Origin of the sequence: Pseudomonas sp. BN606 (assembly GCF_029873115.1) — a bacterium.
In the GTDB taxonomy this organism is placed as follows: domain Bacteria; phylum Pseudomonadota; class Gammaproteobacteria; order Pseudomonadales; family Pseudomonadaceae; genus Metapseudomonas.
In genome coordinates this window covers 112,489-225,945 of the sequence record NZ_SSOF01000074.1, presented here as the reverse complement: position 1 = coordinate 225,945, position 113,457 = coordinate 112,489, and the positions used below count along the sequence as shown (strand labels likewise).

The following is a 113,457-nucleotide window of genomic DNA, read 5'->3' as shown; positions in this document are numbered from 1 at the left end:
GAACGCCAACCGCGAATTCATGTACCTGGTGCGTGGTCTGACTCCGGAACAGGGACAGGCCATCATGGCCAACAAGGTTCCTGGTGTTTATGGCATCGAGGAGTTCCGCCGCTTCTACCCGGCAGGTGAAGTGACCGCACATGTAGTGGGCTTCACCGACGTCGACGACCGAGGTCGTGAAGGCGTCGAGCTGTCGTTTGAAGAGTGGTTGGCCGGCGTACCGGGCAAGCGTCAGGTTCTCAAGGATCGTCGTGGTCGCCTGATCAAGGACGTCCAGGTCGCTCGCAATGCCAAGCCGGGCAAGACCCTGGCCCTGTCCATCGACCTTCGCCTGCAATACCTCGCCCACCGGGAGCTGCGCAACGCTCTGGTGGAGAACGGCGCCAAGGCCGGCAGCCTTGTGATCGTCGATGTGAAAACCGGTGAAGTGCTGGCTATGGCGAACCAGCCCACCTACAACCCGAACAATCGTCGTAACCTGCAACCGGCCGCGATGCGCAACCGCGCGATGATCGACGTGTTCGAGCCGGGTTCGACCGTGAAGCCGATTTCCATGTCCGCAGCCCTGCAGTCCGGCCGCTGGAAGCCTGAGGACAAAGTCGAGGTCTACCCGGGCTCGCTGCAGATCGGCCGCTACACCATCAAGGACGTTTCCAAGACCGAAGGGCCGATCCTCGACCTGACCGGAATTCTGATCAACTCCAGTAACGTCGGCATGAGCAAGATCGCCTTCGATATTGGCGGTGAGGCCATTTACGACACCATGCGCAAGCTGGGTATGGGCCAGGATACCGGTCTCGGATTCCCAGGTGAGCGCGTAGGTAACCTGCCCAACCACCGCGAGTGGCGCAAAGCAGAGACGGCCACGCTGTCTTACGGCTACGGGCTGTCGATCACTGCCATTCAACTGGTCCATGCCTATGCGACTCTGGCCAACAACGGTCAGGCGGTGCCGCTGTCCATGACGCGCGTCGACAGTATTCCCGATGGAGCGCAGGTCATCCCGGCCGAAGTGGCCAAAACCATGCAGGGCATGCTGCAGCAAGTGGTCGAGGCGCCGCGCGGTGTATTCCGCGCCCAGGTGCCGGGCTACCACGTGTCCGGCAAGAGTGGTACGGCACGTAAAGCCAGCGTAGGAACCAAGGGCTACACCCAGAACGCCTATCGCTCGCTCTTTGCGGGCTTCGGTCCCTCTACCAATCCGCGGATTGCGATGGTGGTGGTGATCGATGAGCCCAGCAAGGCGGGCTACTTCGGCGGCCTGGTTTCGGCCCCGGTTTTCGGCAAGGTCATGGCTGGTGCGCTGCGACTGATGAACATCGCGCCCGACAACCTGCCCACCGAGGAACAACAGACCGCGAACGCGGCCGCAGGCAAAGGAGGGCGGATCTGATGCCCATGCCACTGAACCAATTACTGTCCCAGGCGCAAAGCGCCACGTTGATTCGTGAACTGACCCTGGATAGCCGCAAGGTGCGTCCGGGTGATCTGTTCCTGGCCATTCCCGGTGCCCAGCACGACGGTCGCGCGCATATCGCCGATGCCGTGGCTCGCGGAGCCGTCGCCGTCGCCTATGAGGCTGTCGGTGCCGAAGTTCCCGACGTCGCTGGCGCCGAACTCATTGCCATCAAAGGCCTGGCCAGCCAGCTGTCGGCCATTGCCGGTCGCTTCTATGGCGAGCCCAGCCGCGCCCTGCGCGTGGTTGGCGTCACCGGAACCAACGGCAAGACCAGTGTCAGCCAGCTGTTGGCCCAGGCGCTCGACCAGTTGGGCGAGCGCTGCGGCATAGTCGGCACCCTGGGAACCGGTTTCTATGGCGAGCTGGAAAGCGGCCGCCATACAACGCCTGATCCGCTCGCCGTGCAAGCCACGCTGGCCAATCTGAAGCAGGCCGGTGCGCGTGCCGTAGCTATGGAAGTTTCGTCCCATGGCCTTGAGCAAGGGCGAGTTGCCGCGCTGGATTTCGACGTGGCAGCGTTCACCAACCTCTCCCGTGACCACCTGGACTACCACGGTTCCATGGAGGCCTACGCGGCTGCCAAGGCCAAGCTGTTCAACTGGCCCAACCTGCGTGCCCGGGTGATCAACCTGGATGACGAGTTCGGGCGTCAACTAGCGGCGGAACACCATGAATCGCGGCTGTTCAGCTATAGCCTGGAAGACTCCAGTGCATTCATTTATTGCCGCGAAGCTCACTTCGACGATCACGGCGTCCGCGCCCAGCTGGTTACCCACCAGGGTGAAGGCCTGCTGCGCAGTCCGTTACTGGGTCGTTTCAACCTGAGCAACCTTTTGGCAGTGGTTGGTGCACTGCTTGCCATGGATTACCCGCTGGTGGATGTGCTGCGCGTCCTGCCGTCATTGCAGGGCCCCGTCGGTCGCATGCAGCGCCTTGGCGGAGGCGAGAAGCCTCTGGTGGTCGTGGACTACGCGCACACGCCGGATGCCCTGGAGAAGGTCTTGCAAGCCTTGCGTCCCCATGTCCGCGGCAATCTGCTTTGCCTGTTCGGCTGTGGAGGCGATCGTGATCGCGGCAAGCGCCCGATCATGGCGGCCGTCGCCGAGCAGTTGGCTGATCGGGTACTGGTAACTGACGACAACCCGCGCACTGAAGACCCCTCTCAGATCTTCGATGACATTCGTCCCGGATTCGTTGCCGTGGACAAGGTCGAGTTCGTCGCTGGTCGTGGCTTGGCAATTGCCCGGTTGATAGGCGCCGCTGGCATGGACGACGTCGTGCTGCTGGCGGGCAAAGGCCATGAGGATTACCAGGAAATCGCCGGCGTGCGTCATTCCTTCTCCGATCTCGATGAGGCCGCCAAGGCACTGGATGCCTGGGAGATGCCCCATGATTAAACCCTTCCTGTTGTCTGAGCTGCTCGAGCCATTGCAGGCAGAGTTGGTGGGCACCGACGTTGCTTTCGGCGGTGTTTCCAGTGATAGCCGCAAGATCGAAGCCGGGCAGCTGTTCATTGCGCTGGTCGGCCCGCGTTTCGACGGCCATGACTATCTCGCCGACGTAGCTGCCAGGGGCGCCGTCGCAGCCCTCGTACAGCGCAAGGTGGCGGATGCTCCGATCCCGCAACTCCTGGTTGCCGACACTCGCGAAGGCCTCGGACGTCTGGGCGCCTACAATCGCGACGGTTTTACCGGTCGCGTAGCCGCGGTAACGGGCTCCAGCGGCAAGACCACGGTCAAGGAGATGCTCGCCAGCATCCTGCGTACCCAGGGTTCCGTGCTGGCCACCCGTGGCAACCTGAACAACGATCTTGGCGTGCCCCTGACCCTTCTGGAGCTTGGCTCCGAGCACGACAGTGCCGTGATCGAGCTGGGCGCTTCGCGCGTCGGTGAAATTCTCTACACCGTCGGGCTGACCCGGCCACAGGTTGCAATCGTCAATAACGCCGGTACTGCCCATGTGGGCGAGTTCGGTGGTCCGGAAAGGATCGTCGAGGCCAAGGGCGAGATTCTGGAAGGGCTGCCTGCTGATGGTGTGGCAATCCTCAATCGTGATGACCGTGCCTTTGCGATCTGGCACAAGCGTGCAGCCGGTCGCAAAGTGCTGAGCTTCGCCCTTGCTGATGCCAGTGCGGACCTGCGAGCCGAGAACCTGGCCCGTGATGCCCGTGGATGCATGGCCTTCCGCCTTCGTGGCGTGGCCGGCGAAGCGAACATACAGCTCAACCTGTTGGGGGCGCACAACGTCGCCAATGCACTGGCCGCCGCCGCTGCAGCTCACGCCCTTGGCGTGCCGCTGGTCGGGATCAAGGCCGGCCTGGAAAACCTGCAGCCTGTCAAAGGCCGCGCCGTAGCGCAGCTCGCCACCAGCGGCATGCGCGTAATCGACGACAGCTACAACGCCAACCCCGCGTCGATGCTGGCCGCCGTTGATATACTCGCCGGCTTTTCCGGTCGCACCGTCCTGGTGCTCGGAGATATGGGCGAGCTTGGCGACTGGGCCGAACAAGGCCATCGCGAGGTTGGCGAATATGCTCGCGGCAAGGTCAGTGCCCTGTACGCCGTGGGCCCGCTGATGGCGCATGCCGTCACTGCCTTCGGTTCCCAGGGGCGCCACTTTGCCGACCAGGCCAGCCTGATTCAGGCGCTGGTCAGCGAGCAGGATGCAAACACCACAATTCTGATCAAAGGCTCTCGCAGCGCGGCGATGGACAAAGTCGTCGCGGCATTCTGCGGGACGGGGGAGGCTCACTAATCATGCTGCTGCTGCTCGCTGAGTACCTGCAACAGTTCTACAAAGGGTTTGGTGTATTCCAATACCTGACCCTGCGCGGGATTCTCGGCGTCCTGACAGCGCTGTCGCTGTCACTCTGGCTCGGTCCCTGGATGATCCGCACCCTGCAGATCCGCCAGATCGGTCAGGCCGTGCGTAACGACGGCCCGCAATCGCACCTGTCGAAATCCGGCACGCCAACCATGGGGGGTGCGCTGATTCTGACTGCCATCGCTATCAGCACTCTGCTCTGGGCTGACCTGTCCAACCGCTATGTCTGGGTAGTGCTTGCCGTGACCCTGGCCTTCGGCGCCATCGGTTGGGTGGATGACTATCGCAAAGTGATCGAGAAGAACTCCCGCGGCCTGCCTAGCCGCTGGAAGTATTTCTGGCAGTCGGTGTTCGGCATCGCCGCGGCGATCTTCCTTTATATGACCGCGAGCACTCCGGCCGAGACCACTCTGATCCTGCCGCTGGTGAAGAACATCGAGATCCCTCTGGGGATCGGATTCGTGGTGCTGACCTACTTCGTGATCGTGGGCTCCAGCAATGCGGTGAACCTGACCGACGGCCTTGATGGCCTGGCCATAATGCCCACCGTCATGGTCGGCGGCGCGCTGGGGATCTTCTGCTACCTGTCGGGCAACATCAAATTTGCCGAATACCTGCTGATTCCTTACGTGCCGGGCTCGGGCGAGCTGATCGTGTTCTGTGCTGCCCTGGTCGGCGCTGGTCTCGGCTTCCTCTGGTTCAACACCTACCCGGCCCAGGTCTTCATGGGTGACGTGGGCGCCCTGGCTTTGGGGGCGGCGCTGGGAACCATTGCTGTGATCGTGCGCCAGGAAGTGGTGCTGTTCATCATGGGGGGCGTGTTCGTCATGGAGACGCTGTCGGTAATGATCCAGGTCGCCTCGTTCAAGCTGACCGGTCGTCGTGTATTCCGCATGGCCCCTATCCATCACCACTTCGAGCTGAAAGGCTGGCCCGAACCGCGGGTCATCGTACGGTTCTGGATCATCACCGTGATCCTGGTCCTGGTTGGCCTTGCCACCCTGAAACTGAGGTAACCGAGAGTGACGTTGATCGCTTCCGACCAGTTCCGCATCGTTGTCGGCCTCGGCAAGAGCGGCATGTCCCTGGTGCGCTTCCTGGCGCGCCAGGGCGTTCCGTTTGCCGTGGCTGATACGCGCGCGAATCCGCCGGAACTGGCGACGCTGCGGAGTCAGTTCCCGCAGGTGGAAGTGCGCTGTGGCGAACTCGACCCGGACTTCCTCAGTCGCGCCAGCGAGCTCTACGTGAGCCCCGGCCTCGCCGTGGCAACGCCAGCGCTGCAGGAGGCTGCAAGCCGTGGCACCAAACTGTCCGGTGATATCGAGCTGTTCACTCGCAATGCCAAGGCGCCGATCGTCGCCATTACCGGTTCGAACGCCAAGAGCACCGTCACGACGCTGGTGGGCGACATGGCCAGGGCGGCGGGCAAGCGCGTTGCCGTCGGCGGAAACCTGGGCACGCCGGCGCTGGACCTGCTGAATGATGACGTTGAGCTCTACGTGCTCGAGCTGTCCAGCTTCCAACTGGAAACCACGGATCGCCTGAACGCCGAGGTGGCGACGGTGCTGAATGTCAGCGAAGACCATATGGATCGCTATGCCGACATGCAGTCCTACCACCTGGCCAAGCACCGCATCTTCCGTGGCGCGCGCCAGATTGTGGTCAATCGCGGAGATGCCTTGTCTCGGCCACTGGTAGCCGACCAGTTGCCCTGCTGGTCTTTTGGGCTGAACAAGCCTGACTTCAAATCCTTCGGCCTTATCGAAGAAGACGGCGAGAAGTACCTGGCCTATCAATTCGACAAGTTGATGTCGGTGCGCGAACTGAAGGTACGCGGTGCCCACAACCAGTCCAACGCACTGGCTGCGCTTGCCCTGGGGCACGCAGTGGGATTGCCGTTCGAGCCCATGCTGGACACCCTGAGGACCTTCCCCGGTCTGGCTCACCGTTGCCAGTGGGTACGCGAGCTGCGTGGCGTGTCCTACTACGACGACTCGAAGGCCACCAACGTCGGTGCGGCCCTCGCGGCAATCGAAGGCCTTGGGGCTGACATTGGTGGCAAGCTGGTGCTGATCGCCGGTGGCGATGGCAAGGGCGCTGACTTCTCAGGCCTCAAGGCACCGGTGGCGCGCTTCTGTCGCGCCGTTGTGCTGCTGGGGCGTGACGCCGAGCTGATCGCGGATGCTTTGGGTGATTCCGTGCCGCTGGTACGGGTCAAGACCCTGGATGAGGCTGTACAGCGCTGCTCTGAGCTGGCCGAAGCTGGAGATGCGGTATTGCTGTCGCCGGCCTGTGCCAGCCTCGACATGTTCAAAAACTTCGAAGAACGCGGGCGCCTCTTCGCCCAGGCCGCGGAGGGACTTGCCTGATGCTGGCCCGTCTGCTCGCCGCCCCGTCACCGCTGCGCAGCCGCCGCGGAATCGACATCGACTTTCCGCTGTTGGCCGGTTGCCTGTCGCTGCTTGGCCTGGGCCTGGTGATGATCACTTCGGCCTCGTCGGAAGTTGCCGCGGCGCAATCCGGTAACCCGCTTTACCACATGATTCGCCATCTGATTTATCTGTCGATTGGTCTTGGCGCTGGTCTGATAACCCTGCAGATTCCCATGGCCTTCTGGCAGCGTCACGGCGCCCGGCTGATGCTGGCAGCCATCATCCTGCTGGTGTTGGTGCTGCTGCCGGGCATCGGTCGCGAGATCAACGGCGCCAAGCGCTGGATCGGTTTCGGCCTGTTCAACCTTCAGCCTTCCGAGTTGGCCAAGCTGTTTACCGTGATGTTCATCGCTGGCTACATGGTGCGCCGCCAGGATGAAGTGCGTGAGAAGCTGACCGGCTTCATCAAACCGATGCTGGTGCTGGGCCCGATTGCCGTGCTGTTGCTGGCCGAGCCGGACTTCGGCGCCACCGTGGTGCTGGTTGGCTCTTGTATCGCCATGCTCTTCCTTGGCGGTATCAACCTGGTGCGCTTCATCCCCCTTGCCGGCGCGGTGCTCGCCGCCGGCGTACTGGTCATGACCAGTCAGAGCTACCGGATGCAGCGCCTGACCAACTTTGTCGATCCCTGGGCCGACCAGTACGGTGCCGGCTATCAGTTGAGCCAGGCGTTGATCGCCTTCGGCCGAGGCGAATGGTTCGGCGTAGGCCTGGGTAACAGCATCCAGAAGCAGTTCTACCTGCCTGAGGCCCATACCGATTTCGTATTCGCCGTGCTTGCTGAAGAGTTGGGGATGATAGGTGCCCTGGCAACTGTCGGCCTGTTCGTCTTCGTCAGCGTCCGGGCCCTCTACATCGGTCTATGGGCCGAGAAATCGCGTCAGTATTTCTCCGCCTACGTGGCCTACGGCCTGGCCTTCCTCTGGATCGGCCAGGTACTGATCAACATCGGCGTGAACGTCGGTCTGCTGCCGACCAAGGGCCTGACCTTGCCATTCCTCAGCTATGGCGGCAGCTCCCTGGTGATCTGCTGCGTCAGCCTGGCCTTGTTGCTGCGTATCGAGTGGGAACGCCGTACCCATCTGGGTAATGAGGAAGTGGAATTCGTCGAAAGTGATTTCTTCGATGAGGAGGTGCGCCCATGAGCGGCATCGTGCTGATCATGGCCGGCGGCACCGGCGGCCACGTATTCCCAGCCCTGGCCTGCGCCCGCGAGTTCCAGGCGCGCGGCTTCAAGGTGCATTGGCTCGGTACGCCGAAGGGGATCGAGAACGAGTTAGTACCCCAGGCTGGCCTGCCCCTGCATCTCATTCAGGTGAGTGGTTTGCGTGGCAAGGGGCTGAAGTCCCTGCTCAAAGCGCCGTTCGAGTTGCTGAAGTCGCTGTTCCAGGCACGCCGCATCGTGCGTGAGCTGAAACCTGTATGCGTTCTGGGTATGGGGGGGTATGTCACTGGGCCCGGCGGGCTGGCAGCACGCTTGTCCGGCGTGCCGTTGATCATCCACGAGCAGAATGCCGTGGCGGGAACCGCCAACCGCAGTCTGGCGCCTCTCGCCAGCCGCGTATGCGAGGCCTTCCCCGATACCTTTGGGCAAAGCGACAAACGGCGCACCACCGGCAACCCGGTGCGCGAGGAGCTGTTCCTGGAAACGCCGCGTGATGCCCTGACTGGCCGCAAGCCGCGCCTGTTGGTGCTGGGCGGCAGTCTGGGCGCCGAGCCCCTGAACAAATTGCTGCCGGAAGCGCTGGCCAATATCCCTGCGGACCTGCGTCCGGAGGTATTCCACCAGGCTGGGCGCAAGCATGACGAGATCACCGCGGAGCGTTATCGCGAAGCCGCGGTCGAAGCGGAGGTCGCCCCCTTCATCAAGGACATGGCACGTGCCTATGCCTGGGCCGATCTGGTCATCTGCCGCGCAGGTGCCCTAACCGTGAGCGAATTGGCCGCCGCCGGGTTGCCGTCGTTCCTGGTGCCACTGCCCCATGCGATCGACGACCACCAGTCGCGCAACGCCGAATATCTGGCGAAGGAGGGCGCAGCTGTCCTTCTTCCGCAACATTCCACTGACGCGGCCAAGCTGGCCGCTCAGCTGACCGAGGTCCTGATGCAGCCCGAGAAACTAAAGGCCATGGGCGCTACCGCCCGCCGTCTGGCCAAGCCTGCCGCCACCCATACCGTGGTCGATATCTGCCTGGAGGTGGCCCATGGTTGAGAGCCAGAAAGCCATGCCCCAGCCGGAAATGCGCCGCATCCGCCGGATCCATTTCGTCGGCATCGGCGGTGTCGGCATGTGCGGGATCGCAGAAGTGCTACTGAACCTGGGATACCGGGTTTCGGGTTCCGACCTTAAGGCTTCGGCGGTTACCGAGCGCCTGGAGAAGTTCGGCGCCCAGATCTTCATCGGCCACCGCGCCGAGAACGCTGAACATGCGGATGTGCTGGTGGTGTCCAGCGCTGTGAACAAATCCAACCCCGAGGTTGCGGTTGCCCTGGAACGCCGCATCCCAGTGGTGCCGCGCGCCGAGATGTTGGCCGAGCTGATGCGCTACCGCCACGGCATCGCCGTCGCCGGTACCCACGGCAAGACCACCACTACCAGCCTGATTGCATCGGTGTTCGCTGCCGGAGGCCTTGATCCGACCTTCGTCATCGGTGGCCGGCTGAACGCTGCCGGCACCAATGCCCAGCTTGGCACCAGCCGCTACCTCGTCGCCGAGGCGGATGAGAGCGACGCGAGCTTCCTGCACCTGCAGCCGATGGTGGCCGTGGTCACCAATATCGACGCAGACCACATGAGTACCTACGAGGGGGACTTCAATCGACTGAAGAAGACCTTCGTCGAGTTCCTCCACAACCTGCCGTTCTATGGGCTGGCCGTGCTTTGCGTGGACGACCCGGTAGTGCGCGAGATCCTGCCCCAGGTAGCACGTCCAACCGTGACCTACGGCTTTGCCGAAGACGCGGACGTGCGGGCCATCAATGTTCGCCAGGAAGGCATGCGCACCTGGTTCACTGTCCTGCGCAAGGACCGCGAGCCGCTGGACGTCTCCGTGAATATGCCGGGCAACCACAACGTCCTGAACTCCCTGGCGACCATTGCCATTGCCACCGACGAAGGCATCAGCGACGACGCCATCGTCCAGGGCCTTTCCGGCTTCCAGGGTGTGGGCCGGCGCTTCCAGGTCTACGGCGAGCTGGAAATCGAAGGCGGCAGTGTGATGCTGGTGGATGACTACGGCCACCATCCGCGCGAAGTGGCTGCGGTGGTCAAGGCTGTCCGCGGCGGCTGGCCGGAGCGTCGCCTGGTGATGGTCTATCAGCCTCACCGCTATAGCCGTACCCGCGATCTCTACGACGATTTCGTGCAGGTGCTCGGCGAGGCCAACGTACTGCTGCTGATGGAGGTCTACCCGGCCGGCGAAGAGCCTATCCCCGGTGCTGACAGCCGTCAGCTCTGCCACAGCATCCGTCAGCGCGGCCAACTGGACCCGATCTACATCGAGCGCGGCGTCGATCTGGCGCCCCTGGTCAAGCCGCTGCTGCGTCCCAGCGACATCCTGCTCTGCCAGGGCGCCGGCGATATCGGCGCGTTGGCGCCGCAACTGATTCAGAACCCGCTGTTTGGTGGCCAAGCTGACGACGCCACCAAGAGGAAGACGAAATGAGCGCGCAATTGAAATCCAACCTCGAACCGGCTGCGTTCGGCCGGGTCGCTGTGCTCTACGGCGGCAAGAGTGCAGAGCGCGAGGTGTCGCTCAAGTCTGGCGCCATGGTGCTGCAGGCCTTGCAGGCCGCGGGCGTGGACGCCTTTGGCATCGATGTGGGTGATGACTTGCTGCAGCGCTTGCAGGCGGAAAAGATCGACCGTGCCTTCATCATCCTGCACGGCCGGGGCGGTGAAGACGGCAGCATGCAGGGCCTGCTGGAGTGCCTGGACATTCCGTATACCGGCAGCGGCATCCTTGCTTCCGCCCTGGCGATGGACAAGCTCCGCACTAAGCAGTTGTGGATCAGCCTGGGCCTGCCGACGCCGCGTCATGCCGTGCTCGCCAGCGAGCAGGACTGCCGCCAGGCCGCTGCAGACTTGGGTTTCCCACTGATCGTCAAGCCGGCCCACGAAGGCTCCAGCATCGGCATGGCGAAGGTCGAGAACGTCGAGGCGCTCATCGAAGCTTGGCGTGCGGCCGGGACCTATGACCCGCAAGTCCTGGTGGAACAGTGGATCCACGGTCCGGAATTCACTGTCGCCTGGCTACGCGGCGAGGTGCTGCCGCCCATCCGTCTTGGCACCCCGCACACCTTCTATGACTACGACGCCAAGTACCTGGCCAGTGACACCCGTTACCAGATCCCTTGTGGCCTGGACGCGGAAAAGGAAGAGGAACTGAAGCAGCTCACCGCGCGCGCCTGCGAGACCCTCGGAATCCAGGGTTGGGCCCGCGCAGACGTGATGCAGGACGCCGAAGGGCGCTTCTGGCTTCTCGAAGTCAATACCGCACCGGGCATGACCGATCACAGCCTGGTGCCAATGGCCGCACGCGCCGCGGGTATGGATTTCCAGCAACTGGTGCTGGCGATCCTGTCCGACAGCGTCGAGGCAAGGGGCTGATCCCATGCGTAATGCCACTATCCGCCGTCAGGAACCCGTAATCGGCCGCGCCGCTCCGTCGCGAAAGCCGATGCCGCGTGGCGCCAGTCGGATGGTGGCCAAGGAGCCGCTGACTCAGCGGCTGCCCAAGCCCAGCTTCGGTTTCCTGCGCAAGCTGATGTGGCCGGTGATGCTGGCGGTGCTCGGATTCGGTGCCTACGAAGCGGCCCAGCGCCTGCTTCCTTACGCCGACCGCCCCATCGCCAAGGTCAATGTGCAGGGCGATTTGAGCTACATCAGCCAACAAGCTGTGCAGCAACGCATCGCACCGTACATCGCGGCGAGTTTCTTCAGCATCGACCTGGCGGGAATGCGCCGTGAGCTGGAGCAGATGCCGTGGATCGCCCACGCGGAGGTACGCCGGGTTTGGCCGGACCAGGTAATGGTTCGACTGGAAGAGCAACTGCCCATTGCCCGTTGGGGCGACGAGGCACTCCTGAACAACCAGGGGCAGGCTTTCACCCCGCGCGAGCTGGCCCATTACGAACAGTTGCCACAGCTCTGGGGCCCGCAGCGGGCGCAGGAGCAAGTGATGCAGCAGTACCAGATGCTCAGCCAGATGCTGCGCCCGCTCGGCTTTTCGATAGTTCGGCTGGAGCTGCGTGAGCGCGGCAGCTGGTTCCTGTCCACCGGCCAGGGCGTCGAATTGCTACTAGGGCGGGATCACCTGGTAGAGAAAATGCGGCGATTCATCTCGATCTACGAGAAAACGCTGAAAGAACAGATTGCGAACATCGAGCGCGTCGACCTGCGATATCCCAACGGCCTGGCTGTGGCCTGGCGGACGCAGGTCGAGGCCCCCGCGGCGACCACGGTCGCCGTGCAGTGAATTAGAGAGAAGGTTAGACACATGGCAAGCGTACAGAGCGGCAAGATGATCGTCGGCCTGGACATTGGCACCTCCAAGGTGGTGGCGCTGGTGGGCGAGGTCGCAGCTGACGGCCAACTGGAAATCGTCGGTATCGGCACCCATCCGTCGCGCGGCCTGAAGAAGGGCGTGGTGGTGAACATCGAGTCCACCGTGCAATCCATCCAGCGTGCGGTGGAAGAGGCTCAGTTGATGGCGGGTTGCCGAATTCACTCGGCATTCGTCGGCATTGCCGGCAATCACATCCGCAGCCTGAACTCCCACGGCATCGTCGCCATTCGCGACCGAGAAGTGAGCGGCGCCGATATCGAGCGCGTGCTGGACGCCGCACAGGCGGTGGCGATCCCTGCCGACCAGCGTGTACTGCACACTCTGGCCCAGGATTACGTGATCGATAACCAGGAAGGTGTACGTGAGCCTCTGGGCATGTCCGGTGTGCGCCTGGAGGCCAAGGTGCACGTGGTGACTTGTGCGGTGAATGCGGCGCAGAACATCGAGAAGTGCGTGCGCCGCTGCGGTCTCGAAGTCGACGACATCATCCTGGAGCAGTTGGCTTCGGCCTACTCGGTCATCACCGATGACGAGAAAGAGCTGGGCGTGTGCCTGGTGGATATTGGCGGCGGCACCACCGACATCGCCATCTTCACCGAGGGCGCTATTCGGCACACCGCGGTGATCCCGATCGCCGGTGACCAGGTGACCAACGACATCGCCATGGCTCTGCGTACGCCGACCCAGTACGCCGAAGAGATCAAGATTCGCTACGCCTGCGCCCTGGCCAAGCTGGCCGGTGCTGGAGAAACCATCAAGGTGCCCAGCGTTGGCGACCGTCCTCCGCGCGAACTGTCGCGCCAAGCCCTGGCCGAAGTGGTCGAGCCCCGTTACGACGAGCTGTTCACCCTGATTCAGGCGGAACTGCGACGCAGCGGTTACGAGGACCTGATCCCGGCGGGCATCGTTCTCACTGGCGGCACGGCCAAGATGGAAGGTGCGGTGGAACTGGCCGAAGAGATTTTCCACATGCCGGTGCGCCTGGGCGTGCCGCATAGCGTGAAGGGGCTCGCCGATGTCGTGCGCAACCCCATCTATTCCACGGGCGTGGGCCTGCTGATGTACGGATTGCGCAAGCAATCCGACGGCATGCCTGCCTCCACTGGCAGCTACGGCTATGCCGAAGAGGCCAAGGCTCCTGTACTGGAACGGCTCAAGCGCTGGGTTCAGGGCAATTTTTAAACGCGGTACGCAGTAGGCGAAAAACTAAAAAAGGAAGGAGAGGGGATATGTTCGAACTCGTAGATAACGTTCCGCAAACAGCGGTCATCAAGGTTATCGGCGTCGGTGGTGGCGGTGGTAACGCCGTGAACCACATGTCGAAGAGCAACATCGAAGGCGTCGAGTTCATCTGCGCCAACACTGATGCCCAGGCACTGAAGAACATCGGTGCGCGCACGGTGCTGCAACTCGGCCCAGGCGTGACCAAGGGCCTGGGTGCCGGCGCCAACCCGGAAGTCGGCCGTCAGGCTGCCATCGAAGACCGTGAGCGCATTGCCGAAGTGCTGCAAGGCGCCGACATGGTCTTCATCACCACTGGCATGGGCGGCGGTACCGGTACCGGTGCAGCGCCGATCATTGCCGAAGTGGCCAAGGAAATGGGCATCCTCACCGTTGCGGTGGTGACCCGTCCGTTCCCGTTCGAAGGTCGCAAGCGCATGCAGATCGCCGACGAGGGCATTCGCTCCCTGGCGGAAAGCGTCGACTCGCTGATCACCATCCCCAACGAGAAGCTGCTGACCATCCTCGGCAAGGACGCCAGCCTGCTGGCTGCTTTCGCCAAGGCTGACGATGTACTCGCCGGCGCGGTGCGCGGCATCTCCGACATCATCAAACGTCCTGGCATGATCAACGTCGACTTCGCCGACGTTAAGACCGTGATGGGCGAAATGGGGATGGCGATGATGGGTACCGGCTGCGCCAGCGGTCCGAATCGTGCTCGCGAGGCCACCGAAGCCGCTATTCGCAACCCGCTGCTCGACGATGTAAACCTGCAGGGCGCCCGCGGCATCCTGGTGAACATCACCGCGGGTCCGGACCTGTCCCTGGGCGAGTACTCCGATGTGGGTAACATCATCGAGCAGTTTGCTTCCGAGCACGCCACCGTCAAGGTGGGCACCGTGATCGATCCGGACATGCGCGACGAGCTGCACGTAACCGTAGTGGCCACTGGCCTGGGTGCGCGCATCGAGAAGCCGGTCAAGGTTGTCGACAACACCGTTCAGGCAGCCACTGTGGCCAGCACCACTGTAGCCGCTCGTCCGGAGCAGTCGTCCGTCAACTACCGCGACCTGGATCGCCCGACCGTGATGCGCAACCAGGCTCACGCCGGCGCTGCCACCGCGGCCAAGCTCAACACTCAGGATGACCTGGATTACCTGGACATCCCGGCATTCCTGCGTCGCCAGGCTGATTGATGATTTGTATCAGGAGCATTAGGGTGATTGGTGTTCAGCAAAGGGCGGTTCTGCTATTATCGCCGCCCATTGTTGAAAACAGTTCGCAACTTGCGCACAAGCGGCCAATGCCATGATCAGACAACGCACTCTCAAGAACATTATCCGTGCCACTGGCGTGGGGCTGCATTCCGGGGAAAAGGTCTACCTGACCCTCAAGCCCGCTCCGGTGGACACTGGCATAGTGTTCCGCCGTACCGACCTCGATCCCGTGGTGGATATCCCTGCACGCGCCGAGAATGTCGGTGAGACCACCATGTCGACCACACTGATCAACGGTGAGGTCAAGGTGGACACCGTGGAGCACCTGCTTTCGGCCATGGCTGGCCTGGGCATCGACAACGCCTACGTCGAACTCTCCGCGTCGGAAGTGCCGATCATGGACGGCAGCGCTGGTCCCTTCGTCTTCCTGATTCAATCCGCCGGCCTGCAGGAGCAGGACGCGCCGAAGAAGTTCATCCGTATCCTGCGTGAAGTGACCGTGGAGGAGGGCGACAAGCGCGCCACCTTCGTTCCCTTCGATGGTTTCAAGGTGAGCTTCGAGATCGATTTCGATCATCCGGTGTTCCGCAACCGCACCCAAAGTGCGAGCGTGGATTTCTCCAGCACCTCGTTCGTCAAGGAGGTCAGCCGTGCGCGGACCTTCGGCTTCATGCGCGACATCGAGTTCCTGCGTTCGCAGAACCTGGCACTCGGCGGCAGCGTCGAGAACGCCATCGTGGTAGATGAGAACCAGGTGCTCAACGAAGACGGCCTGCGTTACGAGGACGAGTTCGTCAAGCACAAGATTCTCGATGCGATTGGTGACCTCTACCTGCTCGGAAACAGCCTGATCGGCGAGTTCCGTGGCTTCAAGTCGGGCCACGCGCTGAACAACCGCTTACTGCGCCAGCTCATTGAGCAGAAGGACGCCTGGGAAGTGGTGACCTTCGAGGATGCCAGGACTGCACCTATCTCCTATATGCGACCGGTAGCAGCCGTTTAAGCAATACCCTCTTTCCTGACTTCAAAGGCCACCTTCGAGTGGCCTTTTTTTATCCTTTCTATTCGGGAATGCTCACTCTTTTGGTTTTCCGTGGCGCGCCAGGCGCTCCAGTGCTTCCCGCAGGCGTGGGTCCGTGACGGTCTCCGCCGTGGCTTGCAGGCTTTCTGCGGCTGTGGAAGACAGGCGGCCCTCGGTCACCGGCGTACTGCTGGGTGCGAAGCTTGGTTGTACCTTGAATACGATCCGTTCCAGACCTGCGAAAGCCTCGAATCCCTTTAGTTGCCGCAGCAGGCGAGTTTGCTGATAGCGCAGCCTGGTGGCCCAGTGCCCGTCAGTGACGATCAGCAGCAGGCGTCCCTCGCGCCAGGCGGCCACGTGGCAGTGGTCGCGGGCGGCCGGTTGCAACTGGCTGGCGAGCAGCTGTTGTAGTTGCTCGATGCGCTGGGCTTCGTTGAATAGTGCTCGCAGAGGTTTTTGCTCCCGCAGCAGTGCGGCAGGGGAGCGGGCGGGCAGAGGACGAAACGCCATGGCGGGCTGCTTGAATGAAGGGAGGTTCGCCCATATTAACAGAGGGTGCCTTGTCCTCGGTGGTCATGCGTGGTTCGGCTGTCCAGGCGGTCAACTCATCTGTGCATTCGTGGCGAGGCCCCCGCCGGGGACTATGGAAGCCCTCCTACGGAGACCGGGAAGTGCTCCCGCTTTCCTCGGCAACGATTCCGGGTAGAATGCCCCCTTCGCAAGCAGCCATGGCGGCTGCGCGGGCGACTACAGGCCGCCCTCCATCCTAATGTGTGGAAGATCCTCTCTATATGTTTGCGCCATTGTTGAAGAAACTCTTTGGAAGCAAGAACGAACGCGAAGTGAAGCGCATGGCCAAGGCTGTGCTGGCTATCAACGCGTTCGAAGAGCAGATGGTGGCCCTGTCCGACGACCAGCTGCGTGCCAAGACCGAAGAGTTCAAGGCGCGTCTGGCCAAGGGCGAGACCCTCGACCAGTTGCTGCCGGAAGCCTTCGCCGTGGCGCGTGAGGCCGGCAAGCGCGTCATGGGCATGCGCCACTTTGACGTTCAGCTGATCGGTGGCATGACCCTGCACGAAGGCAAGATCGCCGAGATGCGTACCGGTGAGGGCAAGACCCTGGTAGGGACCCTGGCCGTGTATCTGAACGCGCTGTCCGGCAAAGGCGTGCACGTGGTTACAGTGAACGATTACCTGGCCCGCCGCGACGCCAACTGGATGCGTCCGTTGTATGAGTTCCTCGGCCTGTCCGTCGGCGTTGTCACGCCCTTCCAGCCGCCGGAAGAAAAGCGAGCCGCTTACGCCGCTGACATCACCTACGGCACCAACAACGAATTCGGTTTCGACTACCTGCGCGACAACATGGCGTTCAGCCTGGACGACAAGTTCCAGCGCGAGCTGAACTTCTCCGTGATCGACGAAGTGGACTCCATCCTCATCGACGAAGCGAGGACCCCGCTGATCATCTCCGGCCAGGCCGAAGACAGCTCCAAGCTCTATATCCAGATCAACAAGCTGATCCCGCGCCTCAAGCAGCACATCGAAGAGGTGGAGGGGCAGGTCACTCAGGAAGGCCACTACTCGGTCGACGAGAAGACCCGTCAGGTCGAGCTCAACGAGATGGGCCACCAGTTCATCGAGGAAATGCTCACCCAGGCCGGCCTGCTCGCCGAGGGTGAGAGCCTCTACTCGGCGCACAACCTCAGCCTGCTGACTCACGTCTACGCCGGACTGCGTGCACACACGCTGTTCCACCGCAACATCGAGTACATCGTGCAGAACGACCAGGTGCTGCTGATCGACGAGCACACCGGCCGTACCATGCCTGGCCGTCGCCTGTCCGAGGGCCTGCACCAGGCCATCGAAGCCAAGGAAAACCTGCCGATCCAGGCAGAGAGCCAGACCCTGGCCTCCACGACCTTCCAGAACTACTTCCGCCTCTACAAGAAGCTGTCCGGCATGACCGGTACTGCCGATACCGAGGCCTTCGAGTTCCGCCAGATCTACGGTCTGGACGTGATCGTCATCCCGACCCACCGTCCTGTCGCCCGTAAGGACTTCAACGACCTCGTCTACCTGACCCAGGAAGAGAAGTTCGGCGCCATCATCACCGACATCAAGGACTGCCAGGCAAGCGGTCGTCCTGTGCTGGTGGGTACCGCTTCGATCGAGAGTTCCGAGTACGTATCCCAGTTGCTGATCAAGGCTGGCATCGAGCACAAGGTGCTCAACGCCAAGTACCACGAGAAGGAAGCCGAGATCATCGCCCAGGCGGGCCGTCCCGGCGCCGTGACCATCGCCACCAACATGGCCGGTCGGGGTACCGACATCCTCCTCGGTGGCAACTGGGAGGCCGAAGTCGCCACCTTGGAAAACCCGACTGACGAGCAGGTCTCGCAGATCAAGGCTGAATGGCAGAAGCGTCATCAGCAGGTAATCGAGGCAGGCGGCTTGCACGTGGTTGCGTCCGAGCGCCACGAATCCCGCCGTATCGACAACCAGCTGCGCGGCCGTGCCGGTCGCCAGGGTGACCCGGGCTCCAGCCGCTTCTACCTGTCGCTGGAAGACAACCTGATGCGCATCTTCGCCTCCGACCGGGTGAAGAACTTCATGAAGGCCCTGGGCATGCAGTCCGGCGAGGCCATCGAACACCGCATGGTGACCAACGCGATCGAGAAGGCCCAGCGCAAGGTCGAAGGCCGTAACTTCGATATCCGCAAACAACTCCTCGAATACGACGATGTGGCCAACGAGCAGCGCAAGGTGATCTACCACATGCGCAACAGCCTGTTGGCTGCCGAGGACATCGGCGACACCATCAAGGAATTCCGCGAAGAAGTGCTGAACAGCACCATCGACGCCCATATCCCGCCGCAGTCGATGCCGGAGCAATGGGACATTTCCGGCCTGGAAGCCGCGCTGTACAGCGATTTCGGCCTCAAGCTGCCGGTACAACAGTGGCTCGACGAAGACGACAAACTGTACGAAGAGACCCTTCGCGAGAAGATCCTCGTGCAGTTGCTGGCGGCCTACAACGAGAAGGAAGATCTCGCCGGCGCCGAAGCCCTGCGCGTTTTCGAGAAGCAGATGCTGCTGCGCGTGCTGGACGACCTGTGGAAAGACCACCTGTCCACCATGGACCACCTGCGCCACGGTATTCACCTGCGCGGCTATGCGCAGAAGAACCCGAAGCAGGAGTACAAGCGCGAGTCCTTCACCCTGTTCCAGGACCTGCTCGATTCCATCAAGCGCGACACTATCCGTGTCCTCTCGCACGTCCAGGTCCGCCGCGAGGATCCGGCCGAGGAAGAGGCGCGCCTGCGCCGCGAAGCCGAAGAAATGGCCCGTCGCATGCAGTTCCAGCACGCCGCTGCTCCGAGCATCGAAGAGCCGGAGTTGGCCGACGAGCAGGGTGATGTGGCCGTTGCTACCGCAGCCGCTCCGGTTCGCACTGAGCCCAAGGTTGGCCGCAACGAACCCTGCCCTTGTGGTTCCGGCAAGAAATACAAGCACTGCCACGGTCAAATTGACTAAGGCCTTGCTGTAGTTACAACGCCGCGACCGGCCCTGCCGCTCGCGGCGTTTTTCCTGATATCCCTGGCCGCCTGCGCCGCCCGCAGCCGGTCTCCCGCTGACAAAGGAGCGCTTCCCATGGCTGTTGGTCTTGGCCCTCTGCCTACGCTGCACCCGGTACCCGGTTTCGAACTCGGCATCGCCTCTGCCGGCATCAAGCGCCCCGGGCGCAAGGATGTGGTGGTGATGCGCTGCGCTGAAGGCTCGACCATCGCCGGTGTTACCACCACCAACGCGTTCTGTGCCGCCCCGGTGCTGGTAACCCGTGAGCGCCTGGAAGGCGAAGTGCGCTACCTGTTGACCAACACCGGCAACGCCAACGCCGGAACCGGCCCGGATGGTCTGGTCCGTGCCCGTCGTGCCTGCGCCAAGCTGGCCGAGCTGGCTGGAGTCGGTGAAGACACCGTGCTGCCGTTCTCCACGGGTGTGATTGGCGAGCCGCTGCCGGTCGAGAAGATCGAAGGTGCTCTGGAGGCTGCCCTTGCCGACCTCAAGGTGAGTAACTGGGCCCAGGCCGCCGAAGGCATCATGACCACCGACACCGTGCCCAAGGGGGCCAGCCGCCAGTTCGAGCACGACGGCGTGACCGTTACCATCACCGGCATCAGCAAGGGCGCCGGTATGATTCGCCCGAACATGGCCACCATGCTCGGCTACATCGCCACCGACGCCAAGGTTGCCCGCGACGTACTGCATGCCCTGGTGCGCGATGCGGCGAACAAGTCGTTCAACCGCATCACCATTGACGGCGACACTTCAACCAACGACTGCTGCATGCTTATCGCCACCGGCCAGGCAGCCCTGCCGGAAATCACTGCGGCTAGCGGAGAGCTGTTCGCCAAGCTCAAGCAGGCTGTGTTCGACGTCTTCATGGAAATTGCCCAGGCCATCGTGCGCGACGGCGAAGGCGCGACCAAGTTCGTCACCGTGCAGGTCAATGGTGGTGGTAACCACCAGGAGTGCCTCGATGTAGCCTATGCCGTGGCTCACTCACCGCTGATCAAGACTGCACTGTTCGCATCCGACCCGAACTGGGGCCGTATCCTCGCGGCCGTTGGCTACGCTGGCGTGCCGAACCTGGACGTGAGCAAGATCGACGTGTTCCTGGGTGAAGTCTGCATCGCCAGCCAGGGTGGCCGTGCTTCCACCTACACCGAAGCGCAGGGCGCGGCGGTGATGGCCCGTGAGGAAATCACCATCCGCATCGAGCTCGGACGTGGCGATTGCAGCGAGACCATCTGGACCACCGACTTGTCCCACGAGTACGTGAAGATCAATGCCGAGTACCGCACCTGATAACCTGTCCACGATCAGATGCGGGTCGGAGTAACTGCGTTGGGAGTGGCTTAGGGCTTGCTCGTTTACGGCTCGTGAACTCCGCGCCCTCAGCCATGACTCGCTACGCTCGTCTTGCAGGCGAGCCTTCGGCTGTTACTCCGCTTGTTCTTCTCTAGCTTGCAAGATCGTGAACGGGTTCTGCAGTACGGCGGCATTCCCGATTTTCATCCCCCGATGAAAATCGGGAATTTGCCATGGGCACATACGCTCTTCATGATCCAGCGACATATCGAGGAACTGGAAAGAAGGAGCTGGACATGTCCCTGACTTTGGTAATCGGCAACAAGAACTACTCGTCTTGGTCGTTGCGCGCATGGCTTGCCATGGAGCTGACTGGCTCGCCTTACGACGAAGTACGTGTACCGCTGTACCAGGCGGACAGTCACAAGCGCCTGCTCGCCTATTCGCCCACCGCCAAAGTGCCGGTGCTGCAGTCTGAAGACGGCACCATCTGGGATTCCCTGGCCATAGCGGAATATCTCGCCGAACGTTTCCCTGAGGCGCACTTGTGGCCCTTCGGTCAGTCCGCCCGCGCCTTCGCTCGTGCCGTCTGTGCCGAGATGCACAGCGGCTTCGTTCCCCTGCGCAGCCATATGCCCATGGACATGAAGCGCAATCAGGCGCTGCCCGAGGTGCCGGAAGAGGTGGCCGAGGACATTCGTCGCATCTGTGCAATCTGGGTCGAATGCCGCTCGCGATTCGGCCAGGACGGTCCCTATCTGTTCGGCCATGCCAGTATCGCCGATGCCTTCTACGCACCTGTGGCCAGCCGCTTGCGCAGTTACGCCGTTGAGCTGCCGGCGGATGCCGAGGTCTATGTCGAAACAATCTACCGGTGGCCTGCCTTCCAACGCTGGTACCAGGCCGCCTTGCAGGAAACGGAGATCATCGAATGAAACGAGTGCATGTTGCCGCCGCAGTCATCCGCGGCGCCGACGGCCGGGTACTGATTGCCAGGCGCCCTGACGACAAGCACCAGGGCGGCCTCTGGGAGTTTCCCGGCGGCAAGGTGGAGGAGGGGGAGGCCGTGCAGGCCGCGCTCTCCCGCGAGTTGGAAGAGGAACTGGGCATCCGTGTAAGCGCTGCCAGGCCACTCATCCAGATTCACCATGACTACCCGGACAAGCATGTACTGCTGGATGTCTGGGAAGTCAGCGCGTTCACCGGCGAACCCCATGGCGCCGAAGGTCAGCCACTGACCTGGGCATCGCCGCGAGAACTCGGCGACTACGAATTCCCGGCCGCGAACAAGCCGATAGTTGCCGCCGCGCGGTTGCCCGACCGCTACCTGATAACCCCGGATGACATCGAACCACAGGCCCTGCTGGCTGGCCTCAAGACGGCCCTGGCCAGTGGCGTACGCCTAGTGCAGCTGCGTGCGCCGCGCATGTTCGATGCCCAGTACCGCGACCTGGCCGTGGATGTACAGGGACTCTGCGCGGGCAAGGCGCAGCTGATGCTCAAGGGACCGCTGGAGTGGCTGGGCGATTTTCCCGCTGCCGGTTGGCACCTGACAGCCGAACAACTGCGCAAGTACGCCCCCAACGGCCGCCCGTTCCCACGTGAGCGCTGGCTGGCGGCGTCCTGCCACAGCATCGAGGAATTGCAACTTGCCGCGGCCATGGAGGTGGATTTCGTCACCCTCTCGCCAGTGCAAGCCACCCAGACCCATCCCGAAGCGCAGCCCCTGGGTTGGGACCGCGCCGAGGAGCTGCTTCGTGGTTTCAACCAGCCGGCCTATCTGCTGGGCGGCGTTGGCCCCAATGAGCAGGAGCGTGCCTGGAAGATCGGTGCCCAGGGTGTGGCCGGAATTCGGGCGTTCTGGCCAGAGGCGTGAGCTGTTCGCGAAGTGCAACCGACCTCAGTTTTTCTTCGCTGCCTGCCACAGCACCTCATCCACCCCTTGTCGTCGCGCAATCAAGCGCGCGGCGACGAACAGCAGGTCAGATAGGCGGTTCAGGTAGGCCAGCAGCTCTTCGCGCAGCGGTTCCTCGCCATTCAGCGCCTGGGTCCGGCGTTCGGCACTGCGGGCGTGGCTGCGGCAGATGTGGGCCTGGGCGATCAGGCGGGAGCCGCCGGGAAGAATGAAGTTCTTCAAAGGCCCGAGTTCGTCGTTCCAGAGGTCGATGACGGCCTCCAGTCGCTCGATCTCTGGCTTTTCCACCACCTGATACTCCGGCATCGCCAGTTCACCGCCAAGGTCGAACAATCGGTGCTGGCAGGGCGCAAGCACGTCGATCACCTCGCTCAAACCGGGCCATTGCGGCAGCCCTTCGGCCAGTTCCGCGAGCAACAGACCGAGATGGCTGTTCAGGCTGTCGAGCTCACCGATGGCTTCGATTCGCGGGTGATTCTTCGGCACGCGTCGGCCGCTGGAGAGGCCGGTTTCGCCCTTGTCGCCGGTGCGGGTATAGATTTTGGAAAGGCGATTGCCCATTTCAGGTTCCTGCTTCCGTGGTAGCGGAAGTCAGCGGCAGGCGCAGGGTAAAGCAGGTGCCCTGGCCAGGCTTGGACTGCACTTCCATCTGCCCCTTGTGGTTGTTGGTGATGATGAAGTACGAGACCGACAGCCCGAGCCCCGTGCCCTGGCCCACCTCCTTGGTGGTGAAGAAGGGCTCGAAGATGCGCTTGCGCACGTTCTCGGGGATACCCATGCCGGTATCCTCCACCTGGATTTCCGCCCAAGGCGGGCACAGCCTGGTGCGAAGCGTGATGCGGCCTTCCTCATCGTCTTCGCGCAGGTGAATGGCCTGGGCGGCGTTTTTCAGCAGGTTGAGCAACACCTGCTCCAGCTCGTTCGCGGTGCCCGGAACGGGTCCCAGCTCCGGGTCGAACTCGCGGACGATCTTGAGACCCTTGAAGTCGAAACCTTCCGTCAGGTCGAAGTCGTTGCTGGCGATTTCCAGTGCCTGGTCGATCAGTACCGGCAACTGGCAGGGCGCCAACTGGCGATTGCTGCGCCGACTGAAGGCGAGCATGTGGGAAACGATCTTTGCAGCACGGGCACCAGCCTGATGAATGTCGTCCAGCAGCTTGGGCACCTCGCGTGCCTCCAGGTATTGGTTGACTGATGTCAGGCTGAGGCCGTTGATGGCCGCTTGCTGCTGGTTGCGGTCGAGTTCAGGGGAGATGCGCCTGCGGATGTTCTGCACGTTGTGCAGGATGGCACCCAGCGGGTTGTTGATCTCGTGGGCCATGCCGGCGGCCAGGCCGCCTACCGAGAGCATCTTCTCCGATTGCACCATCAGTTCTTCCATCGATAGACGCTGGGTGATGTCGTCGATGCGTATTACCACACCGCGCCCGGTACCCCCCATCAGCGGGTAGAAGGTCAGTGCATAGTTGTGGACGTTCTCGCCCACCAGCCAGCTCACCCGTTCCACCTTCTCCACCTTGTGCTTTTCGGCCGTCAGGCGGATCTGCGGGAGGAAGGGCTTGAGCGAGGGAAAGGCGAGGAATACCGGCTGGTTGAGCGCATCGTCCATGGGTGTGCCGGAGAGTGCGCTGGCCTCCTGGTTCCATTGTGTAACGTAGAGCTGTTCGTCCAGCGCGATGAGCGCCGAGGGCATGGAGTCGATGATGCTGTTCAGGTAGTTCTGGAAACCGGTGAGCTTCTTCTCGATCTTGCTGCGCACCTGCACTTCGAGCTCCAGCTTGCGGTTGGAGTGACGGGTTTCCTCCGCAAGTTCATGGGCCTGGTCGAACGCCGCCTGGGCGTCGTCGCGGGCACGCTTGAGTTGCTGCTCGCGGGCCTCGATGCGGCTGAGCATGGTGTTGAACGCGTCCGCCAGGCTGCCGATTTCGTCGCGATTTCCACGGGGAGCACGCAGGGCATAGTTCTCTTCGCGGGTCACCTGGCGCGAGAGCTCCTCCAGGCGTCGGATGGGGCGGGTGACCATGCGACGGATTTGCCGCGCCACCAGCAGCCAGAGCAGGACGCTGCAGGCGAGGATGGCCAGGCTTGCTGTCAGGGTGCCGGTGTAGAACACGCCCGGCAGCTCACTGGAGGCTACCAGCAGCAAGTGGCCGGCGGGCTTTCCGGGAATCGGTAGTTCGGCAAGGTGGGATGTGCGGAATTCGCGCAGGCGCCATCCGGGAATGTCGCTGGCCTTTAGCGGAAGGTCCAGCTGTTCGCCCCGCTGCAACTGAGCCAGCAGTCGGCCGTCACTGTCGTACAGGGCGGCGGCACGCAGCGGCGTATAGCCGTCCAGGCGCTGCAGCATGGTCTTGGCGTTTTCTTCCGAGGACAGTGCTTCCGGGCCGACGGCCGAAGTGGCGAAAAGTCGCCCGAGGGTTTCCAGGCCTTGGGGCGCAACGCTTTCCTGGGAGATCCAGTAGGCGGCGCTGATGAAGGCCAGGTTGGCAATGAGCAGGACAGTGGCGAGCAGGACCAGCAGTGCGGCTAGCAATTTGCGGCCGACCGACAGGTTCTCGAGGCGCTGACGCAGGCTGGTCAAGGAAATATCCGCGGCTGGGCTGAGGGACTGGTTGGGCTTCGTACGAAAAGCGCCTACGCATCGGTGAAGCTGACCGTCGCTCGACGGCTTTTCGAACAGAGCCTAGCGCGGGGTCAGGTGACGGGCAATCCGAGCTTTTCGAGATGGGACTTGAGGCGGGCGTGCAGGCTGTTCAGGTGCGGCAGGCTGATTCGATGGCGTGCGGCGGAGGCACAGGCGTGGCCGAGCAGGTAACTGATCTCGGTACGGCGGCTGTTTGCCACATCCTGGTACATCGATGAGTAGTTCGCCGCGGTTGCCTGGATCACGCGTTGCACTTCCTCGTGCAGGCCTTCGGCGGCGTCGGGTTGGCCGCAGCGGCGCAGCAGATCGGCCAGCTCGATGCAGAGCACATTGACTTCCGCAGGGTGCTCGGCCAGACCGCCGTTGCGGCAGTTGTAAAGCACGGTGAGGGGATTGATCGCGCAGTTCAGCGCCAGCTTGCGCCAGAGACGCGACAGGATGTCGGGCGTCCAACCGTGGGGAATGCCGGCTTGTTCCAACTCATCCAGCCAGGCCGGGGCGGCGGGCTGCAGCGGGTCGCCCAGCCAGGTGAAGCCATGGCCGGCATAGACCACGCGGAAATCCGATTCGCGAAAGGCCCCTTCGGTACTGGAGGCGAGTATGCAGCGGGCGTGGGGTAGACGCAGGGCCACGGCGTCCTGGCTGCCCAGTCCGTTCTGTAGAAGGATGAGTTCGGCGCCGGGGGCGAGATGCGGAAGCAGGGGCTGGACCGCTGCCTCGGCGTCGTAAGCCTTGCAGGCGACCAGCAGGCGGCTGATGGGCCCGGCGTTACTGGGCAGCCCGGCGGGAATGGCGTACTGCTGCGCCCGGCCCTGTTCGACCAGGGTCAGGCCGCCGGCTGCTTCATAGGTCTTCAGCCGTGCACGATCGCGCAGGATCAGCCGTACCGACTTCCCGGCGCGCGCGAGGCGGGCGGCCCAGAGACTGCCCAGGCTACCCGCGCCGAGAATATGCCAGGTCATGGTTGCGGCAGGCGCAGAGCGGTGACGCGACCGCTGGCATAGGCTTCGGGGAGCATCGCATTGGCCTTTTCCAGAAGCTCCTCGACATCCAGAGGCAGGGCTTTGGTATCCAGGCCGACGAGGGCGATGCCGGCCTTGAGGGTGATGAAGCCCTCGCTGGTCTTGAAGGCCTTCAGGTTCAGCCCTTCATGCAGGCGGCGGAAGCTGCTCGGAGAGCATTCGTGAAGGTCGTCGAGCAGAGTGATCAGGCCGAAATGGCTGTCGTCCACGCGCGTCAGGACGTCCAGCGGGCGCACTAACTGCTGCAGGCGCCGGGCGACGCCGTGCAGCAGTTCGTTGTAGAAGGCTTCGCCGTACTGCTGGCGCAATTGCGGAGCATCCAGCAGGCCAATCAACAGGTAGCACATAGCGCCGCCCCGGGACTCCACCTGGCGCAGGCTGTCGGCAAGCTTCTGGCGCAGGTAGCGCGGGTTGCCGAGGCCAGTGAGCGAGTCCACCAGGTTGCGCTGTTCCAGGCTGGCGATGTTCTGGGTCAGCAGACGGTTCTCCTGCAGCAGGCGTTGCAGGGTGTTGCACAGGCGATCAGCCGCATAGACCCGGGGGACCAATTGTTCGCTCATGGCCGCCTTGCTGATGAAATCGTCCACGCCGCGGTCGAAGGCTTCACCGAGGACGTTTTCACCCTCCTTGCCCGTGAGCAGGATGATGTAGCTGTAGTGATCGGTCATCTCATCCAGCTGACGCACCCGGGCGGTCAATTCGAGACCGTCGATCTCGGGCATCAGCCAGTCGGCAAGAATGACGTTGGCGGGCTTGTGCTCCAGCAACTGCAGGGCTTCGCTGGCGCTGCTGGCGAATCGCAGATCCTGGTAGCCGGCCTGGCTGAGGGTACGGCCGATCATGGCGCTGGAGAACTTGGCATCGTCCACCACCAGGATACTGAGATGAGGGTTGGGCATGTGGCAGGCTCGCAAGGGGAGTGGAACAGCGGTGTATGGCGGTATGATATCAAGCCTCGTTCGGGTTGCCTTGTCGCCCTACCGTTCTGCCGGTTTCGGACTGCTGGGGGATGGTCTCCAGAAGGCGGCTTGTCGCTCGGTTATAATGGGTGCGCATTTTTAACCGTCAAGCCAGGCGCTTTCATATCCGTGATGCAGATCGCGCCGTCTATCTGGAGGAATCCCATGCCCTCGTTCGACGTGGTGTCCGAACTGGACAAACACGAAGTCACTAACGCCGTCGATAACGCCATGAAGGAGCTCGATCGCCGCTACGACCTGCGCGGCAAGGGCAGTTTCGAGTTCAAGGAACTGACGGTCACCCTGACGGCCGATGCTGATTTCCAGCTGGAACAGATGCTGGAAATCCTCAGGATGGCTCTGGTCAAGCGCAAGATCGATGTCCAGTGCCTGGAGATCAAGGATTCCTACGCTTCCGGCAAGATCGTCAAGCAGGAAGCCGTTCTACGCGAAGGTATCGACAAGGAGCTGGCGAAAAAGATCGTCGCTCATATCAAGGAAAGCAAACTCAAGGTCCAGGCCGCGATTCAGGGTGAGCAGGTACGTGTCACCGGCAAGAAGCGCGACGACCTGCAGGAAGCCATTGCCGCCCTGCGTGCCAAGGAGTTCGGCATGCCGCTGCAATTCAACAACTTCCGCGACTGAGCGGAACCTTCGCGACCGATTCGCGTCGCAAAACAGGAGTTCTTTGAACCTTTGCCGCCATGGCTTGTCCATGGCGGCCTGGTTTTTTGCATCGCTGAAATACAGCGGGAGAGTGCACATGGAGATGAACGTCGACCAACTGGTGAAGGTATCCGAAGCCTGGCTGCCCGTAGTTCTGGAATACAGCGGCAAGCTGACCCTGGCTCTGCTCACCCTGCTGATCGGCTGGTGGCTGATCAATGTGCTGACCGGCCGGGTCGGTGCGCTGATGCAGCACCGCCGCGTCGATCGTACCCTGCAGGGATTTATCGGCAGCCTGGCCAACATAGTCCTGAAAGTGCTGCTGCTGGTCAGTGTGGCGTCCATGATCGGCATATCGACCACCTCCTTCGTGGCTGCCATCGGTGCAGCGGGCCTGGCCATCGGCCTGGCGCTGCAGGGCAGCCTGGCCAACTTCGCGGGTGGCGTGCTGATCCTGCTGTTCCGTCCGTTCAAGGTCGGTGACTTCATCGAGGCGCAGGGCGTTTCCGGCACGGTCGATCACATCCAGATCTTCCACACCGTGTTGCGCACCGGCGACAACAAGACCGTGATCATGCCCAATGGCAGCCTGTCCAACGGCATCATCACCAACTACTCCAAGCAGGCCAATCGTCAGGTTCTGTATGACGTGAAAGTGGACTACACCACCGACCTTTCCAAGGCTCGTGATGTGCTGCTGAAGCTGGCGCAGGACCCGCGCGTACACAAGGATCCGGAGCCGGTGGTAGTGGTTTCGTCCCTGGGCGATACCTCGATCAACCTGTCGCTGCGCCTGTGGGTTTCCAACGCCGATTACTGGGGTGTGATCTTCAAGCTCAACGAAACCGTGCGCGATGGCCTCAATGCGGTGGGCGTCGAGCTGGCGCAGCCGCCGCGTATGGTGCAGGTGGTGCCGAGCTGAGGTTAGGCGTGAACGAAAAAGGCCGGCATTCGCCGGCCTTTTTCATGGTTGCTCGGTAGAGCCCGGTGTCGCCGGTGCATCGGAGGAGCCATTCTCCTTCGGCTGCTTGCGGTCGCGGCCCCACTGGATGGCGATCAGCACCAGGGTGGGAATGCCCAACAGCGCCGTGATCAGGAAGAAGTTGTGGTACCCCACGCTCTCCACCATCACGCCCGAGTAACCGCCGATCAGTCGCGGCAGCAACAGCATGATGGAGCTGAGCAGGGCGTACTGGGTCGCGGAGAACTTCAGGTTGGTCAGGCTCGAGAGATAGGCGACGAACGCCGAAGTGGCCAGCCCGGCGCTGAAGTTGTCGCACGAAATGGTCAGGATGAGCATGTTCAGGTGGGCACCCATGTCGCTCAGGGCCACGAACATCAGGTTGGTGGCCGCCGAGCTGATGCCGCCTATGAACAGGATCGGCAGGATGCCGAAGCGCACGATGAGCACACCGCCGGCACCCGCGCCGAGCAGGGTCATCACCAGGCCGAACAGTTTGCTGACGCTGGCGATCTGCTCCTTGGTGAAGCCCTGGTCGATGTAGAACACGTTGGCCATCACGCCCATTACGGTGTCCGACATGCGGTAGGTGGCGATCAGCCCCAACAGCAGCAACGCCTGCCAGCGGTAACGCTGGACGAACTCGCTGATCGGGGTCAGCACCGGCGCCATCAGGAGGCGGCCGGCGGCGGAGAAGCAGGCCAGGGTGATCAGCAGGAACATCGTCCCGCGTGGCCAGGCGCCGGAAGAGAAGGCCTTGGCTGCAGCGGCGATGGTCACCAGGATCACGATCAGGACGATGATCGACACCGCCTGGTGGACGAAGTCGAAGTTGGGCATCACCTTGCCGCGCGCGGCCACCAGCAGCTGGCGGCGCTGCTGGCTGAGCAGTTCGCGCACCGGCAGGATCTGGCGCATTCCCCAGGGCGACAGGCAGGTGACCAGGAAGATGGCGTACAGCGCGGCGCGTGGCCAGGCCCGGTCGAGCAGCCCGGTGATCATTGCCGGTAGGGAGATCAGCATGACCAGCAGGATCAGCACGGAAGAGAGCTGGTGCTTGAGCTTGAAGCGCGAAGTGGTGCTCGTTGTCGGGAGGTCCACCGGCGGCTCGCGCATCCACAGGCTGGTGATCAGTCCCGGTAGCATCAGCAGCGCGAACAGCAGGTAGGTACCAGCCCAGGCGCCGTAATCATAGACCTGGGCGGTGGAGCCGAACCACTCGGCAAAGTAGAGCGCGCCTGCGGTGGCGAGCAGTGCGGATACGCGGTAGCCCGTCATGTAACTGGCGGCCAGCGCGGCCTGGCGGCTGTCCTCGGCAATTTCCAGGCGGTAGGCGTCGATGGCGATGTCCTGCGTGGCCGAGGCGAACGCCACCAGCACCGCCAGCGCGATAAGCCAGGTGAGGTTGGTCTTGGGGTCGCACAGGGCCATGCCCACCAGCCCCAGACCCACCAGTGCCTGTGACAGCACCAGCCAGGAGCGACGTCGGCCGAGTCGGCCCAGTAGCGGAAGGCGCCATTGGTCGAGCAGCGGCGACCAGATCCATTTGAAGGCGTACGCCAGGCCGATCAGGCTGGCGAAGCCGATGGTCTCGCGGGATACCCCAGCCTCGCGAAGCCAGACAGAAAGTGTGGAAAACACCAGCATGTAGGGGAGGCCAGCGGCGAACCCGAGCAGCAACAGCGAAAGAGTGGCCGGCGTGGCATAGGCGGCGATGGCTGCGCGCCAGGATTGATGGGGCATTAGCGGAGTGGTCCGAAAAACGTGGTGCTGGGCATGAGGCTGCTCGCGGCGTCCATGATGGGGGCAGAAAAAGGGCAGGGCGCACTCTAACTCTTGGGTGGCATGGGATGCCAGCCGTGCCGACGCATGTCCACCCGATCGTTCTGGATACTGACCCCTTCGGCGCGCAAACGTGCCCGCTGCTCATTGCCAGAGGGCGTGCCCAGCGCCAGGCTGAAGCGTCCGCCGGCCCCCAGCACCCGATGCCAGGGCAGCTGGGTACCTGTCGGCAACTGGCTCAGGGTTCGACCGACCCAGCGTGCGGCGCGGCCCAGGCCGGCCAGTTCGGCCAGTTCGCCATAGGTCACTACCTTGCCTTCCGGAACCTGGTTCAGGGTCAGGTAGAGCGCCTCACGGCGGACGTCCGTGCTTGCTGCCGGCAAGTCGGACCATGCATGCTCAGGCGCTTCTTCTTTCTTCTTCTTACCGACCATGCTGCTCCGTAGCCTGATTGCTTCGTTCGTATTGCTGACCTGCTTGCCGCTCTGGGCCGACACCGTGTGGTTGAACAACGGTGATCGCCTGACCGGGGAGATCATCCTGCTCGATGGTGGCAAGCTTGCATTGAAGACCAAATACGCCGGCCAGGTGCTGATCGACTGGAAGGATATCGACACCCTCCGCTCCGAGAAACCGTTGCAGATCAAGCGCGACGGACTCGACAGCCAGCATAGCCGCAGCCTTGGCGCGGCGGGCAAAGGCATGGTGCGCCTGGTCAATGGCGAGAGCGAGACGGTGCCGCTGGCGAGCATTCGCCAGATGGTGCCGCCGCGGCCTTTCATCCGGGACCGGGTCTGGGAAGGCAATCTCGATGCCAAGCTGGACATGGAGCGCAATGACGACAAGACGGACGAATGGAAGCTCAAGGGTGATACCCGTGTCGAACACGGCCGCTGGCGGCATGTACTGAGCGGCCAGTTCGAGAAGGAGACCAAGAACGGCGAGCGCACCGAAGATAACTGGGAGCTGGAATACGACCTCGACCGCTTCCTCACGCAGCACTGGTTCGTGCGTGGCAGCTACGACCAGGAGAACGACGAGTTCCAGTTCTTCGAGAGGCAGCGATCCTATGGCCTTGGGCCCGGTTACCGCTTCTGGGACAACGAACTGGGCCGCTTCGACCTCATCGCACAGTTGTCTCGTTTCCAGCTGGAGAGCGACGCCGGCGACCTGGACTTCAACGCCTACTCCTTCGAATGGGACTTCAAGCGGTTGATCTGGGGGACTCGCTTCGAGCTCTATTCCAAGGCCCAGCTACAGGTGCCGCAGATAGATGAAATCGACTACGTCCTCGACAGCGAATTCGGCCTGCGTTATCGCCTGAATGACTGGGCACGCCTGTCGCTTCTCTACGAACTGGATCAGGTGAGCGGCTTGGGCCAGACCGACTCCGACAGGCACTATCTCATTGGTGTCGGCATCGGCTGGTAGGGCCAGGGGAGGATCACGCCTATCGATTTTCTGGAACTCAGCGGACGCTGGCCGGTCAGTCCTTGCTCTGCTGTCGGTCATAAGGATAATGCCCGGCTTTTTTCGAAGACCCGAGCAAAGAATCCGCTTTATGTTGTCCAGAAATCTGCTGTGCATGGCGCTCGCCGCCGCTTCCTCCACCGCCTTCGCCGACACCGTCTGGATGAAGAACGGCGACAAACTCACAGGCACTATCCGCGTGTTCGATGGTGGCAAGTTGGTTCTCGAGACCGACTACGGCGGCACCATCCCGTTGGACTGGAAGAAAGTCGCCACCCTGGAAAGCGATCGCGAGTTGCTGGTCAAGCAGGACGATCTCAACGGCGAGCGCGCCAAGTCGCTGCATCGCGCCGACGAAGGCAAGGTCATCCTCGCCAATGGCGAGGCGCCGAAGGAAGTCGAACTGGCCAGCATCGAGCAGATCATGAAGCCCAAGCCCCTGGTGGAAGACCTGACCTGGAGCGGCAACGTCGACCTGGCCCTGGACTACAAGCGCGCCGAGAAGGATACCGACGACTACGATGTCGACTTCAAGACCAAGGCGCGCCACGGCCGCTGGAGGCACAATGCCTCAGGCGAATACAACCGCGAATTCACCGACGATGTGAAGACCACGGACAACTGGGAAGCCGAGTACGCCCTCGATCGCTTCATTACCCAGAAATTCTTCTGGCAGGGTCGCGGTGAATACAAACGCGACAAGGTCGAAGACCTCGAACGCCAGCGCACCCTGGGTACCGGTCCCGGTTACCAGTTCTGGGACGACGAGCTCGGGGCCTTCTCCCTGGCCGGGCTGGTCAACCGCAGCGACTATCAGTTCTCCAATGGCGAAAAAGAAAGCTTCTACTCCATCAGTACCAAGTGGGACTACAACCGCTACCTGGTGGGCAAGACTGTGGAGCTCTTCACGAGCGGTGAGGTCGGCCGCCCGCTGGACAACACCGCCGACTACTCCCTGGATGCCGAAGTAGGCCTGCGCTACAAGCTCACCGACTGGGCCTCGCTCAACATGAAGGCGGAGAAGGACCAGGTCAGCGGTGCTGAAGGCGAAATCGATGAAACCCGCTACACCGTGGGCTTCGGCGTAGGCTGGTAGCAAGCCGGCCCTGCCTGTGGGAGCGACTTCATTCGCGATTGAAGTCGCTCCCATACGCGGTGCCTGTCCTTACACCCAGGCGCCAATCTCGTACATCCGGCTCGCCCTCCCCTTGCTGATGTAAACTTAAAAGTCCAAGATGGACAAATTGTTTATGTCAGTCCCGGGAGCGTCCCTCATGTCCAGCACCCCGCCCATCGTTCTCCAGCAAGCCGAAGCCCGCCGCCTGCTTCAGCAGGTAGACGTCCACCAGGCCATGCGCAGCATGTTCCTCGACCTTGCCGCGGGTGAAGCGGTACAGCCGGCCCAGCAGTTGGTGGAATTCCCCAATGCCGCAGGCGACTTCATCAATTACCTGGGCGTATTGGCCAAGGACGGGGTTTATGGCGTCAAGACCTCGCCCTATATCAAGAAACCCGAAGGTGCCCTGGTTACGGCCTGGACCCTGCTGATGTCCATGGACAGCGGCCAACCGCTTCTACTCTGCGATGCCGCTGAGCTGACCACCGCACGCACCGCCGCTACCACCGCCGTTGCAGTCGAGACGCTCGCTCCGGCCCAGGCCCGACGACTTGCCGTGATCGGCAGCGGTCCGGTGGCCCGCGCCCACCTGCACTACGTGAAAGGCCTGCGTGACTGGCAGTGCATTGCCGTCTATTCGCCGTCCCTGTCTGACGACGCCGACGCCCGGACGCAACTGGCCGCTCAGGACACGCGCGTGGAGTTCAGTGCCACCTTGGAGGACGCTGTCGCCGACGCCGACGTGGTGATGCTCTGCACGTCGTCTGCGGGCCCGGTGCTGGACCCGCGCAGCCTGACCAAACCCGCCCTGGTCACCTCCATCAGCACCAACGCCCCGCGTGCCCACGAAGTGCCGCCACAGGCGCTGGGGGAAATGGATGTGTATTGCGACTATCGCGCCACCACGCCGGGCTCCGCAGGCGAAATGCTGCTCGCCGCCGAGCTACATGGCTGGAGCCGCGACGCCATTCGGGGCGACCTGCCGGAGCTGGTGAGCAGCAAGGCACCCCGACCGGATTACAGCCGATCTGTGTTCTTCCGCTCCATCGGCCTGGGCCTGGAAGACATGGCCCTGGCCAACGCCCTTTATCATCTGCAACGCCAAGGCCAGTGAGGTAGACGCCATGCAACAGGCTGACTTCATCATCATCGGCGCCGGTATCGCCGGTGCTTCCACTGGCTTCTGGCTGTCTCGCCACGGCCGCGTGCTGGTGCTGGAACGCGAGGAGCATGCTGGCTACCACTCCACCGGCCGTTCCGCTGCGCTCTATACCGTCGCCTACGGCACGCCTCAGGTACGCGCGCTGACCGCCGCGAGTCGAGCGTTCTTCGACGCGCCGCCGGAAGGATTCAGCGAGCATCCTCTGCTCACTCCGCGCGGCGAGATGGTGGTGGACTTCACCGGCGATGCCGAGGAACTGCAGCGTCAGTTCGACAGCGCCCTGGAAAACGTCCCCGACATGCAAATGCTCACGCCTGACCAGGCCTGCGCCCTGGTGCCGGTACTGCGCCGGGACAAGGTGCAGGGCGCCATGCTCGATCCCAGCGCCGCCGATATCGACACCGATGCGTTGCATCAGGGCTACCTGCGCGGAATTCGCCGCAACGGCGGCGAAGTGCGCCACAGCTGCGAAGTGACCGGTATCAGTCGCGACGGCGATCAGTGGCGGGTGGAAACCTCTCAGGGCAGCTTCCAGGCCCCGACACTTATCAATGCGGCCGGTGCCTGGTGCGACCAGCTCGCGCAGCTTGCCGGCGTCCAGCCCCTGGGACTGCAACCCAAGCGCCGCGCCGCGTTCATCTTCTCTCCGCCCGAAGGCGTGGACGCTCACAAGTGGCCGGCGCTGGTGAGCCTGGACGAATCCTTCTATTTCAAGCCGGATGCCGGAATGCTGCTGGGTTCGCCGGCCAATGCCGACGCGGTCGATCCGCACGACGTGCAGCCGGAAGAGCTGGACATCGCCCTCGGCATCTACCAGATCGAGGAACACACCAATATGAGTATTCGCCGCCCTGCGCGGGTCTGGGCCGGGCTGCGCTCCTTCTTCCCCGATGGCGACCTGGTGTCCGGTTACGATCAGCGCACGCCGGACTTCTACTGGGTAGCAGGGCAGGGCGGCTACGGTATCCAGACCTCCGCCGCGATGGGCGAGGCCAGTGCGTGCCTGATCCTGCGCCGCCCACTGCCTGAGCACCTGACGCAATTCGGCCTGACCGAGGCCATGCTCTCCCCTGCGCGGCTGGGGTGACGACGTTGGCGCTTTGCGCCACACTCGCTGCGCCGGGCTTTGCGCCCGGCGCCGATCTTTCCGCTCCAGGAGCTGCTTCATGACCCCTCGCCCAGACCTCGCCCTGGATAACTATCGCGCCATCGCGGACGCCATTGCCACGCTGTTCTTTCCCCATGCCGAGGTGGTGCTGCACGACCTGCGTACACAGAAGATCGACTACATCGCCAACAACATCTCCAAGCGTTGCGTCGGCGACGATGCGGCGTTGGAAGACATGCTTGGCGAGGAAGTGGACGAGCGGAACATCGGCCCCTACGAGAAACTCAACTGGGACGGCCAGAAGATCCGGTCCGTGAGCACCGTACTGCGCGATGCCCAGGGCGCTCCGCTTGCCGTGCTCTGCATCAACCTGAACATCTCCATGTTCGAGGCGGCCAAGGCAGCGCTCGACCTGTTCCTCTCTTCCAGCAAACTCATTCCCCAGCCTGATGCGCTGTTCCGCGACGACTGGCAGGAGCGCATCAACACCTTCCTGCACAACTGGCTGCGCCAGCGCCAGCTCGGCCTCAACCTGCTGACCCGCGATCACAAGCGCGAACTGGTCCTCGCCCTGCATGCCGAGGGTGCCTTCAAGGGCAAGAGCGCTGCCAACTACGTGGCCAACGTGCTCAATATGGGCCGCGCCACCGTGTACAAGCACCTCAAGGAGCTGAAGGAAGAGTCGGTCTGAGCGGTTTGTTTTTTTGTGGGAGCGAATTCATTCGCGATTCGGGCCCACGGACCGCTGCGCGGTCCTTCGCGTATGAATCCGCTCCCACAGCAAGCAGGCCTTGCTCTGTATGAGGTGCTGTGCGCGCCTAGGGTGTGCGCAGCCTGCGCCTGAACGCCCCCGGTGTTTCCCCACACAATTGCTTGAACAACTTTGCGAACGTCGCCCTGTCGGCATAACCCACCTGCGCCGCTATCTGTTCCAGGGAGCGCGCCGGGTTGCGCAGGGCGGTCTGCGCCGCGCTGATGCGCAGGCGTTGCAAGTAGGCATTCGGAGTCAGGCCGGTAGCGGCCTTGAAGCGCCGCAGCAGAGTGCGGCCCGAACAATGGCCGCGGGCCGCCAGGGCCTCCAGATCCAGCGGCTCGGCCAGGTTCCGTTGCAGCCAGAGCAACAGAGGCCCGATCTGTGGATCATCGCCGCCAGTGGCTGGCAGCAATGGCGCGAAGCGCGATTGGTGGCCCCGCTGCATGTCGAACACCATGGCGCCGGCTACCCGTTGCGCGAGCCAGTCACCACCGTGCCAGCCGATCAGATACAGGCAGAGGTCCAGTCCCGCCTGGGCGCCGCCCGAACAGAACAGGTTGCCGTCCTCGGTCAGCATGGCGTCCGCTTCCAGCCGAACCTGTGGATAACGCTTGCGAAAGGCCGGTGCCAGTGCCCAATGGGTGGTGGCGCGGCGTCCGTCGAGTCGACCGGAGGCGGCCAGCAGGAAGGCGCTGCTGCAAAGGCTGGCGAGTTGCTGGGTATGCGGGCGGGCAGCCAGCCAGGGCAGTAGAGCCTGATTGGCGGCCAGAGTCTTCTCCACCCCGGGTCCGGTCGCAGTCAGCAATACAAGGTCGGCCTCTTCCGCCAACGCCAGGTCGCCGTCTACCCGTACCTCCGCCATGCCGATATCCACAGACTGGCCATCACGGCTGAAGCGCTGGACCTGGAACAGCGGCTCGCCGGCCAGCTGGTTGGCCAGGCGGAAGGCGTCATCGGCCGTTGCCAGGCTGGAGCAGACAGTCTGCGGGCAGACGAACAGGGCGACGCGGATCATGGCGCGAACTCGGTAGCTGGGTTGGCGATTATTGACACAAAGTTGGCAATGCCGCCAATCGCGGTCCGCGCCATTCGGGTCAATACTGCTAGCCATACAGTCCTTGTCGGAAGTCGCCCATGGCTCACCCCAACGCCGAACTCATCACCCGTTTCTACCAAGCCTTCCAGCAGCTCGACGCCGAGGCCATGGCCGCCTGCTACAGCCCGGACGTGCACTTCAGTGATCCGGTCTTCACCGATCTCAATGGCCAGGAAGCCGCTGACATGTGGCGCATGCTTGCAAGCCGCGCCCAGAAGTTCAGCCTGAACTTCGATGGCGTCGAGGCCGATGACCTTTCCGGTCGCGCCAATTGGGTCGCCACCTACCTGTTCAGCCAGACCGGGCGCATGGTGGAGAACCGCATCCAGGCACGCTTCCTCTTTTCCGACGGCAAGATCATCGAGCACCACGACAGCTTCGACCTCTGGCGCTGGGCTCGCCAGGCCCTGGGGGCCAAGGGGACGCTGCTGGGCTGGCTGCCGCCGGTGCAGAACGCAATTCGCCAGCAGGCGGCGCGAGGACTCGCGGCGTACCGCGCCGGGGCACTGAAGGACTTGTCTTGATCCGTTGAGGCGATGCCTAATGCGGCGGCCTTCCGTCAGGACCCCGCAATGCCCGAGCAAACCGAATCCACCCCCGCCAGCAAGCCTTGGTACGTCTACCTGGTGCGCGCCGAGAACGGTGCCCTCTATTGCGGCATCAGCGACGACCCGCAGCGGCGTTTTGCCCAGCACCAGAGTGGCAAGGGGGCGAGGTTCTTCCACTCCAGCCCGGCCCGCGCCCTGGTATTCGTCGAGGCATGTGCCGACAAGAGCGAAGCGCTGCGCCGAGAGCGCGCCATCAAACAATTGCGCAAGGCTGCCAAGGAGCGCCTGGTAACCCTTAATCCAGCGGGCTGATGCCGCGCTATCAGGCGCAGGGCATGGGCCACCCCGCTTGCCCCGGGTAAGCTGCGTTATTCACAAGACCTGACGCGGAGACCGTCATGCACGAGCTGATCCTGCACCACTACCCGACTTCGCCCTTCGCCGAGAAGGCCCGTCTGATGCTGGGCTTCAAGCAGTTGTCCTGGCGTTCGGTGAAGATCCCGCCGGTGATGCCCAAGCCCGATCTCATCGCCCTGACCGGCGGTTATCGCAAGACCCCGGTGCTGCAAGTGGGGGCCGACATCTACTGCGACACTGCTCTCATCGCTCGCCGCCTGGAGGCAGAGAAAGCCACCCCGGCGTTCTTCCCGGAAGGTCAGGAACTCAACGTCGCCAGCTTCGCCCAGTGGGTGGATACGGTGGTGTTCCAGCATGCCGTAGCCCTGGTGTTCCAGCCGGAGTCGGTGGCGGTTCGCTTCGGCAAACTGCCCCCGGAAATGTTGAAGGCGCTCTTGGCCGACCGTGCCGGGCTGTTCAGTGGCGGCAGCCTCACCCGCCTGCCGCTGGAGCAGGCCAAGCACAATTGGCCGGCCATCATGGGACGTGCCGAGCAGCAACTGGCGCGCAGTGAAGGCGATTTCCTGTTCGGCGAGCCCTCCATCGCCGATTTCTCCCTGGCGCATTGCCTGTGGTTCCTCAAGGGCACCCCGGTGACTGCGCCGCTGGTGGACGACTATCCGGAAGTGGCCGCCTGGCTGGGCCGGGTGCTGGGCTTCGGTCATGGCTCGCCGAGTGAGTTGTCGTCTGGCGAGGCTGTGGATATCGCCCGCAACGCCGCGCCGGCCGCCTTGCCTGTCGAGGACTTCGTCGACCCCAATGGCTTCGCGCCGGGCCAGAAGGTACTGGTGGCAGCTACCGACTACGGCGTTGATCCGGTGGAAGGCGAGCTGGTGTTCGCCGGCCGCGAGGAGATCATCCTGCGTCGCCAGGATGAGCGTGCCGGCGTGGTGCATGTACACGTCCCGCGCCTGGGGTTCCGCATCGAGGCTCGGTGAGTCGGGGCGAACCGCTTTCCTGTAGGGGCGAATGAGTTCGCCCCTACAGGAAAAACGAAGCCCGGCTTTTGCCGGGCTTCGTCGTTATCAGTCCTTGCGCCGTTTCAGCTGATCCTTCAACTGGGTCGGCAGCTGACGAATGATCAGCATGTCGCGGCCTTCGTCATATTCGATCTTCGAACCCAGCAGGTGGGCTTCGAAGCTGATCGACAGGCCTTCGGCTCGACCGGTGAAGCGCTGGAACTGGCTGAGAGTGCGCTTGTCCGGCGGAATCTCCGGAGACAGCCCGTAGTCCTTGTTGCGGATGTGCTCGTAGAAGGCACGTGGGCGGTCTTCGTCGATCAGGCCGGACAGTTCGTCGAGGGTGATCGGCTCGCCCATCTTCGCCTGGGTGGTGGCGTAGTCGACCAGGGTCTTGGTCTTCTCACGGGCCTGTTCCTCGGCCAGGTCTTCGCTTTCCACGAAGTCGCTGAAGGCCTTGAGCAGAGTGCGCGTTTCGCTCGGCGGGTCGACCCCTTCCTGGCAGCCGATGAAGTCGCGGAAGTAATCCGAGACCTTCTTGCCGTTCTTGCCCTTGATGAAGGAGATGTATTGCTTCGACTGCTGGTTGTTCTGCCACTCGGAGATGTTGATGCGCGCCGCCAGGTGCAACTGGCCCAGGTCCAGGTGCTTGGCCGGCGCCACTTCCAGTGAATCGGTCACGGCAACGCCTTCGCTGTGGTGCAGCAGGGCGATGGCCAGGTAGTCGGTCATGCCTTGCTGGTAGTGGGCGAGGAGCACGTGGCCGCCGGTGGAGAGGTTGGATTCCTCCATCAGCTTCTGCAGGTGCTCGACCGCCTGGCGGCTGAAGGCAGTGAAGTCGCGGGCGCCGTCCTGGTACTCCTTCAGCCAGCCACTGAAGGGGTAGGCGCCGGATTCCTCGTGGAAGAAGCCCCAGGCCTTGCCCTGCTTGGCGTTGTAGCTTTCGTTGAGGTCGGCCAGGAGGTTCTCCATGGCCTGGGACGCGCCCAGTTCGCTATCCCGGGCATGCAGCACGGCGGCGCTGCCGTCGGGCTTCTTGTCGATGAAGTGAACGATGCAGTGGCGGATAGGCATGGATCTTCGCTCTCAGGGACACATCCGGCGCGAGGACGCGCCGGCAGGAAAAGTGCGCCAGTTTACCCGACCTGCTCTTCGGCTGCCTGTCGTCTCTGCAGCGCCTGCAGCCGTTCAATCACATAGCGCAGGTGCACGTGCAGGTCATACAGCTCGTTGGAATAGGACAGCGGCACTTCCACCTTGGCCAGGCGCCGTTCCAGTGTTTCCAGCTCGTCGATCTGTGCAGCGAGCTGACCCGGTGGCGTGTTGGAGTCCAGTTTGCGGTCGATTTCGCGCAGGTACTTGTACCAGCGGTAAATACGCGCGCGGATGCGCCAGCGGTAGATCGGGCCTACCGCCTTGGTCAGCGGGATCATGATCACCAGCAGCGGGATCAGCAGGATGATGTAGCGGTCGGCCAGCGAGGCGATGCGGAAGGGCAGGTAGCGCTGCAGGATCGGCAACCCCTTCTCGTAGTAGTAGTCGGCTTCGCTCAGGCTTGAGAGCGTCTGCGGTTTGGCAGCCGGATAGGTGCCGGGCGGATCGAGCAGGGTGCCGTTCTTCATGACTTCGCGGGCTGCTTCGAGGATCAGCGGCGTGAGCGAGGGGTGGAACTCGTCGTTCGCTACCAGGGTGGCCACCGGAGCCAGGGTTCGGATGTCCCGCGAAGGGCTGTTGCTGGAGAGATTGAGCAAGCCTTCGCCCACCTCCAACTTGGTCAGGTAGGGCAGGCGGGCGCGATAGGCAGCGCTGCGGCGCAGGCTGACCAGGTCCAGCTCCGGACTGGCCGCCAGGCGCTGCACCACTGCGCTTTCCGCCGGGCCGAGGAAGAAGCCGGCGTCCAGCTCGCCGCCGAGCAGGGCATTGGCTGCCGGGCTGCCGCTGATGGGCTGCCACTGTGGCGGATAGCGTTCGGGGCTGATCTGGTTGGCGGCGAGGATCGCGTCGCTGACCGAGCGGGTGCCGCTGTTCGGTGCGCCGATCGCGAGTCGTAGCTGCAGCAGGTCGGCCATGCTGTCGATGTCCAGTTCCTTGCGCTTGAACAGCCAGAGCGGCTCCTGGTACATCACGCCGAGGCCGTGCAGATGCTCGCGCTGTTTCGCATTCAGGGTGAGTTCCTGGCCACTCTGGACCAGGGCGATATCCACTTCGCCGCTTTGCAGCTTGGCCAGGTTGTCCAGCGAGCCGGTACTGCGCACCAGCTCCAGCTCGAAGCCCTGCTTGGCCAGTTCCTCCTTGAGCTTTTCACCAAAGGCGTTGTAGCCGCCCGAGGGGCCGCCGGTGGCCAACCGTGCGTGCATGGGCGGCGGTGGCGCGACGAAGTAGAAGAGTGCACCAATAAGCGCCGCCATCACCGGGATCAGCCAGAGGTTGGCCAGGAGCATGATCTTGATGTCGCGAAATATGCGTTGCATGTCTGTCCTTGTCTGCAGCGAATGCTGGGAAGGATAGCGGCTCCGTGGTTGCCAGGCCGCGAAGGAAATGACAGGGTTGCCGGCATTTCCGTTCCGTTACCGTGATTCCTGATGCGCATTCTCCATACCTCTGACTGGCACTTGGGCCAGCACTTCATGGGCAAGACCCGACAGGCCGAGCACCAGGCTTTCTGCCGCTGGTTGATCGAGCAGGTACGTGAGCGCGAGGTCGACGCTGTGCTGGTCGCTGGCGATGTGTTCGATACTGGCGCGCCGCCCAGCTACGCCCGCGAGCAGTACAACCAGTTCATCGTCGAACTGCGGGACACCGGTGCCAGCTTGGTGGTGCTTGGCGGCAACCACGATTCGGTGGCGATGCTTGGCGAAAGCCGCACGTTGCTCGCGCAGCTGGATACGCGTGTGGTGCCGGCGGTTGGCGTCGAACCGGACGAGCAGCTGCTGGTGCTCAAGCGCCGCACCGGTGAACCGGGCGCGATTCTCTGCGCCATCCCCTTCATCCGCCCGCGCGATGTGCTGCTGAGCCAGGCCGGACAGAGTGCAGCGGACAAGCAGCTGTCCTTGCAGCAGGCGATCCAGGACCACTATCAGAAACTCTTTGCCCTGGCCGAGCAGCGCCGCGCCGAACTGGGCGGTGGCCTGCCCATCGTCGCCACCGGCCACCTGACCACCGTGGGCGCCAGCGCAAGCGAGTCGGTGCGGGAAATCTACGTCGGTGCGCTGGAAGCCTTCCCCACCAGCGCTTTCCCGGCGGCGGACTACATCGCCCTCGGACATATCCACAGGCCGCAGAAGGTAGGGGGGCTGGAACACATCCGCTATTGCGGCTCCCCCATTCCGTTGTCTTTCGATGAGGCTCGACAGCAGAAGGAAGTGTTGCTGGTGGAGCTGGACAGCATTGGACTGCACAAGGTGGAAGCCCTGGCAGTGCCGCGCTTCCAGGCCCTCTACTCGCTGCGTGGCAGTCTGTCGGAGTTGCCGGCCCTGTTCGCCGAGGTGGCGCGGGATGGCAGCTCGCAGCAGCCGGTCTGGGTGGAAGTGCAGATCAGTACGGACGACTACCTCAGCGACCTCCAGGCACGTCTGGCGGCACTCTGCGACGGTCTGCCGGTGGAGGTGTTGCGCATCCGCCGCGAGCGCGGTGCAACCCAGGCCGGCCTGCAGCGCGAGGCACGGGAAACCCTTGATGAGCTGAATCCGGAAGAGGTGTTCGACAAGCGTCTGGAAAGCGAGGAGCTGGACCAGACGCTGCGGCAGCAGCTTCAAGGGCTGCACCGCGACGTGCTGGCCGAGTTGCAGGAGGGCCAGGCATGAAGATCCTCAGCTTGCGCCTGAAGAACCTCAACTCGCTCAAAGGCGAGTGGAAGGTCGATTTCACTGGCGAACCCTTCGCCGGCAACGGCCTGTTCGCCATCACCGGCCCCACCGGCGCTGGCAAGACGACCCTGTTGGACGCCATCTGTCTCGCGCTTTACCACCGCACACCGCGCATGGGCACGGTGTCGGCCAGCATCAACGAGCTGATGACCCGCCACACCGCCGATTGCCTGGCGGAGGTGGAGTTCGAGGTGAAGGGCGTGGCCTATCGCGCCTTCTGGAGTCAGCGCCGCGCACGCGACAAGGCCGATGGCGGCCTGCAGCCGCCCAAGGTGGAGCTGGCGCGGGTGCTGGATGGGGAAATCCTCACCGACAAGATCAACGACAAGCTCAAGCTGACCGAGAGCCTCACTGGCCTCGATTTCGAGCGTTTCACCAAGTCCATGCTGTTGGCCCAGGGCGGCTTCGCCGCGTTTCTGGAGGCCAACGCCAACCAGCGCGCGGAGTTGCTGGAAGAACTGACCGGCACCGAGATCTATGGGCGCGTATCCCAGCGGGTGTTCGAACGCACCCGCGAAGTGAAGGCCGGGCTGGATCAGCTGCGCGCCCGCGCCGAAGGCGTGGAGTTGCTGAGCGATGACACGCGCGCAGCCTTGCAACAGGAAGCCGGCATTCTCGCCGACGAAGAGCGCCTGCTGCAGAGTCGCCAGGCTGACCTGCAACGCCAGCGACAATGGCGCGATGAGCTGGACAAGGCTCTGGCCCGCCAACAGGCTGCCGGGCAACAGGGGCAGTCTGCCCGAGCCGCTCTAGAGCAGGCGCAGCCGCAATTGTCGCGCCTGGCTGCCAGCGAGCCGGCCAGCCAGCTGTTGCCCTTGCATCGCGACTGGCAGCGGACGCAGCAGCAATTGAACCAGGGTGAAAGCGAGTTACGGGTCACCCGGCACGACCTGCAGACACTGGCCGAACGCATCCTCGACCAGTTGTGGCGGGGTGCCCAGTTCGGCGAGCAGTGGGTGCAGGCGCGCCAGAATGCCCTTGAAGGCCTCCAGGCCGAGCGAGAGACCCTGCAAAGAAGGTTGGCCGAACAACCCCAGCGGTCCCGGCTGGGCGAGCACCTGGGGGGCTGGCGGGCCGAATTCGGCGCCCTGGCCCGGCGCCAGGAAGAGTTGAGCGGATTACAGCGTGCCCAGGCGGATTTGAAGCGCCAGACCGATGAGCTGGGCGTGCGCTTCGGCCTGTCCAGCAGCACTTTGGAAAGTGCCAGGGCCGAACAGGGCCAGGCGCTTCAGGCGGAGGAAGAAGCCCAGGTCCGGCTCGATGGGCTTCTGGGGGGGCTGGATGACGCCGCGCTTCGCACGCAGTGGCAGCAACTGTTGGAGCGAGGGCGCCAACTGGAGCGTCTTGAACAACTGTCGCAGCAACGCCGGCAATTGGCCGAGCGCCAATCACGCGCTCGTGAGCAGCTGCAACCGTTGCAGGACGAGCAGAAAAACCTGGTCGAACAGCGCGACGGCCTGCGCCGTCGCTTCGCCGAATTCAAGCAACAGATCGCCGACAAGGAAAAGCTTCTCGAGCAGGAACAGCGCATCCAGCAACTCGAGGCATACCGTGCCGCCTTGCAGCCGGGGGAAGCCTGCCCGCTGTGCGGCTCTCTCGAGCACCCGGCCATCGCCGAGTACCAGGCGCTCAACCTTTCCGCCACCCAGCAGGCGTTGCAGGACTGCAGGGCAGCCCAGGACGTGGTACGCCAACAGGGCGAAACCCTGAGCAACCGCCTGGCTTCCGTGGAAGCGCAGGTGACTCAGCTGGGCGAAGCCTTGCAAGGTGCCGAGGTTGAACAGCGCCAGTACGTGGAGCAATGGCGCGAGCTGTGCCAGGCGCTGGAGCTGCAATTGCCGGACCTGGCTGCCCTGCAGACCGAGTTGCAAGGCCATGCCGCGCGGCTGCATGCGCTGCAGGATCGACTGGCACAACTGGACCAGTTCAAGGCTGCGCTGATCTCTGCCCGCGACCTGCGCCAGCAGCGCGACAAGGCGCTGCACGATTGCACGAGCCAGCTCGCCTTGCTGGAGAAAGACCAGGCCAGTCTGCGCCAGCAGGAACGGGCCAACGTCCAGCGGCTGGAGCAACTGGACCACGAACAGGGCGCGGCGCGCGTGCAGTTGTCCACAGGCCTGGCGACACTGGGCTACAGCTTGCCCGCGGCAGGCGACGCCTGGCTCGCCGAGCGTGAAGCCGAATGGCAGCAGTGGCAGCAGGACCAGGCAGCCAGCCAGCAACTGGAAGTCCGGCTGCGTGACCAGCAGCATGCCCTGGACGCCGCTCGGGAACAGGCCCGCCTTTGGCAAGGCCGCTGGCAGGCCGCCGGACATAACGGTCAGACGCCGCTGGCGCCAGTGGATGATCCCCAGGCCGCGCTGGCGCTGGTGCAGACCGAGCTGGACGTTGCCCAGCAGCGACTCAACCAGCTCAAAGGCAGCGAGCGCAGCCAGGACCAACGGGTCCAGGAAGTCCGGCACCAGCTGCACGTGCAGCTCGATGCCTGGCGGCAGGGGCTGGCGGCGAGTCCCTTTGCCGATGAAGCAGCTTTTCTTGCCGCCTTGCTGGATGAGGCGGAGCGTAATGCCCTGCTTGAACTGCAGCAGCGACTGAATCGCGAGCTGGGTGATGCCGAGGCCCTGTGGGCCGACGCCCGGGCCCAGGCTGAACGCCTGCAGGCAGAGCCGCAGAGTGAGCTGGACCGCGAGCGGCTGGAGAGTGAATGGCAGGCACTGGGCGAGCGCACGCGCGAACTCAGCCAGCGTCAGGGAGAAATCCGTGCCCAGCTCTCCGGCGACGAGCAGCGCCGGCAGAATCAGCAGGCCTTGTTCGCCGACATCGCCCGGCAGGAAACCGAGTACGACCTCTGGCAACGCTTCAACAGCCTGGTGGGGTCGGCCGATGGCGCCAAGTACCGCAAGTTTGCCCAAGGCCTGACACTGGACCACCTGGTGCACCTGGCCAATCTGCAATTGCAGCGTCTGCACGGCCGGTATCAGCTGGCCCGTCGTCAGGGCGCGGAGCTGGAACTGGAGGTGGTGGACACCTGGCAGGCCGATGTCGTCCGCGACTGCAAGACTCTGTCCGGAGGCGAGAGCTTCCTGGTCAGCCTGGCGCTGGCGTTGGCGCTGTCCGATCTGGTCAGTCACAAGACCAGCATCGATTCGCTATTCCTCGACGAAGGCTTCGGCACCCTCGACGGTGAAACCCTGGAAGTAGCCCTCGACGCCCTGGATGCGCTGAACGCCAGCGGCAAGATGATCGGCGTGATCAGCCACGTCGAGGCGTTGAAGGAGCGTATTCCGGTGCAGCTCAAGGTGCACAAGGGCGTGGGCATGGGCTACAGCCGGCTGGATGCGCGCTTCGCAGTTAGCGCGTAGGCCAGTCGGTCAGCGCAGGAGCGAATTTATTCGCGAATGAATTCGCTCCTGCAAGGCAACGCCGGTTACGGGCACGGGCGAGCGATCAGGCCCAGCGTTCCTTGCGCCAGGCTTCACGCCCGGCGGCATCGAAGAAGGTCCAGGCGACGAAACGGCTCTGCTTCTGACCCTGGGCCATCTCCAGCACGCGGATCTCTGCGGAATCGCTGCGACGCAGGCGGGCCTCGATACCGGGCAGGTTGCCAGCCTTGGAAACCAGGCTGCTGAACCAGAGCACCTGTGCCTTGAATTGCACGCTCTCATCCACCATCCGTTCCAGGAAACCGACTTCACCGCCATCGCACCAGAGTTCCGCACCCTGGCCGCCGAAGTTCAGCACCGGCAGCTTGCGCTTGGGATCGAGCTTGCCGAGGTTCTTCCACTTGCGCTGGCTGCCGCGGGTGGCTTCTTCCAGCGAGCTGTGGAAGGGCGGGTTGCACAGGGTCAGGTCGAAGCGTTCGCCCGGCGCGATCAGGCCCTTGAAGATATTGCGCGGCCCTGCCTGCTGGCGCAGGTCGATGGCGCCGCCCAACTGGTTGGACTGGACGATTGCGCGCGCCGAGCCGAGGGCTGTCGGGTCGATGTCGGCGCCGGTGAAGTGCCAGCCGTACTCGCTATGGCCAATCAGCGGGTAGATACAGTTGGCGCCAACGCCGATATCCAGTGCCTGGATGTCCTTGCCATGGGGAATCCGCCCGCCGTTGTCCCCGGCCAGCAGGTCGGCCAGGCCGTGCAGGTAATCGGCACGGCCTGGTATGGGGGGGCAGAGGTAGCCAGCGGGGATGTCCCAGTGCTGGATGCCATAGAACTGCCGCAGCAGGGCCCGGTTGAACACCTTGACCGCCTCCGGATTGGCGAAGTCGATGCTCTCCTTGCCGTAGGGGTTGGTGATCACGAAGCGCGCCAATTCCGGGCTGCCCTGGATCAGCTGGGGAAAGTCATAGCGGCCCTGGTGGCGGTTGCGCGGATGCAACTGACCCTTGGCAGGCGCTGCAGTCGATTTGGCAGTGGCGGGGCGGGGACGCTTTGGCGGTTGCGGCATGGCGGCGGTATCGGCGGGGGAAAACGAGGAATTTTCCCATAAGAGGGCACCTCACGTCAGGAAAGGTGAAGGGCGCGGCCCAGGTAATCGAAGAACAGGCAATAGAGGGCAATCGGCAGTGGCAGGCCGAGGAGCGTGCCAATGAGGTAGTGGCGGAAGCGCACGCCGCTGAGGCTGAGCGCGTAGTTGAGCGCCGGAACCGTCTGGAACAGCATTCGCAGCAGCGTGATAACAGCCACCGGGCGTTCGTCGAGGTGAGCGAAAATGCGCTTCGCCAGCCGGTTGTCCATCTCGCGCAGGGCGCTGCCGCCCAGCCAACGGATGAGCAGAAAGGTGAAACAGCAAGAGAAGGTCGCCGCCAGGTAAGTGGCCAGCCCGCCCCACAGGCGCCCCAGGGCCAGCACGGCGGCGGCGAGGAAAATCCAGCCGGGAATCTGGATCAGGTTACCCAGTGCGAACAGCAACGCAAAGAGCACCAGGCCCCAGACTTTGTGGGCCAGCAGCGTGTCGTGCAGGTATTGCAGGCTCAGGTGCTCGCGCATTCCGCTGAACTGGAACGCTGCCAGCAATAACCCGAGGAAAAGGGCTACCAGCAGCAGGCGACGGTATTTGTGCATTGTCCCAGCCCTTGGGGGAGTTCCCATCATTGAAGCTCAGAGCGGGAACACCAGCGGTACCAGGAAGACGCTGACGATCATCACCAGGATCGTGAAGGGCACTCCTACCTTCACGAAGTCGCCGAAGCGGTATTGCCCAGGCCCCAGCACGAGGGTGTTCACCGGTGAGGAAATCGGCGTCATGAAGGCTGCCGATGCCGCCAGGGCGACGATCATCGCGAAGGGGTAGGGCGACATCCCCAACTGCTGGGCGGTGGCAATGGCGACCGGCGCCATGAGCACGGCGGTGGCTGTGTTGGAAATGAACAGGCCGATCAGCGCGGTGACGATGAACAGGCAGGCGAGCATGGCGTAGGGGCCGGCATTGCCCAGCAGCGCAACCAGCCCTTTCACTGCCAGGTCGATGCCGCCGGTTTGCTGCAGGGCCTGGGCGAAGGGCAACATGCCGACGATGAGGATCAGGGTCGGCCAGTGGATGGCGCGGTAGGCGCTGTCCAGGTCGATGCAGCGGAATGCCCCCATCAGCAGGCAGCCGATCAGTGCGGCCATCACATTGGGCACCAGGCCGCTGACCATCAGGAAGATCATCACTGCAAGACTGAGCAGGGCGTAGGGGGCCTTTCGCGCTGTTGGAGCCACTTCGTCCACCTCGGCAGGCAGGCTCAGTACCAGGAAGTCGCGGCTTTGCCCCTGCAAGTGGTGAATGGCCTTCCACTCACCTGCCACCAGCAGGGTGTCGGAGGCCTTCAGCTTCTCGTCCACCAGCACGCCTTCCAGCGCCTCGCCATGGCGGCGCAGACCCACCACGTTGAGCTGGTGGCGCGAGCGGAAACCCAGTTCCTGGATGGTCTTGCCCGGCAGTTTCGACTCGGGCGGCAGGGCCACCTCGGCCAGCCCCAGCGAATGGGCGTGCAGGCTGTAGTAGGAAGAGGGCAGCGGCAGAGGTTCCAGGCCGAGTTCCTCGTAGGCACCCAGCAGGCCGATAGCCGGGCTGGCCAGGTCCACCAGTAGTACGTCACCGGGCTCCAGCAGGGTATTGCCGGTGGCCATCAGCAGCAGGGTGCGGAAGCGGCGCTGGCGTTCGACGGCGATCACGTTGATGCCGTACTGCTTGCGCAGCTCCAACTCGTTGAGGGCCTGGCGAACCAATGGTGAATCAGCACGTACTTTCAGGCGCCTTTCGCGGTCCTCAAGCGCATAGGCCGTGGCCAGGTCGGCGAGGGTCAAGCGCGGTGCGGCGTCGGCCTGGTCAACGCCTCTGGGGGTCAGCCAGTGGCGGGTCAGCAGCATGTAGACGATGCCCATCGCCAGTACTGCAAGGCCAACCGGTGTCAGGCTGAAGAAGCCGAAGCCGTCGAGGCCGGCGCGGCGCAGTTCGCTGTGCACCACCAGGTTGGGCGCGGTGGCGACCAGGGTGAGCATGCCGCTGATTAGTCCGGCGAAGGCCAGGGGCATCATCAGGCGCGCCGGGGCGATCTTCAGCCGCGCGGCGACACCCAGGGCGACCGGAATGAAAATGGCCACCACGCCTGTGGAGCTCATGACGGAGCCCAGGCCCGCAGCGGCCAGCATCAGCAGCACCAGCAGACGCGTCTCGCTGCTGCCGGCCCGGGCCACCAGCCAGTCACCCAGGCGGTAGGCGATGCCGGTGCGGACCAGGCCGTCACCGATGACGAAGAGGGCGGCGATCAGCACGACGCTGGCGTCACTGAAGCCAGCCAGGGTGTGGCTGATATCAAGAATGCCGGTCAATGGCAGGGCGACGATGACCAGCAGGGCAACCACGTCCATGCGTGGCTTGTTAAGGACGAACAGGGTGATGGCGGCCATGAGCAGGCCCAGCACCATCAGCAGATCGACGTTCAATCGGTACTCCCGGAGGTTCCTTGGCGGGGAGCGGCAGTCTGTCAGGGGTAACCCAGGACGGCCTTGATCTGTTGCAGGTTAGCGGCGATCCAGCGCTTGTCGATGGGCCCCCAGTTGCGGATCACGTAGTGTCCGGCGTTGTTGCGCTCGCCTTCGGACTGTTCGAAGTGGCAGTCAATATCCAGTTCCGCCAGGGCCAGCAGGGTATCCTGGGCGGTGCGGCGCGGCATGCCTGTGGCGTCCATGAGGGCCGGAATGCTGGTGGCGGTGCCGCTGTCGATCAGCCAGGCGACGTAAAGGCGGCGGTAGAAGCTGGACTTGGTTTTGCTGATTTCCATGGGCATGCCCTGCGTGGCGGACGGTGCAATGAACGAGGCCCGCAATAGCGGGCCTCGTTGGGGTTACAGGCTGGCGATTCGGCCGCGCTGTTCGGTCAGGTTGGCCAGGGCCTGTTCGGCCTCGGCCAACTTGGCGCGCTCCTTCTCGATCACCTCTGCCGGAGCCTTGGCAACGAAACCTTCGTTGCCCAGCTTGCCGCCGACACGCTTCACCTCGCCGTCCAGACGCTGGATTTCCTTGTCCAGGCGGGCGAGCTCGGCGTCCTTGTCGATCAGGCCGGCCATGGGCACCAGCACCTGCATGTCGCCTACGAGGGCAGTGGCGGACATCGGTGCTTCTTCGCCAGTGGCCAGGACGCGGATGGTCTCGAGCTTGGCCAGCTTCTTCAGTAGCGGTTCGTTGTCGGCCAGGCGGCGACGGTCTTCATCGCTGGCGTTGGCGAGGATGACGTCGATGCGCTTGGCCATGGAGATGTTCATCTCGCCACGGATCTGTCGCACGCCGAGCATGAAGGCCTTGACCCACTCGATGTCGCCTTCGGCAGCGGCGTCAATGCGCTCTTCCACGGCCACCGGCCAGGGCTCGAGCATCAGGGTGGCGCCGCTCTTGCCGGCCTGGCCCTTGATGCGCTGCCAGATCTCTTCGGTGATGAAGGGCATGAAGGGGTGCGCCAGGCGCAGGGCCACTTCCAGCACGCGGATCAGGGTGCGGCGGGTGCCGCGCTGGCGCTCGATGGGTGCGTTCTCGTCCCACAGCACCGGCTTGACCAGTTCCAGGTACCAGGCGCAGTACTGGTCCCAGATGAACTCGTAGAGGGTCTGGGCGGCCAGGTCGAAGCGGAAGGCATCGAGGTGTCGGGTCACTTCGGCTTCGGTGCGTTGCAGGGCGGAGATGATCCAGCGGTCGACCGAGGACAGCTCGACCGGCTCGTCATTCACGCCGGTGTCCTGGCCATCGGTGTTCTCGATGACGAAGTTGGCGGCGTTCCACAGCTTGTTGCAGAAGTTGCGGTAGCCTTCGACGCGGCCCATGTCGAACTTCACGTCGCGGCCGGTGGAGGCCAGCGAGAGGAAGGTAAAGCGCAGGGCGTCGGTGCCGTAGCTGTTGATGCCTTCGGGGAACTCGGCCTTGGTCTGCTTGGCGATCTTCTCGGCCAGCTTGGGCTGCATCATGCCGCTGGTGCGTTTTTCCAGCAGGGTGTCGAGGTCGATGCCGTCGACGATGTCCAGCGGGTCCAGGACGTTGCCCTTGGACTTGGACATCTTGTGGCCTTGGGAGTCGCGCACCAGGCCGTGGACGTATACGGTCTTGAACGGAACCTGCGGGGTGCCGTCTTCGTTCTTCACCAGGTGCATGGTCAGCATGATCATGCGGGCGACCCAGAAGAAGATGATGTCGAAGCCGGTGACCAGCACGTTGGTGGGGTGGAAGGTCTTGAGGAACTCGGTCTGTTCCGGCCAGCCCAGGGTGGAGAAGGTCCACAGGCCCGAGCTGAACCAGGTGTCCAGCACGTCTTCGTCCTGGCGCAGGGCGATGTCGCCCAGGTTGTGCTTGGCGCGAACCTCGGCCTCGTCGCGGCCGACGTAAACGTTGCCGGCGTCGTCGTACCAGGCTGGAATGCGATGGCCCCACCAGAGCTGGCGGCTGATGCACCAGTCCTGGATGTCGCGCATCCATGAGAAGTACATGTTCTCGTACTGCTTGGGCACGAACTGGATGCGTCCATCTTCCACGGCGGCGATGGCAGGTTCCGCCAGTGGCTTGGTGGAGACGTACCACTGGTCGGTCAGCCAGGGTTCGATGACGGTGCCGGAGCGGTCGCCCTTGGGCACTTTCAGCGCGTGGTCTTCGATCTTTTCCAGCAAGCCGAGTTGCTCGAAGGCCTCGACGATGCGTTTGCGTGCGTCGAAACGGTCAAGGCCGGCGTATTGCTCGGGCAGGCTGCCGTCGTACTGGTCATTGACGCTGCCGTCGAGGTTGAACACCTGGGCGGTGGCGAGTACCGCGGCGTCCTTGTCGAAGATGTTGATCAGCGGCAGGTTGTGGCGCTTGCCGACTTCATAGTCGTTGAAGTCATGGGCCGGGGTGATCTTCACGCAGCCGGTGCCGAACTCGGGGTCGCAGTACTCGTCGGCGATGATCGGAATGCGGCGGCCCACCAAGGGCAGTTCGACGAAGGTGCCGATCAGGTTCTTGTAGCGCTCGTCTTCCGGGTGAACGGCAACGGCGCTGTCGCCCAGCATGGTTTCCGGGCGGGTGGTGGCGACGATCAGGTAGTCCTTGCCGTCGGCGGTCTTGTGGCCGTCGGCCAGCGGGTAGCGCAGGTTCCAGAGGCTGCCCTTCTCGTCATGGTTTTCCACTTCGAGGTCGGAGATGGCGGTGTGGAACTTGGTGTCCCAGTTGACCAGGCGCTTGCCGCGGTAGATCAGGCCGTCTTCATGCAGGCGCACGAAGGCTTCCTTGACCGCATCGGACAGGCCGTCGTCCATGGTGAAGCGTTCGCGCGTCCAGTCAACGGAGGAGCCGAGGCGGCGAATCTGGCGGGTGATGGTGCCGCCGGACTGTTCCTTCCATTCCCAGACCTTCTCGAGGAATTTCTCGCGGCCGAGGTCATGACGGCTGACGCCTTGGGCGGACAGCTGGCGCTCCACCACCATCTGGGTGGCGATGCCGGCATGGTCGGTGCCCGGCTGCCACAGGGTGTTGCGACCCTGCATGCGGCGGAAGCGGATCAGGGCGTCCATGATGGCGTTGTTGAAGCCATGACCCATGTGCAGGCTGCCGGTCACGTTCGGCGGCGGGATCATGATGGTGTACGGGTCGCCGGAACCTTGCGGGGCGAAGTAGTTGTTCTTCTCCCAGGTCTGGTACCAGGAAGTTTCAATGGCGTGGGGCTGGTAGGTCTTGTCCATGGTTCGGCGGGGACCCTAGAGGCGTCTGAACGGGAAAACGGGAGAGTATAACGGCAACGGACCCTCGAAAGAATTGGCGTGCGTTGCCGGTGGCACCCGGCGGTTGCCGGGCGGGTCGGATCACTGCCGGCGAGGCGGCAGTAGGCGAGTCAGGCGCGCTTCGAGGCGGCGTTTGAGCTCGGCCTCGATCTGCGGCACGAAATCGTCGATCACGTCCTGCAGGATCAGCTGCGCGGCGGCGCGGAGTTCGCTGTCCAGGCGGGCCAGTTCCGGGTTGCCAGCCGGCGTCATGCGCTGGCGGATCGCCTCGGCCATCTGCGTGGGGGCGGGGGCTGGCGTAGCTGTGGGCGCCGACGCGACGGGGGCAGCCTGGAGCACGGACTGCTGCGGCGGTGAAGGAGGTGTGGCCGGCGGTACGGGCACGGGTTCGACTATTTCCGACAGCAGCGGGATGTCATCGACATCCAGGGTTTCGGTGAGCAATGGTGGTTCGGCGTCGCCGGGCTCGTCATCGAGCAGGGCACGAATGGATTCGAGGTCGTCCAGCAGGTTCGCCGGTTTTTGGGGGGGCTTGGGGGTGTCCATCAGTGCGGTATGGCTAGAGTTCGACTCGTTTCGGATCATAGCCCCGCTGCCGGTAGCTACGGAAATTCTCCCGGCAGGCGGCAAGCAGGTCGGGTTCCTGGTTGACGATCTCGATGATCCGGCTGAAGTGCTCGACGTGAGGGGAGATGGTCGAGGCGAGGTTGATCAGCAGGCCCTGCTGGATTACAGGTGCTTCGTCCAGAGCCAGCACCACCGGGGCATTGGCGTCGTCGTCGATCAGGCTGTGGGGAATGAAGCTTTCGGCGCGAAAACGCCAGAGCAGTGCGTCCAGCTCATCGCGCTGGGCGGCATCGGTGCAACGTACGAGGACTGGCAGCCCATGCCGCCAGCCCTTGGCAGCCAACTGGCAGGCCGCGCGCAGGCGGTCTGCCGGGTTGGCCGAGGAGAGCACGTAAAACTCAACTCTCACTTGATGCGGTCCAGCAGGTACTGGGTGAGCAGGGGAACCGGACGGCCGGTAGCGCCTTTATCCTTGCCGCCGCTGACCCAGGCAGTGCCGGCGATGTCCAGGTGCGCCCAGTGGAACTTCTTGGCAAAGCGCGACAGGAAGCAGCCAGCGGTGATGGTGCCGGCCTTCGGACCACCGATGTTGGCGATGTCGGCGAATGGGCTGTCCAGTTGCTCCTGGTACTCGTCGAACAGTGGCAGTTGCCAGGCGCGGTCGTCGGCGTATTCACCAGCCTTGAGGATCTGCTTCACCAGCGCGTCGTTGTTACCCATCAGTCCCGAGGTGTTGCTGCCAAGGGCAACGATGCAGGCGCCAGTGAGGGTGGCAATGTCGATCACCGCCTGCGGCTTGAAGCGCTCGGCGTAGGTCAGGGTGTCACACAGCACCAGACGGCCTTCGGCGTCGGTGTTGAGGATCTCGACGGTCTGGCCGCTCATGGTGGTGACGATGTCACCCGGGCGGGTGGCGCCGCCGCTGGGCATGTTCTCGGCACAGGCCAGCAGGCCGACCAGATTGATTGGCAGTTGCAGCTCCAGTACGGCGCGGAAGGTACCGAGTACGCTGGCGGCGCCGCACATGTCGTACTTCATTTCGTCCATGCCGGCCGCCGGCTTGATGCTGATGCCGCCGGTGTCGAAGGTGATGCCCTTGCCGACCAGGGCGAAGGGTTTGTCGTCCTTCTTGGCGCCCTGGTAATTGAGCACGATCATCCGCGGCGGTTGCTCGCTACCCTGGGCCACGGCGAGGAAGGCGCCGGCGCCAAGTTCCTTGAGCTTCTTCTCGTCGAGCACTTCGACCTTGAGGTTCTTGTGCGCCTTGGCCAGGGTCTTGGCTTCCTCGGCAATGAAGCTGGGGTGGCAGAGGTTCGGCGGCAGGTTGCCGAGGTCGCGGGTGAAGGCCATGCCGGTAGCGATGGCCTGGGCATGCACGCTGCCGCGTTCGGCCTCGGCCTGGTCGGCCTTCTCCACCAGCACGGTGACTTTCTTCAGCGCCCTGGGCTCAGCCTTCTGGCTCTTGAAGCGGTCGAAGACGTAGCCGCCATCGGCCAGGGTTTCCACCATCAGACGGGCCTTGCCATAGGCGTCGCGGCCTTTGACGGCCAGTTCGGCCAGGGCCAGGGCTGCGTCGCTGCCGCCGAGGCCTTTCAGCACGCCGTTCACGGCGGCGATCATTTTGCGGAACTGGCGGTCAGAGAGTTCGCGCTCCTTGCCACTGCCCACCAGCAGTACGCGCTCGGCCTTGAGATTGGGGAGGCTGTGCAGGAGCAGGGTCTGGCCCACCTTGCCAGCGATATCGCCGCGCTTGAGCAGGGTGGTGATGGCACCGCCAGCTGCGGCATCAACGGCCTTGGCGGCTTCGCCCAGCTTGCGTCCTTCGCCGACAGCAACGACCAGCGTGGCGGTTTTCAGGGTTTCCAGACGGGCGCTTTTGACAAGGAATTCCATGACATGTGTCCCCAAGACAAAGAGCCGGGATTGACGGATAATGCCGGCTATTTTTTCAGTGGCCCGTCAGAACGGCGGGCTGGCCATAAAGCGGCTAGTTTGAGCGTAGCCGCGTGAGCCTGACAACCCTGGAGTGTCTGGTTTGATTGTCTTCCGTTATCTCTCCCGCGAAGTCCTGGTCACCCTGAGTGCGGTCAGCGCCGTGCTGCTGGTGATCATCATGAGCGGCCGTTTCATCAAGTATCTGGCGCAAGCCGCACAGGGGGCGCTGGACCCTGGCGTGCTGTTCATGATCATGGGCTTCCGGATACCCGGTTTCCTCCAGTTGATCCTCCCTCTGGGATTGTTTCTCGGTTTTCTGCTGGCCTACGGCCGCCTGTATCTCGAAAGCGAAATGACCGTGCTCAGCGCTACCGGCATGAGCCAACAGCGCCTGATGATCTACAGTCTCGCTCCTGCGCTGCTGGTGGCACTGCTGGTGGCCTGGCTGAGCCTGGGCCTGGCGCCTCAGGGCGTTGGCCAGGTGGCTCGCATCCTCAACGAGCAGGATGCCCTGACCGAACTGGATACCTTGGTTCCCGGACGTTTCCAGGCGCTAAAGGGGGGCGGCCGGGTGACCTACACCGAGACGCTCTCCTCTGATCGTGGCGAGCTGGGTGGCGTGTTCATCTCCGAGAAGCGCATTTCGCGCCAGGACGGCAAGGATCGTGGCATTGGCGTGCTGGTGGCTGAGAAGGGGCATCAGGAAGTCCAGCCGGATGGCAGTCGTTACCTGATCCTCAAGAATGGCTACCGCTACGACGGCAACCCCGGCAAGGCCGACTACCGCATCATCCAGTACGAAACCTACGGTGTGCTGCTGCCCAAGCCCGAGATATCGTCCGAGATCGGCGAGCGCGAGGCAGTGCCCACCTCCGAGCTGATCGGTAGCAATGATCCGCGCTACCAGGCCGAGCTTCAGTGGCGCTTGTCGATCCCGCTGCTGGTGTTCGTCGTCACCCTGCTGGCGGTGCCGCTGTCCAGGGTCAATCCGCGCCAGGGTCGTTTCCTCAAGCTGCTCCCGGCCATCCTTCTGTATATGGCGTACCTGGCCTTGCTGATCGCTGCGCGCGGACAGCTGGACAAGGGGCGCATTCCCATGGCCCTCGGCCTGTGGTGGGTACACGCACTGTTCATCGTGGTCGGCCTGCTGTTGTTGTACTGGGAGCCTCTGCGCCTGAAGTGGGCGGCTCGTCGTGATGTCCGTGAGGTGGCCCATGGTTAGGTTGGATCGTTACATCGGCACTAGCGTGTTCTTCGGCATCCTTGCGGTGCTGGGGATCATCGTGAGCCTTGCAGCGCTGTTCGCGTTTATCGATGAACTGGGCGACGTTGGGGGCGACTACGATGTGCTCGCCGCTGCCTGGTACGTCTTCCTCACATTGCCGCGTCGCGTCTACGACATGCTGCCGATGGCGGCGCTGATCGGTAGCCTGATCGGTCTCGGTACCCTGGCCAGCAGCAGCGAGCTGACCGTGATGCGCGCAGCTGGCGTTTCGATCGGCCGTATCGTCTGGGCGGTGATGAAGCCCATGCTGGTGTTGATGCTGGTGGGCATACTGATTGGCGAGTACGTCGCGCCGTGGAGCGAGAACCTGGCCCAGGCCAATCGCTCACTGGCCCAGGGCGGTGGGGATGCACAAAGCTCCAAGCGCGGTCTCTGGCATCGCCAGGGCGAAGAGTTCGTCCACATCAACGCCGTGCAGCCCAATGGTGTGCTCTATGGTGTGACCCGATATCGCTTCGATGGCGAGCGCCATATGCAGTCCGCCAGCTTCGCCAAGCGTGCGTTGTTCCAGGGTGATTTTTGGCAGCTGGAAGATGTGACCACTACACATTTCCGTGGCGATCACACTGAAGTACTCAACAGTGTCACCGAGCGCTGGAATATCGAACTCAAGCCAGAGCTGCTCGGCACCGTTGTGATGGAGCCCGAGGCGCTGTCGATTTCCGGACTATGGCGTTACACCCATTACCTGGCGGAGCAGGGGCTGAACAACGGCCGCTACTGGCTGGCGTTCTGGACCAAGGTGCTGCAGCCTCTGGTTACGGCGGCCCTTGTGTTGATGGCGATTTCCTTCATCTTCGGCCCACTGCGTTCGGTAACCCTGGGGCAGCGTGTGTTCACCGGTGTCGTTATCGGTTTCGTGGTGCGTATCAGCCAGGATCTGCTCGGGCCTTCGAGTCTGGTATTTGGCTTCTCGCCGCTCTTCGCTGTTCTGGTGCCGGCGGGCGTCTGCGCCCTGGCAGGTGTCTGGTTGCTGAGGCGTGCGGGCTGACCCCGAATCGACGCAAGAAAAAGCCGGCTTTTGCCGGCTTTTTTCATGAGGTCATTTCTTGTGCGCGTCCTTGGGAATGCGGACGATCCGGGTCTCGGAATAGATGTCATGCCAGGTGCGCTTCTCCTTGTCCCACAGGCTCCAGAGGAAGCCCAGGCCAAGTGCCAGCCAGGAGCCGATGGCAATGACGAAGCGCAGCAGGGCCTGCCACAGGCTGATGGCCGAACCATCCTTATTCTGTACGCGAATGCCCCAGACCTGCATGCCGAGGGTCTGGCCGTTGTGGGTCCAGAACTTGGCGAAGAATCCGAACAGGGCAAACACCAGCAGCGTGGAGAGTACCGGGTCGCCGGAGAGCGCGCCCTGGTCGGCCAGTTGACGCAGATGCTCGCCACCGTAGATCAGGCGGAGTAAGACCTGTTGATAGATCAGGGTGACCACCATCAGCAGGGCAACGCAGAGGAGGAAGTCGTAGAAGATCGCGGCGAAGCGGCGAACCAGCCCGGCGGAGGGGAAGTCCCCCTGGGGGCGCAGCTGATGTTTCGGCATTGCGGGCTCTTGGCGTGTGGAGGGCGCGCCATTCTAGCAGCCGACTAGCAGACACAAAAAAGCCCCTGATGTTTCCATCAGGGGCTTTCGGCGAAGCTCAGGTAGTTAGTTAACTACCTGAACCTTGTCAGCCTGCATACCTTTCTGGCCTTGAACGGCTTCGAAGGTAACCTTCTGGCCTTCTTTCAGGCTACGGAAGCCGGAGCCTTCGATGGCGCGGAAGTGAACGAACAGATCCGGGCCGCTTTCCGGGGTGATGAAACCAAAACCTTTCTCGTCGTTGAACCATTTGACGGTGCCGGTTTGACGATTCGACATATCTTTTTCCTTGAAACTGAAGTTGATGACAGCCTGCTGTTCACTGATGCGCCAGAAGGGCTGGAACTGGTTGCAAAGAGGTAAGAGAAGTCGAGCGGGATGTAGCGGATCTGGTGATCTACCGCATCAGGTCACGATTCAACAGCGACCCATGCAAACACAGTTGGCCAACTCTACGCTAAGTTTCCCGGAAATGCCAAGCCCCGAAAGACCAATATTTATGGGCGGGAGAAGGGCCCCGGACGGGCGGAAAGTTGGGGGGAGAAAGCCTAGGACAGGCTTGAAGATATCGTGGTGCCCCGGGAGAGACTCGAACTCTCACTCTGTCGCCAGAAACGGATTTTGAATCCGCCGCGTCTACCATTCCGCCACCGGGGCACGATGGCGGCGCAGTATAGGGAGACGCTCTGAGTCGGTCAATCCGTCTGCGTGGTCAGAAACGGGCATTTCCTGTACTATCTGCGCCCCTGCGATACGACCTCCCACCATGCGCGTAGCCGACTTCCACTTCGAGCTCCCTGAAGCTCTTATTGCCCGTCATCCACTGGCCGAGCGTCGCGCCAGTCGCCTCCTTGTACTGAACGGCGAATCGGGTGCACTGAGCCATCGTCATTTCTCCGACCTCCTGGAATACCTGCGTCCGGGTGATCTGATGGTGTTCAACAACACTCGGGTCATTCCTGCACGGCTGTTCGGCCAGAAGGCTTCAGGCGGCAGGCTCGAGATTCTTGTCGAACGCGTGCTGGACAGCCATCGCGTACTGGCCCACGTGCGTTCCAGTAAGTCGCCCAAGCCCGGCTCGATCCTGCAGATCGATGGCGGTGGGGAGGCCGAGATGGTTGCTCGCCATGATGCGTTGTTCGAACTGAAGTTCGCCGAAGAAGTGCTGCCGCTGCTTGACAGGGTCGGCCACATGCCGCTGCCGCCCTATATAGACAGGCCTGACGAAGACGCCGATCGCGAGCGTTACCAGACCGTCTACGCGCGCCACGCCGGGGCCGTTGCAGCGCCTACGGCAGGGCTGCATTTCGACCAGGATCTGCTTGAGGCCATTTCCGCCAAAGGGGTGGCGAGTGCCTTCGTCACGCTGCACGTCGGGGCAGGTACTTTCCAGCCAGTAAGGGTCGAGCGCATCGAGGATCACCACATGCACCGCGAGTGGCTCGAAGTGGGCCAGGATGTGGTCGAAGCCGTTGCTGCCTGCCGTGCTCGTGGAGGAAGGGTGGTCGCTGTAGGAACCACCAGCGTGCGCTCCCTGGAAAGTGCGGCGCGGGACGGCCTGCTCAAGGCCTTCAGCGGCGACACCGATATTTTCCTGTACCCCGGCCGACCCTTCCATGTGGTCGACGCCTTGGTTACCAATTTCCATTTGCCCGAATCCACCCTGCTGATGCTGGTTTCCGCCTTTGCTGGCTATCCAGAGACCATGGCTGCCTACGCTGCAGCAGTGGAGCAGGGCTACCGATTCTTCAGTTACGGTGATGCCATGTTCATCACCCGCAATCCCGCCCCCCGCGGGCCCGAGGACCAAGCATGACGCGCACCTGCCGGATGAACTTCGAGCTGCTGGCTACCGATGGCAAGGCCCGTCGTGGCCGCCTGACCTTCCCCCGGGGGGTTGTCGAGACGCCCGCCTTCATGCCTGTAGGAACCTACGGCACCGTGAAGGGGATGTTGCCGCGCGATATCGAAGGGATCGGCGCGCAGATCATCCTTGGCAATACCTTCCACCTCTGGCTGCGGCCGGGCATGGAGGTGATCAAGCGCCATGGCGACCTGCACGACTTCATGCAGTGGCAGGGTCCAATCCTCACCGACTCCGGTGGCTTCCAGGTGTTCAGTCTGGGTGCCATGCGCAAGATCAAGGAGGAGGGCGTGACATTCGCCTCGCCGGTGGATGGCGCGAAAGTGTTCATGGGGCCCGAGGAATCCATGCAGGTCCAGCGCGACTTGGGGTCCGACATCGTGATGATCTTCGACGAATGCACGCCTTATCCGGCGGACTTCGATACGGCCAGGCGTTCCATGGAGCTTTCCCTGCGTTGGGCAAAGCGCTCCAAGGTCGCCCATGGTGAAAGCACTGCCGCGCTGTTTGGGATCGTCCAGGGTGGCATGCACGAAGAGCTGCGCATGCGCTCCCTGGAAGGCCTCAGTGAAATCGGCTTCGATGGCTTGGCCATCGGTGGCCTGTCGGTAGGCGAACCGAAGGACGAGATGATTCGTGTGCTGGACTACCTGCCCGGGCAGATGCCGGCAGACAAGCCGCGCTACCTCATGGGGGTGGGCAAGCCGGAGGATCTGGTGGAGGGTGTGCGCCGCGGAGTGGACATGTTCGACTGCGTGATGCCGACGCGCAACGCGCGAAATGGCCACCTGTTCATCGACACCGGCGTGCTGAAAATCCGCAACTCAGTGCATAAGCATGACGAGTCTCCGCTGGACCCGACTTGCGACTGTTACACCTGCAAACACTTCTCGCGCGCCTATCTCCATCATTTGGACAAATGCGGCGAAATGCTCGGCAGCATGTTGAATACAATCCACAACTTGCGGCATTACCAGCGCCTGATGGCTGGTTTGCGCGAGGCTATCCAACAGGGTAAATTGGCCGCCTTTGTCGATGCCTTCTACGCCAAGCGCGGACTACCGACTCCGCCCCTGGACTGATAAAGCCGCATATCCAGAGTCGATTTTTTTAAATTTCCGCAACAGGAGTGCTACATGAGCTTTCTGATTCCCGCCGCCTATGCCGACGCCGCTGCGCCGGCCGCCGCTGCAGGCCCTGCCGGTACCGGCTTCGAGTGGGTTTTCCTGATCGGTTTCCTGGTCATCTTCTATCTGATGATCTGGCGTCCCCAGGCCAAGCGCGCCAAGGAGCACAAAAACCTCCTGGGCAGTCTGCAGAAGGGTGATGAAGTGGTCACCTCCGGCGGCATTGCCGGCAAGGTCACCAAGGTCACCGATGACTTCGTGGTCATCGAAGTGTCTGACAGCGTAGAGCTGAAGTTCCAGAAGGCGGCTATCGCGGCGACCCTGCCGAAGGGCACGCTGAAAGCCATCTGACAGATACATGGATCAACACCGACGGGGCGCCATCAGGCGCCCCGCTTCATAACGGGCGGAGTCATGCTCAACAAGTATCCACTGTGGAAATATCTGCTGATCCTGGCGGTGCTGGCGATCGGCCTGGTCTATTCCGCACCCAATCTCTATCCGGATGATCCGGCGATCCAGATCAGCGGCACCAGTACCGCGCTGAAGATCCAGCAATCCGACCTGGACAGGGCGACCGTAGCCCTCAAGCAAGCGGGCATCGAGCTCAAGTCTTCCAGTGTCAGCGAGCGCGGCGGTCTGCTGCGCCTGACCAAGCTGGGTGATCAGCTGCCGGCCAAGGATGTAGTGCGCAAGACCCTTGGTGATGACTACGTAGTCGCACTCAACCTGGCCCCGACCACTCCGGATTGGCTGCGCAAACTCGGCGCCGCGCCGATGAAGCTCGGTCTCGACCTCTCTGGTGGTGTGCATTTCCTGCTGGAAGTGGACATGGAGAAGGCTGTCGACGCGCGTCTGAAGATCTATGAGGGCGAAGTTCGTACCCTGCTGCGCAAAGAGCGAATCCGTTACCGCAGCCTGCCGGCCCAGGAGAACGGCTTCCAGCTTGGCTTCACCGACCAGGAGTCCCTGGACAAGGCGCAGTCGCTGATCCGCAAGAGCTTCAACGACTTCCAGCTGACCACCACCGCGCGTGGCGATCAGCAGGTCCTACAGTTGGTCCTGACCCAGGCCAAGCTGGCTGAGATCCGCGAATACTCCATCAAGCAGAACCTGACCACCGTTCGTAACCGTGTGAACGAACTGGGTGTTGCCGAGCCGCTGGTGCAGCGCCAGGGCGCGAACCGTATCGTGGTCGAACTCCCGGGCGTACAGGACACTGCCGAAGCCAAGCGTATCCTCGGCAAGACTGCCAACCTGGAGTTCCGCCTGGCTGCTGAACCGACGGCCAGCAAGGCCTCTACCGAATCCTTCGAGTTTCGTGAGCCGGGTCGTCCGCCGGTGCCGCTGGAGCGCGGCCTGATCATCACTGGTGACCAGGTGACCGACGCCCAGGCGAGCTACGACGAGAACGGGCGTCCGCAGGTGAATATCCGTCTCGACGGCCACGGCGGCGAACTGATGAGCCGCGCCACTCGCAACAACGTGGGTCGCAGCATGGCGGTGATCTTCATCGAGCAGCGCCCGGTTACCCGCTACGTGACCCAGGACGTCAAGGGCGTCCAGCAGGAAGTAGCGGTGCAGAGCTTCAAGGAAGAGAAGAAGATCATCAGCCTGGCGACCATCCAGTCGCCGCTGGGCAGCCAGTTCCGCATCACCGGCCTGAACGGCCAGGGCGAGTCCTCCGAACTGGCCCTGCTGCTGCGTGCCGGTGGCCTGGCTGCGCCGATGTACTTCGCTGAAGAGCGTACCATCGGCCCGAGCCTGGGTGCCGAGAACATCGTCAAGGGTATCGAATCCACCGAGTGGGCGATGGTCTTCGTATCGCTGTTCATCATGGCCATCTACCGCTTCTTTGGCTTCCTCGCCACCATCGCCCTGGCGTTCAACCTGGTGATGCTGGTCGGGCTGATGTCGGTGATCGGCGCAACCCTGACCCTGCCAGGTATCGCCGGTATCGTGCTGACCCTCGGCATGGCGGTGGACGCCAACGTGCTCATCTACTCGCGTATCCGCGAGGAGCTGAACAATGGCCTGTCGGTGCAGCGTGCGATTCACGAAGGTTTCGACCGTGCCTACACCGCGATCGTCGACAGTAACCTCACCACCCTGCTGGTGGGTGGCATCCTGTTCGCCCTCGGTACCGGTCCGATCAAGGGCTTTGCCGTGACCATGTCGCTGGGGATCATCACGTCGATGTTCACCGCCATCATGTTCACCCGCGGGATGGTCAACCTGATCTTCGGTGGCCGCAACTTCAAGAAACTGTGGATTTGAGGCCTGCCATGATCAAGTCAACCATCCGTTTCATGGCGATACGCAACGTTGCGTTCGCCATCACCGTGATCATCAGCCTGATTGGTATCGGCAGCCTGTTCGTCAAGGGCCTGAACTTCGGCCTGGACTTCACCGGCGGCACCCTGATCGAGCTGTCCTATGAGAAGCCGGCGAACCTCGAGCTGATCAAGCAGGAGTTGGGTCAGGTCGGATACAAGGACGCCATCGTTCAGAGCTTCGGTGCTTCGACCGATGTTCTGGTGCGTCTGGCCGGAGAAGATCCGCAGCTGGGTAACAAGGTGGCCGATGCCCTGCGCAAGGTGGATGCCGAGAGCAAGTTCGAGCTCAAGCGTGTCGAGTTCGTCGGCCCGCAGGTCGGTGAAGAGCTGCGTGACCAGGGTGGCCTGGCAATGCTGCTGGCCCTGGGTGGCATCCTGCTGTACCTGGCCTTCCGCTTCCAGTGGAAGTTCGGGGTGGGCGCTGTGGCCTCGCTGATCCACGACGTGATCGTCACCCTGGGTATCCTGGCGTTCTTCCAGATTCCCTTCGATCTCACTGTTCTGGCGGCGGTCCTGGCGATGATTGGCTACTCGCTGAACGACACCATCATCATCTTCGACCGTATTCGCGAGAACTTCCGTGTGCTGCGTCGTGCGGACCTGATCGAGAACATCGACGTGTCCTGCACCCAGACTCTGCTGCGGACTATCGCGACCTCGATGTCCACCGCTCTGGCGCTGTTCGCCCTGCTGATCTTCGGTGGGGACAGCCTGCACGGCTTCGCACTGTCGCTGCTGGTCGGTGTGGTCGTGGGTACCTACTCCTCGATCTATATCAGTGCTCCGGTGCTGATCTGGCTGGGGCTGTCTTCCGAGGACCTGATTCCGCCGGCGAATACCGCCGAAGCGGATGACCGTCCCTGAGGCGTTCCGTCCCTGAGAACGAGGCCCGGCAAATGCCGGGCCTCGTCGTTTCTGCTGTATGAGACTGTCGTTCCACTTATCGGAATATTCCCGTTGGTTTGGGAACTTGGCTTTTGTCCTCTTATCCAAGGCAGGGAGTAGGGCATGTAGGCCCGCTATGGATGATTCAGGAGGTTCAAGTGAACAAGTCGATGCTCGTCGGTGCTGTTTTGGGTGCGGTTGGTGTGACTGCCGGCGGCGCCGTGGCCACCTACAACCTGGTAGGTAAGAACGGCCCGGAGTATGCCGAAGTGCTCGCTGTCCAACCGATCAATGAAACCGTGAAGACTCCACGAGAGGTCTGCAACGATGTGGCGGTGACTCGTCAGCGTCCGGTCAAGGATCAGCATCAGATCGCCGGCACCGTCCTTGGTGCGGTTGCGGGCGGTTTGCTGGGCAACCAGGTCGGTGGCGGTAGCGGCAAGAAGATCGCCACGGTCGCTGGCGCCGTTGGTGGTGGTTACGCCGGCAACAAGGTGCAGGAGCATATGCAGGAAGGCGACACCTACACCACGACTGAAACCCGCTGCAAGACTGTCACGGACACCAGCGAGAGGCTGGTTGGTTATGACGTGAAGTATCAGCTGGATGGCAAGGTCGGCCAGGTGCGGATGGATCATGACCCGGGTCGTCAGATCCCGGTGACGGAAGAAGGTCAGTTGATCCTCAGCCAGCAGGGCGGTGGTATCCAGTCCCAGGGTGGCGGAGCGGGCGTTCAGCAGTAAGCTGGGCCCAAATAACAAAAAAACCCGGCCTTGGCCGGGTTTTTTCATGGCTGAGTGATCAGCGGATCAGCGCTTCAGCGACGGCGGAAGGTGCGGCTGTATAGCGGTCAGCACTGCCTTGAAGCATTTGGTGTTGCCTGCAACGACGTGACCTTTCTCGAGGAAGTCGTGGCCGCCGGTGAAGTCGCTCACCAGGCCGCCAGCTTCCTGGACCAGCAGGGCGCCCGCAGCCATGTCCCACTCGGACAGGCCGAACTCCCAGAAAGCGTCGAAACGGCCGGCGGCAACGTAGGCCAGGTCTAGGCTGGCAGAGCCGGCGCGGCGGATGCCGGCTGTCTGGCCGACCAGGCTGCGGAACATGCCCAGGTAGTTCTCTAGGTTGTCCAGCTGGCTGTCGCGGAAGGGGAAGCCAGTGCCCAGCAGGGCGCCTTCCAGGCTCTTGCGCGGGCTGACGCGCAGGCGGCGGCCATTGAGGGCGGCGCCGCGGCCGCGGCTGGCAGTGAACTCTTCCTGGCGAACCGGATCCAGGACCACGGCGTGCTCCAGGCGGCCCTTGTATTTGCAGGCGATGCTGATGGCGAAATGCGGAACGCCGCGAATGAAGTTGGTGGTGCCGTCCAGTGGGTCGATGATCCACAGGTAGTCGGCGCCTTCGCCCTTGCCTTCCAGAAGTCCGCCTTCCTCGCCCAGGATGCCGTGGTTCGGGTAGGCCTTGCGCAGGGCCTGCACGATGGACAGCTCGGCGGCACGATCGACCTCGGTGACGTAGTCCTTGGCGTCCTTCTCGTTGACGGAGATGACGTCCAGGCGCTCGATAGAGCGGAAAATCAGTTCACCGGCGCTGCGAGCGGCGCGCAGGGCGATATTCAGCATAGGCTGCATGGGGAGTTCACCTGGGTCGTTAAAGAAGAAAGCCGCACATAGTAGCAGAAAAAGCCCAAGGCAGGCAGGGGAGGAGGCGTCATTCGTAGCGTTGCGCCCGGGCCTCCGGTAATATTCCGCTCCCTTGACGTTCCGCTGGGAGACTAGAGCGTTGCTGCAGAACATTCGCGTGGTGCTGGTCAATACCAGCCATCCCGGCAATATCGGTGGTGCCGCCCGCGCCATGAAGAATATGGGCCTGTCGAGGCTGGTTCTGGTCGATCCCGAGGACTTCCCGAGTCCTGAGGCTCAAGCTCGCGCCTCCGGTGCGGACGACATTCTGGCGGGTGCCCAGGTGGTCGCCACCCTGGAGGAGGCGCTGGTGGGCTGCAGTCTGGTAATCGGCACCAGCGCTCGCGACCGTCGCATTCCCTGGCCATTGCTCGATCCGCGCGAATGCGGCAAGACCTCCGTGGAGCAAGCGCAGCTCGGAGGTGAGGTCGCCCTGGTGTTCGGTCGCGAATACGCGGGGCTGACCAATGAAGAGCTGCAGCGCTGCCAGTATCACGTGCACATCCCGTCCAATCCGGAGTTCTCCTCGTTAAACCTGGCTGCCGCCGTGCAGGTGCTGGTGTATGAGGTGCGAATGGCGTGGCTTGAGCAAGAAGGTTTGCCAAGCAAGGTGGAGAAGGTGGAAACCACCGCCATGCTCAATGCCCAGCCGGTGACCGTCGATGAATTGGAGCGCTATTACGAACACCTCGAAAGTACCCTGGTGGAGATTGGCTTCCTGGACCCGGAGAAGCCGCGGCATCTGATGTCCCGCCTGCGCCGGCTCTACGGCCGCAGTGGCATCAGCAAGCTGGAAATGAACATCCTGCGAGGCATCCTGACGGAAACCCAGAAAGCTGCGCGGGGCGAAGCAAGCAAACGGAGTGACAAGTGATGTTCGACGGCATTCGAGAAGACATTCAAAGCGTGTTCCACCGTGATCCGGCTGCGCGCAATGCCTTCGAGGTGCTCACCTGTTACCCGGGCCTGCATGCCATCTGGTTGCATCGTGTAGCGCATGCGCTTTGGATCGCTGGCTGGAAGTGGCTGGCGCGCCTGGTGTCGAATTTCAGTCGTTGGTTGACGGGTATTGAAATCCATCCCGGCGCGAAGATCGGTCGGCGGTTCTTCATTGATCACGGTATGGGGATCGTCATTGGTGAGACTGCCGAAATCGGCAACGACGTTACCCTTTACCAGGGTGTGACTCTGGGAGGTACCAGCTGGAACCAGGGCAAACGCCACCCGACGCTGGAGGATGGCGTGGTAGTTGGAGCGGGCGCCAAGGTGCTTGGGCCTTTCACCGTTGGTGCGGGTGCCAAGATCGGCTCCAATGCCGTGGTGACCAAGGAGGTACCAGCTGGCGCCACCGCGGTTGGGATTCCCGGTCGGATCATCGTCAAGGCTGATCCGGAGCAGGAGGCCAAGCGCCAGGCCATCGCGGAGCGTTTTGGTTTCGATGCCTATGGTCTTGGTCAGGACATGCCGGACCCCGTGGCTCGCGCCATCGGCCAGTTGCTGGACCATGTGCAGGCGGTGGACGAGCGCCTCGACGGCATGTGCAAGGCGCTCACGGCGCTGGGCAGTGACTACTGCGCCAGTGCGCTGCCGGAGCTTCGCGACGAGGACTTCGCCGGCGTCAAGGACGAAGAGCGCAAACCGGTCGCCTGACGCGTTCCGATTCGGCCCTGGATCAGTATTCGGGGCCGGATTCTTAGGGTGCTAACGGGATGTGCCTCTGCTATCATGCACGCCCCTGCAAGATGTAATCCCGACTAATTTGATCAGGCTTATAGTTGACTTAAATAGTCGGGAATCGCATACTCGCTGCACTCCAGCGATCCCGTGGTACTCACCATGCGACTGACCACCAAAGGCCGATACGCCGTCACCGCCATGCTCGATCTGGCGCTGCATGCGCAGCATGGGCCGGTGTCTCTGGCTGATATTTCCGAGCGACAGGGCATTTCCCTGTCCTACCTCGAGCAGCTTTTCGCCAAGCTCCGCCGCGGCAATCTGGTCAGCAGTGTTCGCGGCCCGGGCGGTGGCTACCAGCTTTCCCGCGACATGCACGGCATTCATGTCGCCCAGGTAATAGATGCGGTCAACGAGTCGGTGGATGCCACTCGTTGTCAGGGCCTGGGCGATTGCCATTCTGGCGATACCTGTCTGACCCACCACCTCTGGTGTGATCTGAGTCTGCAGATCCACGAGTTCCTCAGCGGCATCAGTTTGGCCGATCTGGTCAACCGCCGTGAGGTTCAAGAGGTCGCACAACGGCAGGATCAACGCCGCTGTGGAAGCAATGGCAGGATGCCGCACCTCGATAAGATTGAAGCGTCCGCCATCGATTGAGCAGGGCGCCGGCCCGTGATTGGCCCCGATACCTGATAGGAGAGCCCCGATGAAATTGCCGATCTACCTCGACTACTCCGCCACCACGCCGGTGGACCCGCGCGTCGCTCAGAAAATGAGCGAGTGCCTGCTGGTGGACGGCAACTTCGGCAACCCCGCCTCGCGTTCCCACGTGTTTGGCTGGAAAGCTGAAGAGGCGGTGGAGAATGCCCGTCGTCAGGTAGCTGAGCTGGTCAATGCCGACCCTCGTGAAATCGTCTGGACTTCCGGTGCGACCGAATCCGACAACCTGGCCATCAAGGGTGTTGCGCACTTCTACGGTGGCAAGGGCAAGCACATCATCACCTCGAAGATCGAGCACAAGGCGGTTCTGGACACCACCCGCCAGCTGGAGCGCGAAGGTTTCGAAGTGACTTACCTGGAGCCAGGTGAAGATGGCCTGATCACTCCTTCCATGGTCGAAGCTGCGCTGCGTGACGACACCATCCTGGTTTCCGTCATGCACGTGAACAACGAAATCGGCACCGTCAACGACATCGCCGCCATCGGCGAGCTGACCCGTGCCCGCGGCATCCTCTTCCACGTCGATGCCGCCCAATCCACCGGCAAGGTGGAGATTGACCTTGAGAAGCTCAAGGTCGACCTGATGTCCTTCTCTGCCCACAAGACCTACGGCCCGAAAGGCATTGGCGCGCTTTACGTTCGCCGCAAGCCGCGCGTGCGTCTCGAAGCCATGATGCATGGCGGTGGTCACGAGCGCGGCATGCGCTCCGGCACACTGGCTACTCACCAGATCGTCGGCATGGGCGAGGCCTTCCACATTGCCAAGCAGGAAATGGCCACCGAACGCGTGCGCATCAAGGCCCTGGCCGATCGCTTCTGGGCCCAGATCGATGGCATGGAAGAGCTCTACCTGAACGGCAGCGCCACTGCACGTGTGCCGCACAACATGAACGTCAGCTTCAATTACGTCGAAGGTGAGTCGCTGATCATGGCGCTCAAGGACCTCGCGGTCTCCTCCGGTTCCGCCTGCACCTCGGCCTCCCTGGAGCCGTCCTACGTGCTGCGTGCCCTGGGTCGCAACGACGAGCTGGCGCACAGTTCCATCCGCTTCACTTTCGGCCGCTTCACGACCGAGGAAGAAGTGGACTACGCCGCAGCCAAGGTGCGCGAAGCGGTCAGTAAGCTCCGTGAACTGTCCCCGCTGTGGGATATGTATAAAGAGGGCGTCGACCTTTCCCAGGTCGAATGGCAGGCGCACTGACGCCACCCTGATGAGTGAGGAATAGTTACCATGGCATACAGCGAAAAGGTCATCGACCACTACGAAAACCCGCGCAACGTCGGCAAGCTCGACGCCCAGGACCCTAACGTGGGTACTGGCATGGTCGGTGCGCCGGCCTGCGGCGACGTGATGCGTCTGCAGATCAAGGTCAACGAGCAGGGTGTCATCGAAGACGCCAAGTTCAAGACCTATGGCTGCGGTTCCGCCATCGCTTCCAGCTCCCTCGCCACCGAGTGGATGAAGGGCAAGACCCTGGACGAGGCGGCTGCCATCAAGAACACCACCATCGCCGAAGAACTGGCCTTGCCGCCGGTGAAGATTCACTGCTCGGTACTGGCTGAGGACGCCATCAAGGCGGCCGTCCATGACTACAAGCAGAAGAAGGGTCTGCTCTAAGTGCTCGAACGAGTAAGGAGTTGCAATGGCCATCAGCATGACTGAATCCGCCGCCCGTCACGTGCAGCGTTCCATTGATGGGCGCGGCAAGGGTGAAGGTATCCGTCTGGGGGTGCGTACGACTGGCTGCTCCGGTCTCGCCTATGTGCTGGAGTTCGTCGACGAGTTGGCTGCGGATGACCTGGTTTTCGAGAGTCACGGCGTCAAAGTGATCATCGATCCCAAGAGCCTGACCTACCTTGATGGTACTGAGCTGGACTTCGTTCGCGAAGGGCTCAACGAGGGCTTCAAGTTCAATAACCCTAACGTGCGCGGCGAGTGTGGCTGCGGCGAGAGCTTCAACGTCTGAGGCGTGTGTGGGAACTCCCTGTCATTTCGCCCTGTTCGACCTGAAGCCGGGTTATCGACTGGACCTTGACCAGCTTGCGACGCGTTATCGCGAGCTGGCGCGTACTGTCCATCCCGACCGTTTTGCCGATGCATCCGAGCGCGAGCAGCGCCTGGCGCTGGAGCGTGCGGCGCAGCTTAACGACGCATACCAGACACTGAAGAGCGCGCCGCGAAGGGCACTTTATCTGTTGGCGCTGAAGGGAAAGGAACTGCCGCTGGAAGTTACGGTGCAGGACCCTCAGTTCCTGCTGCAGCAGATGCAGTGGCGCGAAGAGTTGGAAGAGTTGCACGACAGTGCTGATCTTGATGGTGTCGGCGTGTTCAAGCGCCGGCTCAAGGCAGCGCAGGCGGAGCTGGATGGAGAGTTTGCCGAGTGCTGGGACGATGCCGAGCGCCGCGAAGACGCCGAGCGTCTGGTGCGCCGTATGCAGTTCCTCGACAAGCTGACCCACGAAGTGCGCCAACTGGAAGAGCGCCTCGACGATTAACCCGCGATGCCGTCTTGGTTGCCGGTACGCCTGATAAATAGACAAGCATGGCCTTACTGCAGATCGCCGAACCCGGGCTGAGCCCCCAGCCGCACCAGCGCCGCCTGGCGGTTGGCATCGACCTGGGTACTACCAATTCGCTGGTCGCTGCTGTGCGCAGCGGTGTCGCCGAACCCCTGCCGGATGCTGAAGGCCAGGTCATCCTGCCCTCCGCCGTCCGCTATCACGCCGATCGCGTCGAGGTCGGTCGCAGTGCCAAGCAGGCTGCTGCCAGTGATCCGTTCAATACCATCATTTCGGTCAAGCGCTTCATGGGGCGCGGCCTGGAAGACGTCAAGCAGCTGGGCGAGCAACTGCCCTATCGCTTCGTTGGTGGCGAATCACACATGCCCTTCATCGAGACCGTCCAGGGTGCCAAGAGCCCGGTGGAAGTCTCGGCTGACATTCTCAAGGCCCTGCGCCAGCGCGCCGAGCAGACTCTCGGTGGCGAGCTGGTTGGTGCGGTGATTACCGTGCCGGCTTACTTCGATGAGGCTCAGCGCCAGGCCACCAAGGACGCCGCGCGTCTTGCCGGGCTCAATGTGCTGCGCCTGCTCAATGAGCCTACCGCTGCCGCTGTGGCCTATGGCCTGGATAAGCAGGCTGAAGGCGTAGTCGCCATCTACGACCTGGGTGGCGGCACCTTCGATATCTCAATCCTGCGCCTGACCCGCGGCGTCTTCGAGGTCATGGCTACCGGTGGCGACAGCGCCCTGGGTGGCGATGATTTCGACCATGCGATTGCCGGCTGGATGGTCGAGCAGGCCGGTCTTTCCGCCGACCTCGATCCCGGCGTACAGCGCAGCCTGTTGCGCGCTGCGTGCGATGCCAAGGAAGCCCTGACCGATACCGACCGCGTCGAGTTGGTCCATGGCGATTGGCGTGGCGTGCTCACTCGTGAGCAGTTCGACTCCCTGATCGAGCCCATGGTCGCCCGCAGCCTCAAGGCCTGTCGTCGCGCCGTGCGTGATGCCGGCATCGAGTTGGATGAAGTCGAGGCTGTTGTCATGGTCGGCGGTTCCACCCGCGTGCCGCGTGTACGTGAGGCCGTAGCCGAGATGTTCGGCCGCCAACCGCTGACCGATATCGATCCTGATCAGGTCGTGGCCATCGGCGCGGCCGTGCAGGCCGATACGCTGGCGGGCAACAAGCGTGGTGAAGAGCTGCTGCTTCTCGACGTAATTCCACTGTCGCTCGGCCTGGAAACCATGGGCGGGCTGATGGAGAAGGTGATTCCGCGCAACACCACGATTCCAGTGGCCCGCGCCCAGGATTTCACCACCTATAAGGATGGCCAGTCGGCCATGATGATCCACGTGCTCCAGGGTGAGCGCGAGCTGATCAAGGATTGCCGTTCCCTGGCACGCTTCGAGTTACGCGGCATTCCGCCGATGGTGGCGGGTGCGGCGAAGATCCGCGTGACCTTCCAGGTGGACGCCGACGGCTTGCTGGGCGTGACTGCCCGCGAGCTGGCTTCGGGCGTCGAGGCAAGTATCCAGGTGAAGCCGTCCTACGGACTGACTGATGGCGAGATATCTCGCATGCTGCAGGACTCCTTCCAATACGCCGGCGAAGACAAGAATGCCCGCGCCCTGCGCGAGCAGCAGGTCGAGGCCGAGCGCCTGCTGGAAGCTGTCCAGGCTGCGCTGGACGCCGATGGCGAGCGACTGTTGGATGACGCCGAGCGCGCCGCCATCCTCGACAGCATGCAGACCCTGCGCGATCTGGCGGCTGGCGGTGATGTCGTCGCCATCGAGGGCCAGATCAAGCGCCTGTCCCAGGTGACCGATGCCTTTGCCGCGCGTCGTATGGATGCCGCCGTCAAGGCAGCCCTGTCCGGCCGCCGACTCAACGAAATCGAGGATTGAACCAGAAATGCCGCAGATCATCTTCCTGCCCCACGCCGAGCATTGCCCCGAGGGTGCCGTGATCGAGGCTCAGCCGGGCGAAAGCATCCTGAATGCCGCACTGCGCAGCGGTATCGACATCGAACATGCCTGCGAGAAGTCCTGCGCCTGCACCACTTGCCACGTGGTGGTGCGCGAGGGCTTCAATTCCATGGAGGCTTCCGACGAACTGGAAGACGACATGCTGGACAAGGCCTGGGGGCTGGAGCCAAATTCCCGCCTGTCCTGCCAGGCGCTGGTAGCTGACGAGGATCTGGTGGTGGAAATTCCGAAATACACCATCAACCAGGTTTCCGAGGGGCATTGAGCATGAGCCTGAAATGGACCGATGTGCTGGAAATCGCTATCCAGCTCGCTGAAGCCAAGCCCGATGTCGACCCGCGTTACGTCAATTTCGTCGATCTGCACAATTGGATTCTGGCGTTGCCGGAGTTCTCCGATGACCCGCAGCGCGGTGGCGAGAAGGTTCTTGAGGCCGTGCAGGCTGCCTGGATCGAAGAAGCCGACTGACCAGCTTCCGCCCCTGGGCTCCGGCCCTACGCATTTCCCCCTAACCCGCGTATAATTCGCGGGTTTAATTTTTCGCTTTAATCCTTGTTTCTGGAGTTTTTCCATGGCTGTCGAACGTACTCTCTCCATCATCAAGCCGGACGCTGTTGCCAAGAACGTAGTGGGTGAGATCATCACCCGCTTCGAAAAGGCCGGCCTGCGCGTCGTTGCCGCCAAGATGGTTCAACTGTCCGAGCGCGAAGCCGGCGGTTTCTACGCTGAACACAAAGAGCGTCCCTTCTTCAAGGACCTGGTTTCCTTCATGACTTCCGGCCCGGTAGTCGTTCAGGTTCTGGAAGGCGAGAATGCCGTTGCCAAGAACCGTGAACTGATGGGTGCCACCGATCCGAAGAAAGCCGACGCCGGCACCATTCGCGCCGATTACGCCGTTTCCATCGACGAAAACGCCGTACACGGTTCGGATTCCGAGGCTTCCGCTGCTCGCGAAATCTCCTACTTCTTCGCCGCCACTGAGGTGTGCGCTCGCATTCGCTAATAGCGAATGGGAGAGGGTGAAGCCATGACTGAATCGACCGGTAAAGTGAATCTGCTGGGTCTGACCCAGCCGCAACTGGAAAGCTTCTTCGAGTCCATCGGGGAAAAACGCTTCCGCGCCGGTCAGGTGATGAAGTGGATTCACCACTTTGGCGTCGATGATTTCGACGCCATGAGCAATATCGGCAAGGCCTTGCGCGACAAGCTCAAGGCCTCTGCCGAGATACGCGGCCCGGAAGTGGTCAGCCAGGACATCTCCAGTGATGGCACCCGCAAGTGGGTGGTCCGCGTGGCCTCCGGCAGCTGCGTCGAAACCGTGTACATCCCGCAAGGCGGCCGTGGCACCCTGTGTGTCTCGTCCCAGGCCGGGTGCGCTCTGGATTGCAGTTTCTGCTCGACGGGCAAGCAAGGTTTCAACAGCGACCTCACTGCCGCCGAAGTGATCGGCCAGGTGTGGATCGCCAACAAGTCCTTCGGGACCATCCCCGCGAAGATCGACCGTGCCATCACCAACGTGGTGATGATGGGCATGGGCGAACCGCTGCTGAATTTCGACAACGTGGTCGCCGCCATGAACATCATGATGGACGACCTCGGTTACGGCATCTCCAAGCGCAAGGTGACCCTGTCTACCTCCGGCGTGGCGCCGATGATCGACAAGCTGGGCGAGGTGATCGACGTTTCCCTCGCGCTGTCGCTGCACGCGCCGAACGACCCGCTGCGCAACCAGTTGGTGCCGATCAACAAGAAGTATCCCCTGGCCGTGGTGCTCGATTCCTGCCGCCGCTACATCTCCCGCCTGGGCGAGAAGCGCGTGCTGACTGTCGAATACACCCTGCTCAAGGACGTCAACGACCAGCCCGAACACGCCACCCAGATGATCGAGCTGCTCAAGGACTTCCCCTGCAAGATCAACCTGATTCCGTTCAATCCCTTCCCGCACTCGGGTTACGAGCGTCCGAGCAATAATGCGATCCGCCGCTTCCAGGACCTGTTGCACAAGGCCGGGCACAATGTCACCGTCCGCACCACTCGTGGCGAAGACATCGATGCAGCTTGCGGCCAACTGGTCGGCCAGGTCATGGACCGTACCCGTCGCAGCGAGCGCTACATCGCAGTGCGCCAACTGAACGCTGAAGCGGAGGCGTCCAGTAACGCCGCGAACCGGAACTAGAGAAGGACAACCCATGATCCTGCGCGCTGCGCTGCTCCTCGCTTCCACCGTACTGCTCGCGGCCTGTGTGTCGACTGGTCAGGTCGACCCGATGAAGACCGACTCGGGCCGTGATGCAGCACGCGATGCGTATATCAACCTGGGCATCGGCTACCTCAAGCAGGGTGCTACTGAACGTGCCAAGGTGCCGTTGAAGAAAGCCCTGGAGATGGACCCGTCCAACGCGGATGCCAATGCGGCCCTTGCGCTGGTGTTCCAGACCGAGATGGAGCCGGACCTGGCCGACCAGCACTATCGCAAGGCGCTGTCTTCCCGCAACGATCCGCGCATCCTCAACAACTACGGCACCTTCCTGTACGAGCAGGGGCGCTACAAAGATGCCTACGAACGCTTCCAGCAGGCCGCCGAGGACAACCTCTATCCAGAGCGCTCTCGGGTATTCGAGAACCTCGGCCTGACTGCCCTGAAGATGAACAACCCTGCACTGGCCAGGCAGCATTTCGACAAGGCGTTGCGCCTCAACCGGCAGCAGCCCCTGGCATTGCTGGAAATGTCTCAACTGGCTTTCGATGATAAGCAGTACGTGCCGGCCCGCGATTTCTATCAGCGCTACTCGCAGATAGCCCCGCAGAACGCTCGAAGCCTGCTGCTCGGCGCACGTCTGGCGACCATTTTCGAAGACCGCGACCAGGCCGCCAGCCTCGGTCTGCAACTCAAGCGACTCTATCCCGGCACGCCGGAATATCAGCAATACCTGTCGGAGCAATGATGAAAGCGTCGCATCCCGAAGCTGTAGCGGCGACCCGCGCCAACCCAGGTGAGACCCTGCGTAGGGCTCGTGAGAGCAAGGATTTGACCCTGGGTGAGGTCGCCCGCCACTTGAACCTGACCGAGCACGCAGTGCGCCAGCTTGAGGCCGGTGACTTCGACCAGTTACCAGGGCACACCTTTGCTCGCGGCTACGTGCGCGCCTACGCCAAACTGCTGGGTATGGATCAGGCGGTACTGGTGGCCGAGTTCGATCATTTCACCGGAACCGACGCCAAGGGCAGCAGCGTGCATAGCCTGGGGCGCATCGAGGAACCGGTTCGACTTTCCCAAAGCGTGCTGCGTGTTGTCAGCTTCGTCATCCTGCTTGCATTGGGGGCGGTGGGTTTCTTCTGGTGGCAGGAGCACTCCAGCCGCAACAGCGAAGAGTCAGCCAGCGTGAATATGGAACATGTGGAAGTGGAAAGTGCCGACGGTACAACCCAGATCCACCCGCTCGACGAACCGGAAGACCAGGCGGTAGCTGAGGCCCAGGAAAGCCAGGCGTCTACTCCTGCCCAGGTATCACCGGAAACCGCTGCTCAGCCTGAACAGCAGGTCGCAGAAGGCGGGGCCCCGGCTGCCCCGGCCGGTGAGATCGCAGCGGTCACTCCTGCCGCTCCGGCCCAGGCGCCGACCGTTGCCGTCGCTCCAAGCACTCCGACCGTGCAGTCGTCCGTTCCTGATGCTCCTGTTGCTCCTGGCGCGCCTGCTGCTGCCCAGCCTGAGGCGCCTGTGGCTGCGGCAACTCCGGCTACCGTAGCTCCTGCGGCCCCTGCGCCGGCTCCTGTAGTCGCTCAGCAGGGCCAGGGTGTCGTGCGTATCCAGTTCACTGCCAATTGCTGGACTCAGGTCACCGACGCCGACGGCAAGGTGCTGGTCAGTGGGCTCAAGCGTACCGGCGACAGCCTGGAGTTGGCCGGCAAGGCTCCGTTGGAGGTTCGTCTTGGCTTCGCACGTGGCGCCCAGCTCAGCTATAACGGCCAGTCGGTCGATGTGGCGCCTTACGTCCGCGGCGAGACCGCGCGCCTGAAGTTGGGGCAATAAGTCATGCATTGCGAATCACCGATCAAACGCCGCGTCTCGCGGAAAATCTGGGTTGGCTCGGTTCCGGTGGGCGGTGATGCGCCTATCGCCGTCCAGAGCATGACCAACACCGATACCTGTGACGTTGCCGCCACCGTGGGTCAGATCCAGCGTCTGGTGGATGCCGGCGTCGATATCGTTCGTATTTCCGTGCCGGATATGGACGCTGCCGAGGCATTCGGCCGCATCAAGCAGCAGGTCCAGGTACCGCTGGTGGCGGACATTCACTTCGATTACAAGATCGCCCTGCGTGTTGCTGAGCTGGGGGTCGACTGCCTTCGCATCAACCCGGGCAATATCGGTCGCGAAGATCGCGTCAGGGCTGTGGTCGATGCCGCGCGCGACAAGGGCATCCCGATCCGCATCGGTGTCAACGCCGGTTCGCTGGAGAAGGACCTGCAGAAGAAGTACGGCGAGCCCACTCCGCAGGCTCTGGTCGAGTCTGCGCTGCGCCATGTAGAGCATCTCGACAAGCTGGACTTCCAGGACTTCAAGGTCAGTGTAAAGGCGTCCGACGTGTTCATGGCCGTCGAAGCCTATCGCCTGCTGGCCAAGCAGATCGTGCAGCCCCTGCACCTTGGCATCACCGAAGCTGGTGGCCTGCGTTCCGGTACCGTGAAATCCGCGGTGGGTCTGGGCATGCTGCTTGCCGAGGGAATCGGCGACACCATCCGCATCTCCCTGGCGGCGGACCCGGTCGAAGAGGTAAAGGTCGGTTTCGACATCCTCAAGTCTCTGCACTTGCGTTCCCGTGGCATCAACTTCATCGCCTGCCCGAGCTGCTCGCGGCAGAACTTCGACGTGGTCAAGACCATGAACGAGCTGGAAGGCCGTCTCGAAGACCTTCTGGTGCCAATGGACGTGGCTGTGATCGGTTGCGTGGTCAATGGTCCGGGAGAAGCCAAGGAAGCCCATATCGGCCTTACCGGTGGCACCCCGAACAACCTTGTCTACATCGACGGCAAGCCGGCGCAGAAGCTGAATAACGACAACCTGGTGGATGAGCTGGAGCGGCTCATTCGCGAGAAGGCGGCCGCAAAGGCCGAAGCTGACGCGGCGTTGATCGCCCGTAGCTGAAACAAGGAATCCACGTGAGCAAGACTCTGCAAGCCATTCGTGGCATGAACGACATCCTGCCGGAGCAGACGCCTGCTTGGCGTTATCTGGAAAATACCGTGGCCGATCTGCTAGATGCCTACGGTTACAAGGAAATCCGTCTTCCGATCCTCGAGTTCACCGAGCTGTTCGCGCGCGGTATTGGCGAAGGCACCGACGTGGTCGACAAGGAGATGTACACCTTCCTCGATCGCAACGAAGAGTCGCTGACCATGCGTCCTGAAGGCACCGCGGGCTGCGTGCGCGCCGTGCTCGAGCATGGCCTCACCGGCGGTGGTCAGGTGCAGAAACTCTGGTACGCGGGCCCCATGTTCCGCTACGAGAAGCCGCAGAAAGGCCGCTATCGCCAGTTCCACCAGATGGGCGTCGAAGTCTTCAACCTGCCCGGCCCGGACATCGATGCCGAGCTGATCGTGCTCACCTGGCGCCTGTGGAAAAAGCTCGGACTTGCCGAAGCGGTAACCCTGCAGTTGAACAGCCTGGGTTCCAGCGAGGCCCGTGCCCGCTATCGCGATGCCCTGGTCGCCTACCTGCAGGAGCGTTACGACCTGCTGGACGAAGACAGCCAGCGCCGTCTGACCACCAACCCGCTGCGCATTCTCGACAGCAAGGATGGCGGCACCCAGGCTCTGCTGGTGGACGCACCGACCCTGCACGATTACCTCGACGAGGAGTCGCTGGTCCACTTCGAAGGCCTCAAGGCACGACTGGACGCCGTGGGCATTCGCTACGAAATCAACCAGAAGCTGGTGCGCGGCCTGGACTACTACAGCCGCACCGTCTTCGAGTGGGTGACCGACAAGCTCGGCTCCCAGGGCACCGTCTGCGCCGGTGGCCGTTACGATGGCCTGGTCACTCAGTTCGGCGGCAAGCCGACGCCGGGCGTGGGTTATGCCATGGGCGTCGAGCGTCTCGTGTTGTTGCTGGAAACCCTCGGCCTGGTGCCGGAAGAGTTGAACAGCCCCGCCGACGTCTTTATCTGCGCCTTCGGCGAAGCCGCTGAACTGGCTGCGCTCGGTCTTTCCGAGCAGTTGCGCGATGCCGTTCCGGGCCTGCGCCTGCTGGTCAATGCTGGTGCCGGCAGCTTCAAGAGCCAGTTCAAGAAGGCGGACAAGAGCGGCGCCCGTTATGCGCTGATCCTGGGGGACGACGAACTGGCCAAGCGCGTGGTAGGTTGCAAGCCGCTTCGCGACGACAGCGAACAACAAAGCATTGCCTGGGATGCTCTGGCTGAGCATCTCGCAGCCTGCCTGAAGCAGGCTTGAGCAACTAAAGATCAGGAGTACGGGGTTAAGCATGCAGACTGAAGAAGAACAGATTGCGCAGTTCAGGGACTGGTGGCAGCGCAACGGCAAACCCATGCTCACTGGCGGCGCATTGGCGCTGGCGGTGGTCTTTGGTTGGCAGGCCTGGCAAAAGTACGAATCCAATCAGGCCCAAGGCGCCTCGATCGTTTACCAGCAACTGCTGGAAACCGCTCTGAACCCGAGTGGCACCCCGGATTCGGCGAAGGTTGCCGAGCTCGCCGGCAAATTGAAAAGCGATTTCGGCGGTACTCATTACGCGCAGTACGGCAGCCTGTTCGTGGCCAAGGTCGCGGTCGAGGCTGGCAAGCTGGATGACGCCGCCGCCGAACTCAAGTCCGTGCTCGACAAGCCTGCCGATGCGACCCTGGGCGAGCTGGCTCGCCAGCGCCTGGCCCGTGTGCTGGCCGCGCAGAACAAGGCCGATGAAGCCCTCAAGCTGCTTGATGGCGATGCCGACAAGGCCTTTGTCGCCAGCCGCGAAGAACTCAAGGGCGACCTGCTGGTTCAGCTGGGTCGCACCGACGACGCGCATGCCGCCTACCTGAAAGCCAAGGCCGCACTGCCCGAAGACGCCGCCGTGGGTGGCCTGCAGATGAAGCTCGACGACCTGGCAAAAGGGGACGCGTGACGTGATGCGTTGGAAGAATGCCGCAGTGCTGGCTCTGGCCGTTTTGGCCGTGGGCTGCAGCAGCAACAGCAAGAAGGAACTGCCGCCGGCCGAGCTGCCCGACATCACTGAAGAAGTGACGCTGGACAAGGGCTGGAGCCGTTCGATTGGTGATGGCCAGGGTGAAACCTACAACCTGTTGGTGCCCGCCGTCGATGGCGACACCATCTATGCCTCGGACGTGAACGGCGAGGTCATGGCGCTCAATCGCTTCAATGGCGACGTGATCTGGAAGCAGGATCTCGAACTGCCGGTATCCGGCGCTGTGGGTGTCGGCTACGGCCTGGTGATGGTCGGCACCCTGAAGGGTGAAGTCGTTGCCCTGGACGCCACCAACGGTGAAGAAAAATGGCGCGCTCGCGTCAACGGCGAAGTGCTGGCGCCGGCGGCCAACAACGGTGACGTGGTGGTCGTGCAGACCCAGAACGACACCCTGTTCGGTTTCGATGCCGCCACCGGCAATCAGCTCTGGATCTACGAGAACACCCCGGCCGTGCTGACCTTGCGTGGTACCGGCGCGCCCATCGTGACCAACAACCTGGCCGTGGCCGGACTTTCCACCGGCAAGGTGCTCGCTCTGGACATCAAGCGCGGCATTCCGGTCTGGGAACAGCGCGTGGCCGTGCCCCAGGGCCGCTCCGAGCTGGATCGTGTGGTGGACATCGACGGTGGCCTGCTGCTTTCTGGCGGTACCATCTACATGGCCACCTACCAGGGACGCGTCGCGGCACTGGACCTGGAAAGCGGCCGTGTGCTCTGGCAGCGTGAGGCGTCCAGCTATGCCGGCGTCGCCCAGGGTTTCGGTAACGTCTACGTGAGCCTGGCCAATGGCACCGTGGAAGGCGTGGACGAGCGTTCCGCCTCCGCCTTGTGGAGCAACGACTCCCTGGCCCGTCGCCAGCTGTCGGCTCCGGAAGTGTATTCCAGCTATGTGGCTGTCGGTGACTTCGAAGGCTACCTGCACCTGCTGAGCCAGGTGGACGGTCACTTCGTCGGCCGCGTGAAGATCGACGGCGACGGCCTGCGTGCCCGTCCGCTGGTGGTCGGCGAGTGGATGTATGCCTACGGCAACGGCGGAAAGCTGGTCGGCCTGACCATCCGCTAAGCTGAAGCTTGATACCCGGCCGCTGCCGTCAATCGGCAGCGGCCTTTGTGTTTTCTGAAATAACGAGTGGAGAGCCTCATGGTTCCCGTAATCGCCCTGGTGGGTCGGCCAAACGTCGGCAAGTCCACCCTGTTCAACCGCCTGACCAAGACCCGCAACGCGATCGTCGCGGAGTACGCCGGTCTCACCCGTGACCGCCAGTACGGCGAGGCGAAGTGGCAGGGCCGCACCTATATCGTCATCGACACCGGGGGTATCTCCGGGGATGAGGAAGGTATCGACGCCAAAATGGCCGAGCAGTCCCTGCAGGCCATCGAGGAAGCCGATGCGGTGTTGTTCATGGTCGACTCCCGCGCCGGAATGACCGCAGCCGATCAGATGATCGCCGAGCACCTGCGCAAGCGGAACAAGCGCAGCTTCCTGGTGGCCAACAAGGTCGATACCGTCGATCCGGATATCGCCCGCGCCGAGTTCAGCCCCCTGGGCCTGGGTGACGCCTTGCCGATCGCCGCCGCCCATGGCCGCGGCATCAGCCAGATGCTGCAGGAAGCACTGGGCGAGTTTCCCCGCGATGACCAGGCCGACGAAGAGGAAGCCGCCGAGGCCGAAGTGGTTGCGGAAGGCGAGGAAGCCAAGCGCATCCCCGGCCCGAGCGAGAAGGATGGCATCAAGATCGCCATCATCGGCCGTCCCAACGTCGGTAAATCCACCCTGGTCAACCGTATGCTCGGCGAAGAGCGGGTGATCGTGTACGACCAGGCGGGGACTACCCGTGACAGCATCTACATCCCCTTCGAGCGCAACGAGGAGAAGTACACGCTGATCGACACCGCCGGTGTACGCCGTCGCGGCAAGATCTTCGAGGCTGTGGAAAAGTTCTCGGTGGTGAAAACCCTGCAGGCCATCCAGGACGCCAACGTGGTGGTCTTCGTGATGGATGCCCGCGAAGGTGTGGTCGAGCACGACCTCAACCTGCTGGGCTTCGTGCTGGAAACCGGCCGCGCGCTGGTCATTGCCCTGAACAAGTGGGACGGCATGGAGCCGAGTGAGCGCGACTATGTGAAGACCGAGCTGGAACGCCGGCTATTCTTCGTCGATTTCGCCGATATCCACTTTATTTCCGCCTTGCACGGCACCGGCGTCGGCCACCTGTACAAGTCGGTTCAGGACTCTTTCCGCTCGGCGATCACCCGTTGGCCCACCAGTCGCCTGACCCAGATTCTCGAGGGCGCGGTGCAGGAGCACCAGCCGCCGCTGGTCAACGGCCGCCGCATCAAGCTGCGCTATGCCCACCTGGGTGGTGCCAACCCGCCGCTGATCGTGATCCACGGCAATCAGGTCGAGTCGGTTCCCAAGTCGTACTCCCGGTACCTGGAAAACACCTACCGGCGCGTGCTGAAGCTGGTCGGTACGCCGATCCGCATCGAGTACAAGGGCGGCGAGAACCCCTACGAGGGCAAGAAGAACACCTTGACCGAGCGCCAGGTGAACAAGAAGCGACGCCTCATGTCGCACCACAAGAAATCCGAGAAGAAGCGCCGCGACAAGAAGCGCTGATTCATCGGAACGGAAGAGGGCGCCCTGGGGCGCCCTTTTTCTTGGCCATTGCCGAGTGTGCCTCGCTGTGGTCCCGCGTTAAGCTATGGCCCACTTCCCAGTCGCCAGCAGCCTGATGAAATGATCGCCAGCAAGTTGCCCAACGTCGGCACCACCATCTTCACCCGCATGTCCCAGCTCGCCGCTGAAGTCGGCGCCATCAACCTGTCCCAGGGCTTTCCGGATTTCCCCGCGCCTGGCGCCCTGTGCGACGCGGTTGGGCGGCATATCGCCAGCGGACACAACCAGTACGCCCCCATGACCGGCTTGCCGGCCCTGCGCGAACAGGTGGCCGCCAAGGTAGCCACGTTCTATGGTCGCCAGGTCAGCGCCGACAGCGAGGTGACCGTCACCCCCGGCGCCACTGAAGCTATTTTCTGCGCGATCCATGCGGTGGTCCGGGCCGGCGACGAAGTGATCGTCCTCGACCCTTGCTACGACAGCTATGAACCTTCGGTGGAACTTGCCGGCGGCCGCTGCGTGCACGTACCCCTGGCGCTGCCGGGCTTCTCCATCGACTGGCAGCGCATGCGCGACGCCCTCAGTCCGCGTACACGCATGATCATCCTCAACAGCCCGCACAACCCGAGCGGCGCGCTGATTTCCCGCGCGGAACTGGACCAATTGGCCGAGCTGATTCGTGACCGTGACACCTATCTGGTATCGGACGAGGTCTACGAGCACCTGGTATTCGACGGCGTTGGCCACGTCAGCGTGCTTGCCCATGACGAACTCTACGCCCGAGCCTTCGTGGTCAGTTCCTTCGGCAAGACTTATCACGTCACCGGCTGGAAGACTGGCTACGTGGTGGCGCCGCCCGCGCTTTCTGCCGAGCTGCGCAAGGTCCACCAGTACGTGAATTTCTGCGGCGTCACCCCGTTGCAGTGGGCGCTGGCCGACTTCATGGCTGCGCACCCGGAGCACCTGGCCGAGTTGCCGGCCTTCTACCAGGCCAAGCGCGACCTGTTCTGCGATCTGCTGGCCGGTTCGCGCTTCCGCTTCACCCGTGCCGCTGGCACCTATTTCCAATTGGTCGACTACAGCGGCATTCGCAACGACCTGGATGACGTGGCCATGTCCGAGTGGCTGACCCGCGAGCACGGCGTGGCCGCCATTCCGGTTTCGGTGTTCTACCAGCAAGCGCCAAAAGAACTGCGCCTGGTACGGTTCTGCTTCGCCAAACGTGAGGAGACGCTGCGCCAGGCGGCGGAAAAGCTATGCGCGATCTGACTTCCCTGCCTGATCTCAAGCTGGCCCTGGTGCAGACCACTCTGGCCTGGCACGACCGCGCCGCGAACCATGCCCACTTCGAAACCCTGCTGGAACAGGCGAAAGGCGCGGACCTGGTTGTCCTGCCGGAGATGTTCACCACCGGTTTTTCCATGGACTCGGCAGCCCTCGCAGAGCCTGAAGACGGGCCGACCTACTCCTGGCTGCGTGAGCAGGCGCGACGTCTGGATGCCGTGATCACCGGCAGCGTCATCATCCAGGCCGCCGATGGTAGCCATCGCAACCGCCTGCTCTGGGCGCGTCCCGATGGCGAAGTCCTGCATTACGACAAGCGCCACCTGTTCCGTATGGCCGGTGAGCACAAGCACTACACCCCAGGCGAAACGCAGGCGCTGTTCGAGCTGAAAGGCTGGCGAGTGCGCCCGCTTATCTGCTACGACCTGCGCTTCCCGGTGTGGAGCCGCGACGCCAACGATACTGATCTGCTCCTGTACACGGCCAACTGGCCAGCAGCCCGGCGCCATCACTGGAACCGCCTGCTACCGGCACGCGCCATCGAGAACCTCTGCTACGTGGCGGCGGTAAACCGCGTCGGCACCGATGGCAAGGGGCATGGTTACAGTGGCGATAGCCAGGTGCTGGATTTCCAGGGAGAGAACCTGCTGGATGCCGGCGATATCGATGGCGTCTTCATCACTGATCTGTCCGCTTCACAACTGGCGGCCTACCGCGAGCGCTTCCCTGCGATGCGCGACGCGGACACCTTCGACCTGCACCTTTGAGCCCGGGGGAACCATGAGCGAGCACAAGCCGCTACCTGCCGGGGGTAACCTGCTCGTGGCGGGAGAGAAGGTCTACAACACGCCCGTGGAAGTCACCCTGGCGGTGATCGGCGGCAAGTGGAAGTCGCTGCTGGTCTACCACCTGATCCCAGAGTCCCGGCGCTTCTCCGAACTCAAGCGGCTGGTGCCGGGCATCACCGAGAAGATGCTGACGCAGCAACTGCGTGAGCTGGAACGCGACGGTATCGTCACGCGCACGGTCTATGCAGAAGTGCCGCCACGGGTGGAGTACCGCCTCACCGAACATGGCTTGAGCCTGAAACCGGTGCTGGATTCCATGTGTGCCTGGGGCAAGTGTCACTGGCAGCAGCAGGGGTAGGCGCTTTCTGGAGCCGAATCCCTGGCCACTGTGGGAGCGAATTGATTCGCGAATGAGTTGGCTTCCACAGCGTCTCCGAAAAAGAAAACCCCGCCGAATGGCGGGGTTTTTTATTGCGCTATCGGCTTCAGGCCGCTTCGGCCTCGGCCTGGCTCAGGGCGCGGTTGAGGGCGCTGAACAGGGCACGGAAGCTCGCGGTGGTGAGGTTCTCGTCGATGCCGATACCGTGCAGGGCACGGCCGCCGTTGACGCGCAGTTCGATGTAGGCCGCGGCCTTGGCATTGGTACCGGCGCCGATGGCGTGTTCGGAGTAATCCATGATCTCCACCTTCACCGGCAGACTGGCCACCAGGGCTTCCAGCGGGCCCTTGCCCATGCCGCGCATGTGCTGGGTTTCACCCTTGAACTGGACCTCGATATCCACGGCGCTGGTGCCGTTCTCCTCCTGCAGGCGATGGCCCTTCAGGGTGAATGGTGCGGTGGCCTGCAGGTACTCGGCGTCCAGCAGTTTGTAGATCTGATCGGCAGTCATTTCCAGGCCAAGGCGATCCGTTTCCTTCTGCACCACCTGGCTGAACTCGATCTGCATGCGGCGTGGCAGGCTGATACCGTATTCCTGCTCCAGCAGGAAGGTGATTCCGCCCTTGCCGGACTGGCTGTTGACGCGAATCACTGCCTCATAGCTGCGACCGATGTCGGCCGGGTCGATCGGCAGGTAGGGCACTTCCCAAACGGCGTCGTCCTTCTGCTGGGCGAAGCCCTTGCGGATGGCGTCCTGGTGGGAGCCGGAGAATGCGGTATGCACCAGGTCACCCACGTATGGGTGACGCGGGTGGACCGGCAGCTGGTTGCATTCTTCGACGACCTTGCGCACGGCATCGATGTCGGAGAAGTCCAGTTGCGGGTGCAGGCCCTGGGTGTACATGTTCAGCGCCAGGGTCACCAGATCGACGTTGCCAGTGCGCTCACCGTTGCCGAACAGGCAGCCTTCGACGCGGTCAGCACCGGCCATCAGGCCCAGTTCGGTGGCGGCGACGCCGGTGCCGCGGTCGTTGTGGGTGTGCAGGCTGATGATGACCGAGTCGCGGCGGCTGACATGGCGACCGAACCATTCGATCTGGTCGGCGTACACGTTCGGCGTGGCGCATTCCACGGTGGCCGGCAGGTTGAGGATGATCTTCTTCTCGGGAGTCGGTTGCCAGACGTCGATTACCGCATCACAGACTTCCACAGCGAAATCCAGCTCGGTGGAGCTGAAGATTTCCGGCGAGTACTGGAAGGTCCAGTCGGTGCCTGGCTGCTCGGCAGCCAGCTTCTTGATCAGTTTGGCGGCGCTGGTGGCGATCTCGATCACGCCGGCCTTGTCCTGGTTGAAGACGATGCGGCGGAAGGACGGCGCGGTGGCGTTGTAGACGTGGACGATGGCCTTCTTCGCACCCTTCAGGGATTCGAAGGTACGGGTGATCAGGTCCGCGCGTGCCTGGGTCAGCACCTGGATTGTCACGTCATCCGGGATGTGGCCGCCTTCGATCAGCTCGCGGACGAAGTTGAAATCGGTATCGGAGGCGGACGGGAAGGCCACCTCGATTTCCTTCAGGCCTACCTGCACCAGGGTCTTGAAGAAGCGCATCTTCTTCTGCGCATCCATTGGCTCGATCAGCGACTGGTTACCGTCACGCAGGTCGGAGCTGCACCAGATCGGCACTTCGGTAATGGTCTTCGACGGCCAGGTACGGTCCGGCAGGTTGATTGCGGGGAAGGCGCGATACTTGCGGGACGGGTCTTTCAGCATGCTCATGGGGCAAATCCTTTTTACTGCGGGCCGTGTGGTGGTCGGCCAGGCATTGAAGTCGGCGATTGCGGCGGAGGTGGGATTCAGCCACGCAGTCGTGGGCTGACCAGTCGCAGGCAGGCGTGTTGACGCAGAAGGATGAGGGTGTGTGCGGTTTTCATAGGGGCTAACCCTATTCATCGTGAGTGAATATGGCAAGCATTGTGGAAAAAATGGTGAAAAAGAGCGCAAGAATCTGCAATGGGGTTATTTATTGCGTGATCGTCGCGATTTCCTATAGATGATTGCGTCGCTCTTTTGGGGCGAGACAGCCAGCCCGCGAAAGGCCCATTACCGGGCAATTCGCGGACAGCGCCCAGGTCACTCCGCCTTTGGCAGGCGTAACGCGCGCATGTCTGCGCCACTGGGGTGCTGGAACACCCGCAGGCCGAACTCGGGAAGGATCGCCAGCAGGTGGTCGAAGATGTCGGACTGGATGGCCTCATAACTCGCCCAGGCGGTGGTATTGGTGAAGCAGTACAGCTCCAGGGGCAAGCCGTCGGCGGTGGGGGCCAACTGCCGCACGATCAGGGTCATGTCCTTGCGGATGTCCAGGTTCTCCCGCAGGTAGTGCTCGACGTAAGCGCGGAAGGTCCCGATGTTGGTCAACTGGCGGCTGTTGACGGGCAGCCGAAGGGGCTCATCCAGTTGGCTATTCCAGCTGAGCAGCTCGCTTTCCTTGGCTTTCAGGTAGCCGTCCAGCAGACGGAATCGGTGCAGGTGGTCGATGTCATCCGCGCTGAGGAAATGCACGCTGTTCTGGTCCAGGTACAGGCAGCGCTTGATCCTCCGGCCACCGGACTCCTGCATGCCACGCCAATTCTTGAACGAGTCGGTGATGAAGCGCTTGGTGGGTATGGTGGTGATGGTCTTGTCCCAGTTCTGCACCTTCACCGTATGCAGGGCGATGTCGATCACGTCGCCGTCGGCATTGAGCTGCGGCATTTCCACCCAGTCGCCGACGCGAATGATGTCGCTGGAGGTTATCTGCACGCTGGCCACCAGGGACAGCAGGGTGTCCTGGAAGATCAACAGCAGCACCGCAGCCATGGCGCCCAGGCCGGAGAGCAGGATCAGCGGCGAGCGGTCGATCAGGCTGGCGATCATCAGGATGGTGGCGATGGCGAAGATGGCGATCTTCAGCACCTGCACGTAACCCTTGATGGGGCGCAGGTGGGCGTCCTTGCGGCGCTGGTAGAGGCTGCTGACGATGTTCAGCGCCGCGCTCAGGGCCAGTGCGATGGTGAGAATGATGAAAGCGGCGCAGACGTTGGTGATCACTTCCACCAACTCGCTGGGCAGGTTCGGTACTACCTTGACGCCGAATGCCAGCACCAGTGCGGGTACCACGTTGGCAAGGCGCTTGATCAGGCCGTGGTCCTGTATCTGCGCGCCGGTAAGGCGAAACAAGCCGCGCAGGAGGATGCGCCGGACAATCCAGTTGGAAACCCAGGCCAGGAGGATGAGGACACTGACGGAGACGACGGTGTGCAATTCGTTGTGCTGTCTTAGCCACATCAGCCAGTGGGTGACTTCTTCTTGCATGGGCTGCTCCCTTTATCTATCCGCTGCACAGGGCGGGTCCCGGAAAGCGCCGGACCATAACAAATCCGTCCCACTGGCCCAAACCCAGGCTGTAAGCGCGGATGTCTCTCAGGGTTTGAAGGCACCGATGAAAATGGCCGGGTCCACTCGCACATCATTCAAGCTGACATTCCAGTGCATGTGCGGTCCGGTGGCGCGGCCGGTGGCGCCGACGCGGCCGACCACACCGCCGCGGGGCAGTTGCTGGCCGAGCTTCACCTCTACCTTCGACATATGACAGAACATGCTGATCAGGCCCTGGCCATGGTCGACGAACACTGTCTTGCCATTGAAGAAGTAGTCGCCGATCAGGATTACCTTGCCCGCAGCCGGAGCCTTGATCGGCGTACCGGCACCCACTGCGAAGTCCAGGCCGGAGTGAGGGTTGCGCTCCTCGCCATTGAAGAAGCGGCGCAGGCCAAAGGGGCTGGAAAGCGGACCGTTCACCGGCTTGTCGAACAGCAGGTTGCTTGGCGAGCCGGGGCTGAAGCGGCGGTAGGCAGTGGTCTGCTCGGCCAGTTCGCGGTCGATGCGCTTGAGGTCCTCAGGCAGTGGGTTCACCTGCCGTGTGTTGGCCAGCTTGATGTGCTGTTCGCGATAGGTACGCGCACCAACGGCGAAGGCCAGCTTGCGTCCGTCGCTGACCTGGATCTGCTGCTGGCCGACCTTGGTACCCAGCGGAATGCCGACGATGGCGATCCAGTCGCGGCCGTCTTCCTTCACTACCAGCACCGGCTTGCCCTGGTAGCGCGCGGTGGGGGCCTGGGCACTGCTGCCGAGCTGGACCACCGCCACGCCACCCGGCACCGGTTTGTTCAGCAGGCGCGTGATGAAGCCTTCGGCATGGGCGGGTAGGGCGAGACAGAGGAGCAGGGCAGCAAGCAGTCGCATGTTCAATCCAGCAGGGAGAGGTTCACGGGTGTGAGATGGTTGTCTTCGACCCGCACGTCCAGCTCGCCTTCACCGAGCCGGGCCTTCAGGCGCTGGCCTGGGCGAGTCTGGCTGGCGGCGCGGACGGCCTGACCGCGTTCGTCGAGGAGAATGCTGTAACCGCGCCCGAGTGTGGCCAGCGGGCTGACCACGTGCAGCGTCTGGGCCAGGGCGTCGAGGCGCTGGCGGCGGTCCTTGAGGACGTCGCGAGCGGCGCGAGGCAGACGCTCGGACAGGCTGTCGAGCTTTTGCCGCAGCAGAGCCAGGGCGCGCCCTGGATGTTGTGCGCCGAGGCGAGTGTCCAGGCGCACCAGGCGCTCATGGCGAATCTGCTGTTGGCGTTCGAACGCGCGGCGCAGGCGCATGTCCAGGTCGTCCAGGCGCTGCGCTTGCTGGCGCAGGCGTTCGCCCGGGTGACGCAGGCGTCGGAACAGGCCATCCAGACGCAGGCGTTCGCGGGTCAGGTGCTCCCGCAGGCGCAGGACGAGGCGTCGGTGCAGGCTGTCGAGGCGCTTCTGCAGTTCGCTCGCGTCCGGAGCCAGCAACTCCGCGGCGGCAGAGGGGGTAGGGGCGCGCACATCGGCGACGAAGTCGCTGATGGACACGTCTGTCTCATGACCCACGGCGCTGACGATGGGCGTCTGGCAGGCAGCCACGGCGCGCGCGACGGCTTCTTCGTTGAAGCACCAGAGGTCCTCCAGCGAGCCACCGCCACGGGCGAGTATCAGCGCGTCGAAGCCTTGGGCATCGGCAAGGGCCAGGGCGCGGACAATCTGCGCGGTGGCTTCGCGGCCTTGTACGGCAGTGGGAATCAGGGTCAGTTGCACCTGCGGCGCGCGGCGGCGGAACACGCTGATGATGTCGCGTATCACCGCGCCTGTAGGCGAGCTGATGATGCCGATGCGCTGTGGGTGGGCGGGCAGCGGTCGCTTGCGTTCGGCGGCGAACAGTCCCTCGGCGGCGAGCTTCTCCTTCAGCGCTTCGAAGGCCAGGCGCAAGGCGCCATCGCCAGCCGGCTCGACCGTATCGGCGATCAGTTGGTAGTCGCCACGTCCCTCGAACAGCGAAACCTTGCCGCGTACGCGCACGGCCAGGCCATCGCGCAGGGCCTGGCGAACGCGCTGAGCGTTCTGGCGGAACAGGGCACAGCGAACCTGGGCCTGGGCGTCCTTGAGGGTGAAATAAAGGTGGCCGGATGCGGGGCGGGCGAGGTTGGAAATCTCGCCTTCCACCCAGACCTGCGGAAACACGTCCTCGAGCAGATGGCGGGCGCGTTGGTTGAGCTGGCTGACGGTCAGCACCTCACGATCGAGGCCGAGCCGTTGGAAGGGGTCTTTGAGCATGGGGGGAAATGATAATGGCTTTGTCGCCATGCGCCATAGTTGACGAGTGAGGGGCGACGGTTAAGCTGCGCGCCCTTTCCCACCCAAGCAGGAGGCCAGAGATGGAATCGAGCCAGTTGATCATTGTGCCGCAGGTATCCAGCGTGCCCGGCCATCAGGCCCTGGCAGGGCGCATGCTGCGCTGGCTGGCGCGGCGTGACGTGGTTGAGGCACTGCCGAGCACCTGTGGCCTGCGAGGCAATCGCATGGCTTACGCCATCGCCGCCGGCGCGCGCGAGGTGGTGGAAAATCCGGAGCGTCTGCCGTTCGGCCAGCCGGTGAATGGTCTCGAACTGGTGGACAAACGATGCATCTATACACCCACCCGCGATTTCCTGAACGAAGCGGGTTGTCCGGAATGCCGCCAGGAAGTGGGCGAGCCGCTGTTCGAGAGCCTGGAGGATTGGTGGCCGGGGCACACAGACAATTTCAGCTGCCCCGAATGCGGCTTCGAGGACGACATCAATGGATTCCTCTTCCCGCAGCCGTGCGGGTTCTCCAACCTGGGCTTCATCTTCAACGGCTGGGGCGAAACCCGCTTCACTCAGGCATTTCTCGATGCTTTCAGCGATCGGCTGGGGTACGCCGTGCGGCAGGTACGAACGGGCGGCTGACCGTAGAACGGATTGCAGTCGCGAAACAGGTCGAGCACCTGCCATTCGTCTCTTATGGGGTCGCGACAAGGTACTTTCGCGAATAAATTCGCTTCCGCGGCGAGAAACCCGATCTACAGACCGTCGGCCGCGTTGAGCAGAGGCCGTGGCCTCGTTATAATGGCGCGCTTCCAATTTTCCCGCCTGGGAGCCCCCGCCATGCTGCGCATCAGCCAAGAAGCCCTGACCTTCGACGACGTTCTCCTGATTCCGGGATATTCCGAGATTCTGCCGAAGGATGTCAGCCTCAAGACCCGCCTGACCCGCGGCATCGAATTGAACATCCCGCTGGTCTCCGCGGCCATGGATACCGTGACCGAAGCGCGTCTGGCCATCGCCATGGCGCAGGAAGGCGGCATCGGCATCATCCACAAGAACATGACCATCGAGCAGCAGGCTGCCGAGGTGCGCAAGGTCAAGCGCCACGAGACCGCGATCGTCCGTGACCCGGTGACCGTAACCCCCTCCACCAAGATCATCGAGCTGCTGCAGATCGCCCGTGAATACGGCTTCTCCGGCTTCCCGGTGGTGGATGAAGGCGAGCTGGTCGGCATCGTGACCGGTCGCGACCTGCGCTTCAAACCGAACGTCGGTGACACCGTCGCCGCGATCATGACGCCGAAGAACAATCTGGTGACCTCCCGCGAAGGCACCCCGCTGGAAGAGATTAAGGTCAAGCTCTACGAAAACCGCATCGAAAAGATGCTGGTGGTCGACGACAACTTCCACCTGCGCGGCCTGGTGACCTTCCGTGATATCGAAAAGGCCAAGACTTACCCCCTGGCTTCCAAGGATGACCTGGGTCGCCTGCGCGTAGGTGCTGCCGTAGGTACCGGCGCCGATACCGGCGAGCGCGTTGCCGCACTGGTTGCCGCTGGTGTCGACGTGGTGGTGGTTGACACCGCCCACGGCCACTCCAGGGGCGTGATCGAGCGCGTGCGCTGGGTCAAGGACACCTACCCGCACGTACAGGTGATCGGCGGTAACATCGCTACCGGCGAAGCCGCCAAGGCCCTGGCCGAGGCTGGCGCTGACGCGGTCAAGGTCGGTATCGGCCCGGGCTCCATCTGCACCACCCGTATCGTTGCCGGTGTCGGCGTACCGCAGATTTCCGCCATTGCCAACGTTGCCGCCGCTCTGGCCGGCTCCGGCATCCCGCTGATCGCCGACGGCGGCATCCGCTTCTCCGGTGACCTGTCCAAGGCCATCGTGGCGGGCGCCTCCTGCGTGATGATGGGCTCCATGTTCGCTGGTACCGAAGAAGCGCCGGGCGAAGTCGAACTGTTCCAGGGCCGTTCCTACAAGGCCTATCGCGGCATGGGCTCGCTGGGTGCCATGGCCCAGTCCCAGGGTTCCTCCGACCGTTACTTCCAGGACTCCTCGGCGGGTGCCGAGAAGCTGGTTCCGGAAGGCATCGAGGGTCGCGTTCCCTACAAGGGCACCCTGACCGCCATCGTTCACCAGCTGATGGGCGGCCTGCGTGCCTCCATGGGCTACACCGGCTGCTCCACCGTCGAAGAAATGCGTACCAAGCCGCAGTTCGTGCGCATTACCGGCGCGGGGATGGCCGAGTCCCACGTCCACGACGTGCAGATCACCAAGGAAGCCCCGAACTACCGCGTTGGTTGAGGCTGACTGAAAGCTAATGCGTCACGGGGCTGTCTGATTCAGCCCCGTGTCGTTTGTGAATTCCGTAACGAGAGATGGCCATGTCCCAAGACATTCACGCCCACCGGATCCTGATCCTCGACTTCGGTTCCCAGTACACCCAACTGATCGCCCGCCGTGTGCGCGAGATCGGCGTGTACTGCGAAATCCACCCGTTCGACATGAGCAACGAGGCGATTCGCGCCTTCGCTCCGCGCGGCATCATCCTCGCCGGCGGTCCCGAGTCGGTGCATGAAGCCAACAGCCCGCGCGCGCCTCAGGCCGTGTTCGACCTGAATGTGCCGCTGTTCGGCATCTGCTACGGCATGCAGACCATGGCCGAACAACTGGGCGGCAAGGTGCAAGGCTCCGACCTGCGCGAGTTCGGTTACGCCCGCGTCGACGTGGTGGGCAAGGCCCGCCTGCTTGACGGCATCGAAGACCATATCGATGACGACGGCGTACTCGGCCTAGACGTATGGATGAGCCACGGCGACAAGGTCACCGACATGCCCGCGGGCTTCCATATCCTGGCCAGCACCCCGAGCTGCCCGATCGCCGCCATGGCTGACGATCACCGCGCCTACTACGGCGTGCAGTTCCACCCGGAAGTGACCCACACCAAGCAGGGCGGTCGCATCCTCTCCCGCTTCGTGCTGGACATCTGCGGCTGCGCCGCCCTCTGGACCCCGTCCAACATCGTCGAAGACGCCATCGCCACCGTGCGTGCCCAGGTGGGCTCGTCCAAGGTGCTGCTGGGCCTTTCCGGCGGCGTCGACTCCTCCGTGGTCGCGGCGCTGCTGCACCGCGCCATCGGCGACCAGTTGACCTGCGTCTTCGTCGACAACGGCCTGCTGCGCCTGCACGAGGGCGATCACGTGATGGCCATGTTTGCCGAGAACATGGGCGTGCGTGTGATTCGTGCCAACGCTGAAGAGAAGTTCCTCTCCCGCCTGGCCGGCGTCGCCGATCCGGAAGAGAAGCGCAAGATCATTGGTCGTACCTTCATCGAAGTGTTCGATGAGGAAGCCACCCGGCTGCAGGGCATCAAGTTCCTCGCCCAGGGCACCATCTACCCCGACGTGATCGAGTCGGCCGGCGCCAAGACCGGCAAGGCCCACGTGATCAAGTCCCACCACAACGTCGGTGGCCTGCCGGAAGACATGCAATTCGAACTGGTCGAGCCGCTGCGCGAACTGTTCAAGGACGAAGTGCGCAAGATCGGTCTGGAACTGGGCCTGCCCTATAGCATGGTCTATCGCCACCCGTTCCCCGGCCCGGGCCTGGGCGTGCGCATCCTCGGCGAAGTGAAGAAGGAATATGCCGACCTGTTGCGTCGTGCGGACCACATCTTTATCGAAGAGCTGCATAAGGCGGACTGGTACCAAAAGACCAGCCAGGCCTTCGTGGTGTTCCAGCCGGTGAAGTCTGTCGGCGTGGTTGGCGATGGTCGTCGTTATGCCTGGGTCGTGGCCCTGCGTGCGGTGGAAACCATCGACTTCATGACGGCCCGTTGGGCGCACCTGCCCTACGAGCTGCTGGAGACCGTCTCCAACCGCATCATCAACGAGATCGAAGGCATCTCCCGCGTCACCTACGACGTGTCGAGCAAACCGCCAGCGACCATCGAGTGGGAATGATGGGCGCTTCGGCGTCCATGCGGTAAAGCGACCGGCCAGGCCCTGAAAGCCTGGCCGTTTTGTTTTGGGCGTCGGCTTTTGTCCGCATGGGAATCCTGGTGCTCATGGCGCACCCTGCGGAGCTGCCCAACCTACGCATTGGCGTGGGTATCGACCACCAGAGTCAGGCGCGCGATGAAGCCGTCGCCGTCCGCGACCAGTTCGGCCATTGACTGCTCGCCCTGCTGACGTCGGAAGATGTAGTCCTGCTCCAGCCGCGTCCAGTCCTGGCCGGGGAGGGAGTAGGGCGCTTTCGCCATCGCCGGGCGGATGACCGACTCGGGGAAGTACAGCTGGCCGGTGTGGATATCCCGTTCACTGAGATGCACCTTGAGGTGAACATGGTTGGTCCGGCCGGGGTAGTAGCCAGGGATGATGCTGCGAAATTCTGCGCGGCCGTCGTCGTCGGTGATCTGTACGCCACGCAGGAAGCGGCTCGCAGAGTCGCTTCCTGCGCCCGAATAGGCGCCCTGCGCATCGCAGTGCCAGATTTCCAGGGCGGCATCGCCCAGGGGATGGCAGCCGTCCAGTTGCAGCACCTCGAACTGCAGTCGCAACGCAGTGCCTGGTTTGCCGTCCGTGATGTCCTGGCGCAACAGCGCATCTTCCAGATAGAAGGGCCCGGCGGTCTGCTCCGGGCTGAGATGGCAGGCCCTGGTGTTATCGGACAGGCTGAATCTCGGCCAGCTCAACAACACCAGGCCGCCAAGACCGAATTGCATCAGTTGGCGGCGGGTAGGATGCACGGAGACGCTCCTCTGAAGAGAGTCGGGACATCTCTTTCATCCTAGACCTGGCACGAAACGACTGCTGCGCCCATCGGTCGCGGCCAATGCAGATGCTTTCACTTATCTTTCACAGTTCCCGGGTGTATCTTGTGCGCCCCAAAGCCAGCCCGACAGAGGCTGGTTCGATTAGCCGATGGGACAGCCCTGTTCTTCCCCAGAGGAGCCTGACCCCCATGTCCTTCACTCGCAGACAGATTCTCGGCGGCCTGGCCGGCCTCGGCGTTGTTGGCCTTGGCGCCGGTGGTGCCCGCTACTGGCTGGGCCGCACCCTGGATGCAAAGACCCACGACTACGAACTGATCGCCGCACCGCTGGACCTCGAACTGGTTCCCGGCCACACCACGCCTGTCTGGGCCTATGGCGGGCAGGCGCCTGGCGTGGAACTGCGCTCGCGCCAGGGGGACTGGCTGCGGGTGCGCTTCATCAACAAGCTCGAAGAGCCAACCACGATCCACTGGCATGGCATCCGTGTGCCCCTGGAGATGGACGGCGTCCCCTACGTTTCGCAGTTGCCGGTGTTGCCCGGCGAGTACTTCGACTATCGCTTCAAGACCGACGACGCGGGCAGCTTCTGGTACCACCCGCACTTGTCCAGTGCCCATCAGTTGGGGCGCGGCCTGGTTGGCCCGCTAATCGTCGAGGAGCGTGAACCTTCTGGCTTCAAACACGAAAAAGTGCTCAGCCTGAAGACCTGGCATGTGGACCAGGAAGGCGCCTTCACCGCCTTCAGCGTTCCCCGCGAGGCTGCCCGTGAAGGTACCCGTGGTCGCCTGAGTACCATCAACGGCAAGTCGCTCCCGACCATCGAGCTGCCCGCGGGGCAAGTGGTGCGTCTGCGTATCCTGAACCTGGACAACACCGTTACCTATCGGCTCAACATGCCGGGGGCGGAAGCGCGCATCTATTCCCTCGACGGCCATCCGGTGAAGCCGCGCGACCTGGGCAAGGAGTACTGGCTGGGGCCGGGCATGCGCATCGAGCTGGCGATCAAGGTGCCGGCTGAAGGTACCGAACTGCCCCTGCGCAATGGTCCGTTGCGCCTGGCGACGCTGAAGAGCGTGGCCAGCAGTGAAGCACCGGGCGACTGGCCGGCGCCGCTACCGGACAACCCGGTACCCGAGCCCGACCTGGAGAAAGCCCAGGTGCTGCGCTTCAACTTCGAGTGGGCCGCCACCCTGGCCAGCGCCGCCGGACGGCCGAGCAACTACTGGCAGATCAACGGCAAGGCGTGGGATATCAACGACAAGACTTGCGCGGATCGTCCCATTGCCAGGCTGAGGAAGGATGGCCACTACATCTTCGAACTGCGCAACATGGCTCAGTACCTGCACCCCATTCACCTGCACGGCATGGCGTTCAAGGTACTGGACTCGGACCGCAAGTCGATCATTCCCTACTTCACCGACACCTACCTGTTGGGCAAGAACGAGACCGCGCGCATCGCGCTGGTGGCGGAGAATCCGGGTGTCTGGATGTTCCACTGCCACGTCATCGACCATATGGAAACCGGCCTGATGGCCGCCATCGAGGTTGTCTGAACCTGCCATGCGCCAGCCCCAGATCATCGACCGCAGCCGCGACGAACACTTCATGCGCGAAGCCCTCGCCCTGGCCCAGCAGGGCGCGGCGCTGGGGGAGGTGCCGGTAGGCGCGGTGCTGGTCAAGGACGGCGAGATCGTCGGGCGCGGGTTCAATTGCCCGATCTCCGGCCATGACCCCAGTGCCCATGCCGAGATGGTGGCGGTGCGCGATGCTGCCAGCCGCCTGGAGAACTATCGTCTGGTAGGCAGCACGCTGTACGTTACGCTCGAACCCTGCAGCATGTGCGCCGGGCTCATCGTCCATTCGCGGATAACCCGCGTCGTCTACGGCGCCACAGAACCCAAGGCGGGCGTGGTGGTCAGCCGTGGCCAGTTCTTCGACCAGGAATTTCTCAATCACCGTGTGCTGGTTGAAGGTGGCGTGCTGGCGCTGGCGTGCAGCGAGATGCTCTCCGGTTTCTTCCAGGCCCGTCGAGCTGCACGCAAGGACGCCTGAGGCGGAAGCTTGCGACAGGCGGTCCGGCCAAGGTCAGGTGATGGTCCGACATGAAAAAGCCCGCTTGATGCGGGCTTTTTCTTGGCCGGAAGGGGCAGCTCAGAGCTTCTCGTCCTGCTGGTCTTCCGGCGGACGAGTCTTGTTGATGCCAGGCAGGTGGCTGGCATTCTCGGCCAACTGGCTGCCTTCCATTTGCGGCTGGGTTACCCAGGTGAGGATGTCGTAGTAGCGGCGGATGTTCTGTACGAAGTGCACGGTCTCGCCGCCGCGGGCATAACCATAACGGGTCTTGCGGTACCACTGCTTCTGCGACAGGCGCGGCAGCATCTTCTTCACGTCCAGCCACTTGTTCGGGTTCAGGCCCTCGGCCTCAGCCAGCTTGCGGGCGTCACCCAGGTGGGCGATGCCGATGTTGTAGGCGGCCAGGGCGAACCAGGTACGGTCCGGCTCCTTGAGATCCTCGGAAAGACCGTCCTTGATCAGCGTGAAGTACTTGCCGCCGCCATGGATGCTCTGCTGGGCATTCAACCGGTTGGACACGCCCATGGCCTTGGCCGTGCCCTCGGTCAGCATCATCAGGCCGCGCACACCGGTCTTGGAGGTGGCGGTGGGCTGCCAGAGGGATTCCTGATAGCCGATGGCCGCCAGCAGGCGCCAGTCCACGTCGTTTTTCTGCGAAGCCAGGCGGAAGTGTTGCTCGTACTTGGGCAGGCGTTGCTGCAGGTGCTTGGCGAAGGTGTAGGCGCCGACGTAGCCGAGTACATCGACATGGCCGTAGTAGCGATCTTTCAAGCGCTGCAGGGTGCCGTCCTTGCGAGCCTTGCCGAGGAAGGCGTTGACCTCGTTGTAGAGGCTGTCGTCTTCGCCTGGCGCCATGGCCCAGGCCAGGCTGGTGGCGTCACCCAGGTCGAAGGCCACGCGTACATTGGGGAAGTAGACCTGGTTCATCGCCAGCTCGTTGGAATCCACCAGGGTCAGGTCGATTTGCCCCTCGTCGACCATGCGCAGCAGGTCGACCACTTCGACTTCGTCGGATTCCTCGTACTTCAGTCCCGGCAGGGTGGCCTTCAACGCCGCCAGTTGCTCTGCATGGCTGCTGCCCTTGAGTACCAGGATACGGCGGCCCACCAGGTCTTCTGGACGGGTAGGGCGACGCTCGCCGTTGCGGTAGATGATCTGCGGGGTGACATCCAGGTAGGAGTGGGAAAAGCGCACGTCGTTCTTGCGCGCGTCGCTGGCCACCAGACCTGCGGCGGCCAGGACCGGGCCGTTGGCCTGGCCCAGGCGGAAATACAGATCATCCAGCTTGTCGGCGGTTTCGATCTTGAGCTCGACGCCCAGGTCGTCGGCGAATCGCTTGACCAGTTCGTACTCGAATCCGGTTTCGCCGTTACGATCTTCGAAGTAGGTGGCGGGGCTGTTGCGTGTAATCACGCGTAGCACACCCTCCTCCTGAACGCGCTCGAGGGTGGTGGGCTGTTTGCAGCCGACGAGCATCAGGAAGAATCCGGTGGCCAGGGCCCAGAACGCCCGACGTGTGCCGAACACGTGGTTATTTAGCATCCACGGAGTATACGCAAAGCCTGGCGGGCGCCATATCTCGACAGCGGGCATCTTCTCTGCTAGCTGTCGGGCGACGCGAGGCACCTTCAGAGGTGCCGGAAAGCGGCGCTTTGCGCTAGAATGCACGGCCTCCAAGCACACCCCTTCCCCAGAGGCTGTCCCGAAGATGTTGATCCTGCGCGGTGCTCCCGCCCTTTCCGCTTTTCGCCACGGCAAACTGCTCGAGCAACTGACCCAGAAGGTCCCCGCCGTCAGCGGACTCTACGCCGAGTTCACCCACTTCGCCGAAGTGATTGGCGTACTCAGCGGGGAGGAAGAGCAAGTCCTGGCCCGCCTGCTCAAGTACGGCCCCAGCGTCCCGGTTCAGGAGCCCAGCGGCCGCCTGTTCCTGGTAGTGCCGCGCTTCGGCACCATCTCGCCCTGGTCGAGCAAGGCCACCGACATCGCTCGTAACTGCGGCCTGGCCAAGATCGAGCGCCTGGAACGCGCTATCGCCTACTACGTGACAGGCGAGTTCAGCGACGCCGACGCGCAGCTCATCGCCAGCAGCCTGCATGACCGCATGACCCAGCTGGTGCTGGCCGGCGCGGAACAGGCTTCCGGCCTGTTCAGCCACGCCCAGCCCAAGCCGCTGACCGCTGTGGATATTCTCGGTGGTGGCCGCGTTGCGCTGGAAAAGGCCAACGTCGAACTGGGCCTGGCGCTCGCCGAGGACGAAATCGACTACCTGGTGAAGAGCTTCAACGATCTGGGTCGCAATCCCCACGACGTCGAGCTGATGATGTTCGCCCAGGCGAACTCCGAGCACTGCCGCCACAAGATCTTCAACGCTAGCTGGGACATTGACGGCCAGGCGCAGGAGAAGAGCCTGTTCGGCATGATCAAGAACACCTACGAAATGCACCGTGAAGGCGTTCTGTCCGCATACAAGGACAACGCTTCGGTGATCGAGGGTTCTACCGCCGGCCGCTTCTTCCCGGACCCGGCAACCCGTCAGTACGGTGCCACCCAGGAGCCCGTGCACATCCTGATGAAGGTGGAGACCCACAACCACCCGACCGCCATCGCCCCGTTCCCCGGCGCCTCCACCGGCTCCGGTGGCGAGATCCGCGACGAAGGCGCTACCGGCCGTGGTGCCAAGCCCAAGGCGGGCCTGACCGGCTTCACCGTTTCCAACCTGCAGATCCCCGGTTTCGAGCAGCCCTGGGAAAAGCCCTATGGCAAGCCCGAGCGCATCGTCACTCCGCTGGACATCATGATCGAAGGCCCGCTGGGCGGCGCCGCGTTCAACAACGAGTTCGGCCGTCCGGCCCTGACCGGCTACTTCCGTACCTTCGAGCAAGCCATCGACACCCCCCACGGTGAAGAAGTGCGCGGCTATCACAAGCCGATCATGCTCGCCGGCGGCATGGGCAACATCCGCGCCGAGCACGTGCAGAAGGGCGAAATCTCCATCGGCGCCAAGCTGATCGTCCTCGGCGGCCCGGCCATGCTCATCGGCCTTGGCGGTGGCGCTGCTTCCTCCATGGCTACCGGCTCCAGCTCCGCCGACCTGGATTTCGCGTCGGTACAGCGCGACAACCCGGAAATGGAGCGTCGCTGCCAGGAAGTGATCGACCGTTGCTGGCAGATGGGTTCGGAAAACCCCATCAAGTTCATCCACGACGTGGGTGCCGGCGGTATTTCCAACGCCCTGCCGGAGCTGATCAACGACGGTGGCCGTGGCGGTCGCTTCGAACTGCGCGCCGTGCCCAACGACGAGCCGGGCATGAGCCCGCTGGAAATCTGGTGCAACGAGTCCCAGGAGCGCTATGTGCTCTCCGTGGACGCCGCCGACTTCGAGCGCTTCAAGGCCATCTGTGAACGCGAGCGCTGCCCGTTCGCCGTGGTCGGCGAGGCCATCGAGGAGCCGCACCTGACCGTGGCCGACAGCCACTTCGGCAATAAACCGGTGGATATGCCGCTCGAAGTCCTGCTCGGCAAGCCGCCGCGCATGCACCGTTCGGTCAGCCGCGAAGCCGAGCTGGGCGATGATTTCGCCGCCGCCGAGCTGGACATCGATGACGCCGTCAGTCGTGTACTGCATCACCCGGCCGTGGCCAGCAAGAACTTCCTGATCACCATCGGCGACCGCACCATCACTGGCCTGGTGGCCCGCGACCAGATGGTCGGCCCCTGGCAGGTTCCGGTAGCCGACTGCGCTGTCACCGCCACCAGCTTCGACGTCTACACCGGTGAAGCCATGGCCATGGGCGAGCGCACCCCGCTGGCCCTGCTGAACGCCCCTGCGTCCGGCCGCATGGCCATTGGCGAGACCATCACCAACCTGGCTGCTTCGAAGATCGAGAAGCTGGGTGACATCAAGCTCTCCGCCAACTGGATGGCCGCTGCCGGCCACCCGGGTGAAGACGCCCGTCTGTACGACACCGTCAAGGCCGTTGGCATGGAATTGTGCCCGGCACTGGGCATCACCATCCCGGTGGGCAAGGACTCCATGTCCATGAAGACCCGCTGGCAGGACGAGGGTGCGGACAAGTCCGTCACCTCGCCGCTGTCGCTGATCGTTACTGGCTTCGCGCCAGTCAGCGATGTGCGCCAGACCCTGACCCCGCAGCTGCGTCTGGACAAGGGCGAAACCGACCTGATTCTGGTGGACCTCGGCCGTGGCCAGAACCGCATGGGCGGTTCCATCCTGGCCCAGGTCTACAGCAAGCTCGGCCAGCAGACCCCGGACGTAGACGACGCCGAAGACCTGAAAGCCTTCTTTGCCGTGATCCAGGGCCTGAACGCCGATGGCCACCTGCTGGCCTATCACGACCGTTCCGACGGCGGCCTGCTGGCCACCGTGCTGGAAATGGCCTTCGCCGGCCACTGCGGTCTGGACATCTACCTGGACGCCCTGGCGGACAACCGTGAAGGCCTGGCTGCCGTGCTGTTCAACGAAGAACTGGGTGCGGTCATCCAGGTTCGCCAGGACGCCACGCCGGAAGTGCTGGCCCAGTTCAGCGCCGCCGGCCTCGGCGACTGCGTCGCGGTAATCGGCCAGCCGGTCAATGGCGCCAACGTTGCCATCAGCTTCAATGGTGAAGCCGTGTTCGGCGGTGAGCGCCGCATGCTGCAGCGCCAATGGTCCGAGACCAGCTATCGCATCCAGCGCCTGCGTGACAACGCCAATTGCGCCGATCAGGAGTTCGACTCGCTACTGGAGGAAGACAACCCCGGTCTGTCCGTCAAACTCAGCTTCGACGTCAATCAGGACATCTCCGCGCCCTACATCAAGAAGGGCGCGCGTCCGCAGGTGGCGATCCTGCGCGAGCAGGGCGTCAATGGCCAGGTGGAAATGGCCGCCGCCTTCGACCGCGCCGGTTTCGCTGCCATCGACGTGCACATGAGCGACATCCTTGCCGGCCGCGTCAGCCTGGAAGACTTCAAGGGCCTGGTGGCCTGCGGTGGCTTCTCTTACGGCGACGTACTCGGCGCTGGTGAGGGCTGGGCCAAGTCGATCCTGTTCAACTCCCGTGCCCGTGATGGCTTCCAGTCGTTCTTCGAGCGCAAGGACAGCTTCGCCTTGGGTGTGTGCAACGGTTGCCAGATGATGTCCAACCTGCACGAGCTGATTCCCGGCACCGAGTTCTGGCCGCACTTCGTGCGCAACCGCTCGGAGCAGTTCGAAGCGCGCGTGGCCATGGTTCAGGTTCAGGAGTCGTCCTCGATCTTCCTGCGTGGCATGGCGGGTTCGCGCATGCCGATCGCCATCGCCCACGGCGAAGGCCACGCCGAGTTCGAAAGCGAAGAAGCACTGCTGGAAGCCGACCTGTCCGGTTGCGTGTCCATGCGCTTCGTCGACAGCCACGGCAAGGTCACCGAGACCTATCCGGCCAACCCGAACGGCTCGCCCCGTGGCATCACCGGCCTTACCAGCCGTGACGGCCGTGTGACCATCATGATGCCGCACCCGGAGCGCGTGTTCCGTGCCGTGCAGAACTCCTGGCGCCCGGACGAGTGGCAGGAAGACGGCGGCTGGATGCGCATGTTCCGCAACGCCCGCGTCTGGGTGGATTGATAGCCGGCTGCAGGCCGTTCTGATGACCCTCTCCCCCGGGGAGAGGGTGCCCGAAGGGCGGGAGAGGGCGTTTCAGCCAGCTCCGCATGATTGGCCCACTCGGACATCGACAGTGAAAGGCGGGAGAAGGCAATCTTCTCCCGCCTTTTTTGTTTTCGAGCCTCACCCATGCCGGACCCGATTCTTCCTGAAGTCCGCCTGCTCCAACCCGGCGATCGCTGCCGGCTCTGCCGCTGTGGTCGTTCGCCACAGCTGCCTGATTGTCCTTCCTCTTGCTCTGGCGGCTTCGACCTGACCGCTCGTCGCGAGCAGCGGTTACTGCTCTGCCGCTGTGGCCTGTCCGCGCGGCTGCCGTGGTGCGATGGCAGTCACAGCCCGCCCACACCCAGCCTCGGCCAGCGCTGGCGGCGCTTCTGGAAAGGTGAGTAGCACTTCACCTTTATCACCAGACGCACTATCCCCACGCAGAACGCATTGCTGCGCTACGGGTCCAAATCGCCGTATGTGAACCGTGCCTCGGCAATATGACGTCAAAATGCCATCATTCGTGACATCATTTCCTGGCATGAACCCGTATTCGGAGCCACGCGGAGGACCCGATGTACAAGCTGTGTTTCTACGTTCCGGAGAGCCATCTGGAACCTGTGAAAAAGTCCATCTTCGCCGCTGGCGGCGGGCGTATCGGCGCCTATGACAGCTGTTGCTGGCAGGCGCTCGGCCAGGGACAGTTCCGTCCGCTGGAGGGTAGCAATCCCTACCTGGGCCAGTCCGGAATCGTCGAGCAGGTGGCGGAATGGAAAGTGGAAATGGTGGTGGCCGATGAGCTCATCCACGATGCGGTCAAGGCACTGAAGAAGGCTCACCCATACGAAACGCCGGCCTTCGAAGTGTGGCGCCTGTCCGACCTGGTGTTCTGATCAGCGAAATGCGGCCCTGAAAGCTCCTGGCGTGCCGCCAACCGCCGAGCGGAAGCGATTGCTGAAGTGGCTGGCACTGGCGAAGCCGCAGGCCAGGGCGATTTCGCCAAGGGGCAGCTCGGTCTCACGCAGCAGCTTGCGCGCCCGTTCCAGGCGTCGCGCCAGCACATATTGGTGCGGCGGCATCCCGAAGCTTTCGCGGAACATCCGCGCGAAGTGATATTCCGACAGCGCCGAGAAGGTCGCCAGCTCGCCCAGGCTGATGGGCTCGGCCAGGCGGGTCTCGATGTAGTCCGCCAGGCGCTTGCGCAAGGCCGGCGCCAATCCACCTTTCAGTCGCAGCCCTTCACGCATTCCCACCTGAGTCAGCAGGCTGTGATGGATCATCTCGTGCGCCAGGCTGGTGGCGCGCAGGCGCTCGCCGGGTTCGTCCCAGTCCAGGCGGACCAACTGATGGAAGTTCTGCGCCTGCTGTGGGTCATCGAGGAAGGTGCGCTCGCACAATTGCAGTTCGCGGGGTTCGCGGTCCAGCAGGGTCACCGCCGCTTGGGCGAAGTGCTCCGCGCTGAAATAGAGATGCGCCAGGCGGATCTCGCCGTTGATCACCCAGGATGATTCGTGGCCGGCCGGCAGGATGCACAGCTTGCCCGGTGCGCCCTTGGTATCCGGCCGCTCGCGGCGGTAGGTGCCGGTGCCGCCCTCCAGGTAGCAGGACAGGGTGTGGACTTTCGGCCCCTGGTATTCCCGCGCGTCGTGGTGGTTGCTCCAGAGTGCCGCGCCCAGGCCGTCACCCAGCTCCGCGCTGTGCTCAAGGCGAGCATGAGGCGAACTGCTGAGGGACTGGAAGACCTGATTCTGTTCGAGTAACGACATGGACGGAGCGGCCGGTGTACGAATGGAGTTCATCCTAGCGCGCGTGTAAACCGACGGGCAGCCATCCGACGAGATAAGCGCAAGTTTGTGCAAGCGGGTGGCAGGTGGTGGATGGAGACTGGTTCCGTCGAAACCGGAGTCGCCGTGATGAACCTGTCCCTCTACCTGCTCACCGTCCTGATCTGGGGCACTACCTGGATCGCCATCAAGCTGCAGATGGGCAGCGTCGCCATTCCTGCGTCGATCGCTTACCGCTTCGCCCTGGCCGCCGCGGTGCTGTTCGCCCTGCTCCTGATCAGCCGGCGCTTGCAGAAGCTCGATGGTCGAGCGCAGATGATCTGCCTGGCCCAGGGCCTGTGCCTGTTCTGTGTCAACTTCATGTGCTTCTACACCGCAAGCCAGTGGATACCCAGCGGGCTGATCGCCGTAGTGTTCTCCACCGCCACCCTGTGGAACGCCCTTAATGCACGAATCTTCTTTGGCCAGCGCATTGCACCCAACGTGCTCGGTGGCGGCGGCCTTGGCCTGCTGGGGTTGGGCTTGCTGTTCTGGCCAGAGCTGTCTCACCACACCGCCAGCCGTGAAACTTTCATCGGTCTTGGCCTGGCGCTGCTCGGCACACTGTGTTTCTCCGCCGGCAACATGCTCTCCAGCCTGCAGCAGAAAGCCGGACTCAAGCCGTTGACCACCAACGCCTGGGGCATGTTCTACGGTGCCCTGATGCTGGCCGCCTGGTGCCTGGTCAGCGGTACGCCCTTCGGCATGGAGTGGAACACCCGCTACGTCGGCTCTCTGCTTTACCTGGCGATTCCCGGCTCGGTGATCGGCTTCACCGCCTACCTGACCCTCGTGGGACGCATGGGCCCGGAGCGCGCCGCCTACTGCACCGTGCTGTTCCCGGTGGTGGCGCTGAATATCTCGGCCTTCGTCGAAGGCTACCAATGGACCTTGCCCGCGTTGTTCGGGCTGGGCCTCGTGATGGCGGGTAACGTACTGGTGTTCCGCAAGCCCAAGACATCCATGCCGGCTGCTGCCACGGCGGGTCGCGCATGAGCGCCGGGCGCGTGGTACGCAGCCGAGACTTCACCGCGGAGCGGGCGTGGGGCGCGATGGATCTGGTCAATATGGGCGGCACCACAGTGCGTTTGCACTGGACCGACCAGCCCTATGTCTGGCACGTCAACGACGGGCCTGAAGTCTTCGCCGTACTCGATGGCGAGGTAGAGATGCGTTATCGCGAGGAAGGCGATGAATTGCGGGTACTGCTAGGGGCAGGGGATATCTTCTTCGCCGAGGTAGGTTGCGAACATGTCGCCCATCCGATTGGCGCCGCCCGAGTCCTGGTGATCGAGCGGGAGGGGAGCATCTAGTCGTTCTGGGTCTTCTTCACCCCTCGCATGTTCATCGCCGCGAGGCAGAGCTGCAGCACGATCAGCGCATAGGCGTGGGCGTACAGCCCCCAGGCGATCCAGAGCGCATTGCTCGTCATGAACACCCAGAAACCTACATTGCGTCGTGACTCCTGATTGGAGCCGATCAGCCAGGCAGCCAGGACGGTCACCAGCATCGCCGGCCATTGCAGCAGGTCCAGGTAGTCCATCGCCAATTCCTCGCACGCCTTCTGCTTAGTGGCGAGCGATGCAGCGGCGGTTCCATCGAATCAGCCGTCGAGCGGGTGGCTCAGGTAGAGGGCGATTTCCTCGGCCGCCACTTCCGTCGGATCGTAAAGCATGGTGTTCAACCCGCAGAAGGTGAAACCGGCGCGCTGGTAGAAACCGATGGCAGGGTAGTTGCTGGTCTGGGTCTCCAGCCACAGGCAGCGCATCGCCTGGCTGCGGGCATAGGCCATCGCCCCTTCCAGCAGTGCACGACCGATGCCCTGGCCCTGGTGCGCCGGTGCAACGAACAGCGCACTCAGTTCAGCGCTGCGGTTCCACGGCACCAGGCGCACGCATGCAAAACCGGCGAGGCTGCCGTCGCGGGCTTCGGCTGCAAGGGCGAAGTCGGCATCGGCTACATCATCGGGAAACCCGGCGGCGTCATAGGCCTTGTGGAAGGGCTCGGCGAGTTTCTCCTCGACCAGTCGCAGTGCAAGGCCATCGGCCTCGACGCGCCAGATGTGCGAGGTGATGTAGGAGGCATCGAAAGCGGCGAGCCGCTCGCTATCGGCCGGCACGCGCAAGGGGCGGTAGTTCATGGTGGACATCCTTGTTGGCCGTCAGCGGACCTTCGTGAATACCCGCTCCGACAGCAGCAATGCGGCCATCACCGGATAACAGAGGTAATGGACCAGGAACAGCAGTACGCCCATGGGGCTGGGCGTGTCCTGCAGAGTCATCATCGCTAGCAGTCCTAGGTATAGCAGCCCAAGCAGGCCGCCGTAGGTGAGCACGATGCGCCAACGCTCACCGGGCTCGGGTAAGCGGCGCTGGATGAGGCGGAACGCGAGGGCCAGCAGGGCGGCCGTGGCGGCAGCGATCAACAGCGTGGCGAAGATGCCGCCGATTTTCACGAAGCTGCGAAGGAGCAGGTTCAGGACGATGGCCAGGGCCACGCCGCCGACGGCGTAGCGCAAGGTAAGCGACATGACGGGATCTCGTTGTTGGGCTGTGGCAACTGTAGCCGAATGCTATCCGGGCAACCGATTCAGGTGGTATCGCAAATTTTTTTCCACGCCTGTAACGCTAGCTCGGCTGCGTTCTCTATCTCTATGTCCGGCGCAGCAAGCCGGCCAAAGACAACCATCCCGAGGATGCACAAAATGACTACCAAGACTTCCACCACCACCGCTGCCGGCGTCGCCCTGGCCCTCGCCGCTGCCGGTCTGTTCGCCAGCCTGCCGACCCAGGTCATGGCCGAAGAAGCCATGGTGCACTGCTACGGCATCAACGCCTGCAAAGGTCAGAACGACTGCAAGACCGCTAACAACTCGTGCAAGGGACAGGGTGCCTGTAAAGGCCAGGGCTTCAAGAGCACCACGCTGGCCGAGTGCAATTCCGCCGGCGGCAAGGTCGGTCCCTGATGAGGCTGGGGTGGCCTGCGGGCCACCCCGATCCAGGGAGACCGGCCATGCATGAGCACCCATCCAGCCTGGGTTTCGGCCTGGGCTTGCGAAGCCAGTATCACCAGGAGGTTCTCGAACGACAGCCCACGGTGGACTGGTTCGAGGTGATCTCCGAGAACTACCTGGTAGGCGGCGGCAAGCCGCTCTACTACCTGGACGCCATTGCCGAGCGCTATCCGCTGGTAATGCACGGGGTGTCGCTGTCCATTGGCGGCCCGCACCCGCTGGACCGCGATCATCTGCTGCAGTTGAAGGCACTTGCCCAGCGCATCAGGCCTCGCTGGGTCTCTGATCATCTCTGCTGGAGCCGTGGCAACGCCCACCAGCTCCATGACTTGCTGCCGCTGCCCTTCACCGAAGAGAGCCTGGCCCATGTGGCCGAACGGGTCCGGCAGGTGCAGGACGCGCTGGGCCGGCCGCTGGTGCTGGAGAACGTTTCCAGTTACCTGCGCTGTGCCGACAGCGAGATGAGCGAATGGGAATTCCTCGCCGCCCTGGTGGAACTCAGCGGCTGCGAACTGCTATTGGATGTGAACAACGTGTACGTCAGCGCGCGTAACCAGGGTTTCGATCCCTGGGACTTCATCCGCGCACTGCCGAAAACCGCCATCCGCCAGTTGCACCTGGCCGGTCATAGCGACTACGGCCACTACCTGATCGATACCCACGATGCACCGATCTGTGATCCGGTCTGGCAGCTTTACCAGCGCACCCTTGAACACCTGGGGCCGGTTGCCACCCTGCTGGAGCGTGACGACCACCTGCCGCCTTTGGATGAGCTGCTGGCCGAGTTGGGCAAGGCACGGGAACTGGCGGACGTCACCCTGGGAAAGGAGGTGGTATGCGCTTGAGCGAATTTCAGCAGCGCTTCGAGGCCTACTTGCTGGATGAATGCGACCTAGCCGACGCCGAACTGCTCGCAGCCATTCGTGGCGGCCCGGAACTGGGCGCGCTGGAGGGCTTGCAGATTTACCATCATGCCTTCCGCGCACGGCTGGTCGAGGCGTTGCGTGGCGACTACCCGACACTGCATCACTGGCTCGGCGACGATGAGTTCGAGGCCTTGGCCCACGCCTACCTGCGTGCCCATCCGTCGCGGCATTTCAGCCTGCGCTGGCTGGGGGCGAGTCTCGCCGATTTCATCGAGTCCTGGCTGGTGCCGGATCAGTCCGCGCCCTTGGCCGAGCTGGCGCGGCTTGAGTGGGCCTTCACCCTGGCCTTCGATGCTCCGGCGGATGAGCCGCTGACCCTGGAGCAGATGGCGCATTTGCCTGCTGAAGACTGGCCCGAGCTGCAGCTGGCGCTGGTGCCCAGTGTGCAGCGGGTGCCTTGTCGGCATAACAGCCTGGCCCTGTGGCGGGCGGTGAAGGATGGTCGCGAGTTCCCTGGCAGCGAGCTGCTGGAGCGAGCCGAACTGTGCCTGGTCTGGCGTCAGGGGCTGGTGGGGCAATACCGCAGCCTTGCCGAGCAAGAAGGCCATGCATTGCTGGGCATGGTGGCGCAGGGCTGGAGCTTTGCTGGCCTGTGCGCGGAGCTCGGCGATCCGATGCTGGCGGCTGGCTGGCTGAAACTGTGGATAAGTGAGGGTGTGGTCAGGCGCGCAGGCTGAGTCTGGCGCCGTCCGACCGGCTTTTCCTAGAGTTCGACGCCCAGTCCGAAGCGCTTCTTCAGCACCCGTTCCAGCACGCCTCTTGGCACCCAGCGCGCCAGCAGCGGCAGGGCGCGGCTGCCGTTGCCGATGCGCACCAGCGTCGGACGGGGCTTGCGTTGTACGGCAGCGAGCAAGGTGCGGGCGAAGTCTGTGGCTGAAGTGGGGTTGTCCTGGGAGGCGCGGGCTCGTGCGCGAATGCCTTCGCGCACCGGCCACCAGGGGGAATCTTCGGCGATCAGGGCTTCGGCCTCGCGAGTGGCGCTGGCACCGAAGCTGGAGGCGATGGCGCCTGGCTGCACCTCCATCAGCTCGATGCCGAAGGCGACAGCTCCAGGCGCAAGGCGTCGGAGAGTGCATGGACCGCGGCCTTGGAGGCGCAATAGGCACCGGCGAAGGGCGTGACCAGAACGCCCGATACACTGCCGATGTTCACCACCAGGCCCCGGCGTTTACGCAGCAGCGGGAAACAGGCGCGGGTCACATCCACCAGGGCAAAGACGTTGGTGTCGAACTGCTTGCGCAAGGCATCGACGCCGCCGTCCAGCAGCGGCCCCATGGCGCCAAAGCCTGCATTGTTTACCAGCACGTCGAGACCACCTTCCTCCCGTTCCAGTCGCTCGGCAAGGGTGGCGACGGCGGCCTGGTCATTCACGTCCAGCGCCACGGCGACGAAGCCGGCGGTTTCCAGCGTGGCCAGGTCCTGCGGCTTGCGGGCGGTGGCCCAGACGCTGTAGCCGGCGGCCTTGAAGGCGTCGGCCAGGGCGCGGCCGATGCCGCTGGAGCAACCGGTGATCAGGGCGGTGGAATTGGGCATCTCGAGTCCTTTGCTGGGGGGCATCCGGTTCGCCCTCTCCCCAGCCCTCTCCCTGAAGGGAGAGGGGGCCGTCCGTGCCACCGTCGAGGTCTGCGCGGATTGCTTGTCCCCCTCTCCCGCAAGCGGGAGAGGGGCCGGGGGGGGCGCTGTCAGTTCAGTCGACGAATTTGCCACGCAAATTGGCGGCGCGAAACTCCAGGGATTGTGCGCGATAACCCTGGCGAATGGGCGGCAGGGCCAGGCAGTCCTGCCACTGGGTACCGGGCTGCAGTTCGGACGGGCCGAGGTAGCGTGGATGGTCGTAGCTGGGCTGGGCCAGGTTGATGGTATCGCCGGGGCGGAAGGCCTGGACCTGCCAGGCGAAATCGCGCAGCACCGCGTCGTCGCCGTTGCGCACGCGGATTTCCAGTGGACGGTCGGCGGGGCAGGTTTGCGGGGCGTAGGTGAGCTGGATATCGAGCCGGGCGAAGCGGTGTTCCTCGCCGCGTTCTTCCCAGAGCACCCAGACGGCGATCAGGGCGACGCCAAGCACCGCCGCCAGGGACAGCGGCAGGGCCTTGGCCGGGTAGCGCAGCAGCAGGACCAGCCAGGTCAGGAAGAGAACAGCGCCAATGAGCATGGAAAGACCTCCGTGAGGCCTTCCATGCTAGCAAGAGCGCCCACGGCCGCCGAGGGCGATGTAGGAGCGAGCTTGCTCGCGAAAGGTTGCCCCTTCGCCAGCAAGCCGGCTCTTACAGGTCAGCGGGCGATGCTGTGTACGGTAGCGGACTGCGGGGCGCGACCGTAGACGTCATCCAGACGCTCGATGTCGTCTTCACCCAGGTAGCTGCCGGACTGCACCTCGATGATCTCCAGCGGGATCTTGCCGGGGTTGGCCAAGCGGTGGACCGAGGCGATCGGGATGTAGGTGGACTGGTTTTCGGTCAGCAGGAACACCTTGTCGTCGCAGGTCACCTGGGCGGTGCCGGAAACCACGATCCAGTGCTCGGCGCGGTGGTGGTGCATCTGCAGCGAAAGCTGTGCACCGGGCTTCACGGTGATGTGCTTGACCTGGAAGCGGCCGCCCATGTCCACCGAGTCGTACGAGCCCCAGGGGCGGTACACGGCGCAATGGTTCTGGGTCTCGCTGCGGCCGTCGGCGTCCAGCTTGTTGACCAGTTTCTTCACGTCCTGCACGCGGTCCTTGTGGGCGATCATCATGGCGTCCTTGGTCTCGACCACCACCACGTCGTCCAGGCCGATCACCGAGACCAGCTTGCCGTTGCCGTGCACCAGGCAGTTGTGGCTGTCTTGAACTACCACGTCGCCCTTGGTGACGTTGCCGTTCTTGTCCTTCTCGTGCACTTCCCAGATGGAGCTCCAGCTACCCACGTCGTTCCAGCCGGCGGAGAGCGGTACCACGCAGGCGCGGGCAGTCTTCTCCATTACCGCGTAGTCGATGGAGTTGTCCGGGCAGCAGGCGAAGGTGGCCGAGTCGATGCTCACCGCGACGCCGTCGCGCTTGCTGCGCTCCAGGGCCAGCAGGCAGGTGTCGTAGATGTCCACATCGTGCTGCTTGAGTTCTTCCAGGAAGCGGCTGGCGCGGAACAGGAACATACCGCTGTTCCAGAAGTAGTCGCCGGATGCCACGTACTCGCGGGCCCTGTCTTCGTTCGGTTTCTCGACGAACTGCGCCACGCGGCTGATGCCTTCCGGCAGGGCGCCGTCGGCTTTGCTGCGGATGTAGCCGTAACCGGTTTCCGGGCGCTCGGCGGGTACGCCGAAGAGCACCATCTCGCCCTTCTCGGCGGCGCTGGTGGCCAGTTCCAGGGCTTGCTGGAAGGCTTGCTGGTCGCGCAGTACGTGGTCTGCCGGGAGCACCAGCATCAGCTCGTCACGGCCCTCGGCGACCAGTTGCATGGCGGCGATCGCTACTGCCGGCGCGGTGTTGCGGCCGAAGGGCTCCAGCAGCATGGCCTGGGGTTGCAGGCCGATGGCATCGAGCTGCTCCTGGACGATGAAGCGGTGATCCTGGTTGGCCACCAGCACGGCCGGCTGCATGCCTTCGAAGCTCAGGCGCTGAAGGGTCTGCTGGAACAGGGTCTGGTCGCCGGCGAGGGCGAGGAACTGCTTGGGATACTGTTTGCGCGAAAGAGGCCAGAGGCGAGAGCCGCTACCGCCAGAGAGGATCACGGGAATCATGGGTGTTTCTCCTAACTCAGTCATGGGTTGTAGGCGCTGCTTCCACAAATCACATTTCTTTCTTTTCCCACCCTCTGCGGGGCGGGTAGGTACCGGCGTGGTTCAATCCGCGCCGGTTGTTTCTTCGTTGCTAATCAGGACTCCGCCGGGCGCTTGACCCAG

105 protein-coding genes, 1 tRNA gene and 2 pseudogenes (2 of these 108 cut by a window edge) are annotated in these 113,457 nt (G+C 63.1%); 72 read left to right on the top strand and 36 right to left on the bottom strand.

Annotation, left to right across the window (positions count from 1 at the left end; genetic code table 11):
* The 13 genes from E8E75_RS16690 to lpxC all read left to right on the top strand — a co-directional run.
* On the top strand, positions 1-1,393 hold the 3' portion of the coding sequence (locus tag E8E75_RS16690; RefSeq protein ID WP_120652866.1) for a penicillin-binding transpeptidase domain-containing protein. 338 nt of this gene lie to the left of the window's left edge; 1,393 of the gene's 1,731 nt are visible here — the last part of the coding sequence; its start codon lies off the left edge, out of view; it ends in the stop codon at positions 1,391-1,393.
* Positions 1,393-2,856, top strand: a complete 1,464-nt coding sequence (murE, locus tag E8E75_RS16685; RefSeq protein WP_153922262.1) for a UDP-N-acetylmuramoyl-L-alanyl-D-glutamate--2,6-diaminopimelate ligase — start codon at positions 1,393-1,395, stop codon at positions 2,854-2,856. Before E8E75_RS16690 ends, murE begins: the two co-directional genes overlap by 1 nt.
* Positions 2,849-4,213 (top strand): UDP-N-acetylmuramoyl-tripeptide--D-alanyl-D-alanine ligase, encoded by a 1,365-nt coding sequence (murF, locus tag E8E75_RS16680; protein ID WP_120652864.1) that lies wholly within the window; start codon positions 2,849-2,851, stop codon positions 4,211-4,213. Before murE ends, murF begins: the two co-directional genes overlap by 8 nt.
* A gap of 2 nt (positions 4,214-4,215) precedes the next feature.
* Positions 4,216-5,298: a phospho-N-acetylmuramoyl-pentapeptide-transferase gene (gene mraY, locus E8E75_RS16675; RefSeq protein WP_153922265.1), complete on the top strand. Its 1,083-nt coding sequence runs from the start codon at positions 4,216-4,218 to the stop codon at positions 5,296-5,298.
* 6 nt (positions 5,299-5,304) lie between these two features.
* The gene (murD, locus tag E8E75_RS16670; RefSeq protein WP_120652862.1) at positions 5,305-6,651 is read left to right on the top strand and encodes a UDP-N-acetylmuramoyl-L-alanine--D-glutamate ligase; all 1,347 of its coding nucleotides are present in this window, start codon (positions 5,305-5,307) and stop codon (positions 6,649-6,651) included.
* Entirely contained in the window at positions 6,651-7,859 is a 1,209-nt protein-coding gene (ftsW, locus tag E8E75_RS16665; protein WP_120652861.1) for a putative lipid II flippase FtsW, read from the top strand. The genes murD and ftsW overlap by 1 nt, the downstream gene beginning before the upstream one ends.
* Positions 7,856-8,926: an undecaprenyldiphospho-muramoylpentapeptide beta-N-acetylglucosaminyltransferase gene (gene murG / locus E8E75_RS16660; protein WP_120652860.1), complete on the top strand. Its 1,071-nt coding sequence runs from the start codon at positions 7,856-7,858 to the stop codon at positions 8,924-8,926. The genes ftsW and murG overlap by 4 nt, the downstream gene beginning before the upstream one ends.
* The gene (murC, locus tag E8E75_RS16655) at positions 8,919-10,379 is read left to right on the top strand and encodes a UDP-N-acetylmuramate--L-alanine ligase (RefSeq protein WP_153922267.1); all 1,461 of its coding nucleotides are present in this window, start codon (positions 8,919-8,921) and stop codon (positions 10,377-10,379) included. The genes murG and murC overlap by 8 nt, the downstream gene beginning before the upstream one ends.
* Positions 10,376-11,323 carry a D-alanine--D-alanine ligase gene (locus E8E75_RS16650; RefSeq protein WP_120652858.1) on the top strand — a complete coding sequence of 316 codons (948 nt, stop codon included), beginning with the start codon at positions 10,376-10,378 and terminating at the stop codon, positions 11,321-11,323. The genes murC and E8E75_RS16650 overlap by 4 nt, the downstream gene beginning before the upstream one ends.
* A 4-nt stretch (positions 11,324-11,327) precedes the next feature.
* Positions 11,328-12,191: a cell division protein FtsQ/DivIB gene (locus E8E75_RS16645; RefSeq protein ID WP_120652857.1), complete on the top strand. Its 864-nt coding sequence runs from the start codon at positions 11,328-11,330 to the stop codon at positions 12,189-12,191.
* 21 nt (positions 12,192-12,212) lie between these two features.
* Complete coding sequence (ftsA, locus tag E8E75_RS16640; protein WP_120652856.1) at positions 12,213-13,463, top strand: cell division protein FtsA; 1,251 nt, start codon at positions 12,213-12,215, stop codon at positions 13,461-13,463.
* A 47-nt stretch (positions 13,464-13,510) separates the two neighbouring features.
* A complete protein-coding gene (ftsZ, locus tag E8E75_RS16635; RefSeq protein WP_153922270.1) occupies positions 13,511-14,698 on the top strand; it encodes a cell division protein FtsZ in 1,188 nt (395 codons plus the stop codon).
* A gap of 112 nt (positions 14,699-14,810) precedes the next feature.
* Complete coding sequence (lpxC, locus tag E8E75_RS16630; RefSeq protein WP_028628442.1) at positions 14,811-15,722, top strand: UDP-3-O-acyl-N-acetylglucosamine deacetylase; 912 nt, start codon at positions 14,811-14,813, stop codon at positions 15,720-15,722.
* Between the two features lie 72 nt (positions 15,723-15,794).
* Here lpxC and E8E75_RS16625 read toward each other — a convergent pair whose 3' ends face one another.
* Positions 15,795-16,250, bottom strand: a complete 456-nt coding sequence (locus E8E75_RS16625; RefSeq protein WP_120652854.1) for a DciA family protein — start codon at positions 16,248-16,250, stop codon at positions 15,795-15,797.
* Between the two features lie 281 nt (positions 16,251-16,531).
* Here E8E75_RS16625 and secA point away from each other — a divergent pair, with 281 nt between their 5' ends.
* The 4 genes from secA to E8E75_RS16605 all read left to right on the top strand — a co-directional run bounded on the left by secA (position 16,532) and on the right by E8E75_RS16605 (position 22,487).
* Positions 16,532-19,273 (top strand): preprotein translocase subunit SecA, encoded by a 2,742-nt coding sequence (gene secA, locus E8E75_RS16620; protein ID WP_153922274.1) that lies wholly within the window; start codon positions 16,532-16,534, stop codon positions 19,271-19,273.
* Between the two features lie 117 nt (positions 19,274-19,390).
* The gene (argJ, locus tag E8E75_RS16615) at positions 19,391-20,608 is read left to right on the top strand and encodes a bifunctional glutamate N-acetyltransferase/amino-acid acetyltransferase ArgJ (protein WP_153922276.1); all 1,218 of its coding nucleotides are present in this window, start codon (positions 19,391-19,393) and stop codon (positions 20,606-20,608) included.
* Positions 20,609-20,907: 299 nt separating this feature from the next.
* Entirely contained in the window at positions 20,908-21,546 is a 639-nt protein-coding gene (locus E8E75_RS16610) for a glutathione S-transferase family protein (RefSeq protein WP_153922278.1), read from the top strand.
* Positions 21,543-22,487 carry a Nudix family hydrolase gene (locus E8E75_RS16605; RefSeq protein WP_153922282.1) on the top strand — a complete coding sequence of 315 codons (945 nt, stop codon included), beginning with the start codon at positions 21,543-21,545 and terminating at the stop codon, positions 22,485-22,487. Before E8E75_RS16610 ends, E8E75_RS16605 begins: the two co-directional genes overlap by 4 nt.
* 24 nt (positions 22,488-22,511) lie before the next feature.
* On the opposite strand, the gene E8E75_RS16600 is transcribed toward E8E75_RS16605, so the two are convergent.
* From E8E75_RS16600 to E8E75_RS16585, 4 genes and pseudogenes are all read right to left on the bottom strand, one after another.
* The gene (locus E8E75_RS16600) at positions 22,512-23,087 is read right to left on the bottom strand and encodes a cob(I)yrinic acid a,c-diamide adenosyltransferase (protein ID WP_120652849.1); all 576 of its coding nucleotides are present in this window, start codon (positions 23,085-23,087) and stop codon (positions 22,512-22,514) included.
* 1 nt (position 23,088) lies between these two features.
* Positions 23,089-25,107, bottom strand: coding sequence for a HAMP domain-containing sensor histidine kinase (locus E8E75_RS16595; protein ID WP_120652848.1), 2,019 nt, complete (start codon positions 25,105-25,107; stop codon positions 23,089-23,091).
* Positions 25,108-25,220: 113 nt separating this feature from the next.
* Positions 25,221-26,132: a putative 2-dehydropantoate 2-reductase gene (locus tag E8E75_RS16590; RefSeq protein ID WP_153922284.1), complete on the bottom strand. Its 912-nt coding sequence runs from the start codon at positions 26,130-26,132 to the stop codon at positions 25,221-25,223.
* Positions 26,129-27,121 (bottom strand): annotated as a pseudogene (locus E8E75_RS16585) (response regulator); the annotation flags it as partial. The pseudogene E8E75_RS16585 and the gene E8E75_RS16590, both read right to left, overlap by 4 nt.
* Before the next feature lie 195 nt (positions 27,122-27,316).
* Here E8E75_RS16585 and E8E75_RS16580 point away from each other — a divergent pair.
* Both E8E75_RS16580 and E8E75_RS16575 read left to right on the top strand, forming a co-directional pair.
* Positions 27,317-27,796 carry a YajQ family cyclic di-GMP-binding protein gene (locus E8E75_RS16580; RefSeq protein WP_120652845.1) on the top strand — a complete coding sequence of 160 codons (480 nt, stop codon included), beginning with the start codon at positions 27,317-27,319 and terminating at the stop codon, positions 27,794-27,796.
* Positions 27,797-27,914: 118 nt separating this feature from the next.
* Complete coding sequence (locus E8E75_RS16575; RefSeq protein WP_120652844.1) at positions 27,915-28,739, top strand: mechanosensitive ion channel family protein; 825 nt, start codon at positions 27,915-27,917, stop codon at positions 28,737-28,739.
* Between the two features lie 42 nt (positions 28,740-28,781).
* Here the strand turns inward: E8E75_RS16575 and E8E75_RS16570 are convergent, their stop codons facing one another.
* Together E8E75_RS16570 and E8E75_RS16565 are read right to left on the bottom strand one after the other, a co-directional pair.
* Positions 28,782-30,521 carry an AmpG family muropeptide MFS transporter gene (locus E8E75_RS16570; protein ID WP_153922286.1) on the bottom strand — a complete coding sequence of 580 codons (1,740 nt, stop codon included), beginning with the start codon at positions 30,519-30,521 and terminating at the stop codon, positions 28,782-28,784.
* An 86-nt stretch (positions 30,522-30,607) separates the two neighbouring features.
* The gene (locus E8E75_RS16565) at positions 30,608-30,994 is read right to left on the bottom strand and encodes an MGMT family protein (RefSeq protein ID WP_153922289.1); all 387 of its coding nucleotides are present in this window, start codon (positions 30,992-30,994) and stop codon (positions 30,608-30,610) included.
* Here E8E75_RS16565 and E8E75_RS16560 point away from each other — a divergent pair.
* The 5 genes from E8E75_RS16560 (at position 30,993) to E8E75_RS16540 (ending at position 36,108) form a co-directional block, all read left to right on the top strand.
* Complete coding sequence (locus tag E8E75_RS16560) at positions 30,993-31,991, top strand: DUF481 domain-containing protein (RefSeq protein WP_120652841.1); 999 nt, start codon at positions 30,993-30,995, stop codon at positions 31,989-31,991. The two genes, E8E75_RS16565 and E8E75_RS16560, sit on opposite strands and share 2 nt — an antisense overlap.
* Positions 31,992-32,121: 130 nt before the next feature.
* The gene (locus E8E75_RS16555; protein WP_120652840.1) at positions 32,122-33,126 is read left to right on the top strand and encodes a DUF481 domain-containing protein; all 1,005 of its coding nucleotides are present in this window, start codon (positions 32,122-32,124) and stop codon (positions 33,124-33,126) included.
* 178 nt (positions 33,127-33,304) lie between these two features.
* Positions 33,305-34,261, top strand: a complete 957-nt coding sequence (locus tag E8E75_RS16550) for an ornithine cyclodeaminase family protein (protein WP_153922292.1) — start codon at positions 33,305-33,307, stop codon at positions 34,259-34,261.
* Positions 34,262-34,271: 10 nt separating this feature from the next.
* Positions 34,272-35,396, top strand: a complete 1,125-nt coding sequence (locus E8E75_RS16545; RefSeq protein WP_153922295.1) for an FAD-binding oxidoreductase — start codon at positions 34,272-34,274, stop codon at positions 35,394-35,396.
* Between the two features lie 79 nt (positions 35,397-35,475).
* The gene (locus E8E75_RS16540) at positions 35,476-36,108 is read left to right on the top strand and encodes a transcriptional regulator (protein ID WP_120652837.1); all 633 of its coding nucleotides are present in this window, start codon (positions 35,476-35,478) and stop codon (positions 36,106-36,108) included.
* Between the two features lie 127 nt (positions 36,109-36,235).
* Here E8E75_RS16540 and E8E75_RS16535 read toward each other — a convergent pair whose 3' ends face one another.
* Positions 36,236-37,186, bottom strand: coding sequence for a helix-turn-helix domain-containing protein (locus E8E75_RS16535; RefSeq protein WP_153922298.1), 951 nt, complete (start codon positions 37,184-37,186; stop codon positions 36,236-36,238).
* Between the two features lie 119 nt (positions 37,187-37,305).
* Here E8E75_RS16535 and E8E75_RS16530 point away from each other — a divergent pair, with 119 nt between their 5' ends.
* The 3 genes from E8E75_RS16530 (at position 37,306) to E8E75_RS16520 (ending at position 39,149) form a co-directional block, all read left to right on the top strand.
* Positions 37,306-37,791: a nuclear transport factor 2 family protein gene (locus tag E8E75_RS16530; RefSeq protein WP_120652835.1), complete on the top strand. Its 486-nt coding sequence runs from the start codon at positions 37,306-37,308 to the stop codon at positions 37,789-37,791.
* Positions 37,792-37,839: 48 nt separating this feature from the next.
* The gene (locus E8E75_RS16525) at positions 37,840-38,127 is read left to right on the top strand and encodes a GIY-YIG nuclease family protein (protein WP_120652834.1); all 288 of its coding nucleotides are present in this window, start codon (positions 37,840-37,842) and stop codon (positions 38,125-38,127) included.
* Between the two features lie 86 nt (positions 38,128-38,213).
* Complete coding sequence (locus E8E75_RS16520; protein ID WP_120652833.1) at positions 38,214-39,149, top strand: glutathione S-transferase family protein; 936 nt, start codon at positions 38,214-38,216, stop codon at positions 39,147-39,149.
* 87 nt (positions 39,150-39,236) lie between these two features.
* Here E8E75_RS16520 and yejK read toward each other — a convergent pair whose 3' ends face one another.
* Together yejK and E8E75_RS16510 are read right to left on the bottom strand one after the other, a co-directional pair.
* Entirely contained in the window at positions 39,237-40,244 is a 1,008-nt protein-coding gene (gene yejK, locus E8E75_RS16515) for a nucleoid-associated protein YejK (protein ID WP_120652832.1), read from the bottom strand.
* Between the two features lie 62 nt (positions 40,245-40,306).
* Positions 40,307-41,641: a TAXI family TRAP transporter solute-binding subunit gene (locus tag E8E75_RS16510; RefSeq protein WP_153922301.1), complete on the bottom strand. Its 1,335-nt coding sequence runs from the start codon at positions 41,639-41,641 to the stop codon at positions 40,307-40,309.
* Positions 41,642-41,752: 111 nt separating this feature from the next.
* Here E8E75_RS16510 and sbcD point away from each other — a divergent pair, with 111 nt between their 5' ends.
* Positions 41,753-42,973, top strand: coding sequence for an exonuclease subunit SbcD (gene sbcD, locus E8E75_RS16505; protein ID WP_153922304.1), 1,221 nt, complete (start codon positions 41,753-41,755; stop codon positions 42,971-42,973).
* Positions 42,970-46,398, top strand: coding sequence for an AAA family ATPase (locus tag E8E75_RS16500; RefSeq protein ID WP_153922307.1), 3,429 nt, complete (start codon positions 42,970-42,972; stop codon positions 46,396-46,398). Before sbcD ends, E8E75_RS16500 begins: the two co-directional genes overlap by 4 nt.
* Positions 46,399-46,483: 85 nt before the next feature.
* On the opposite strand, the gene rlmF is transcribed toward E8E75_RS16500, so the two are convergent.
* The 8 genes from rlmF to E8E75_RS16460 all read right to left on the bottom strand — a co-directional run bounded on the left by rlmF (position 46,484) and on the right by E8E75_RS16460 (position 55,712).
* Positions 46,484-47,479 (bottom strand): 23S rRNA (adenine(1618)-N(6))-methyltransferase RlmF, encoded by a 996-nt coding sequence (gene rlmF / locus E8E75_RS16495; protein ID WP_153922310.1) that lies wholly within the window; start codon positions 47,477-47,479, stop codon positions 46,484-46,486.
* Positions 47,480-47,535: 56 nt separating this feature from the next.
* A complete protein-coding gene (locus E8E75_RS16490) occupies positions 47,536-48,096 on the bottom strand; it encodes a VTT domain-containing protein (RefSeq protein WP_153922313.1) in 561 nt (186 codons plus the stop codon).
* A gap of 36 nt (positions 48,097-48,132) precedes the next feature.
* The gene (locus tag E8E75_RS16485; RefSeq protein ID WP_153922317.1) at positions 48,133-49,962 is read right to left on the bottom strand and encodes an SLC13 family permease; all 1,830 of its coding nucleotides are present in this window, start codon (positions 49,960-49,962) and stop codon (positions 48,133-48,135) included.
* A gap of 41 nt (positions 49,963-50,003) precedes the next feature.
* Positions 50,004-50,300 carry a winged helix-turn-helix domain-containing protein gene (locus tag E8E75_RS16480; protein WP_153922320.1) on the bottom strand — a complete coding sequence of 99 codons (297 nt, stop codon included), beginning with the start codon at positions 50,298-50,300 and terminating at the stop codon, positions 50,004-50,006.
* 63 nt (positions 50,301-50,363) lie between these two features.
* Complete coding sequence (locus tag E8E75_RS16475; protein ID WP_153922323.1) at positions 50,364-53,213, bottom strand: valine--tRNA ligase; 2,850 nt, start codon at positions 53,211-53,213, stop codon at positions 50,364-50,366.
* A gap of 120 nt (positions 53,214-53,333) precedes the next feature.
* On the bottom strand, positions 53,334-53,798 hold the full coding sequence (locus E8E75_RS16470; protein WP_153922326.1) for a DNA polymerase III subunit chi: 465 nt from the start codon (positions 53,796-53,798) through the stop codon (positions 53,334-53,336).
* A 13-nt stretch (positions 53,799-53,811) separates the two neighbouring features.
* Positions 53,812-54,228, bottom strand: coding sequence for a DNA polymerase III subunit chi (locus tag E8E75_RS16465; RefSeq protein WP_280359446.1), 417 nt, complete (start codon positions 54,226-54,228; stop codon positions 53,812-53,814).
* On the bottom strand, positions 54,225-55,712 hold the full coding sequence (locus E8E75_RS16460) for a leucyl aminopeptidase (protein WP_153922328.1): 1,488 nt from the start codon (positions 55,710-55,712) through the stop codon (positions 54,225-54,227). The genes E8E75_RS16465 and E8E75_RS16460 overlap by 4 nt, the downstream gene beginning before the upstream one ends.
* A gap of 142 nt (positions 55,713-55,854) precedes the next feature.
* On the opposite strand from E8E75_RS16460, the gene lptF reads away from it, so the two are divergent.
* Together lptF and lptG are read left to right on the top strand one after the other, a co-directional pair.
* Positions 55,855-56,976, top strand: coding sequence for an LPS export ABC transporter permease LptF (gene lptF / locus E8E75_RS16455; protein WP_120652821.1), 1,122 nt, complete (start codon positions 55,855-55,857; stop codon positions 56,974-56,976).
* Positions 56,969-58,030 carry an LPS export ABC transporter permease LptG gene (gene lptG / locus E8E75_RS16450; RefSeq protein ID WP_120652820.1) on the top strand — a complete coding sequence of 354 codons (1,062 nt, stop codon included), beginning with the start codon at positions 56,969-56,971 and terminating at the stop codon, positions 58,028-58,030. The genes lptF and lptG overlap by 8 nt, the downstream gene beginning before the upstream one ends.
* 51 nt (positions 58,031-58,081) lie before the next feature.
* Here the strand turns inward: lptG and E8E75_RS16445 are convergent, their stop codons facing one another.
* The 3 genes from E8E75_RS16445 to E8E75_RS16435 form a co-directional block, all read right to left on the bottom strand.
* Entirely contained in the window at positions 58,082-58,579 is a 498-nt protein-coding gene (locus E8E75_RS16445; RefSeq protein WP_153922331.1) for an RDD family protein, read from the bottom strand.
* 105 nt (positions 58,580-58,684) lie between these two features.
* On the bottom strand, positions 58,685-58,897 hold the full coding sequence (locus E8E75_RS16440) for a cold-shock protein (RefSeq protein WP_016491057.1): 213 nt from the start codon (positions 58,895-58,897) through the stop codon (positions 58,685-58,687).
* Between the two features lie 292 nt (positions 58,898-59,189).
* Positions 59,190-59,275: transfer RNA gene (locus E8E75_RS16435), tRNA-Leu, on the bottom strand.
* 109 nt (positions 59,276-59,384) lie between these two features.
* Between E8E75_RS16435 and queA the strand changes: the two genes are divergently transcribed.
* The 6 genes from queA to E8E75_RS16405 all read left to right on the top strand — a co-directional run bounded on the left by queA (position 59,385) and on the right by E8E75_RS16405 (position 65,573).
* Positions 59,385-60,434: a tRNA preQ1(34) S-adenosylmethionine ribosyltransferase-isomerase QueA gene (gene queA, locus E8E75_RS16430; RefSeq protein ID WP_120652818.1), complete on the top strand. Its 1,050-nt coding sequence runs from the start codon at positions 59,385-59,387 to the stop codon at positions 60,432-60,434.
* Between the two features lie 14 nt (positions 60,435-60,448).
* Positions 60,449-61,564: a tRNA guanosine(34) transglycosylase Tgt gene (gene tgt / locus E8E75_RS16425; RefSeq protein WP_162945901.1), complete on the top strand. Its 1,116-nt coding sequence runs from the start codon at positions 60,449-60,451 to the stop codon at positions 61,562-61,564.
* 54 nt (positions 61,565-61,618) lie between these two features.
* Positions 61,619-61,960, top strand: coding sequence for a preprotein translocase subunit YajC (gene yajC, locus E8E75_RS16420; protein WP_028628667.1), 342 nt, complete (start codon positions 61,619-61,621; stop codon positions 61,958-61,960).
* A gap of 63 nt (positions 61,961-62,023) precedes the next feature.
* Entirely contained in the window at positions 62,024-63,886 is a 1,863-nt protein-coding gene (gene secD / locus E8E75_RS16415) for a protein translocase subunit SecD (RefSeq protein WP_153922333.1), read from the top strand.
* Between the two features lie 8 nt (positions 63,887-63,894).
* Positions 63,895-64,809, top strand: coding sequence for a protein translocase subunit SecF (secF, locus tag E8E75_RS16410; RefSeq protein ID WP_153922336.1), 915 nt, complete (start codon positions 63,895-63,897; stop codon positions 64,807-64,809).
* Positions 64,810-64,988: 179 nt separating this feature from the next.
* Complete coding sequence (locus E8E75_RS16405; RefSeq protein WP_120652814.1) at positions 64,989-65,573, top strand: glycine zipper 2TM domain-containing protein; 585 nt, start codon at positions 64,989-64,991, stop codon at positions 65,571-65,573.
* A 66-nt stretch (positions 65,574-65,639) separates the two neighbouring features.
* Here the strand turns inward: E8E75_RS16405 and suhB are convergent, their stop codons facing one another.
* The gene (gene suhB / locus E8E75_RS16400) at positions 65,640-66,455 is read right to left on the bottom strand and encodes an inositol-phosphate phosphatase (protein ID WP_120652813.1); all 816 of its coding nucleotides are present in this window, start codon (positions 66,453-66,455) and stop codon (positions 65,640-65,642) included.
* Positions 66,456-66,606: 151 nt separating this feature from the next.
* On the opposite strand from suhB, the gene trmJ reads away from it, so the two are divergent.
* The 22 genes from trmJ (at position 66,607) to E8E75_RS16290 (ending at position 85,638) form a co-directional block, all read left to right on the top strand.
* The gene (gene trmJ, locus E8E75_RS16395) at positions 66,607-67,380 is read left to right on the top strand and encodes a tRNA (cytosine(32)/uridine(32)-2'-O)-methyltransferase TrmJ (RefSeq protein ID WP_120652812.1); all 774 of its coding nucleotides are present in this window, start codon (positions 66,607-66,609) and stop codon (positions 67,378-67,380) included.
* Positions 67,380-68,156, top strand: coding sequence for a serine O-acetyltransferase (cysE, locus tag E8E75_RS16390; protein WP_120652811.1), 777 nt, complete (start codon positions 67,380-67,382; stop codon positions 68,154-68,156). The genes trmJ and cysE overlap by 1 nt, the downstream gene beginning before the upstream one ends.
* Positions 68,157-68,342: 186 nt before the next feature.
* Complete coding sequence (gene iscR, locus E8E75_RS16385) at positions 68,343-68,840, top strand: Fe-S cluster assembly transcriptional regulator IscR (RefSeq protein ID WP_016491067.1); 498 nt, start codon at positions 68,343-68,345, stop codon at positions 68,838-68,840.
* Positions 68,841-68,889: 49 nt separating this feature from the next.
* Positions 68,890-70,104: an IscS subfamily cysteine desulfurase gene (locus tag E8E75_RS16380; RefSeq protein WP_120652810.1), complete on the top strand. Its 1,215-nt coding sequence runs from the start codon at positions 68,890-68,892 to the stop codon at positions 70,102-70,104.
* Between the two features lie 30 nt (positions 70,105-70,134).
* A complete protein-coding gene (iscU, locus tag E8E75_RS16375) occupies positions 70,135-70,521 on the top strand; it encodes a Fe-S cluster assembly scaffold IscU (RefSeq protein ID WP_120652809.1) in 387 nt (128 codons plus the stop codon).
* A 25-nt stretch (positions 70,522-70,546) separates the two neighbouring features.
* Positions 70,547-70,870: an iron-sulfur cluster assembly protein IscA gene (gene iscA / locus E8E75_RS16370; RefSeq protein ID WP_120652808.1), complete on the top strand. Its 324-nt coding sequence runs from the start codon at positions 70,547-70,549 to the stop codon at positions 70,868-70,870.
* 7 nt (positions 70,871-70,877) lie between these two features.
* Complete coding sequence (gene hscB / locus E8E75_RS16365) at positions 70,878-71,399, top strand: co-chaperone HscB (RefSeq protein ID WP_120652807.1); 522 nt, start codon at positions 70,878-70,880, stop codon at positions 71,397-71,399.
* 47 nt (positions 71,400-71,446) lie between these two features.
* On the top strand, positions 71,447-73,306 hold the full coding sequence (gene hscA, locus E8E75_RS16360) for a Fe-S protein assembly chaperone HscA (protein ID WP_153922342.1): 1,860 nt from the start codon (positions 71,447-71,449) through the stop codon (positions 73,304-73,306).
* A gap of 7 nt (positions 73,307-73,313) precedes the next feature.
* On the top strand, positions 73,314-73,652 hold the full coding sequence (gene fdx / locus E8E75_RS16355; RefSeq protein ID WP_120652805.1) for an ISC system 2Fe-2S type ferredoxin: 339 nt from the start codon (positions 73,314-73,316) through the stop codon (positions 73,650-73,652).
* A gap of 2 nt (positions 73,653-73,654) precedes the next feature.
* Positions 73,655-73,855, top strand: coding sequence for a Fe-S cluster assembly protein IscX (gene iscX / locus E8E75_RS16350; protein WP_120652804.1), 201 nt, complete (start codon positions 73,655-73,657; stop codon positions 73,853-73,855).
* A 103-nt stretch (positions 73,856-73,958) separates the two neighbouring features.
* Positions 73,959-74,390, top strand: a complete 432-nt coding sequence (gene ndk / locus E8E75_RS16345) for a nucleoside-diphosphate kinase (RefSeq protein ID WP_077522642.1) — start codon at positions 73,959-73,961, stop codon at positions 74,388-74,390.
* 24 nt (positions 74,391-74,414) lie between these two features.
* Positions 74,415-75,563, top strand: a complete 1,149-nt coding sequence (gene rlmN, locus E8E75_RS16340) for a 23S rRNA (adenine(2503)-C(2))-methyltransferase RlmN (protein WP_077522640.1) — start codon at positions 74,415-74,417, stop codon at positions 75,561-75,563.
* Between the two features lie 13 nt (positions 75,564-75,576).
* The gene (gene pilW, locus E8E75_RS16335; RefSeq protein WP_120652803.1) at positions 75,577-76,332 is read left to right on the top strand and encodes a type IV pilus biogenesis/stability protein PilW; all 756 of its coding nucleotides are present in this window, start codon (positions 75,577-75,579) and stop codon (positions 76,330-76,332) included.
* A complete protein-coding gene (locus E8E75_RS16330; protein ID WP_153922345.1) occupies positions 76,329-77,417 on the top strand; it encodes a RodZ family helix-turn-helix domain-containing protein in 1,089 nt (362 codons plus the stop codon). Before pilW ends, E8E75_RS16330 begins: the two co-directional genes overlap by 4 nt.
* A 3-nt stretch (positions 77,418-77,420) precedes the next feature.
* Positions 77,421-78,533: a flavodoxin-dependent (E)-4-hydroxy-3-methylbut-2-enyl-diphosphate synthase gene (ispG, locus tag E8E75_RS16325; protein WP_120652801.1), complete on the top strand. Its 1,113-nt coding sequence runs from the start codon at positions 77,421-77,423 to the stop codon at positions 78,531-78,533.
* 14 nt (positions 78,534-78,547) lie between these two features.
* Complete coding sequence (gene hisS / locus E8E75_RS16320) at positions 78,548-79,837, top strand: histidine--tRNA ligase (RefSeq protein WP_120652800.1); 1,290 nt, start codon at positions 78,548-78,550, stop codon at positions 79,835-79,837.
* A 31-nt stretch (positions 79,838-79,868) separates the two neighbouring features.
* The gene (locus E8E75_RS16315) at positions 79,869-80,507 is read left to right on the top strand and encodes a YfgM family protein (RefSeq protein WP_120652799.1); all 639 of its coding nucleotides are present in this window, start codon (positions 79,869-79,871) and stop codon (positions 80,505-80,507) included.
* A gap of 1 nt (position 80,508) precedes the next feature.
* Entirely contained in the window at positions 80,509-81,651 is a 1,143-nt protein-coding gene (bamB, locus tag E8E75_RS16310; protein ID WP_120652798.1) for an outer membrane protein assembly factor BamB, read from the top strand.
* A gap of 78 nt (positions 81,652-81,729) precedes the next feature.
* Positions 81,730-83,208, top strand: a complete 1,479-nt coding sequence (gene der / locus E8E75_RS16305; protein ID WP_120652797.1) for a ribosome biogenesis GTPase Der — start codon at positions 81,730-81,732, stop codon at positions 83,206-83,208.
* A gap of 120 nt (positions 83,209-83,328) precedes the next feature.
* Complete coding sequence (locus tag E8E75_RS16300; protein WP_153922351.1) at positions 83,329-84,477, top strand: pyridoxal phosphate-dependent aminotransferase; 1,149 nt, start codon at positions 83,329-83,331, stop codon at positions 84,475-84,477.
* On the top strand, positions 84,465-85,259 hold the full coding sequence (locus tag E8E75_RS16295) for an amidohydrolase (protein ID WP_120652795.1): 795 nt from the start codon (positions 84,465-84,467) through the stop codon (positions 85,257-85,259). Before E8E75_RS16300 ends, E8E75_RS16295 begins: the two co-directional genes overlap by 13 nt.
* 13 nt (positions 85,260-85,272) lie before the next feature.
* Positions 85,273-85,638, top strand: a complete 366-nt coding sequence (locus E8E75_RS16290; RefSeq protein WP_120652794.1) for a helix-turn-helix domain-containing protein — start codon at positions 85,273-85,275, stop codon at positions 85,636-85,638.
* Between the two features lie 127 nt (positions 85,639-85,765).
* Here the strand turns inward: E8E75_RS16290 and leuA are convergent, their stop codons facing one another.
* The 4 genes from leuA to xseA form a co-directional block, all read right to left on the bottom strand.
* On the bottom strand, positions 85,766-87,436 hold the full coding sequence (gene leuA / locus E8E75_RS16285; RefSeq protein ID WP_218584191.1) for a 2-isopropylmalate synthase: 1,671 nt from the start codon (positions 87,434-87,436) through the stop codon (positions 85,766-85,768).
* Positions 87,437-87,790: 354 nt separating this feature from the next.
* Positions 87,791-89,014 carry a mechanosensitive ion channel family protein gene (locus E8E75_RS16280; protein ID WP_120652793.1) on the bottom strand — a complete coding sequence of 408 codons (1,224 nt, stop codon included), beginning with the start codon at positions 89,012-89,014 and terminating at the stop codon, positions 87,791-87,793.
* A gap of 108 nt (positions 89,015-89,122) precedes the next feature.
* Positions 89,123-89,944: a peptidoglycan DD-metalloendopeptidase family protein gene (locus E8E75_RS16275; protein ID WP_120652792.1), complete on the bottom strand. Its 822-nt coding sequence runs from the start codon at positions 89,942-89,944 to the stop codon at positions 89,123-89,125.
* 2 nt (positions 89,945-89,946) lie between these two features.
* Entirely contained in the window at positions 89,947-91,326 is a 1,380-nt protein-coding gene (gene xseA / locus E8E75_RS16270) for an exodeoxyribonuclease VII large subunit (protein ID WP_153922354.1), read from the bottom strand.
* Between the two features lie 101 nt (positions 91,327-91,427).
* Here xseA and E8E75_RS16265 point away from each other — a divergent pair, with 101 nt between their 5' ends.
* From E8E75_RS16265 to guaA, 3 genes are all read left to right on the top strand, one after another.
* Positions 91,428-91,979 carry a sugar ABC transporter ATPase gene (locus E8E75_RS16265; protein ID WP_153922356.1) on the top strand — a complete coding sequence of 184 codons (552 nt, stop codon included), beginning with the start codon at positions 91,428-91,430 and terminating at the stop codon, positions 91,977-91,979.
* 198 nt (positions 91,980-92,177) lie between these two features.
* Entirely contained in the window at positions 92,178-93,647 is a 1,470-nt protein-coding gene (guaB, locus tag E8E75_RS16260) for an IMP dehydrogenase (RefSeq protein ID WP_120652789.1), read from the top strand.
* A gap of 80 nt (positions 93,648-93,727) precedes the next feature.
* Positions 93,728-95,305: a glutamine-hydrolyzing GMP synthase gene (gene guaA / locus E8E75_RS16255; protein WP_153922359.1), complete on the top strand. Its 1,578-nt coding sequence runs from the start codon at positions 93,728-93,730 to the stop codon at positions 95,303-95,305.
* Positions 95,306-95,436: 131 nt separating this feature from the next.
* Here the strand turns inward: guaA and E8E75_RS16250 are convergent, their stop codons facing one another.
* The gene (locus tag E8E75_RS16250; RefSeq protein ID WP_120652787.1) at positions 95,437-96,090 is read right to left on the bottom strand and encodes an intradiol ring-cleavage dioxygenase; all 654 of its coding nucleotides are present in this window, start codon (positions 96,088-96,090) and stop codon (positions 95,437-95,439) included.
* A gap of 215 nt (positions 96,091-96,305) precedes the next feature.
* Between E8E75_RS16250 and E8E75_RS16245 the strand changes: the two genes are divergently transcribed.
* Positions 96,306-97,670: a multicopper oxidase family protein gene (locus tag E8E75_RS16245; RefSeq protein WP_153922362.1), complete on the top strand. Its 1,365-nt coding sequence runs from the start codon at positions 96,306-96,308 to the stop codon at positions 97,668-97,670.
* 7 nt (positions 97,671-97,677) lie between these two features.
* Positions 97,678-98,169 (top strand): tRNA adenosine(34) deaminase TadA, encoded by a 492-nt coding sequence (gene tadA, locus E8E75_RS16240; RefSeq protein ID WP_120652785.1) that lies wholly within the window; start codon positions 97,678-97,680, stop codon positions 98,167-98,169.
* Between the two features lie 99 nt (positions 98,170-98,268).
* Here tadA and mltF read toward each other — a convergent pair whose 3' ends face one another.
* Positions 98,269-99,732, bottom strand: a complete 1,464-nt coding sequence (mltF, locus tag E8E75_RS16235) for a membrane-bound lytic murein transglycosylase MltF (protein WP_120652784.1) — start codon at positions 99,730-99,732, stop codon at positions 98,269-98,271.
* 166 nt (positions 99,733-99,898) lie between these two features.
* Between mltF and purL the strand changes: the two genes are divergently transcribed.
* The 3 genes from purL to E8E75_RS16220 all read left to right on the top strand — a co-directional run bounded on the left by purL (position 99,899) and on the right by E8E75_RS16220 (position 104,712).
* The gene (purL, locus tag E8E75_RS16230; protein WP_153922364.1) at positions 99,899-103,795 is read left to right on the top strand and encodes a phosphoribosylformylglycinamidine synthase; all 3,897 of its coding nucleotides are present in this window, start codon (positions 99,899-99,901) and stop codon (positions 103,793-103,795) included.
* A 168-nt stretch (positions 103,796-103,963) separates the two neighbouring features.
* Positions 103,964-104,224, top strand: a complete 261-nt coding sequence (locus E8E75_RS16225) for a CDGSH iron-sulfur domain-containing protein (RefSeq protein ID WP_153922367.1) — start codon at positions 103,964-103,966, stop codon at positions 104,222-104,224.
* A gap of 170 nt (positions 104,225-104,394) precedes the next feature.
* The gene (locus E8E75_RS16220) at positions 104,395-104,712 is read left to right on the top strand and encodes a YqfO family protein (protein ID WP_120652781.1); all 318 of its coding nucleotides are present in this window, start codon (positions 104,395-104,397) and stop codon (positions 104,710-104,712) included.
* Here E8E75_RS16220 and E8E75_RS16215 read toward each other — a convergent pair whose 3' ends face one another.
* Entirely contained in the window at positions 104,713-105,585 is an 873-nt protein-coding gene (locus E8E75_RS16215; RefSeq protein ID WP_120652780.1) for an AraC family transcriptional regulator, read from the bottom strand.
* A 147-nt stretch (positions 105,586-105,732) separates the two neighbouring features.
* Between E8E75_RS16215 and E8E75_RS16210 the strand changes: the two genes are divergently transcribed.
* Positions 105,733-106,638 carry a DMT family transporter gene (locus E8E75_RS16210; protein ID WP_120655266.1) on the top strand — a complete coding sequence of 302 codons (906 nt, stop codon included), beginning with the start codon at positions 105,733-105,735 and terminating at the stop codon, positions 106,636-106,638.
* Positions 106,635-106,955 (top strand): cupin domain-containing protein, encoded by a 321-nt coding sequence (locus E8E75_RS16205; protein WP_120652779.1) that lies wholly within the window; start codon positions 106,635-106,637, stop codon positions 106,953-106,955. The genes E8E75_RS16210 and E8E75_RS16205 overlap by 4 nt, the downstream gene beginning before the upstream one ends.
* Here E8E75_RS16205 and E8E75_RS16200 read toward each other — a convergent pair.
* From E8E75_RS16200 to E8E75_RS16190, 3 genes are read right to left on the bottom strand one after another with little or no spacing between them, the layout of a single operon-like run.
* Positions 106,952-107,185, bottom strand: a complete 234-nt coding sequence (locus E8E75_RS16200; RefSeq protein ID WP_120652778.1) for a hypothetical protein — start codon at positions 107,183-107,185, stop codon at positions 106,952-106,954. The genes E8E75_RS16205 and E8E75_RS16200 overlap by 4 nt on opposite strands.
* Positions 107,186-107,245: 60 nt before the next feature.
* Complete coding sequence (locus tag E8E75_RS16195) at positions 107,246-107,782, bottom strand: GNAT family N-acetyltransferase (RefSeq protein WP_218584192.1); 537 nt, start codon at positions 107,780-107,782, stop codon at positions 107,246-107,248.
* Between the two features lie 21 nt (positions 107,783-107,803).
* On the bottom strand, positions 107,804-108,172 hold the full coding sequence (locus E8E75_RS16190) for a hypothetical protein (RefSeq protein ID WP_120652776.1): 369 nt from the start codon (positions 108,170-108,172) through the stop codon (positions 107,804-107,806).
* Positions 108,173-108,346: 174 nt separating this feature from the next.
* Between E8E75_RS16190 and E8E75_RS16185 the strand changes: the two genes are divergently transcribed.
* Genes E8E75_RS16185 through E8E75_RS16175 form a run of 3 tightly spaced genes read left to right on the top strand, consistent with a single transcriptional unit; the run spans position 108,347 to position 110,258 of the window.
* Positions 108,347-108,607, top strand: a complete 261-nt coding sequence (locus E8E75_RS16185) for a membrane protein (protein WP_028628621.1) — start codon at positions 108,347-108,349, stop codon at positions 108,605-108,607.
* A 47-nt stretch (positions 108,608-108,654) separates the two neighbouring features.
* Entirely contained in the window at positions 108,655-109,500 is an 846-nt protein-coding gene (locus E8E75_RS16180) for a DUF692 domain-containing protein (protein ID WP_153922374.1), read from the top strand.
* Positions 109,491-110,258: a DNA-binding domain-containing protein gene (locus tag E8E75_RS16175; protein ID WP_120652774.1), complete on the top strand. Its 768-nt coding sequence runs from the start codon at positions 109,491-109,493 to the stop codon at positions 110,256-110,258. The genes E8E75_RS16180 and E8E75_RS16175 overlap by 10 nt, the downstream gene beginning before the upstream one ends.
* Positions 110,259-110,284: 26 nt before the next feature.
* On the opposite strand, the pseudogene E8E75_RS16170 reads toward E8E75_RS16175, so the two are convergent.
* From E8E75_RS16170 to E8E75_RS16155, 4 genes and pseudogenes are all read right to left on the bottom strand, one after another.
* Positions 110,285-111,114 (bottom strand): annotated as a pseudogene (locus E8E75_RS16170) (SDR family oxidoreductase).
* A gap of 154 nt (positions 111,115-111,268) precedes the next feature.
* Positions 111,269-111,733, bottom strand: a complete 465-nt coding sequence (locus E8E75_RS16165) for a multidrug transporter (RefSeq protein WP_120652772.1) — start codon at positions 111,731-111,733, stop codon at positions 111,269-111,271.
* Between the two features lie 119 nt (positions 111,734-111,852).
* Entirely contained in the window at positions 111,853-113,295 is a 1,443-nt protein-coding gene (locus E8E75_RS16160) for a mannose-1-phosphate guanylyltransferase/mannose-6-phosphate isomerase (protein ID WP_120652771.1), read from the bottom strand.
* Positions 113,296-113,429: 134 nt separating this feature from the next.
* Positions 113,430-113,457 carry the end of an alginate O-acetyltransferase AlgF gene (locus E8E75_RS16155; RefSeq protein ID WP_120652770.1) on the bottom strand. Its footprint extends 617 nt past the window's final position, so the window shows 28 of its 645 coding nt (coding positions 618-645); its start codon lies beyond the right edge, outside the window; it ends in the stop codon at positions 113,430-113,432.

Coding starts and splice junctions, on each gene's coding strand:
- E8E75_RS16555 (WP_120652840.1), top strand. CDS start 32,122: ATGTTGTCCAGAAATCTGCTGTGCATGGCGCTCGCCGCCGCTTCCTCC.
- E8E75_RS16380 (WP_120652810.1), top strand. CDS start 68,890: ATGAAATTGCCGATCTACCTCGACTACTCCGCCACCACGCCGGTGGAC.
- fdx (WP_120652805.1), top strand. CDS start 73,314: ATGCCGCAGATCATCTTCCTGCCCCACGCCGAGCATTGCCCCGAGGGT.
- tadA (WP_120652785.1), top strand. CDS start 97,678: ATGCGCCAGCCCCAGATCATCGACCGCAGCCGCGACGAACACTTCATG.
- E8E75_RS16445 (WP_153922331.1), bottom strand. CDS start 58,579: ATGCCGAAACATCAGCTGCGCCCCCAGGGGGACTTCCCCTCCGCCGGG.
- E8E75_RS16160 (WP_120652771.1), bottom strand. CDS start 113,295: ATGATTCCCGTGATCCTCTCTGGCGGTAGCGGCTCTCGCCTCTGGCCT.
- guaB (WP_120652789.1), top strand. CDS start 92,178: ATGCTGCGCATCAGCCAAGAAGCCCTGACCTTCGACGACGTTCTCCTG.
- lpxC (WP_028628442.1), top strand. CDS start 14,811: ATGATCAGACAACGCACTCTCAAGAACATTATCCGTGCCACTGGCGTG.
- E8E75_RS16215 (WP_120652780.1), bottom strand. CDS start 105,585: ATGTCGTTACTCGAACAGAATCAGGTCTTCCAGTCCCTCAGCAGTTCG.
- E8E75_RS16520 (WP_120652833.1), top strand. CDS start 38,214: ATGCACGAGCTGATCCTGCACCACTACCCGACTTCGCCCTTCGCCGAG.
- ispG (WP_120652801.1), top strand. CDS start 77,421: ATGCATTGCGAATCACCGATCAAACGCCGCGTCTCGCGGAAAATCTGG.
- E8E75_RS16605 (WP_153922282.1), top strand. CDS start 21,543: ATGAAACGAGTGCATGTTGCCGCCGCAGTCATCCGCGGCGCCGACGGC.
- E8E75_RS16560 (WP_120652841.1), top strand. CDS start 30,993: ATGCTGCTCCGTAGCCTGATTGCTTCGTTCGTATTGCTGACCTGCTTG.
- mraY (WP_153922265.1), top strand. CDS start 4,216: ATGCTGCTGCTGCTCGCTGAGTACCTGCAACAGTTCTACAAAGGGTTT.
- E8E75_RS16210 (WP_120655266.1), top strand. CDS start 105,733: ATGAACCTGTCCCTCTACCTGCTCACCGTCCTGATCTGGGGCACTACC.
- ftsZ (WP_153922270.1), top strand. CDS start 13,511: ATGTTCGAACTCGTAGATAACGTTCCGCAAACAGCGGTCATCAAGGTT.
- E8E75_RS16525 (WP_120652834.1), top strand. CDS start 37,840: ATGCCCGAGCAAACCGAATCCACCCCCGCCAGCAAGCCTTGGTACGTC.
- secA (WP_153922274.1), top strand. CDS start 16,532: ATGTTTGCGCCATTGTTGAAGAAACTCTTTGGAAGCAAGAACGAACGC.
- E8E75_RS16575 (WP_120652844.1), top strand. CDS start 27,915: ATGGAGATGAACGTCGACCAACTGGTGAAGGTATCCGAAGCCTGGCTG.
- leuA (WP_218584191.1), bottom strand. CDS start 87,436: ATGAGCATGCTGAAAGACCCGTCCCGCAAGTATCGCGCCTTCCCCGCA.
- E8E75_RS16510 (WP_153922301.1), bottom strand. CDS start 41,641: ATGCAACGCATATTTCGCGACATCAAGATCATGCTCCTGGCCAACCTC.
- E8E75_RS16530 (WP_120652835.1), top strand. CDS start 37,306: ATGGCTCACCCCAACGCCGAACTCATCACCCGTTTCTACCAAGCCTTC.
- guaA (WP_153922359.1), top strand. CDS start 93,728: ATGTCCCAAGACATTCACGCCCACCGGATCCTGATCCTCGACTTCGGT.
- der (WP_120652797.1), top strand. CDS start 81,730: ATGGTTCCCGTAATCGCCCTGGTGGGTCGGCCAAACGTCGGCAAGTCC.
- E8E75_RS16315 (WP_120652799.1), top strand. CDS start 79,869: ATGCAGACTGAAGAAGAACAGATTGCGCAGTTCAGGGACTGGTGGCAG.
- E8E75_RS16165 (WP_120652772.1), bottom strand. CDS start 111,733: ATGCTCATTGGCGCTGTTCTCTTCCTGACCTGGCTGGTCCTGCTGCTG.
- E8E75_RS16300 (WP_153922351.1), top strand. CDS start 83,329: ATGATCGCCAGCAAGTTGCCCAACGTCGGCACCACCATCTTCACCCGC.
- xseA (WP_153922354.1), bottom strand. CDS start 91,326: ATGCTCAAAGACCCCTTCCAACGGCTCGGCCTCGATCGTGAGGTGCTG.
- E8E75_RS16590 (WP_153922284.1), bottom strand. CDS start 26,132: ATGACCTGGCATATTCTCGGCGCGGGTAGCCTGGGCAGTCTCTGGGCC.
- secD (WP_153922333.1), top strand. CDS start 62,024: ATGCTCAACAAGTATCCACTGTGGAAATATCTGCTGATCCTGGCGGTG.
- lptG (WP_120652820.1), top strand. CDS start 56,969: ATGGTTAGGTTGGATCGTTACATCGGCACTAGCGTGTTCTTCGGCATC.
- murC (WP_153922267.1), top strand. CDS start 8,919: ATGGTTGAGAGCCAGAAAGCCATGCCCCAGCCGGAAATGCGCCGCATC.
- E8E75_RS16245 (WP_153922362.1), top strand. CDS start 96,306: ATGTCCTTCACTCGCAGACAGATTCTCGGCGGCCTGGCCGGCCTCGGC.
- E8E75_RS16475 (WP_153922323.1), bottom strand. CDS start 53,213: ATGGACAAGACCTACCAGCCCCACGCCATTGAAACTTCCTGGTACCAG.
- secF (WP_153922336.1), top strand. CDS start 63,895: ATGATCAAGTCAACCATCCGTTTCATGGCGATACGCAACGTTGCGTTC.
- argJ (WP_153922276.1), top strand. CDS start 19,391: ATGGCTGTTGGTCTTGGCCCTCTGCCTACGCTGCACCCGGTACCCGGT.
- E8E75_RS16195 (WP_218584192.1), bottom strand. CDS start 107,782: ATGAACTACCGCCCCTTGCGCGTGCCGGCCGATAGCGAGCGGCTCGCC.
- E8E75_RS16175 (WP_120652774.1), top strand. CDS start 109,491: ATGCGCTTGAGCGAATTTCAGCAGCGCTTCGAGGCCTACTTGCTGGAT.
- E8E75_RS16190 (WP_120652776.1), bottom strand. CDS start 108,172: ATGTCGCTTACCTTGCGCTACGCCGTCGGCGGCGTGGCCCTGGCCATC.
- tgt (WP_162945901.1), top strand. CDS start 60,449: ATGAACTTCGAGCTGCTGGCTACCGATGGCAAGGCCCGTCGTGGCCGC.
- E8E75_RS16550 (WP_153922292.1), top strand. CDS start 33,305: ATGTCCAGCACCCCGCCCATCGTTCTCCAGCAAGCCGAAGCCCGCCGC.
- E8E75_RS16490 (WP_153922313.1), bottom strand. CDS start 48,096: ATGCACAAATACCGTCGCCTGCTGCTGGTAGCCCTTTTCCTCGGGTTA.
- rlmN (WP_077522640.1), top strand. CDS start 74,415: ATGACTGAATCGACCGGTAAAGTGAATCTGCTGGGTCTGACCCAGCCG.
- E8E75_RS16205 (WP_120652779.1), top strand. CDS start 106,635: ATGAGCGCCGGGCGCGTGGTACGCAGCCGAGACTTCACCGCGGAGCGG.
- E8E75_RS16470 (WP_153922326.1), bottom strand. CDS start 53,798: ATGGACACCCCCAAGCCCCCCCAAAAACCGGCGAACCTGCTGGACGAC.
- E8E75_RS16625 (WP_120652854.1), bottom strand. CDS start 16,250: ATGGCGTTTCGTCCTCTGCCCGCCCGCTCCCCTGCCGCACTGCTGCGG.
- iscX (WP_120652804.1), top strand. CDS start 73,655: ATGAGCCTGAAATGGACCGATGTGCTGGAAATCGCTATCCAGCTCGCT.
- E8E75_RS16535 (WP_153922298.1), bottom strand. CDS start 37,186: ATGATCCGCGTCGCCCTGTTCGTCTGCCCGCAGACTGTCTGCTCCAGC.
- E8E75_RS16180 (WP_153922374.1), top strand. CDS start 108,655: ATGCATGAGCACCCATCCAGCCTGGGTTTCGGCCTGGGCTTGCGAAGC.
- E8E75_RS16185 (WP_028628621.1), top strand. CDS start 108,347: ATGACTACCAAGACTTCCACCACCACCGCTGCCGGCGTCGCCCTGGCC.
- E8E75_RS16220 (WP_120652781.1), top strand. CDS start 104,395: ATGTACAAGCTGTGTTTCTACGTTCCGGAGAGCCATCTGGAACCTGTG.
- rlmF (WP_153922310.1), bottom strand. CDS start 47,479: ATGCCGCAACCGCCAAAGCGTCCCCGCCCCGCCACTGCCAAATCGACT.
- yejK (WP_120652832.1), bottom strand. CDS start 40,244: ATGCCTATCCGCCACTGCATCGTTCACTTCATCGACAAGAAGCCCGAC.
- E8E75_RS16540 (WP_120652837.1), top strand. CDS start 35,476: ATGACCCCTCGCCCAGACCTCGCCCTGGATAACTATCGCGCCATCGCG.
- sbcD (WP_153922304.1), top strand. CDS start 41,753: ATGCGCATTCTCCATACCTCTGACTGGCACTTGGGCCAGCACTTCATG.
- E8E75_RS16275 (WP_120652792.1), bottom strand. CDS start 89,944: ATGCGACTGCTTGCTGCCCTGCTCCTCTGTCTCGCCCTACCCGCCCAT.
- E8E75_RS16460 (WP_153922328.1), bottom strand. CDS start 55,712: ATGGAATTCCTTGTCAAAAGCGCCCGTCTGGAAACCCTGAAAACCGCC.
- E8E75_RS16280 (WP_120652793.1), bottom strand. CDS start 89,014: ATGCAAGAAGAAGTCACCCACTGGCTGATGTGGCTAAGACAGCACAAC.
- E8E75_RS16200 (WP_120652778.1), bottom strand. CDS start 107,185: ATGGACTACCTGGACCTGCTGCAATGGCCGGCGATGCTGGTGACCGTC.
- E8E75_RS16610 (WP_153922278.1), top strand. CDS start 20,908: ATGTCCCTGACTTTGGTAATCGGCAACAAGAACTACTCGTCTTGGTCG.
- murF (WP_120652864.1), top strand. CDS start 2,849: ATGATTAAACCCTTCCTGTTGTCTGAGCTGCTCGAGCCATTGCAGGCA.
- E8E75_RS16565 (WP_153922289.1), bottom strand. CDS start 30,994: ATGGTCGGTAAGAAGAAGAAAGAAGAAGCGCCTGAGCATGCATGGTCC.
- iscR (WP_016491067.1), top strand. CDS start 68,343: ATGCGACTGACCACCAAAGGCCGATACGCCGTCACCGCCATGCTCGAT.
- E8E75_RS16500 (WP_153922307.1), top strand. CDS start 42,970: ATGAAGATCCTCAGCTTGCGCCTGAAGAACCTCAACTCGCTCAAAGGC.
- ftsA (WP_120652856.1), top strand. CDS start 12,213: ATGGCAAGCGTACAGAGCGGCAAGATGATCGTCGGCCTGGACATTGGC.
- E8E75_RS16570 (WP_153922286.1), bottom strand. CDS start 30,521: ATGCCCCATCAATCCTGGCGCGCAGCCATCGCCGCCTATGCCACGCCG.
- E8E75_RS16645 (WP_120652857.1), top strand. CDS start 11,328: ATGCGTAATGCCACTATCCGCCGTCAGGAACCCGTAATCGGCCGCGCC.
- suhB (WP_120652813.1), bottom strand. CDS start 66,455: ATGCAGCCTATGCTGAATATCGCCCTGCGCGCCGCTCGCAGCGCCGGT.
- E8E75_RS16545 (WP_153922295.1), top strand. CDS start 34,272: ATGCAACAGGCTGACTTCATCATCATCGGCGCCGGTATCGCCGGTGCT.
- E8E75_RS16265 (WP_153922356.1), top strand. CDS start 91,428: ATGGAATCGAGCCAGTTGATCATTGTGCCGCAGGTATCCAGCGTGCCC.
- pilW (WP_120652803.1), top strand. CDS start 75,577: ATGATCCTGCGCGCTGCGCTGCTCCTCGCTTCCACCGTACTGCTCGCG.
- ndk (WP_077522642.1), top strand. CDS start 73,959: ATGGCTGTCGAACGTACTCTCTCCATCATCAAGCCGGACGCTGTTGCC.
- E8E75_RS16600 (WP_120652849.1), bottom strand. CDS start 23,087: ATGGGCAATCGCCTTTCCAAAATCTATACCCGCACCGGCGACAAGGGC.
- E8E75_RS16330 (WP_153922345.1), top strand. CDS start 76,329: ATGATGAAAGCGTCGCATCCCGAAGCTGTAGCGGCGACCCGCGCCAAC.
- ftsW (WP_120652861.1), top strand. CDS start 6,651: ATGCTGGCCCGTCTGCTCGCCGCCCCGTCACCGCTGCGCAGCCGCCGC.
- E8E75_RS16480 (WP_153922320.1), bottom strand. CDS start 50,300: ATGGAAATCAGCAAAACCAAGTCCAGCTTCTACCGCCGCCTTTACGTC.
- E8E75_RS16580 (WP_120652845.1), top strand. CDS start 27,317: ATGCCCTCGTTCGACGTGGTGTCCGAACTGGACAAACACGAAGTCACT.
- purL (WP_153922364.1), top strand. CDS start 99,899: ATGTTGATCCTGCGCGGTGCTCCCGCCCTTTCCGCTTTTCGCCACGGC.
- queA (WP_120652818.1), top strand. CDS start 59,385: ATGCGCGTAGCCGACTTCCACTTCGAGCTCCCTGAAGCTCTTATTGCC.
- iscU (WP_120652809.1), top strand. CDS start 70,135: ATGGCATACAGCGAAAAGGTCATCGACCACTACGAAAACCCGCGCAAC.
- E8E75_RS16295 (WP_120652795.1), top strand. CDS start 84,465: ATGCGCGATCTGACTTCCCTGCCTGATCTCAAGCTGGCCCTGGTGCAG.
- murE (WP_153922262.1), top strand. CDS start 1,393: ATGCCCATGCCACTGAACCAATTACTGTCCCAGGCGCAAAGCGCCACG.
- cysE (WP_120652811.1), top strand. CDS start 67,380: ATGTTCGACGGCATTCGAGAAGACATTCAAAGCGTGTTCCACCGTGAT.
- murG (WP_120652860.1), top strand. CDS start 7,856: ATGAGCGGCATCGTGCTGATCATGGCCGGCGGCACCGGCGGCCACGTA.
- hscA (WP_153922342.1), top strand. CDS start 71,447: ATGGCCTTACTGCAGATCGCCGAACCCGGGCTGAGCCCCCAGCCGCAC.
- iscA (WP_120652808.1), top strand. CDS start 70,547: ATGGCCATCAGCATGACTGAATCCGCCGCCCGTCACGTGCAGCGTTCC.
- yajC (WP_028628667.1), top strand. CDS start 61,619: ATGAGCTTTCTGATTCCCGCCGCCTATGCCGACGCCGCTGCGCCGGCC.
- E8E75_RS16290 (WP_120652794.1), top strand. CDS start 85,273: ATGAGCGAGCACAAGCCGCTACCTGCCGGGGGTAACCTGCTCGTGGCG.
- E8E75_RS16440 (WP_016491057.1), bottom strand. CDS start 58,897: ATGTCGAATCGTCAAACCGGCACCGTCAAATGGTTCAACGACGAGAAA.
- E8E75_RS16225 (WP_153922367.1), top strand. CDS start 103,964: ATGCCGGACCCGATTCTTCCTGAAGTCCGCCTGCTCCAACCCGGCGAT.
- E8E75_RS16650 (WP_120652858.1), top strand. CDS start 10,376: ATGAGCGCGCAATTGAAATCCAACCTCGAACCGGCTGCGTTCGGCCGG.
- mltF (WP_120652784.1), bottom strand. CDS start 99,732: ATGCTAAATAACCACGTGTTCGGCACACGTCGGGCGTTCTGGGCCCTG.